Here is a 109,396-nt window from a genome sequence, read left to right as displayed (position 1 = left end):
GTGGGAACGGTGGTGCGGACCGACGCGGTCAGCATCGCCTGCACCAGGGCGAGCGCGACGCCGGCCACCAGAATCGGACGACGCCGTCGCGCCGTCGCGCCGGCGACCCGAGAGATCATCCCGAGGACGGTACGGACGCGCCGGACGCCTCGGCAGGGCCGAAGGGACGATCCGGGCCGTCACCCGTACCAGGGCTGGTCCTCGGCCGGGTCGGCCGGGACGGCGTCCAGCCCGGGGTCGCTGAGCAGGGCCTCGATGGCGGCGCGGCCGGCGCCGATCCCCGCCCAGTGCGGGTCGACGTCGGCGGTGAGGCACCAGCGGCGGTCGGCCGGCCAGGCGAATGCCGGCGGTGCGACCGGGCGCCCGCCGCCGACGTCCGCCTCCCAAGCATCGATGTCAGCCACCGCACCGCGCAGCACCGCACAGCGGCGATGCGGAAACTCGGCCAGCGGCACGTCCGGCGGCAGGGGGATGTCGGAGTACCCCTCCCAGACGCAGAAGTAGCACTCCTGGGGAGTGGAGGTGAACCGGGCCAGCAGACGCAACGCCCGGCGGGCCCGCGCGAGGTCCGACGGGTGGACGTCGGGCAGCTCGACGTCGGCCTCGTCCTGGCCGGGGGCGAGGGGATCGGGGATGAAACGCAGGCGGGCGTACGCGTCGAACGTCGCCGGCCCGAAGGTGATCAACTGCAGGTCCGGCGTGCCGGAGCGCAGGAGCCAGTCCGCGGCGGAGGTGTCCGCGCAGTAGGTGAGTCTCATCCCTGCCGACCCTACGGGCGCGGCAGACATCCGCGCAGGGCCGCGACGAAGGCCGTCACCGCCGGGTGGGCTGCCGCGCCCTTGCGGTAGGCGATCGACGTGCGGCGACGGTACGGCAGGGCGGCCAGCGTCACCCCCGGCGGTACGGCGGTGCCCGGCCCGGCCACGGCCAGCTCCGGCACCAGCGACACCCCCTGGCCGGCCGCGACCAGCGCCAGGACCGTCGCGAAGTCGTCGGCCTGGTGCCGCGCCCGCGGGGTGAAGCCCGCCGCGCGACACACCTGCAGGGTCACCGTGTGGCAGAGCGTTCCCGGTGTCGCCACGATCCACGGCTGGTCCCGCGCCGCCGGGATCGTCGCCGTTCCCGCCCCGGCGGGCGCCGCCAGATACACCGTCTCGCCGAGCAGCGGCGTCGTGTCCAGCCCGGGGTCCGGCTCGGCCGGGGCCACGTCGTAGTCCTGCAGCAGGCCCACGTCCAGCTGTCGTTCGCGCAGGGCCCGGGGGACCGCGGCCGGGTCGAGTTCCGTCACGCGCAGTTCCAGCGCCGGATGGTCGTGCCCCAGGGACACCAGGGCCCGGGGCAGCAGGGTACGGACCGCGGTCGGGAACGCGCCGATCCGCAGCGGGCCGGTCAGCTGGGCGGACACCGCCGCGAGCGCCGAGGTGGTGCGCTCGAGCGCGGCGAGGACCGTCTCGGCGTGGGCGACCAGGACCCGCCCGGCCGCGGTGAACGTCACCCGCCGGCCGGTGCGTTCCAGCAGGGCCATCCCGGCCTCGCGTTCCAGCGTGGACAGTTGCTGCGACACCGCCGACGGGGTGTAGCTGTGCGCCTGGGCCACGGCCGCGATCGTGCCGAGCCGGTCCAGGTCACACAGCAGCCGCAGCCGCCGTACGTCGAGCATCAGCTCAGCTTACGCATCACCGTACATATCTGAACTGGACCTGATGCTGGGCGCGCGGAAGGGTCGGTGCATGACTCTCGCCGGCCTATACGTCCCGCTCATCACCCCGTTCGACGCCAGCGGAGGTGTCGCGTACGACGCCCTGGAGCTCCTCGCCGGTCAGGTGCTGGACGACGGCGCGCAGGGTCTCGTCGCGCTGGGCACGACCGGCGAGCCCGGTTCGCTCAGCGCGGACGAGCAACAGGGTGTGGTGGACGTGATCGCGGGGGTCTGCCGACAGCGGCACGCCCCGTTCGTCGTCGGCGCGTCCACCACGGCATCGCCGCCCGCCGACGCGCAGGCGGTGCTCACGCTGGTGCCGCCGTTCGTGCGTCCCGGAGAGGACGGCGTCGTCGCCTACTTCTCCGCGTACGCCCGCAGCAGCCCCGTACCGGTGCTCGTCTACCACGTGCCGTACCGGACCGGGCAGCCGCTGTCGGCAGCGACGCTGCGCCGGATCGCCGCGCTGGACAACGTGGCCGGCGTGAAGCTGGCCGCCGGCGGGATCGACGCCGAGACCGTCGCGTTGCTGGCCGACCCGCCCCCGGACTTCGCGATCCTCGCCGGTGACGACGCGTTCCTCTGGCCGCTGCTGGCGCTCGGCGCCCACGGCGGCGTGCTGGCCTCGGCGCACGTGGAGACGGCCGGCTTCGCGGCGGTGGTGCGGGCGTGGCGCGACGGGGACGTGTCCGGTGCCCGGGCCGAGGGTCACCGGCTGGCGCGGCTGGCGCTGGACCTGTTCGCCGCGCCGAACCCCACCGTTCTCAAAGCGGTGCTGCATGCGCGGGGCCGGATCCCGACGCCGGCCGTACGGCTGCCGCTGGTCCCGCCGCCACCCGGAGCCGCGGAGGTTGCCCTGAAATCCGTGAAGTAAGAAGCGGCACAAACCCGTTGCGAGCCCCGGACCCGGGACGGCAGGGTCGTCCTGTGCGGATCCAGGAGTTCGTGATCGCCGGCGACGCTGCCGGCCCGTACGGGATCACCATCGGCCCGGACCGGGCAGTGTGGGTGACCCTGACCCACAGCGGTGAGATCGCCCGGGTCGGCCACGACGGCGGCATCGACGTGATCGACCTCGGCGCCCCGGCGGCGCAGCCGAGCGTCATCACCACCGGGCCGGACGGCGCGCTGTGGTTCACCCGCACCGGCGACGACCGGATCGGCCGCCTCACCCCGGACGGGCAGCGCAGCGACTTCCCGGTGCCCACGGGCGGCGCCGGACCCTACGGCATCACGGCCGGCGGCGACGGCGCCCTGTGGTTCACCGAGATGCACACCGACCGCATCGGGCGGATCACCGTCGACGGCACGGTGACCGAGTTCGAGCTGCCCGTCGACAAGGCCTTCGCGGCCGCGATCACCGCCGGCCCCGACGACGCCGTGTGGTGCGCGCTCAACCAGGCCAACGCTATCGGGCGGATCGGCGCGGACGGTGCGGTGAGCGTGTTCGACCTGCCCACACCGGGGGCCGCGCCGGTCGGCATCACCAGCGACGGCGAGGCGCTCTGGTTCGCCGAGATCGGCGCGGGACAGATCGGGCGGATCACCCCGGCCGGGACGATCGACGAGTTCCCGCTGGCCGACCGGGCCGCCCGCCCGCACGCCGTCGCCGCCGCCGGCCCGGGCGACGTGTGGTTCACCGAGTGGGGCGCCAACCGGATCGGCCATGTCCGCGGCGACGGCACGGTCACCGGCTGGGACCTGCCCACACCGCGCAGCGAACCGCACGGCCTCGCCGTGGACCCGGACGGCGTGGTGTGGGCCGCCCTGGAGATCGGCCGGCTGGTCCGGGTGCAGCCATGAACGCCGACGACGTGAAGGCGTGGCTGCGCGAGCACGGCGCCGAGACCATCGACCATCCGGGCGGCACCCTCTACACCCACCTCGGCCGCGTCCACGACCGGCTCGGGGCGCTCGGCCACGGCCCGGACGTGCGGCTCGCCGGGCTCACGCACGCCGTCTACGGCACCGACGGCTTCGACCGCACCCTGCTCGACCCGGCCGCGCGGACATCGTTGCGGCAGCTGGTGGGCGAGCGCGCCGAGGCGCTGGTCCATCAGTACGGCGGCTGCGACCGTTCCCGCACCTGGCGGACCCTGCCCGGCACGCGCCAGGTGTGGAACCGCTGGACCGGCCGCCCCGGCGACGTGCTGCCCGGCTTCGCCGACCTGAGCATCGTCAACGAGCTCGGCGTCGTGGAGCAGGACCCCACGATCCGGCAACGGTACGGGGCATACTTCCGTGACGTGTTCGCGTCGTGGCAGGACCTCGCGTCGGAGCCGGTGCTGGCCGAAGCCCGCCGGGTGCTGGGCTCATGAGTGCCGGACCCCTGACGCTGCCCACCGGTCCCGGCCTGCCGGACGCTGCCGCCGCGATCGTGACCGGCGTTGCTCGCCCGGCGGTGCTGCACTCGTCGCTGGCGGTGGCCGAGTGCGCGACCGCCTCGGTGGCCGGGTGCCTGCTCGCGGCGGCGGAGCTCGCGCACGCTCGTACGGGTCGCCGGCCCGTGGTCACTGTGGACACCGCGCACGTCGCTGCGGCCGTGCGCAGTGAGGCGCTGCTGCGCGACCCCTCCGGCCAGGGCGTCCCCGGATTCGCGCCGCTGTCACGATTGTGGCCGGCCGCCGACGGCTGGGTGCGCACCCACGCCAACTATCCGTGGCACCGAGCCGCGCTCCTGCGCGCGCTGGCGGTGCCCGACGGCCCGGACGACGCCGTGCTGCCGCTGGTCTGTCAGGCCATCGAGCGGCGCCCGGCCACCGACGTGGAGCGGCTCGTCTACGAGGCGGGCGGACTGGCCGTCGCGGCCCGCACGACCGAGCGGTGGCGCAGCGAGCACCCGTCCGATGACGCGCCGCTGGTCAGCATCGTGGCGTCGGGTGCCGCGCCCGCGCTGCCGGCCGCCGGTCCGCTGCCCGCCTCCGGGGTACGGGTCCTCGACCTGACCCGGGTCCTCGCCGGGCCGGTCGCCACCCGGATGCTCGCCGCGCTCGGCGCCGACGTGCTGCGCGTCGACGACCCCGCGCGGCCCGAGCTGGAGTCGCTCACCGTCGACGGCGTGCTCGGCAAGGCGAGCACCATGGTGGACGCCCGTACTCCAGCAGGGCTGGAGACGCTGCACCGGCTGGCGGCCGGCGCCGATGTGATCGTCACCGGTTGCCGGCCCGGGGCGCTGGACCGGTTCGGCCTGGCGCCCGCCCGGCTCGCCGAGCGGCACCCCGGCACGATCGTGGCCACGCTGTCGGCCTGGGGTACGACGGGTGTCTGGGGCGCTCGCCGCGGTTTCGACAGCCTCGTGCAGATCGCCACCGGCATCGGCTGGGCCGCGGGGGACGGCACCCGCCCGGGCGCCCTGCCGTGCCAGCTGCTCGATCACGCCACCGGCTACCTGCTGGCCTGCGGTGTCCTGGCAGCGTTGACCCGGCGGGCCCGGGCCGGCGAGGTGGCGCACGTGTCCGTGTCGCTGGAGCGGACCGCCCGGTGGCTGCTCGAGCAGGGAACCCGCGCCGCCGGTGACCCGGGCGGGGAGGATCCGGACGCCTACCGGGTCGACCTCGGCGACGGGTGGACCGGCATCAGCCCGCCCGGATCGCTCGACGGACGGCCGTTGCGGTGGCCGCATCTACCCCCGGCGTACGGCGTGGCGCAGCCGGCATGGGGCTGAGCATGCGAGGGCCGGGCGGATGCCCGCGTGCTGGTGTTCCCGGAGATGTCGCTGACCGGCGACGAGCTCGACGCGGCACCGATCGCCGAGGACGACCCCCGGCTCGCATCAGCGGGTGAGCAGGGGCAGCAGCGCGGTCAGCGTGGCGACGGTGTGGGTCGCGGTCAGATGCGGTGGCAGGCGACGCCCGCCACGCCGGACGAACGCGGTGTCGATCCCCAGGGCCGCGGCCCCGGCGACGTCGGCGGCCGGCGAGTCGCCGATGTGGATGACGTCGGCGGCGCCCACACCGAGCCGCTGCAACGCCATCCGGAACGGCTCCGGGCGCGGCTTGTAGGCCCGGGCGTCCTCGCTCGTCACCACATGCTGCACGGCTATCCCGTGGTGGTCGAGGACCGCCGCCAGGCTGTCGGTGTCGGCGTCGGAGACCAGGCACACCGGCACCTGCACGGCGGCCAGGAACGGCAGGGCGTCGTCGAACAGCGGCGGCAGGTGCCCGGAGCGGGCCGGGACGTCGGCGCGTACCCCGAAATGAGCCGCGGTCTCGGCCAGGCTGCCGGCGTCGAGCTCCGCGAGCGTACGGAAATCCCGACCGTGAGCGATGTCCGCCATCGCCCAGATCCTGGCCTCCCACTCCCGGGCGACCACGTCAGGGCCGGTACGCGCAAGCCCGGCGACCAGCGCCACCGCATCCCGGGCCCACGGGTCGTCGTCGCGCACCAGGGTGCCGTAGACGTCCAGCAGCACCGCCTTGTACGCCATCAAGCACCGCCGCCGAGCCGGTCGAGCGCCCACTCCGCCCACTGCCGCTGCGCCTCGCTCTGGCGGATGCCGAGCTCCATGGCGAGACGCCCGAACCGCAACCGGCCGCGCGGATGCTCGGAGTCGGCATCGGCGGCGTCGGCCATGGCGCGCAGTTCGGCGCTGATGGCCTCCGCCTCGGCCTGATAGCGCCGCACGACCTCCTGGGCCTCGCCCGGTTCCAGGGCCGAGATCAGGCACAAGCGCAGGGCCTGCTCGTCACGGACCGCGCGGGGCTTGGCCGGCGACAGCAGCCAGGCGCGCAGCACGGCCCGGCCGGCTTCGGTGATCGCGTACGTCCGGCGCCCCCGCGCGCCCTCCTCGACCACCTCGATCAGCCCGTCCTCGGCGAGCCGGCCCAGCTCCGGATAGAGGTGACTCTGCCGGGCCGTCCACGCGAAGCGCTGCAACGACCGCTCGAACCGCATGGTCAACGCGTACCCGCTGGCGGGCCCGTCCTCCAGGAGCCCGAGCACCGCGAACCGTAACGACATCTACACCCCTCCATATGGACCTGTACAATTGTAGGTATGGACGTTCTCATCGTCGGCGCCGGGCCCACCGGGCTCACGCTCGCGTGCGACCTGGCCCGGCAGGGCATCGACTTCCGCATCGTCGAGCAGCACCCGGAGCCGCCGGCCGGCTCCCGTGCCTTCGGCATCAAGCCGCAGACCCTGGCGGTCTTCGACGACCTCGGGATCGCACCGACGATCGCCGCGGAGGCAGCCCTGGGACGCCGTCAGCGATTCCACCTCGGACCGCGGCGGCTGTTCGACCTGGACCTGCGTCCGGCCAGGGCCACGATCGAGCAGCCGTACCCGAATCTGCTGATGCTGCCGCAGTGGCGCACCGAGGCCGTCCTCCGCGACCGGCTCGCCGAGCTCGGCGGCAAGGTCGAATTCGGCACCACGGTTACCGCCGTCGAGCTCCGCCCGGACGGCGTCACGGCCACCCTCGACGACACCGAGACGGTGAGCGCCCGCTACCTGGTCGGCGCCGACGGTGGTCGCAGCACCGTCCGGCGCGAACTCGGCATCGAGTTCACCGGCAGGACCGACACGGCCCGGGCGATGCTCGCCGACGCCCGCCTCGACGGCCTCGACCCCGCGCTCGGTGTCCACCTGTGGACCACGGCCGGCGGTCACATGATCGCCGCCCGCCCGGTCCAGGACGGCGGCCTGTGGCAGGTCGTCGTCTCGCTGCCGGCCGGCACCGAAGCCGGCCCGGACACACTCCACGACGCCCTCGCCACCCGCGCCGGCCGCCCGGACGTACGGGTCACCGACGTGGCCTGGCTGTCGGAGTGGCGCTACAACCTGCGGATGGCCTCGCGGTACCGGCGCGGCCGGGCTTTCCTGGCGGGCGACGCCGCCCACGTGCACAGCCCGGCCGGCGGCCACGGCATGAACACCGGCGTCCAGGACGCCTACAACCTCGGCTGGAAGCTCGGCCTGGTCCTGCGCGGTGCGGTGCCCGGCTCGCTGCTCGACACGTACGAGGCGGAGCGGATGCCGGTCGCCCGCGCCATCCTCGCCGACAGCGACCGCCAGTTCGGCAGGCTCCGAGGGGCCCGCATCCCCCGGCCGCTGCTCGCCCGGATGATGAAGGTCAACCTCGTCCGGCTGCACCGGCGCGCCCGGAACGACCACCCGGTCTACCCGCCGGGGCCGCTCATCGGCGCCGGTGGCGGTCAGCCGGCGCCCGACGGTCGCACGCCGACCGGTGCGCGGCTGTTCGATCTGTTCCGGGGCAGCCACTTCTCGGTTCTCGCCCCGCATGCCGTGCCGGGTCTCGACTCCGACTTCGTCCGGGTGCACCGGACGGGTTCGGCAGCCGCCTACACGATCGTCCGGCCTGACGGTTACACCGCTCTCGCCGCGTCCGGCCCGGCGCCGGTCGTCGACTACTTCAATCGCCTCAAGGCCGGCTGACGAAGCCCAGCCCGCTCGTCGGCAGGACTCGTCGGGTTGGCGCGCGGGAACTGTGCCCGCTTCCGTCAGAACGATCCTCCTGGGATTTCCGTCAGGGGCTGCGCCCGGGGATTGAGCACCCGTGCCCGCCCGTGTAGTCGATCGGCCCGCCGCCGGTGCCGCGCGCTCACGCTCGGGACCCGAGTCGGCCGTAATTACTGGATTGCTATTAACAGTAATCCAGTAATCTCAGAATCGGACATAACGCCGCTACACCATAATGACAGTTATGGTGTATGCGGGGATTCGGTGGCGGAGGCAAAAGAGGACGGCATGGGGGCAGGATCAAGACGAGACTGTGCCGGTGCCGGAATCCGAACTCAGCCAGCCCGACTACCTGCGACAGATCGAACTTCTCGCCCACGACGTGGTCCACGCGGCGCAGACCGACGGATGGCTGACCTACGGCCCGACCCGGACCGGGCAACCGCGCTGCAGAAGGCCGTCAACGACCTCGCCCGTACCCTTGCGTCGTGGACGATCAGCCCCTGCTTCGCCTGGGTGGCGCAGCGCTCGAGAGCTGGTCCTAGGGCCGGGACGTCCTCCCGCCCGGCCGCGAACTAGCCAGATCGCCGTTGTCGTCAGGGGATGGTCACTCTGTCACCGGCACATGCGGCCCGGCTCGGACTGGATGGACGCTGAACCCCAGCGGCGGCTCACGGACGCCGGACCAGGTACCACTGCCCGCTCCAGGTCTGCTGGCAGTCGGCCATCTGCAGGCCCGTGTCCTCCAGCAGCAGATCGTCGCGGACCTTCAAGCAGGTCGTCCCGTCGCCGTTGCTCAGCAGGCCGTCGGCGTGGATCTTCCAGTGCTGGGTCGCGTCGGTCTTCGAGCACGCGGACTGGACGACTTCACGCGCCGTGGGAACCCCGGCCAGGCACTTGCCGCTGAGCATGTTCACGAACCAGTGCGTACCGCCGGGCAGCTGCCGGACGCGCCACAGCTGGTTGCGGAAGTCGCCGTCCTCGCGCCAGTGCCACAGATGGGTACGCCCACCCTCGTCCGTCGACCAGTTCTCGACGTCCACCACGTACGCCGCCGTGGTGGACGTGGCCGAGCGCTGGTTGACGATCGCCACGATCGTGTTGTCCGGGATCTCCCCGCTCAGGGGCGACATGCCGGTCGGTGGCGACGCCGTCGACGCCGGGACCTGCGCGGGGTGGTGCAGGCGCTGGCTCCAGGCGATGACCGCGATGGTGGTGGCCGTGAGAGCCAGCGCGACGGCCACCGCCGCCGGCCAGGAACGTCTGGCGGGCGGCTCGGGAGTCATGACGACGGGAGTTGTGACGGCGGGAATCGGTACGGGGTCCGGGTGCGCCACCTGCGCGCCGTTGGTCAGCATCTTCAGGTGCAGGGCCTGTAACGCCGGGCTCGGATCCACGCCGAGCTCGTCGGCGAGTTGCCGGCGGCACTTGTCGTAGTGGCGTAACGCGTCGGCCTGGCGGCCGCTGCGGTACATGGCCTGCATCAGTTGCCCGGTGAGCCGCTCGTCCAGCGGGTGTGCCGAGGCGGCCACCACCAGGTCTTCCAGCAGGTGCGCGTGCTGCCCTCGGGCCAGGGCCCGGTCGTTGCGGTCCAGCTCGGCCGCGTGCCGCTCGCGCTCCCATGCCTCGCGGACCTCGTTGAACCAGGGCGTGTCCAGGGAGCCGAACGGACGTCCCCGCCACAGCGAGAGCGCCTCGTCGAGGTCCGTGAGGTCGTCCGGGGCGTCGCCGGCGCGGGCCCGGGCGACGAGGTGGCGGAAGCGGTGGACGTCGACCGTCAGCGGGTCGACCGACAGGCGGTAGCCGTGGGGTTGCCGGTCGATGCGGATGTCAGGGCCCAGGGCTTGGCGCAGTCCGGACAGGTAGTTGTGCAGTGCGCCGCGGGCGCGCTGCGGCGCACTGTCCGCCCATACCCGCTCGATGAGGTCGTCGGTCGCGATCGGCCGGCCGGCCTCGGCCATCAGGACCGCCAGCACGCTGCGCTGCCGCAGGGGGCCGAGATCGACCGGCCGGCCGTCACAGTAGGCCTCCACGCCACCGAGGACCCGCAGCTCCACCGCACCCCTCCCGGAAAGCCTTTGTGAGCTGGGAATTTGATAGTCCACAGAGGATTGTATGAGTGCCGTGAGCGACTGTCACCGACGACCGCGGTCACGAACGGCGTCGTGCCGTTCCCACCGGAAGGGAAATCGGTGAAACATTCGATCTCGGGAGAGAAGATGCTGAAAGGCCCTCGGCAGATACGCCGGATGTCGCTGATGTCGGTCGCGGCGCTGACACCGGGCATGATCGTCGCGGCGGTGTCACCCACCGCCGCTTCCGCCTCGTCCGCGACGGTCTCCTTCGCGGCGGCGGACGCCATCCTCGGCGCCGGTCCGGCCCGGGCGGCCTCGTCGGATGCCGCGCTCGCGGCTTTGTCCGCCATCAGGAACGGGTACGGCAACCGTCTGTGCCTGGACGCCAAGAACGACGCGGGCGGTAACCCGAACAACAACGGCGACACGATCCAGCTCTGGAGCTGCAACGGGGGCAGTCAGCAGGGTTGGGGTCTGAGCCTGGCAGCCGTCGACGGGAACGGGACGTACTGGTGGACGATCCAGAACCAGTACGGCAACCACCTGTGCCTGGACGCCAAGAACGATTCGGGCGGTAACCCGAACAACAACGGCGACAAGGTTCAGCTCTGGACCTGCAGCGGTGCCAGCCAGCAGCAGTGGGACGTGGGCGGCACGACGATCAGGAACCGCTACGGCAACCACCTGTGCCTGGACGCCAAGAACGATTCGGGGGGAAACCCGAACAACAACGGCGACAAGGTTCAGCTCTGGACCTGCAGCGGTGCCAGCCAGCAGGACTGGTACTGAGTGGCTGTCCTCAACCTGTTCCCGCAGCTGATGCAACGCTCCAAGCCTCGGTACGACCTCACCCGGGATGTGTTCTCCCTGGTTGCGCGGTCCTGGGGCCTCCGACTCTGAAATGCCTGCCGGGTAGCCGGCGGGAAGACCAACGAAGGGGAACACCGTGATCCGAACCGCACGAGGCGCCATGGCGCTCTCGACAGCAGCATCCGGGAACAATGTCCCGCAAAGGGCCGTCGTCATCGCGGCCGCCACCGCGCTCACTGCGCTCGCCTTCGCGGCGCCGGCGCACGCGGCCACGGGTGCGGCTCCGTCTGCGACCACCGGTATCACCGCGGCCGCCGCCCCGCCGGCGCGGGACCTGGGGGACTGCCCCGCCAACTATGCCTGCCTCTGGCCAGGGAGCAACTGGACCGGCAGCTTCCGCTGGCAGGGCACCTACAACAACACACCCGTGGGATCCAACATCAACAACAACTCGCGGTCGTCGGCGAACTGGAGCGACAGCCGCATTGCCTGCTTCTGGGACAACGACAACGGCACCGGCGACCACATGTCCGAAGGTCCGCACAGTATCCGTGCGGACCTGCGTTTGGACCCGAAACCCAGCGGCGGTAACTGGTACCACAAGATCTCCGCGCTGACGTGGAACAACTGCTGACATGTCCAGTGCCGCCAGAGCCGTGACAGCGGCGATGCTGGTGGCGGTGGGTCTGCTCTCCGGCTGCACGTCTACGCGGCCGGAGAGCGTACCCGCCGCAGCACCCGCGCGGCTGTCCGAGGAGACGGTCGACCTGGTCACCGAATCCGGAACCTACCCCGAGCAGCGATGGCGGGTACGGGTCGCGGACGAGACGCTGACCGCACGATGCATGCGCGCTGCCGGCTTCACCTGGACCGGCAGCGCCCGGCCGCCGACCCGGCGCAGCGCCGCCCAGGAGCTTGCCGACGCCCGTCGTCACGGATACGGAATGTCCGACGTCGGGGCGCCGGCAGACCCGGCCGAAAAGGCGGACGACAAAGCCGCGGGAGATCCCCGTCGGCAGGCCGCGCTGTTCGGACCGGACAACGCCTTCGCCCGGTTGGTCATCGACGGCCACGCCAGCTATCAGTTTCCCCGAGCCGGCTGCATGGCGCAGGCCCACATCGCCGTCTACGGCAGCCTGGACGCCTGGGCGCGGATTACCTACGTGCCGCAGGAGATCAACCTCACGCTCGGCGGCCGAGCCCGATCGGATGCTCGGTATCAGGGCGCGCTTCGGGGCTGGCAGACGTGCATGGCAGCCCACCACCACACCTACGCCTCACCGCACGCGCTCATCGCCCACCTGGCGAGGAAATACCGCAACGACCGCGAACCGCTCGCGCAGCGTCGGTCGGCGGAGATCAGACTCGCTGTTCAGGACCTCACCTGCAACCAGCACGCCGGGCTGAACGCTACCGACGCCGCCCTGCGCCGGGAGTACGCCCAAGACCTCAGCCCGGCGGAACGCGCCGAACTGAGCACGCTCACCCATCTCTTCGCGCGGGCCTGGCAACGCAGCCAGGTCTTGTAGACCGACCAAGAGGCACGCGGATCCGTCCGGGGCGGCCGGGGTGCGATCGCCCCGGGCGCGCCCCGGGGGCGGGTGGGAAGTCCCCTGAACCGGATCCGGCGTGCGGGCGTGTGCTCAGGGCGGGGGTACGCTCCTGCCGCCGCCATGTCTCGACCCGAAGGACCGCCGCAGTGTCACGCAGCCGCCGCGCCGCCGCGTGGGCCCTCACCGGCCTCGCTGCCCTCTTCGTCTTTCTCGCGCTCGTCGTGCCCGATCAGCTGACGCGCCTGCCTCCCGGGTCGTCGCCGTGGGCGGCGCTGGTGCGCGTACCCGTGGAAGCCGTCGCCGCCCTGGCCGTGCTGCTCGTGCTGCCGGCACGGGCGCGGGCGATCACCGCGAGCGTGCTGGGCGCCGCGCTGGGCCTGCTGACGGTCGTGAAGGTCGTCGACATGGGGTTCTTCGCGGTGCTGTCCCGGCCGTTCAACCCGGTCCTCGACTGGCCGCTGCTGGCCGACGGTTACCGCTTCGTCCAGGGTTCGGCAGGTACGGCCGGAGCCGTGGCGGCGGCCGCGGGGGCGGTGCTGCTGGCTGCGGCCGTGCTGACGGGCATGATCCTGTCCGTACGCCGGCTGGCCGCGGTCGCCGCCCGGCACTCGGACGTGGCGCGCGGCACGACCGGGGTGGCCGCGGTGGCCTGGCTGGCGCTCGCCCTGCAGGGCACCTCCTTCGTACCCGGGGTGTACGTCGCCTCCGACAGCGCCGCTCTCCTGGCGCGGGACAACGTGCTGAAGGTGCCCGCGGCGGTACGCGACCGGCAGGCGTTCGCGGCGGAGGTCGCCCACGACGCGTTCCGCGGCACCCCGCCGGCGTCGCTGCTGACCGGGCTGCGCGGCAAGGACGTGATCTTCGGGGTGGTGGAGAGCTACGGCCGGTCGGCGATCGAGGACCCGCAGCTGGACCCGCAGGTCGGCCGCCTGCTCACCGACGGCACGAAGCAGCTGGCCGCGGCCGGGTACGCCGCCCGCAGCGGTTTCCTGACCTCACCGACGGCCGGCGGCGGCAGCTGGCTGGCGCACTCCACGCTGCAGTCGGGCCTGTGGATCGACAACGAGCAGCGTTACCGCAGCCTGGTGTCGGGCGACCGGTTCACCATCACCGGCGCGTTCAAGAAGGCCGGCGCCTGGCAGACCGTCGCGGTCGAGCCGGGTGTCACGTACACCTGGCCGGAAGGCCAGTTCTACGGCTACGACCGCCTCTACGACTCGCACACGCTGGGTTATCACGGCCCGGTGTTCGGCTGGGGGCCGGTGCCCGACCAGTTCACGCTCAAGTCGTTCACCGACCAGGAGTACGCCCGCAAGGACCGTGGACCGCTGATGGCCGAGGTCACCTTCGTGTCGAGCCACACCCCGTGGGCGCCGCTGCCGACGCTGATCGGCTGGGACCAGGTGGGCGACGGCTCGGTGTACCAGGCCCAGCACGCCCGCGGCCGCGGCGCCGGCGAGGTGTGGAAGGACGCCGGCCAGGTCCGCGCGGCGTACGCCACGTCCATCACGTACTCGATCGGCAGCCTGCTGTCCTGGGTCCGCGAGTACGGCGACGAGAACCTGGTCCTGGTGTTCCTCGGCGACCACCAGCCGGCACCGATCGTGGTGGGGGACCGCGCGAGCCGCGACGTACCGATCACCATCGTCGCCCACGACCCGAAGGTCCTCGACCGGATCGCCTCGTGGGGCTGGACCGACGGCCTCAAGCCGGACCCGCGGGCACCGGTGTGGCGCATGGACCAGTTCCGCGACCGGTTCCTCACGGCGTTCGGGCCGGCCGCGGAGGCGCCGCGGTAATTGAGGTGTCGCCGGCCCGCGGTGGCTCTACCGTCGCGGGCATGAGGACACGCACGATCCGGGTCACCGTCCGCGGCGCCTTCGCCGACGTCACCGAAGCCCAGCGCGCCGCGCTGCTCGCCGACGCCGCTCGCCACGATGTCGCGTACGCGGCGTTCACCCCCGAGGGGTCGATGACCTACGACATCGCCGCCCGGCCGTTCTTCACGTTCCGCTATGCGGAGACGGTGGACGACGAGCGGGACATCCCGGCGGTGACGGCCCGCGGCGAGGCTGCGGCGGTGCGGTGGCTGACCTCCCGCGGGTACGCCCACAGGAACGTGACCGCCCAGGCGGTGGACCTGTCGCAGACGCCGCTGGGTAAGCGCGGCCGAAAGGAGGCCGTCCGCGTTCAGCGCGGGTGAACGTGGACGTGGCCTTCGCGCGGGTACGGGTGCTGCGCCTTCAGGGTCTGCTCGTACGCGTAGCCGCTCTTGAGGGCGACCCGGCACGACGCCGTGTTGTCCGACTGGTGCAGCAGCCGTAAGCGCCGCAGGTGCGGGAACGTGGCGAAGGTCCAGCCGGTGAGGATGCGCACCGCGCGCGGCGCGACACCGCGACCGCGGGCGTATGCGGCGGTCCAGTAGCCGACCTCGGCCTCGACGGCGGGCGCGCCGGGGCGTTTCAGGGCCACGTGGCCGAGCAGTGCGTCCTGGTCGTCGACGACGGCGAAGCTGCAGCGGGTGCCCGTGGCCCAGCCCTCGTGCTGGGCGGCGAGCCAGGCGGCGGCCTCGTCGGGGTGCTCGACCCGCAGCGACGTCCAGCGGTGCAGGGCCGGGTCCCCGGCGGCGGCCATCAGCGCGGCCGTGTCGTCGTCGCGCCAGCGGCGCAGGGTGAGGCCGTCCGCGGGGTCGGGCAGGTTCACGCCCGCTCCGCCGCGCTGCGCTCGACGCAGAACTCGTTGCCCTCCGGGTCGCGCAGGGTCACCCAGCCGCGCCCGTCCGCGGTGCGGTGGTCCTCGTAGAGGGTGGCGCCGGCCTGGAGAAGCCGTTCCACGGTCTCGTCGCGGGTGCCGGCCGGGGGCTGGATGTCGAGGTGCACCCGGTTCTTGGTGGCCTTGTCGTCGGGTACGCGGACGAACAGGATCCCGGGCGCGGCCGGTTCGCCGGCGCTGAGCAGTACCTCGTCGTCGCCGGGGGCGTCGTCCTCGCCGACGGTGTAGCCGGTGACCGCGGCCCAGAAGGAGGCGAGGTGCCAGGGGTCGTGGGCGTCGATGGTGATGTGCCGGACGGGATTCACGTACATGAGGGCTGAGCGTACGCGTCAACCGGTGGTTGACGGCCACGTCATCGTCAACCTAGAGTTGACGACATGACGCAGATCATCCCGCCCGTGCGGCTCGACGACCTCATCCAGGCCATCACGAAGAACCGGCCCGACGCCCCGCTCGAGCGGCTGTCCGACGCGGTGCTGCTCGCCGACCACCTCGGCGAGCTCGCCGACCACCTCATCGGCCACTTCGTCGATCAGGCCCGCCGCTCCGGCGCCTCCTGGACCGACATCGGCCAAAGCATGGGCGTCTCCAAGCAGGCCGCCCAGAAGCGCTTCGTGCCCAAGGGCGACCTCGACCCGTCGCAGGGCTTCAGCCGCTTCAGCGAGAACGCCCGCAGCACCGTCGTCGGATCCATGACGGCCGCCCGGGCCACCGGCCACCCCGAGATCCGCCCCGAGCACCTGCTGCTGGGCATGCTCGACGTCCCGGGTGCCCGCGCCCACGCCGCCCTCGGTGACATGGGACGCGTGCGGGAGGCCGCCACGGCGGCGCTGCCCGAGTCGCCCGGCACGGCGATGCCCGAGCTCATCCCGTTCGACGCCCGCTGCCGCAAGGTGCTCGAGCTGACCTTCCGGGAGGCGCTGCGCCTCGGCGCCGACACCGTAGGCACCGGTCACATCCTGCTGGCCATGCTCGAAGAGGCGCAGGGCGGCGGCGTGCTGGGGGAGCTCGGCATCGACAAGGCGGCCGTGGAGGCGGCGCTCGCTCAGTCCGCCAGGTAGGTCTCGATCGCCTCGACCACCAGGGCATGGTCGTCGGCCTGCGGCAACCCCGACACGGTCACCACCCCGACCACACCCACACCGTCCACGCGTACGGGAAAGGCGCCGCCGTGTGCCGCGTAGTGGGCCGGGTCCACCCCGTACTTGGCGTCCAGCGCGTCGCCCTTCGCGGCCAGCCTCCGGCCCACCAGGTACGACGACGCGGCGAAGCGTTCCACCACCCGCACCTTGCGCGCGATCCAGTGGTCGTTGTCCGCCGTGCTGCCCGGCAGCGCCGCGTGGAACAGCTGCTGGGTCCCGCGGCGGATGTCGACGGCCACCGGCAGGTCCCGGCCGGTGGCCAGATCCACCAGCAGGCTGCCCAGGTGCCACGCGTCCGCGTTGTCGAAACGGGTGAAGGTCAGCCGCTGCTCCTGCTCCTCGAGCCGGGCGATGAGGTCGTCGTCGGTCATGGCTCCATTCTCGGGTACGGCTCAGGCGCGTACCTGGTCGATTCCCAGCTTCACGATCAAGGCCAGCACGACCACGAGCAGCACCACCCGTACGAAGCCCGAGCCGCGCCGCAACGCCATCCGCGCCCCCAGCACCGCGCCGGCGATGTTGCACACCGCCATGGCCGCGCCCAGCAGCCAGTGCACGTGCCCGGTGGCTCCGAACACGGCCAGCGCGCCCAGGTTCGTACCCGTGTTCACGATCTTCGCCATCGCCGAGCCGTGTACGAAGTCCGCGCCCACCACCGTCGTGAACGCCAGCACCAGGAAGGTGCCCGTACCCGGGCCGATCAGACCGTCATAGGCCGCGATCACCCCACCGGCCAGCGCGACCACGGCCACGACCCGGCTCGGGGTGCGCCGCGACGCGTCGGCGACCAGGCCCACCGCCGGGCGCAGCGTCACGAACAACGCGACCGCCACGAGCACAGCCAGCACCACCGGCCGGTACGCCGCCGCCGGCACCGAACCCGCGAGCAGCGCCCCCAGCCCCGACACCACCACGGCCATCCCGGCCGCCGGCCCCGCCACCCCCCAGTCGAGTTTGGTACGCCGTGCGTACGTCACCGCCGCCGTGCTGGTCCCGGCCACCGCCGCCAGCTTGTTGGTGCCCAGCGCCGTGGCCAGGGGCAACCCGGGCGCCGCGATCAGCAGCGCCGGCAGCAGCAGCAACCCGCCGCCGCCCACCACCGCGTCCACCCCGCCCGCCGCCGTGGCCGCCCCCAGCAAGGTAACGACCGAAAACGCATCCACGGCTGACAAGCATGGACTACCGCCCCCGGCGTCGCCGCAACCAGATGCCCGCCATCCCGATCAGCAGGAACACCGACGCCGAACAGCACACCGCCTTGAACACCGCGCCACCCTCCGTACCTCGATAGGGTCTTGTTCCGTGCGCCTGGCCACCTTCAACCTGCTGCACGGCAGGTCCCTCTCCGACGGCAACGTACACGCCGACCGCGTCGCCGCGGCGGTCGCCGACCTCGACGCCGACGTCCTGGGGCTGCAGGAGGTCGACCGCGCCCAGCCCCGCAGCGGCCACCTCGACCTCACCGCGATCGCGGCCGAAGCCCTCGGCGCGCCCGCGCACCGCTTCGCCGCAGCCGTCGCCGGCACGCCGGGGGAGACCTGGCGGCCCTGGCGCTCCGAGGCGGACAACGTGCATCCGCTCTACGGCATCGCCCTGGTCAGCCGCTACCCGGTCGCCCGCTGGCAGATCACCCAGCTGCCGGCGGCACCCGTACGCTCACCCGTCTGGGCCCCCGGACCGGACGGCGGGCTGCTGCTGCTCAAGGACGAGCCCCGGGTGATGGTCGCCGCGGTCATCGACGCACCGGCCGGGCCGATGACCGTCGCCACCACCCACCTGTCGTTCGTCCCCGGCTGGAACATCCGCCAGCTGCGCGCTGCCGTGCGTGCGCTGCGGTCGCTGCCCGCACCCCGGGTGCTGCTCGGCGACCTCAACATGCCCGCCGGGCCGGTACGCGCCTTCACCGGCTGGCGCAGCCTCGCCCGCCGACCCACGTACCCCAGCCCGTCACCGCGCGCCCAGCTCGACCACATCCTGGTCCACCCCCGCGACGCCGCCCACCTCGGACCGGTGGTGCAGATCCGCACCCCCGCGGTCGCCGTCTCCGACCACCGCCCGCTGGTCGTTCACCTCGACCCGGTGGCTCCCCGCTCGTAGACGATCTCCAGGCCGTCCTCGGCGTCCCACTGCTCGCCGACCGCCTCGAAACCGAAACCGGCGATCGTCGCCAGCGACGCCGTGTTGTCCGGACGAATGCTCGCCCGGACCACCCGCACGCGGGGGTCACCCTCGGCGCGCCGGATCAGCTCGGCGAGCATCGCCTTCGCGAAACCCCGTCTGCGGTACGCGGGATCGACCGAGTAACCGACCTCGACGCGCCCCTCGTCGTCCGGCGGCCCGTGGAATCCGCCGTGCCCCACGACCCGGCCGTCGGCCACCGCCGCACGCGCCACCCATTCGGCGGCCGCAGGATCCTGCTCGATCTGCTCCGCCCGGATCTCCCAGAGCCACTTCTCGTCGACCATCCACTGTGTCAGCGCCACACCGGCAGCCGCGCTCGCTGTCGCCACGTCGCCATCGATCAGGGCCCGCATCGCCGCCAGGGGCAGCGGCACAAAAGTGATCACCATCGGATCGTAGTGTGGGCGCGGACACAGACCAGTTGTGCACAACTAAATTGCGGACTAGCGTTCTGGCCATGACCGAGAGCACCGGCCTCGAACAGATGATCTGCTTCGAGTTGTACGCCGCGTCCCGCACCATGACCGGCCTCTACCGGCCCGCTCTCGACGCCGCCGGCCTCACGTACCCGCAGTTCGTCACCATGCGGGTCGTCTGGCACCGCGGCCGCATCACCGTCCGCGACCTCGGCGCCGCCCTCAACCTCGACAGCGGCACCCTCTCGCCCCTGCTCAAAAGGCTCGAAGCGCAGGGACTCATCCGCCGCGAACGCGGCACCGACGACGAACGCGTCGTCTGGATCAGCCCCACCCCGCAGGGCGCCGCCCTCGAACACGAGCTCGCCGACCTGCCCCGCCAGCTCGGCTGCACCCTCGACCTCACCCCCGAAGACCTCGCCACGCTGCAAAGCCTGCTCAGCCGCGTCCGCGGCGCCGCAGCAACCACCCCCAACCGACGGGAGACCGCACGATGACCGCCCTGTACACCGCCTCCGCCACCGCCTCCGGCGACGGACGCAGCGGACACACCCGCTCCAGCGACGGCGTCCTCGACCTCGACCTCGCCGTGCCGAAGGAGCTCGGCGGCCCCGGCGGCCCCCTCACCAACCCCGAACAGCTCTTCGCCGCCGGCTACGCCGCCTGCTTCCACAGCGCCCTCAAGACCGTCGCCCGCAAGGAGAAGACCACCCTCACCGACACCGCCGTCACGGTCGACGTCGGCATCGGCCCCATCGGCGAAGGCCGCTTCGGCCTCACCGTCGCCATCGAAGCCGAGATCTCCGGCGTCGACGAGGCGACCGCCCGCAAACTCCTCGACGCGGCCCACCAGGTCTGCCCCTACAGCAACGCCACCCGCGGAAACATCGACGTCAGCCTCACCCTCGCCCTCGCCTGAGAGAGGTCCGTCATGCCCTACGCTCCCGTCAGCACCGGAGTCGACCTCTACTACGAAGACTTCGGCACCGGCGACCCCGTCGTCCTCATCCACGGCTGGCCCCTCTCGGGCCGCAGCTGGGAAGCCCAGATCCCGGCCCTGATCGCCGACGGCAGACGCGTCATCACGTACGACCGGCGCGGCTTCGGCAAGAGCAGCCAGCCCTGGGACGGCTACGACTACGACACCTTCGCCGCCGACCTCGACGCCCTGCTCAAACACCTCGACCTGACCCGCGTCACCCTCGTCGGATTCTCCATGGGCGGGGGAGAGGTGGCCCGCTACCTGGGCACCTACGGCAGCGACCGGATCGCCAAGGCCGTGTTCGCCGGAGCCGTCCCGCCGTACCTCTACAAGAGCGACGACAACCCCGACGGCGCCCTCGACGACGCGACGATCAAGGGCTTCCAGGACGGCGTCACCGGCGACCGCATCGCCTTCGTCGACGGCTTCGCCCAGGCATTCTTCACCGCCGGTGACACCCTGAAAGTCAGCGAGAACCAGGTCCGCTACGCCCAGGAACTCGCCCACGCCGCCTCGGCCAAGGGCACCCTGGACTGCATCGCGGCCTTCGGCCTCACCGACTTCCGCGGCGACCTGTCGAAGATCGACATCCCGGTGCTGGTCATCCACGGCGACAGCGACGCGATCGTCCCCCTCGAACACAGCGGCAAGCGCACCGCGGAAACGATCCCCGGCGCCAAGCTCGTCGTGATCGAGGGTGGGCCGCACGGCATCAACGCCAGCCACCCGACCGAGTTCAACGAGGCACTGCTCGAGTTCCTCACCAGCTGACGTGCTGCGGGGCGGGGACTTGGTTCCCCGCCCCACGGCCCCCGCCTCCGGTGACCGTGGGGCGTTCTTCGGCATTACAGGCGGCCCAGCGCCCGATTCGTTCGATTCGCCCGCACCGCCGCCCGCTGCTGCGCCGCCGTCACCTCGATATAACCCTGCGACGTCGTCAGCGACGCATGACCCAGCAGCCGCATGATCTCCGACGCGTTCGCCCCGTCCTCCGCCAACCGCGTCGCGAACGTGTGCCGCAACGCATGCAACTGCGCCCCCCGGGGAACGCGATCCGACACCCCGGCCCGCCGGAAACACGACTGCACCAGGTACTGCAGGCCGCCACGCCGCAACGGCAGACCACGCCGATCCACCAGCAGCGGATCGTCCGGCCGTACCCGCCCGAACCGCAGCTGCCGGCTCTGCAGATACCGCGCGATCACCGCATCCAGCTCCGGCTCGATCGGCACCGTACGCGGACGCCCACCCTTACCGGCCACCTCGACCCGGCGCTCACCAGCACGGCCCAGCACCGAACCGGTCCGCAGCGCCAGCAGCTCGGACAACCGCAAGCCGGCACACAGGGCCAGCGCCAGCACCGCGACATCACGTTCGGGCCACGGGTCCCGCTGCCGCTCGTCAGCATGGTTGACCGCTTCGAGGAGCTGCTCGGGAGTGTCCTCGCCCCGCAACGGCTTGGGGGAGGGCGTCGCCATCCGGGGCTTGCCCACGGCGGACATGGGATTGCCGGCGACCACGCCGTCGACCACCAGGAACCCGAAGAAGGAGTTCCAGCTCGACCAGGCCCGATAGACCGAAGCAGGAGCGCGCCCGGCAGCGAACTCCGCAAACGCGGCGCGCAGGGCACGAGGGGAGAGGTCACGCAGAGTGACATTCTCACCCATGATCCGCAGGACCGCCGTCAGGTCGCGGCGGTAGGCGAGCAGAGTGTGCTCGGATGGCTTCCTCACCGCGCGGGCCGCGAGAAACTCCTCGACAAGCGCCTGGGCGGAAATGTCTTGTTCGTCCTGCATAAGGAATATTATGCAGGAAGCTCCCGTCTAGCGGGAGGGGTGAACCAGCTGCGTCTGACCCGCGTTGAGCGGGATTTCGCGGTTCGCATCTCGCGCTTTACCGAGGTTGGCTTCGGCTCACGTTGCTTCGCAGTCCGGTTGGTGCGACCTGGTCCGGGTCTGCGACGTCGGGCGTGGGCCACGGAACTCGGGCTGAGGCGGATATACCGTTCGAGCCCGAGTTGACCACCCGTGAAGGCGCGCCGGTTTTGCGGTAGGTCTGGGGCTCGGCTTCCGTCAGAACGATCCTCCTGAGATTTCGTGGGACGCCGCCTCCGCCTTGTTGGCCTACGTCCGTCCGATCCGCGCTCAGGTTGACATAATGTCAATTATCGACCACATCGAACGGGTGAATCCAGGCGGTTCGGCCGCGTGCGCGGTTCGGTGTACCTTCCGCGCCGCCGGGATCGTCGCCGTTGCCGCGCCGGCGGGCGCCGCCCAGGTACACCGTCTCGCTGAGCAGGGCGGTTCGGCCGCGTGCGCGGTTCGGGCGGCCTGGCGATCTGCCGGTGACTCCCCGGCCGCTGGGATGCGGCGTTCACCAGTACGGCCCAGCACCGAACCGGTCCGCAGCGCCAGCAGCTCGGACAACTGCAAGCCGCACACAAGGCCAGCGCCAGCACCGCAAGGGTGGTCGCTGGGGCACCTGGCTCCCGGCTACTGTCCCAGACCACCGACACGAAGCAGGCCGGCGAGCACGTCAAGGACGCCGGTCGCGTGACGCCGGTCGCGTGGACGGACAGCTGGACCCGTCAAGATCCAGCTCGCGGCGACGTCAGGCTCGGCGCGGGCCGGACGCGGCCGCCAGTGCGCGGGCCGGCAACGTCGCCGGCCGGACACCCGGCCGTACCGAAGGTCGAGGTCGGCGTATCGGTTAGGGACGCCGTACCTGTCAGGTCGTGGATCTAGATGGCGGCGCCCCGGTCGGAGGTGTTGCCGGGCCGCCCCCCGGTTCCCACGTCGGCCTGTCCCCCGGGTTGATTCCCTGGAACCTGCTTCCGTGGACGTCGCTACGCTGTGGACCGTGACCAACCCCATGGAGATCTTCGACCAGATCGTCGGCGTGGAGATCGCGTTGTGGGAGCGGGTCGATGCGCGGTTGCGGGCTGAGGAGCAGCTGACCCTCGGCCGGTTGCTGCCCATGCGGGTGATCGCTACGACGGCGGGCTGCCGGGTGTTCGACGTCGCGGCGCAGCTGCAGATCACCGTTGGCGCGGCGAGCAAGACGGTGGATCGGATCGAGGCGGCTGGTCATTGCGTACGCAGGCCGAATCCCGGTGATCGGCGGTCGTCGTTGATCGAGCTGACGGAGGCGGGCGGGGCGGCGCTGGCTGCTGCCGGGGTCGTTTTCGAGGATGAGGTGCGGGCCCGGGTGGGTGCGGTGCTCTCCCCCGCCGAGCTCGGGCAGCTGGCGGGTTTGCTGGAGCGGCTGCGGGTGGCTGCCCGCTGAGCGGCGTACCGGATGGGCAGGGCAGGATCTCGGTCATGGCGGGGACCGTAGCGGTGGGGTCTGACAGTTCTGTCCGGTGGATCACCGGGTTTCTCGATTCGCCGTCTCGTGCGGCGGAGGGCTTCTGGCAGGCGGTGACGGGGTCGGGCCTGTCGGCGCGGCGGGGTCCTGGTGGCGAGTTTGCGACGTTGCTTCCGGGCTGCGGTGACGCGTACCTGAGGGTGCAGGTCGTGGGCGACGGTCCGGCGCGGGCCCACCTGGATCTGCATGTGGAGCGGGTGGCGGCGCAGGCGCGCCGGGTGGTGGGGCTCGGGGCTGCCGTGGTGCACGAAGAGGATGGCCTGGTGGTGCTGCGCTCCCCCGCGGGACTGCCGTTCTGTCTGGTGGCGTGGCATGGTGAGGCGGCGCGGCCGGAGCCTGTGTCGTGGCCGGGCGGGCGGAGCCTGGTGGATCAGTGGTGTCTGGACATTCCCGCCACGTCGTTCGGGGCGGAGGCTGATTTCTGGGCGGCGGTGACGGGTTGGCCCCGGCGGTCCGGCTCGCGGCCGGAGTTCGACTTTCTGGTACGCCCGGACGGCATGCCCTTGCGTCTCCTGCTCCAGCGCACGGGCGGCGCGGCGCCGGGTATGCATCCCGATGTGGCCAGTGAGGACCGTCGCGCCGAGGTGCTGCGGCACGAGGAGCTCGGTGCCTCGGTGGTGCGGGTGGCGGAGTCGTGGACGACTCTGCGGGACCCGGTGGGCCGGCTCTACTGCGTGACGGATCGAGATCCGGCGACGGGCACGCTGGGCTGACGGCTTTCTTGTCGGTGGCGGCTGGTACAACTGACGGCATTGGAACACACGTACGAGGAAGGGTGGGCCGATGGCGGCGGCGCGTACCGGTGTGCGGGGGCTCGGCACCGACGAGTTGCAGGCGATTCGCGACGGGCTGGCGGCCGGGCGCAAGCCGCGGGTGATGTTCACCGCGTCGGCCGGGCAGATCGCCGGCCAGTTGGGTCAGGTGGTGGCGCTCACGGACCCGGCGGTGTCCGACGAGTGGGTGGTCGTGCGGTTCGGGCGCGACGAGTTGCCGTTCGCGCCTGGTGATCTGCAGGTGGCTCCGAAGGGCGCGGCTGCGCGGAAGGCGGCTCCCCCGCCGGCTGCGTCGCCGCCGTCGCGGCCGGAGCCGGAGTTCGTTATCGACAAGCCGGTGGGTCCCGCTCGGGGCGGCCGGTCGGGGTCCTCGGGAGGCAGGGGTGGTGCGGCGGTGACGGACGAGTCGGGTTCGGGCAAGGGTTCCGGTGGGGGTCGCCGGTCCGTCGGTGGACGGGATAGCGATGCCGGGGCGGTCGGCGGCCCTTCCCAGACTGGTGCTGGGACGGTGCCGGCGGGCGGAAACGGCCGGACGGGCGCGGCGACGTCCTCCGAGGGCGGCTCCTCCCCCGCGGTGGTGAGCAACGGCAAGCCGGCCGGCAGCGGCGGGAATGCGCCGGCTCCCGCGCCTCGGAAGGCTTCTTCGCGGCCGGCGAAGCCCAAGCCGCCACCCGGTCTGACGGTCACGCTGGCCTACACCGACGGCGAGTGGACGATCGCGGCCAACCAGGGCTCGAAGGCGCTGGCGAAGCCGTACGTGGTCCGCCCCGCCGAGGCCATGCGCATGGTGGCGCTGGTGGACGTGCCGGGGGTGCAGGAGGCGGTGGAGCAGATCGTGGCGGCGGAGCGGGCGGAGGTGGAGCAGCAGGCCGAGCGGTTACGGGCGGAGCTCGCGGAGATCGAGGCACGGCTTCAGGAGCTGCGGGACGCGAGCTGACGGCGGCGGGCTGAGCATGGGTCGGCTGGCGGCCGTCGCTCATCAGGGCCGCAGGGCGGTGACCGGTGCGTGGAGCAGTTCACGACGGTCCAGCGATTCCGGTAGTTCCACCATCGCCACCACTTGCTCCGGGGGGCTGCCTGCATGCGATGGGCCTGCCCAGAACGGTGATCGTCATGGCATGCAGCGAGCTCTCTGCTCGGGCCCCGATGACGTCGAAACAATGGAGGCCTGGCACGGCGACGAGGACCCTCTGGCCCGCCGGCGCGCCATCTGCTGGAACCCCGCGCAGGCTGGCCAACCGGGCTGCTTGAGGCTCGGACAGCTGCGGCAATGTTCCCCACGTGGCGGTCTCTCGCGGCACGGGCGGAACAGGACGATCGCAGGCGGCGGACGGGAGGAGCGAGCCCGTCAGAACGGCGGTACCGGCAGCGAGGCGCCGCAGGGCGATTCTGTCCACAGCCCCTTGGACGGAACTGGCGGACTCTCGTTCCTTCAGGGCAGCTTCCCTGTCTGCGGGCGCGCGCTCCTAGTGGGGCCGCACTCGCTGCTTGCGCTGCTCGAGTGGTGCGGGCCGGTTTGGGCAAGGCCGTTATGGCGGGCCGGCGCCCCCATGGGGCGTCACCGGGATCGGAAGGCCGTTACGGGGCCGGCGACCCATCGGGCGTGACCGGAACGGGGAGGTCGTTGCGGCGGGCCGGCGTCCCATGGGCGTGACCGGAATGGGAAGGTCGTTGCGGCGGGCCGGCGTCCCATGGGCGTGACCGGAATGGGAAGGTCGTTGCGGCGGGCCGGCGTCCGATGGGCGTGACCGGCATCGGCGGGGGTCGGGGTCGGCGGGTCGTCCGGCGTGCGATCATGGCGCATTGATGGATGCGTCATGGCGGGTGCCGGTGGTCTGGCGGGTGCTGCTGCGGTTTTCGCGGGTGCTCGTACCGTTGATCTGCCGATTGCGGGTGTCGGGTGAGGTGCCGGAGGAGTTGCGGCACGGTCCGCTGATCCTGGCGGCGAATCATGTCAGCCCCGTGGATCCGGTGCTGATGACGGCGGCCTGCAGCATCGCGGGGGTGGCGCCTCGGTTCATGGCGACCGGGGGGCTGTTCGACGCTCCGATCGTGGGGTCGGCGATGCGCGCCATGGGGCATCTGCGGGTCGACCGGCACACCGCGAAGGTGGCCGAGGCGCTGCCGAACGCCGCGGCTGCGTTGCGGGCCGGGTCGGTGGTGCTGGTGTACCCGGAGGGCCGGATAGGTCTGGACCCGTGGATGTGGCCCGAGCGCGGCAAGACGGGGGTGGCCCGGATGGCGGCGATGTCCGGCGCTGCCGTGATTCCCGTGGCGCAGTGGGGTTCGCATGCGGTGCTGCCGTACACGGCGCCGGTGGGGATCGTGCGGTCGGTGCTGAAGGCGATGTGGCGGCGGCCGGTGGTGCTGATCCGGTTCGGGACGCCGGTGGATCTGAGCGGGTTGAGCGGGTCGGCGGGGGCTCAGGCCATGCGGGCCACCGACCGGATCGTGCAGGCGATCGCTGACACGCTGGCGCCGCTGCGGGAGGACGAGCCGGAACTCCCCCACTTCGTGGACCGGACCCGGCCGGTGGACATGTCCCGCGTCCGGCGGCGGCGCGCTGCGGCCTGACCGGTCAAGCCGGCCAAACGGTCAGGCCGGTCGAGCGGGCCACGCTGGTCAGGCCGGCTTGATCTGGCCGAGGTGGGTCAGCAGCTGCACCAGCCGGTACGCCTCGCCCATGTCCTCGGCCGTGAACGCCACCGTCCGCCCACCGGACGCCCGTGTCACGCCGGGTATCAGCATGGCCAGGTCGACAGTGGCGGGGCTGTACAGATCCACCTCGACGCGTACGGGTCCCGGGACGGTCAGCAGCGGGACGCTGTCGGCGCGGCGGATCGCCTTGGCCGCCGCTCGGTGGATCTGGTCGCAGACCTCTTCCGGGTGCAGGGCCACGGCGGCCGCCTGCCCCAGGGCGTGTTTCACCGTGACTGTCGTCGTACCCGGGATGAGGTCGTGGATCTCCGCGCAGGCGGCGTCGTCGCCCGAGAGCAGGACCACCGGCGCGGTGTGGTGGGCGGCCATGGCCGCGTTGAGGCCGATCTCGCCCATCGGGCGGCCGTCGATGCGTACGTCCAGGATCGCGTCGCTGATGGTGTGGGCGAGCACGGCGGGGCCGGCGCCCGCGCGGGCGTGGTAGCCGACGAACAGCACCGCGTCGGTGCGGTCGTCGAGGCCGGCCAGCATGCCCAGCGGGCGGGGTCTGCCGCGGGCCAGGCGGGCGCGGCGGTCCACATGTTCGGGCAGGACGTTGCGGAACGGCCCGTGTGCGTCGGCGACGAGCACCTCGGCCGAGGGCACGGCCTCCAGGACTCCGGCGACGGCGGCGTTGACCTCGGCGGTCATCAGGTGGCGGCTGCGCTCGTAGTCGTAGCCGCCGGGGTTGGTCTCGGTGGGGTGCACGACCCCGGAGACGCCTTCCATGTCGGCGGAGATCAGTACCTTCATCGATGAGCACCCTACGCGTCGCGGGTGCCGGGCCGAGGAACGGAGGGCGTTACTCGCTGGTGCGGCGCTGGCGGAGATACGCCAGGACGGCCTCGCGGGTGGTGCGGACCCCGAACAGCGCGCGGGCTTCGGCGATGCGGCGGTTTGCCGTGCGCAGGGAAAGGAATTCGGCGGCCGCCGCGGCGGCGATGGTGTCCCCGGCGGCGAGGCGGTCGAGCAGGGCGCGCTGTTCGGGCACGAGCTCGGCCACCGCGTCGCCGGCCTCCACGGGAGCGGAGTTCTGGTTGCCCGGTCCCAGCTGCACCGAGCCGAGGCGGCTGAGGTCGTCGATCAGTGCGCGGCCCATGGCGCTGTCCGCGTCGCAGACGGCGACGATGCCCGCGCCTCGGGCCGCCGCGAGGACGGCGAGTTGCAGGGCGTCGCGGTCGGCGATGCGACCGTGCAGGACGAGGCGGTCCGTGGTGACGTCCCAGGCGGAGCTCGGCAGCGCGAAGCCTTCGCGGACGGACCAGCCGTCACGGGCGAGGCGGCGCACCACGGTGTCGGCGTCGGCGCTGGAGGCGACGACGTGGCGGGGAGCGTCGGGCTGTCGGGTCACCGGCCATCCTCACGGTCGCGTCGGTCCGGGCGGTCGAACGGGTCGTTACGGCCGAAGCCGGCGGACGGGTCGGAGGAGGAAACGGCCGGCTCCAGCTGGGTGAGGGCCAGGGCTGCTGCTTCGGTACGCGTACGTGCCCCCAGCTTGCGCATGCCCGCGCGGATGTGGGTGTCGACCGTCTCGGCCGAGATGCCCAGCTGTCCCGCGATGCGGCGGGTCGGTTCGCCGGCCGCCACCAGCCGCAGCACGTCCGTCTCCCGGCGGGTCAGGTTGCTGCCCGAGCGCGGGCTGCGGGTGTCGCGGTGCACGTGGTGGCGGCGCAGACCGCGGCGGGCACGGCCGGCGAGCACCACCAGACCGGCCTCGTCGGCGAGCTGTTCGGCCTGCAGCAGGGCGGTGACGGCGCGCTGGGCGTTGGGGTCGTGCAGGCCGGCGGCGAGCAGGCAGCGGATCTGTTCCCGGCGGGCGGTGCCGGCCCAGGCCTCGGCGGCCGCGGTGAATCCGGTGCCGGTCGCCCAGGCGGTGAGGGTGCGCCGGGCCGCGGTGGGCAGGCCGGCCGGGATGGCGGGGGCGGCGCCGTCGATGTCGAAGGCCGACGCGTACGGGGACCGGGCCCCGGCGCCGCCGTCGTACGCGGCCCAGCGGGCGGTGATGTGCTGCAGCCCGGTGAGCAGGCCGGCGCCGGGGGTCTGCGGGTGCTGCGCGGCACGGTCGGGCTGGCCGTCGAGCCAGGCGGCCTCGCGGGCGACCCAGGCGGTGGCCGGGTGCCCGTCGGGGTCGGCGAGCCGGCTGCGGGCGGCGGCGAGCAGTCCGGTATCGGCCTCGACCAGGGCGGTCGCGGCCACCGCGTAGGCCTGGGCGTCGGCCGGGAGGGCCCGGTCGGCGAGGTCGGCGCTGCGCCGCACCGCGTTGTCGGGCGACGCCGCGGCGGACAGGCCTTGGAGCACGTCCGCCCACCCGGCGACCGCCAGGAACCGGGTCTGCCAGCTGTACGCCAGGTCCGCGGCGCACGCCTCCGCGGCGGTGCGGGCCGCGGCTGCCGCCTCCGCCAGCCTCCCGTCGGCGGTCAGGTGCTCGACGAGCAGCCAGGCACTCCAGCGCCCGCTCAGCGGATCCGTGCCGTCGGCCGCGGCGGCGGCCAGGTCGCGTTCCCAGCCCGGGGCGCGGTGGGCCGCGCGCACCGCGGCCAGCGCCGCCGCCACTCCTGGTGGGGGTGCCGGATGCCGCGCGGCGATCTTCTCCGCCGTGTCCAGGGCCGCGGCGGGGTCGGCGGCCAGGTCGGCCAGGAGCAGGATCCGGTCGCGGGCCGCGACGACCGTGGCGGTGGCCGCGTCGGGGATCGGGGTGACGGCCGCTCGGGCGGCCGCCGGGTCGCCGGCCTGCAGCAGTGCCTCGCCGCGCAGGACGTCGGCCTCCACGCCGAGCGGGGCCGCGCTGGTCAGGGCGCGGGCGGCGGCGTGCGGGCGGCCCGCGGCCAGCAGCGCGTCGGCGGCGGCGATCCGCACCCGGGGGGCCGGGGTGACCCCCGGCAGGTTGCAGGCGAACAGCAGCAGGTCGGCGCGGTCACCGCCGGCGGTGCGGTCGGCCGCGGTCAGAGCTCTGCGGTACGCCTGGTCGTGGTCGCCGGCGGCGGCGAGGTGGCGGGCGGCCTCGGCGTCCGGGGTGGCGGTGGCCAGGGCGCGGTGCAGGTCGGCGCGGGCGTCGGCGTCGAGCAGGCCGGCGGCGGTCTCGGCGATGTACGCCGACACCGGCACGACCTCGTCGCCGGCCTGCTGGATGAGGCCGGCCTCGTGCAGGGCGGTGGCGCCGGCGCCGAGCAGCGACGCCGGGGCGGGGCGGCCGAGCAGGCCCAGCGCGGCCAGCGCGGTGCGGGCGGCGCGGGGCAGGTCGGCCAGGGCGGTGGCGATCGCGTAGGCGACCTGGTCGACGTCGGTGTCCGGGGTGCCCCGGCCGGCGCCGGCCTGGCGGGCGAGGGCGGTGACGGCGAGCGGGTTGCCGCCGGCGCGGGCGACGACCGCGGCCACGGCGGTGTCGTCGAGCTGCCCGGCGGTGCGGCGAGCGAGATCGGCGGCGGCCTGCGGGTCGAGCGGCGGGATGTCGAGCCACGCGGTGGCCGCCTCGCGCAGGGCGCTCAGGGTCGCCTCGGGCAGCCGGTGCGGCGTACGCAGGGCCGCCACGACGCGGATGCGGGTGGCCAGGTGAGGCAGCGCCGCCAGGGTGGCGGGGTCGGCGTACTGCAGGTCGTCGAGGACGAGCAGGCCGGCGCGGACCCGGGAGCGGACCGCCTCGGCGAGCAGCGGGACGTCGTGGGCGGGCAGGCGGGCCTTGACCGCCCGGGACAGCGCGAGCGCCGGGACGGTGGCGAGCATGGCGAGGCCGCCGCCGGTGTGCGCGGGCCCGGCGGCGGCGGTGGCGATGCGGCGCAGCAGGGTGGTGCGGCCGGCGCCGGGTGCTCCGGTGAGCACGACGAGGCCGGGGCGGCGCAGATGCGCGGCGGCGAGCCCGGCCAGGTCCTGCTGTGACACCCACGCTCCTGTCCCGCTGCGCCCCCCGGCAGCGTCCGTTGGCACGAACACGGGATCCTCACTCGGCCCCGGGTCCGTAGTCTGTGCTGCGGCAGGCGATTCCGCCCTGCCCGTGAAGGGGAAGGGCAGCCACCTTTGTCTGCGTTGACGGCCGCGGTCAGCACATTCTCGCCGAATGTGTGCTCGGCTGACGAGTCATGACCGTCGGGCCGCTGTCCGCACGGGTAGCTACCCTGTGCGACGAGATTATCGCCCGGGTCGGCCCGGACGTCGCTGGCCAGGTGCAACACGTCCGCGAGCGGCTCGCCGAGCCGTTACGCGTGGCTATCGCGGGGCGGCTGAAAGCCGGAAAGTCGACACTCGTCAACGCGTTGATCGGGCGGCGGGTGGCGCCCACGGCGGTCGGTGAGTGCACCCGGGTGGTCACCCGGTTCCGGTACGGGCCCGCCGACCGCGTCGACGTGGTGCGCCGCGACGGTACCCGCTCGAGCATGCCGCTGGGCGACGACGGGATGATCCCGCAGCGCCTGGGGGTGCCCGCCGGCCGGGTCGCGTACGTGGACGTCACCCTGACCAGCGAGAAGCTGCGCGACCTGACGGTGGTCGACACCCCGGGGCTGGCGTCGACCGACACGCGGCTGTCCGCGCGGGCCGCCGCGGAGTTGAGCGAGACGACCGCGCCGTTCGACGCCGGCATCGACGCCGACTCCGCCTCCGAGGTCGCCGCCGCCGAGGCGGTCGTCTACGTGTTCACCCAGGCCGTGCGCGCCGACGACGTGCAGGCGCTGGAGGCCTTCCGGGCGGCGTCGGCGCGCCTGGCCAGCAGCCCCATCAACGCGCTGGGCGTGTTCGGCAAGGTCGACACCCTGGTGGGTGGTGCCGCCGACCCGTGGCCGGTCGCCGCTCCGCTCGCGGAGCAGCAGGCCGCGCTGCTCGCCCGTACCGTTTCCGAGGTCGTGCCGGTCGTGGGGTTGCTCGCCGAGACCGGGGAGGCCGGGCGGCTCACCGCGGCCGACTGCGCCGCCCTCAAGGAGCTCGCCGCGCTGCCGGCCGGGCAGTTGCAGGTGCTGCTCGCCTCCGTCGACCTGTTCCGCAGCCGGCCGGCCCCGGTCAGCGCCGAGCGCCGGGAGCGGCTGCTGGGCCTGCTGGACCTGTACGGCGTGGGTTTCGCCCTGGCCCAGGTCGCGGCCGAGCCGCAGCTGGGCACCGGGGAGCTGGTGCGGCGGCTGGTCGCGGCCTCGGGCTTCCCCCGGCTGCGGCACACCCTCGAGCAGACGCTGCGCTGGCGCGCCGACGCCATCAAGGCCGGGTGGGCGTTGTCGCGGCTGGAACGCCTCGCCGGGCACACCGGGGACCGCCGCGACCGCGAGACGCTGCGCGACGCGACCGAGCGGCTGCTGCGCGAGCCCGCGTACCACCGATTGCGCCTGCTGGAGGTGGCGCAGCGCGTCGCGACCGGGAAGGTGGAGCTGCCGGTGGCGTGGGAGCAGGAGCTGACCCGGCTGGCGACCTCCGACGACGCCCGGTGGGTGCTGCGCCGCCCGCAGGCCGGCGCCGACGAGCTGGCCGCCGCCGCGGTCGAGGCCGCGAACCGGTGGCGGGTGTACGCGGTCGCGGGCGCCGGGCCGGCCCAGTCGCGGGTGGCGCAGGTCGCCCACCGCGGCTTCCACCTGCTGGCCCAGGCGATCCGTGAGGAAGCCACCCGCCGTACGGGTCAGGAGGCCGGCCGATGAGTGCCACCCGCGAGCTCGCGCAGAGCCTCGACGTGACCGTCCGCGACGCGCTGGCGGCGGTCCGCGCCGCCGATCCCGACGCGGGCGCCGAGCTGGCCGACCTACGCCGCCGCCGGCTCACCCGCCCGTCGGTGGTGCTGGTCGGCGAGACCAAGCGCGGCAAGAGTTCGCTGATCAACGCGCTGCTGGGCGTGCCCGGGTTGTCGCCGGTCGACGCCGCGGTGGCCACCGCCGCGTACCTGCACTTCTCCCCCGGCCCCACGCCGGGCGCGCTCGCGTACGTGCCGGGTCTGGGTGAGCCGGTGGAGCTGGACGCGGGCGAGCTCGGCGCGTGGGCGACCGGCCGGGCCGGCGGGCGCGCGCCGCGGCGCATCGAGATCACCCATCCAGCGCCGCTGCTGCAGTACGTGAGCCTGCTGGACACCCCGGGCGTCGGCGGCCTCGACCCGGCCCACACCACGGTCGCGCTGGACGCCGTCGAGCGGGCCACCGCGTTGCTGTTCGTCGCCGACGCGTCGGCACCGCTGTCGCAGCCGGAGCTCGAGTTCCTGGTCGCTGCCAGCGAGCGCGTCGACACGGTGGTGTTCGCGCTGACCAAGGTGGACGCCTTCCCCGGGTGGCGGCGCATCGCCGAGGACAACCGGGCGCTGCTGCGCGTACGGGCCCCGCGTTTCGCCGACGCGCCGTGGTTCCCGGTGTCGGCGCGGCTGGCGGAGCTGGCCCTGGGCGTACCGGCGCAGGAGCAGGCGGCGCTGGTGGAGGCGTCGCATATCGCCGAGCTGCAGCACGCCCTGGTGGAGCTGGCCGGGCACGGGCATCAGCTGCAGCTGGCCAACGTGCTGCGGGCCGCCCGAGCGGAACTGGCCCGCCTCGAGCAGGCCGCCGAGGCGCGGGTGCAGGCCGCGGAGGCCGACCCTGCCGAGACCGCCCGGGTCCGCGCCGAGCGCAGCGCCCTGGCCGCCCGTAAGCGCACCGAGTCGCGGCAGTGGGCGCTGCTGCTGACCACGGAGACGCAGCGGGCCCGCGTCGAGGTGGTCGGCCTGCTGCGGACCCGGATCGCCGAGTTGCAGGCCGACGTCACCGCCCGCATCGACCGGTTGCGCGGCGACGGGCTGGCCGGCCTGCCCGATCAGGTGGACGCGGAGCTGCAGGCGGTGGCCGTACGGCTGTCGGAGGACCTGCGCGCCACCTTCCGCCAGGTCGGCGAGCGGGTCCTGGCGCAGGTCTTCGACGACGAGGAACTGGCCGGGGTGCTGGACCGGCTCAACGCCACGCTGCGTCACGCCCTGGCGGCCGGCTCGCCGCGCGACGGCTCCGGCGACAACCTGCTGATCGCGCTGTCCGCGGGCGGCATCGCGTTCATGGCCGGCCGCGGGGCCATCTTCGGCGCGTCGGCGCTGGGCGTGGGCGGCGCGGTCGCCGGGGGTCTGCTGATCCCCGTGGCGGGGCTGGGACTGGGCCTGGCCGCCGGCGGGTACGTGCTCTACCGCAGGCGGGTGCAGACCGACCGGCAGCAGGCCCGCACCTGGCTGCGCGACGTGCTGTCCGAGGCCCGGGCGGCGCTGCAGGACGAGATCTCGTACCGGTTCACCGACCTGCAGTACGCGCTGGGCGTCGCCGTCGACGACGCGGTCGAGCGGCGCTTGCGCGAGCTGGACGCGCACATCGCCGAGATCGACGCGGCCGCGGCCGAGGACGCCGCCGGTCGCTCCCGCCGCCGAGCCCGGGCCGCCGCCGAGCTGCAGCAGGTACGGGCACAGCTGAAGAACGTGGACGAGGTCCTCACCCGGGCGCGGGCCCTGGCACCCGCGCCGTCAACCCTCGGTCAGGAGAACGCATGAGCGACGAGTACGGCTGGCCGGACTTCCACGACCCCGGCCACCACGACGACCCGGGGCACCACGACGACACCGGCCCCGCGCACGACGACGTGACGCCGGCGGCCGACCCGTTCCACGACGACCTCTACACCGACCACGACTTCGGCGCGCACGACCACGACTTCGGCGCGCACGACGACGATCTCGCCGGCCACGCGGACGATCACGACGCCGGCTGGCACGACGACCACGCCGAGCCGGGCACCGGCCACGACGACGTCACCGGCCACGAGGTCGTCGACGTCACCGACGGGCACGCTCTGGGCCCGGTGGGCGCCGACCCGGACGCGGCCGAGCCCGGCGACGAGGCGGTGAGCCTGTTCCCGCCGGTCGTCGACGTCGGTCCGCTGCCGGAGCCGGTCGACGGGTTCCCGTGGATCGACACCGGCAGCCTGGGCCTGGTCGACCCGGCGGCCGTGCACGCCGGTGCCGGGCCGGTCGACCCGCACGAGCTCGCCGCGTACGCCGCCGAGGAGCTGCCGCCCGGCGCGGACCCGTGGGCGGCGCTGGCCGACTCGGAGGATCCGGCGACCGGCGCGCTGGCCCGATGGTGGAGTGCAAACGGCTGACGAGGTGACATCATCTGCGCCCATGACCGTCTCCACCGCGCCGGACAGCACCCGGCGTGAACGCACCGGCTGGTACTTCTACGACTGGGCCAACTCGGCGTTCTCCACCACCGTCATCACGGTGTTCCTGGGCCCGTTCCTGACCTCGGTCACCGAGCAGGCCGCCGGCTGCGCGCTGGGCGCCGACGAGTGCCGCGGGCGGGTCCATCCGCTGGGGATCAGCGTCGCCGCCGGCTCGTACTTCCCCTATCTGGTGTCGCTGTCGGTGCTGCTGACGGTCTTCGTGCTGCCGGTGATGGGGGCGATCGCCGACCGGGCCGAGCGCAAGAAGCCGCTGCTGGCCGCGGCCGCGTTCATCGGCGCCGGGGCGACGATCGCGATGGCGTTCGTGACCGGGCAGCGGTATCTGCTGGGCGGGGTGCTGTTCATCGTCGCCAACGTGGCGTTCGGCGCGTCGGTGGTCGTGTACAACTCGTTCCTGCCGCGGCTGGCCGGGCCGGACGAGCGGGACACGGTGTCGAGCCGCGGGTGGGCGCTCGGCTACCTCGGCGGCGGCGTCCTGCTGCTGCTCAACCTGGTCGCGGTGACCGTGCTCAGCGTCGAGGGCGACGACCACCGGACCCTGGACCTGGCCCGCTGGTGCATCGTGTCGGCCGGGGTGTGGTGGGCGGCGTTCACCCTGCTGCCGCTGCGGTGGCTGCGCGAGCACCCGGGCGCCGAGGTGGCCGCGCGGCGCGGCAGCGTGCTCACCGACGGGTTCCGGCAGCTGGGGCAGACGCTGCGCAGCCTGCGGGCGTACCCGTTGACCCTGTTCTTCCTGGGTGCCTTCCTGGTCTACAACGACGGCATCCAGACCGTGATCGCCCTGGCGAGCCAGTTCGGCACCGAGGAGCTGCACCTCGGCCAGTCCACGCTGATCGTCACGATCCTCATCGTGCAGTTCCTGGCCTTCGGCGGGGCGCTGCTGCTCGGCGCGCTCGCCACCCGCATCGGTGCGCGGCGCACGGTGCTGCTCGCCCTGGCGCTGTGGCTGCTGGTCATCCTCGCCGCGTTCTGGCTGCCGGAGGGCGAGCCGGTGCCGTTCATGCTGCTGGGCGTCGGCATCGGCGTGGTCATGGGTGGCAGCCAGGCGCTGAGCCGTTCGCTGTTCAGCCAGCTGATCCCGCAGGGCCGCGAGGGCGAGTACTACGGCTTCTACGAGATCAGCGACAAGGGCACCAGCTGGCTCGGCCCGCTCGCGTTCGGGCTGGTGTTCCAGCTGACCAACAGCTACCGGATCGGGATCGTGTCGCTGGTGGTGTTCTTCGTGGCCGGTGGCATCCTGCTGGCGATGGTGCCGCTGCGCCGGGCCATCGAGGCCGCCGGCAACACCCCGCCGCGACTGCTGTGAAAGGAAGAGCGTGGACATCGTGATCGACCCCAGCTCCGCGGTGCCTCCGTACGAGCAGGTGCGGCTGCGGATCGCGGCGCTGGCCGCGGACGGTGAGCTGGCGGCGGGCACCCGGCTGCCGCCGGTGCGGCAGCTCGCCGCCGAGCTGGGTCTGGCGGCGAACACGGTGGCGCGGGCCTACCGGGAGCTGGAGCAGGCCGGCCTGGTGGAGACCCACGGCCGGGCGGGCACGCTGATCACCTCCGCGGCGGCCGGGACCCCGGTCGCGGCCCGGAAAGCCGCTCAACGGTACGCGGACGAGACAAAGTCCCTCGGACTGACACCGGAGGCGGCCTTGGCGCTGGTCGAGGCCGTTCTGCGCCGTCCGGGCTGAGCGTCGTGGTCCCGCGGGTGCCGGCGGGGTCGTCCCGCCGGCACCCCCGTGGTCAGGCCCGTTCGCACACCGACGGGGCCGTGAAGTCGGTGCTGCTGCGGAAGCTGCCGCCCGGGAAATCGGTCCAGACGGCGATGTACGTGAGGTGGGCGCCGGCACTGGCGCCCGGGATGCGCTGGACGGCGTGCTCGGTGGCGCCGCCCTGCGGCCACGGCAGCGAGGTCAGGGCGGACTCGGCCGGCGTGGACTCCATCAGGATGAGCAGCGCGGCGGTGTCCGACTGGTTGGTGATGGCCCAGTCGACGACCCATTCGCCGGTGGTGGTGTCACAGGTGCCGGAGACCTCGGTCGCGAACGTCCGGGGCGCGGCGGCGTGGGCGGCGGGAGCGGCCGGCAGGGCGGCCACGGCACCGGCGAGGGCGGCGGCGATGATGCGGAACTTCATGGGGTCCTTTCGCGAAGGGTGCGGACAGGCGTCGCCTTCGGGCAGAAAAGCGGGCGACGCAGGCAAGGTAGACGGTTGCCGCGAACCAGGCGCAACGACGAAATGAACGTCACACCGGACCCCGGGTCGCCGCGGCACCGTTCGTGCAGGTCCGGCGCGCTGCGCAGGGTCCGCGACGCGTTGCCCGAAAGTCCCGCTACGCCTGCGCGAAGTTCTGCTGGCCGATGACGGCGAGCAGCTGAAGCTTCTCGTAGCCCTCGCTGCCGGGCGGGGCGGTCAGCACCAGCAGCGCCTGCGCCTGGTCCTCGGTGAACAGCACCTGGCAGTCGACCTCGACGGCGCCGAGCTCCGGGTGCAGCAGCACCTTGTGGTCGGCGAAGCGCTGGGCGACCTCGTGGCGTTCCCACAGGGCGGTGAACTCCGCGCTGGCCTTCTGCAACGCCCGCACCAGCTCGCCGGCGCGCGACTTCGGCCCCATCGAGCCGTACGCGGCCCGCAGGTTCGCCACCTGGGCGCGGCTCTGGCGTTCCCGGTCCTGCTCCGGATAGCGCAGCCGCTCCCCGGGCCGGGTGAACCAGCGGTAGATCTCGCTGCGGTCCAGGCCGGTGTCGCCGGAGCGGTCGCCGAACAGGGCCACCGCCATCCGATTCTGCACCAGCGTCTCGCCGAGGTTGGACAGGATGAGCGCCGGGGTGTCGTCCAGCCGGTCGAGGACCCGCAGCAGCGCGGGCGCCACGTGCGCGGCGGTCGACACCGGCGAGGGGGCGTTGCGCCCGGCGACCTGGAACAGGTAGTCGCGTTCGCCGCTGCTGAGTCTCAGGGCGATCGCCAGCGAGGCCAGCATCTGCTCGCTGGGCTGCGGCCCGCGCTGCTGCTCCAGCCGCGTGTAGTAGTCGGCCGACATCGCGGCCAGCGCCGCCACCTCCTCGCGCCGAAGGCCGGGGGCCCGGCGGCGGGCCCCGGCGGGCAGCCCCACGTCACCGGGGCGTAGCCCCTGGCGGCGGCGGCGCAGGAAGTCGGCGAGCGCGGCGCGGTCCATGCGCTCCAGTATCGCCGAGCGCCGCGGTGCAACCAGGGATCGCCGATCCCCCGATAACCGCTCTCTGCCGGGCCCGGCTCGCCGCCGCCAGACTTCGGGGCATGAACATTTCCGGGAACACGATCTTCATCCCCGGGGCCACCAGCGGCATCGGCCTCGCCCTCGCCCTCGCGCTGCAGGCGCGCGGCAACACCGTCATCGTCGGCGGGCGCCGTACCGAGCTGCTGGACCGCATCGCGGCCGAGCACCCCGGCATCGACACCGTGCAGATCGACACCGCGGACGCCGCTTCGGTCACCGCCGCCGCCGAGCGCGTCCTGGCGCGGCACCCGCAGCTCAACGTGCTGGTCACGATGGCCGGCATCATGCGGGTCGAGGACTGGCACAAGCCCGAGACGTTCCTCGCCTCCGCCGAGGAGATCGTCACCACCAACCTGCTGGGCCCGATCCGGCTCATCGCCGCGTTCGTCGCTCACCTGCAGAGCCGGCCGGACGCGACCATCGTCACCGTCTCGTCGGGCCTGGCGTTCGCACCGCTGAAGGCCACGCCCAGCTACAACGCGTCCAAGGCGGCGATCCACATGCTCAGCGAGTCGATCCGCCTGCAGCTGGCCGACACCTCGGTGCGCGTCGTCGAGCTGGTGCCGCCGTCGGTGCGTACGGCGCTGCTGCCCGGCCAGGAGTCCAGCGACTTCGCGATGCCGCTGGACGAGTTCGTCGCGGAGGTCGTGGGCCTGCTCGACAGCGAGCCCGACGCCACGGAGATCCAGGTCGAGCGGGTCAAGTTCCTGCGCTACGGCGAGGCCCGCGGCGACTACGACCAGGTCGTCGCGACCCTCAACGCCGCCGACCCGCACGGCAGGTGAGCCCGGCTGCCGGTCACTCGACGGTGATGGCCCCCGAGGGGCACATCGTGGCGGCCCTGCGCAGCAGTTCCTCGGGCTGATCCGGGGCCTGCGGATCCAGGACGACGACCACGCCGTCGTCGTCCTGGTCGAAGACCTGCGGCAGGGTCATGACGCAGTTGCCGGCGCCGATGCACACGTCGCGGTCGGCGCGCACCCGGGCGCTCACCAGGTCACCGGCAGCTCGGCCAGGCCGTACACGATCGACATGTCACGGGTCGGCAGCTGGGCGGGGTCGGCGGCGACGCGCAGGCCGGGCAGGCGGCGGGCCAGGGCCGACAGGGCGATCCGCAGCTCGGCGCGGGCCAGCGGCTGCCCGATGCACTGGTGCACGCCGAAGCCGAACGCCAGGTGCTGGTGCGCCTGCCGGTACGGGTCGAACGCGTCGCCGTCGTCGAACACGTCGTCGTCGCGGTTGGCCAGCGACAGCAGCGCGGTGGCCGGCTCCCCCGCGCGGATGAGCCGGCCACCGATCTCGACGTCGCGCACGGCCAGGCGCGGCAGGCCGGTCCGCACGATCGTCAGATAGCGCAGCAGCTCCTCGACGATCCCGTCGACCGTCTCGTCGTCGCCGTCGCGCAGCCGCTGCCACACCTGCGGGCGCTGCAGCAGCAACAGCACGCTGAGACCGATCATGTTGGCGGTGGTCTCGTGCCCGGCGATGAGCAGCAGCAACGCCATGCCGACGAGCTCGCCGACCTCCAGCTCGCCGGTGCGCACCCGCTCGCTGATCAGCCGGCCCAGCAGGTCGTCGCCGGGATCCCCGGCCGCGCGTTTCGCCTCGATCAGCGTCCCCAGGTACGTGCGCAGCCCGGCGGCGGCGTCACGGACCAGCAGCGGGTCGGCGCTCTGGTCCAGCATGATGCTGCTGCGCTCCTGGAAGAACGCGTGGTCGGCGTACGGGACGCCGAGCAGGTGGCAGATCACCAGGGACGGCACCGGCAGCGCGAACCCCGCGATCAGGTCGGCGGGCGGTCCGGCCTGCTGCAGGGCGCCGAGCGCATCGTCGACCACGCCGGCGATCAGCGGTTCGATCCGCCGGATGTTCCTGATCATGAATTCGGCGGTCAGCATCCGGCGCAGCCGCAGGTGCTCGCTGCCGTCCATGCGGATGAACCCGCCCTGCCGGTTGCGGGTGACCTGCGGAGGCGCGGCGCGCAGCAGCGGGAAACCGGGCCGGGTCATGTCGGCGCTGAACGCGTCGGAGCGCAGCATCTGCTTGACGTCGGCGTGCCGGGTGACCAGCCAGGTCCAGCCCCCGGTCGGCAGCCGCACCCGGCTGACGGGCCCGTCGAGGCGGCGCAGGTCGGCGGCGGTCACCGGGGTGAACGGGTCATCGTCGGGGCTGCGGAACGGGAACAGCGGAAGACGGTCGGTCAGCACGTCGGCCACAGCGGCGCTCCTCGGACGTAGCGGGGCGTACTGGATCGCAAGCGCTACGTTATCGCCGCAACGGGCAAAGGACAACGAATGTCGATGAAACCCTACGTCCGGGGGTGGCCGCGCAGCACGAGAATGTGCCACAGGTACTTGAGCAGTTGCAGCACCTCGGCGCTCGTGCCGAACGCGGCGAGGTCGGCCGTGCGGTGGGTGGCCGCGCCGACGACCGCCGCGTCGATCACGTCGCTGCCGAGCGCGCGGGCGAGCCGGGCGGCGTCGGGACCGCGCAGGTCGTCCGGGAACGCCGACGCCGGCAGGACGAATCCCGGGTGCCACTCCAGCGGCGCGAGAGCGGCCAGGTGCCCGGCGGTAGGCGTACCGGCGAAAGCGGGGTCGCACACGACGGCCTCGACGTCGGTGGCCAGGTCGATGCCGCCGTGGATCTGGGCCTCGACGTAGTCGTCCATCGCGCGGCCCGCGGCGGCGCGGGGCGCCGCGAGCGCCTCGATCCATGGCGCCGGGCCGGGCGCGGCGACGCCCAGCGCGGTTCCGGTACGGGCGACCTGCTCGAGCAGCGCCTGCCGGATGGCCCCGAACGCGTCCGCGGTGCCGACCACGGTGGGCTCGGTGACGCTGTCGCCGTGGCTGAACGTGGCCCGGCGCAGCACCTCGGGGCGCAGCCGCAGGTGGCAGCTGCCGAAGCGGGGCGACGCGCCGTCGGGATGGCCGGCGAGGTTCAGGCCGCCGTAGACGGGCCGCCCGGCGGCGACGCCGCTGGGGTAGGCGCCGGCGAACATCCGCTGCTCCCAGCGGTCGCGGTCGCCACCCGGGTACGCGGTCAGCCCGCCGTTGGAGATGCCGGTCTCGAACTGGCTGCGGTACACGCCGTCGGCGGCCAGGTGCTCGGCGACCGTACGCCCGTCGGCCAGCTGCCGGTCGGGATGGAAGTTGACGGTGATCCGCGCCCCGGGCACGGGCGGCTCACCGGCGGCGCCGAGGCCGCGGACGTGCGCGAGGGCCCGGGCCGGCGGGGTCACTTCGGGGCGATGACGTTCGTGGCGAGCAGGACCATCAGCAGCGCGCCGAGCACGAGCCGGTAGCCGATGAAGATCGAGTACGAGTGCCGGGCGATGAACTTCAGCAGCCACGACACGGCGAACCAGCCCACCACGAAGCTCACCACGGTCGCGACGATGGTGGGCAGCCAGCCGACGCCGCCGTTGTCGGCCGAGATGTTGCTGTACTCGGTGGCGGTCTGCAGCACGGTCGCGCCCAGCAGCGCCGGGATGCTCAGGAAGAAGGACAACTTCGTGACTGTCACCCGGTCGAGGTCGCGCAGCAGGCCGGCGGTCATCGTCGCGCCCGAGCGGGAGACGCCGGGGATCAGGGCCAGGCATTGCACCGTACCGATGATCAGGGTGTCTTTCCAGCTGACGTGCTCCACGTGGCGGACCTGGGTGGCGGCCCGGTCGGCGAACCACATCACGCCGCTGTAGAGGATCAGCGCGGCGGCGACGAACCAGAGGCTGCGCAGGGTCGTCTCGATGGTGTCCTGGAAGAGCAGGCCGATGATGCCGATCGGGACGGAGCCCAGGATGACCGCCCAGCCGAACCGGTAGTCGGCGTTGCCCCGCTGGTCACGGCGCAGCAGGCCGCGGAACCAGGCGGTGATGATCCGGATCAGGTCGTGGCGCAGGAAGATCACCGTGGCGATGACCGCGCCGGACTGGATGATCGCGGTGAAGGCCGTGATGTCCTCGGCGTCGATCTGGTAGCCGAGCAGTTTCTCCAGGATGGTCAGGTGGCCCGTGCTGGAGATGGGCAGGAACTCGGTGAAGCCCTCCACCGCGCCCAGCAGCACCGCTTCGAAGATGTTCAACCCAACCCCGTCTCGTGATCGACTCACCGGACCGCGGTCGAGAATAGGTGGTGTGCTCAGCTACCGCTGCGCCGGACCCGGGCCGCGGCCAGGGTGTGCGCCGGATCCCGGTCGAGGTTGTGACGGTCCCGGTCGTAGCGGCGGGTGGTTCGCGGGTCGGCGTGGCCCATGGCGTCCTGGACGTCTTCGAGAGGCACGCCCTCGGCCCGGGCGGTGGTCGCGAACGCGTGCCGCAGCGAGTGCGGGGACAGCCGCGCCCACCCGGCGATGCCGGCCTCCGCGGCGAGGCGGCGCACGAGCCGGAACACCGCGTGCCGGTCCAGCCGGGCGCCGGTGGCGGTCACCAGCAGCGGCCCGTCGAGCCGGTCGGCGGTGGTGCCCTCGGCGGCGGCCCGCGCGGCCAGGTAGGTGTCCAGGGCCTCGGCCGCGTACGGGGTCAACGCCCGGCGGCGGGCCCGGCCGCCCTTGCCGACGAAGCGCACGCTGCGGTGCCCGCGTTCCACGCCCAGGTCGGCGACGTCGAGGCTGACCACCTCGCCGACCCGCAGGCCGAGATCGGCCAGCAGCGCGATGACGGCGCGGTGGCGTACGGCGGCGGGCCCGGTGGCGGCTTCGGCGGCGGCGAGGACGGCGTCGACCTCCTCGGGGCTCAGGCCCACGGTCGCCGAGTGGTCGCGGGACACGTACGGGCGGTCCGCGCCGGCGACCGGGTTGGCGTCGACCGCGCGCAGCTTGACGAGGAAGTCGTACCAGCTGGAGAGGCCGGACAGCTTGCGGGCCACCGTCGCCGGTGCCAGCTCCTGCGCCTCCAGCCCGCGGGCGTACGCGTTGACGTCCAGGAACGAGGCCCGCAGCGGGTCGACGTCGCGCCCGGCGCACCAGCCGAGCCACGCGCCGACGTCCCGGCGGTACGCCTCGCGGGTGTGCGCGGACAACCGCCGGTTCTGCAGCCACGCCTCGGTGACCTGTTCGGCGCCGCCGGCGGCCGCGACCGTGCCGGCGCTCTGACGCGGTACCAGGGACATGCCCTCATGATCTCAGCTGACGTGCACGTGACCGTCCGCGACATGCCAGGTGCGGGTGTGCCCGGCGGCGCCGGCGAAGTACCGGTCGTGGGTCACGGTCACCAGCGTCCCCCGGTACGCCCGCAGCGCCTCCTCGACGACGTCGAGCGCGTCGAAGTCGAGGAAGTTCGTCGGCTCGTCGAGCAGCAGCACCCGCGCCGGGCTGTTGACCATGACGGCCAGCAGCAGCCGGCGCAGCTCCCCCGCGGACAGGCTGCGCAGGCTCGCGTCCCACTGGTCGGCGCCGAACTGGTGGGCGGCGAGCAGGCGTTCGGCGTCCTCGGCGTAGACCGGCACCCGGGAGCGGAAGTAGTGCAGGACCGTGGTCCTGGTGCGCAGGCCGTCGTCGGTCTGCGGCAGCACCGCCACGGGCACGGCCGCCTCCTGCTGCAGCGCCCGTAGCAGGGTGGTCTTGCCGGCGCCGTTGCGGCCGGTGATCAGGATCCGGTCACCGCGGCGCACGGCGAGATCGACGCCGTCGAGCACGGTGCGCCCGCCGAGCTTCACGGTGAGGTCGCGCACCTCGATCAGGGGCTCGCCGGGCTCGGCGTCGTCGCCGGGGAACGCACACGTCAGCGGCGGGCGGGTGCGGGGCTCGGCGATCCAGCGTACGGATTCCATCTGCCGGCGCAGCCGCCGCTCGCGGGCCTTGGCCTTCCTGGCCACCTTGCGGGCGATGCGCCGCAGGTGCGGTGCCTCGACCCCGGAGCGCACGGTGGTCTCGACGAACAGCGACTGGGCCTTGGTGCGCTCGATGTCGGCTTCCCAGCGCCGCCGGTCCTTCTCCTGGGCCTCGTAGTCGAGCAGCAGCTTCTGCCAGCGGCGGGTCTTCTCGGCGCGGTAGGCGCGGTATCCGCCGCCGGGATAGTCCTGCGGGGTGTCGTGGATGCCGTCGAGCTCGATGATGCGGGTGACGGCGGTGTCGAGGAACGCACGGTCGTGGCTGACGGCGAGCACGCCGCCCGGGAACCCGGCGAGCCATTCGCCCAGCCAGGCGGCGCCCTCGGCGTCGAGGTGGTTGGTGGGCTCGTCGAGCAGCAGGACGTCGGGGGTGTCCAGCAGCGCCCGGGCCAGCAGCAGCCGGGCCTGCTCACCGCCGCTGACCTCGCGCAGCGGGCGCTCGTCGTCGAGATGCGCGATGTCGAGGCGCCGGCGGATGCGGTCCAGCCGGGTCGCGGCGGTCCACCCTTGCAGGGTGGTCCAGCGTTCCTGGGTCTCCCCGTACGCGGTGAGCACGTCGGCGCCGTCGGCCAGCTCCTGCTCGAGGCGGTGCAGGCGCGCCGTGACCTCGGCCAGCTCGCCGAGCCCGGCGTGCAGGAACGCGCCGACGGTGCCGTCCGCGCCGGTGAGCTGCTGCGCCACGTAGCCGACGCGGGTGCCGGGGCCGCGGGTCACCGTGCCGGTGGCGGGGGCGAGGTCACCGGCGAGCACCCGCAGCAGGGTGGTCTTGCCGGCGCCGTTGGGTCCGACGACGCCGATCCGGTCGCCGGCGCCGAGCACCAGGTCGACACCGGTGAACAGGGGTTCGCCGTCGTGGGCGGCGCTGAGCGAGACGGCCTTGAGCAAGGAGTCCTCCGAGGGCGGATACCGATGGGACACGGCGACCCGCGCCGCTCGCGTTTCAGCGGCGGGTGGCGGGTCGGGTCGGTATCACACGGAGGTGACTGCTCCTCGGGGCTCGGCGGTGGTCCGATGGTCACTCTGCCGCCGCCCGGGTCGGGCCGCAACCGAATATGGCGAAGGCCGCCACCCGGGTGCGGGTGACGGCCTTCGGTGGTACGAGCTCAGGCGGCGTAGGCCACCGAGCGGTTCACGCCCTGCACGTCGGTCACGGCCAGGCGCGACGCCATGGTGCTGCGGCCGGCGATCTGCGCCGCGTACGCCGCCCGCCGCCGGGCCACGCAGCCGTCGCCCTTGGCGGCGCCGTTCTCCTGCTGCTCCATGTGGGTGCTCAGGCCGTCACGCAGCAGCGCCAGCGCCTCGGTACGCAGCTGCGACACCCGCGACTCGGTGACGCCCAGCTCGGCCGCGACCTCCGACAGCGGCCGCTCCTGCAGGAACGACGCCTCGACCACGAACCGCAGCCGCTCGGGCAGCACGGCGACCGCGTCGTGCAGGTAGCCGATGCGCTCACGGTGCAGCAGCATCTCCTCGGGGTTGAGTGCGGACTCGGTCACCAGGTCCTCGGCGGTGCCGGAGGTGAAACCCTGCAGCGACAGCACCGCGGCGCGCTGCACGTCGTCGTCGACGCTGGCCAGCTCGCTCACGCCGACACCGAGCAGCTCGGCCAGCTCGGCGGGGGTGGGCGTACGGCCCAGCTGGGCGGTCAGCTCCTGCCGGGCGACGTCGGCGCGCCGGGCCCGGGCCCGCACCGAGCGGCTGGCCCAGTCCATGCTGCGCAGCTCGTCGAGCAGGGCGCCGCGCACCCGCACCGCGGCGAACCGGCCGAACGGGATGCCCCGGGAGGCGTCGAACGCCTGGGCGGCGGTGACGAGGGCCGCGTACCCGGCGGAGGCCAGGTCGTCGCGGTGCACGTGCGCCGGGACCTTGAACAGCATCTCGCGGACCATGTGACCCACCAGCGGCATGTTCTCGCGGATCAGGTTCTCCAGCTCGCGGCTGACGGTCTTCTTCGCGGTCGCTGCGGACATCGTGTGTTCCCCCTCGTTTCCCGTCGCCCGGTGACGGCTCACCGGCTGACAGGGGGAACTTTTCGTTGCGCTGGGTGCAGAGGGCGGTCACAGTGGGTTGCCGCTCGGTTGCACCCGAAGAAAACCTAAAGTCGCACAGTTACCTCTCAGGCAGCTCCTAGGTCAGCAACCAGCCATGGTCACGGGCCAGGCGTACGGCCTCCGCGCGCGTGCGGGCGCCCGTCTTGCCGATCGCCGACGACAGGTGGTTACGCACGGTGCCCTCGGACAGGCGCAGCTCACGGGCGATGTCCGCGACCGTGCCACCGTCGCGGGCGGCGCGCAGCACGTCCGTCTCCCGCTCGGTCAGCGGCGAGTCCCCGTGCGCCAGCGACTGCGCCGCCAGGCCCGGGTCGACCACCCGCAGGCCCTGGTGCACCCGCCGGACCGCGTCCGCGAGCTGCCGCGCCGGCGTGTCCTTGACGATGAACCCGCTCGCCCCCGCCGCCATCGCCTGCCGCAGGTAGCCGGCCCGGCCGAAGGTCGTCACCATCAGCACCCGGCAGCCCGGCAGCGCCTTCTGCAGCTCCCGGGCCGCCGCCACCCCGTCCAGCCCGGGCATCTGCACGTCCAGCAGCGCCACGTCGGCGCCGTGCTCCCGCGCCGCGGCCACGACCTCGTCCCCGCGGCCCACCTCCGCGACGACCTCCAGATCCGGCTCCATGTTCAGCAGCGCCGCCATCGCGCCGCGCACCAGCGCCTGGTCGTCGGCCAGCAGCAGCCGGATCATGACGGCACCTCCACCCGTACGCGGAAACCCGGCCCGTCGTCGCGGCGGCCCACCGTAAGGCGCGCACCGACCGCCTCAGCCCGGCGTCGCAGGCCGGCCAGGCCCTGACCACCCGGTCCCGGCACCGCGGCGCCGCGACCGTCGTCGACGATCTCCACGCAGCCCGGCGCGAGGCGCACCTCGCACCGGCCGGCGCCACTGTGCCGCACGACGTTCGTCACCGCCTCCCGGATCGTCCAGGCGAACAGCTCCCGGTTGCGGGTCGGCACGTCGTCGGCCGCCCCCGGCAGCTCCGCCGCCACGTGCGCCGCGGCCAGCGCCGCACGGGCCGCCGCAATCTCCCCCGGCAGCGAGATCCCCCGCATGCCCAGCGCGGTGGCCCGTACGTCCGCCAGCGCGTCGCGGGCCAGCACCTCCAGATCCCGCAGCTCCGCCCGGGCCTTGTCCACGTCCACGTCCAGCAGGCGCTGCGCCAGCTCCGCCTTCACCGTCACCACCGTCAGGGAATGCCCCAGGATGTCGTGCAGGTCCGCGGCGATGCGGGCCCGCTCGTTCTGCACCGCCATGTCCGCCAGCTTCTCCTGCGCCACCCGCAGCCGTATCTGCCGCTCGCCCGCCAGCCGCAGGCCCCACGTCGCCGCCGAGCCCAGCAGCACCGCCAGGCCGTACCCGTTGTCGTCCCAGCCCGGCACCTGCCAGGTCAGCAGCTCGGCGGTGACGACCAGCGTGAGCGAGAGCGGCGCCGCCTGCCACCACGGCAGGGCCGCCATCGCCGACGCGCCGACGTACACCAGGCACGTCAGCGCGTGGAACCCGGCACCGGGAACCTGCAACGCCGTCAGCGCCAGCAGGGCGAGCAGGCCGGCCCACATCCGCAGCGGGCGGTCACGACCGGTGCTGAACGACCACACCATGGTCAGGTACAGCCCGGCGAACCCGGCCAGCGCCGCCAGGCCCACGTCGCGCTGCCAGCCGCCCGCAGTCGCCAGCAGCGCCGACAGGTTCTCGTTCAGATAGAACAGCCACAGGGCCGCGAACAGCCACGCGAACCGCGGACCCCGCCGCTCGGACCCCTCCACGGCCGCCCCCGTCAGACCCGGGCCGTGTCGCGCCGGAACCGCCACATCGCGCCCGCGGCGAACAACGCCGTCCACACCACCACGTTCAGCGCCGCCAGCCACAAGTTCCCATCGTGCACCAGGGGGTAGCGCGCGATCTCACCGACGCCGTACACCGGCGTGAACTTGGCGATCGTGGCGAACGTGTCGCCGAGCTGGTCCACCGGCACGAACAGGCCACCGGCGAACGACAGCACCGCCAGCACCGGGCCCAGGATCTGCATGACGTTCTCGCTCGGCAGCAGATAGCCCATGAACAGGCCGAACGCCGCGAACACCAGCGCGCACGCCCACGCCAGCACCCCGCACTCCACCCACGCCGCCGCCGGCAGCTGCGCCCCCGCGACCGCCCCCACGGCGAACGCCACCGCCACCGACACCGCCCCGAGGATCATCGCCAGCACCAGCTTCACCGCGATGTACGCCGCCGGCCGCAACGGCGTCAGCCGCAACTGCCGGCTCCAGCCCGCGGCCCGCTCCACCGCCACCATCGCCCCGCCGCTGGTGGTCGCCAGCATCGCCCCGTACACGGCCATGCTGATCAGCACGAAACCGGCCACGTTGCCGGCGCCGACGCGCTCCGTGCGGTAGTTCTGGCTCGAGCCGAACAACAGGTAGAACACCGCCGGCATCACCAGCGTGAAGATCACCGTGCGCCGGTTGCGCATCAGCCGCCGCAACTCCAGCCGGATCACGCCGGCCGAGAACCCGCCGAAGCGGGGAAGGGTCCGCTGCACCGCTGCGGTCATCGCCGTCCTCCATCCTCGGCGTCGTCGGCGGTCAACGCCAGGAACGCCTGTTCCAGATTGCGTGAGGTGATCTCCAGATCCCGGGCCGGCGTCGCGGTCAGCAGATGCCGCGCCACCGCGTCGGCGTCGCGCGCCTGCAGGATCACGGTGTCGCCGCGCACCTCCACCGCATCCACCCCGGGCAGCGCCCGCAACGCGGGCTCGTCGGCGCCCGGCAGCGTCGCCCGCACCGTCCGGCCCGACGCCATCGCCTTCACCTGCGCCGCCGTGCCGTCCGCCACGACCCGGCCCCGGCGCACGAACACCACCCGGTCGGCGTACGCGTCCGCCTCCTCCAGATAGTGGGTGGCGAACACGACCGTGCGCCCACCCTGCGCGTCGGCGCGGATCGCCGACCAGAACTCATGCCGGCCGCCCACGTCCATGCCCGTCGTCGGCTCGTCCAGGATCAGCAGCTCCGGATCGGGCAGCAACGCCATCGCGAACCGCAGCCGCTGCTGCTGCCCGCCCGAGCACTTGCCCACCAGCCGCCGCCGGATGTCGCCGATGCCGGCCCGCTCCAGCGCGGCGTCGACCTCGGCCGCCGGGCGCCCGAACAGCACCGCGGTCAGGCGAACCGTCTCCTCGACCGTGTAGTCCTTCAGCAGGCCGCCGGTCTGCATCACCGCCGACACCAGACCCAGGGCCACCGCCTCGCGCGGCGCCCGCCCGTACACGCGCACCGAGCCCTGCGACGGGGTCGACAACCCGAGCAGCATGTCGACCGTGCTGGTCTTGCCGGCCCCGTTCGGCCCCAGCAGCGCCACCACCTCACCCGGCCGGATCCGCAGGCTGATCCCGTCGACCGCGGTCACGGACCCGAAACGCTTCACCACACCGTCCAGTTCGACGGCCGGCCCCCGCGGCGGGGCCTTGCTCTCCACGGTGATTGTCATGGCACCAGCCTCGCCCATGGCCGCACCCCGCAAGCACGTCACGTGTCACGACCACCCCGTGACATCTGTCAGGGATTCGCGGTCGTCCATCGGTCGATCGGACGGATCCGCTGTCTCAAATCCGCTCCCCACGACGTGTCACGCCCACCCACACTGGACCTGCAACCCGGTGCGGTCCGGTACGGCTCCGTCGAGCCGCACCGATCGGGACGGCCGCACCGGGTTACCGGGCCCACTCGGCGATCAGGCTCCGGTACACGTCGAAAGCCGGCTTACGGGTGTAGTCGTCGGCGGTGAGTCCGAACAGGTGGAACAGATCCGCCCGCGTGCTGTCGGCGTCGCGGAGCGCGAAATGCGAATACCCGTCGATCAGCAATTCGCCGGCGAGCCCGGCCACGGTACGCACGACCGTGTCGACCACCTCCGCCTGGCGGACGGGAGAGCGCCCGGGGCCGGTGGGCCAGCCGTGCTCGGTGATCCGCAGCGGCAGCCGACCCAGCCCGGCCGCCTCCAGCACCTCACCGCGATGCCGGCGCAGCAGCCACTCCACACCCCCGGCCAGATCCGGCGCGGCGACCGGCTGGAAGACGTCCGGGAAGAAGTCCAGCCCCACGTAGTCGAGGTCACCGGCGAAGCGCGGACCACCCCGGCCGGTCAGATCCGCCACGAACGAGGCCGCCGGCCCGAACAGCGGCGTCGTGTTGAAGCCGACCTTCAGATGGTGGTGGCCCAGCTCGCGGGCATGCTGCTTGACCGCCGACACCCCGGCGATGACCGCGTCGCCGACCCTCGGATAGAAGCCGTCCAGCACCGGGTTGCCGGTCACGTTCGGTTCCTCGGCGACCTGGATCCGATCGGTGACCGCCCCGTACCCGGCGACCACCTCCCGCAGGAAGCGGCAATAGCCGGCGACGTCGCCGGAAGCGGACTGATACTGCGCGACGATGTCCAGGCGGCGGCCGTCCACGGCGTAACGGGCCGGATCGGCCGGCACGACGGCCGGATACGCCTGCCGGTCCGGACCCGGATCCCGGAAGCCCAGATACGCCCGGACCAGGAACGGGCGCCCCGCAGAGCCCTGCAGATCGGCCAGCGCCGCGGTCACCTGCTCCGCCACATCCGGCGGGCCGACGCACAGCGCACCCGCGTCGCCGCCGGAAGCGCCACCCGGATAGATCCCGAACAGCACGTCACTTCACCTCCGGCCACGCCAGCACACCACCGCGGATGTCCGCCAGCACCGCGTCGATCCACGCCAGCTCCGCACGGGCCACGCCCAGCGCATACTCCGCCTCGATGACGTACAGCCGCGGCACACCGTCCGCGAGCACCTCCGCCAGGCGACGCTCGTCCGCCGCGGTCCGCTCACCCAGCCGTCGCGCCCGCTCCGTCAGCGCATCCACCGCACCGTCCGGACCCAGCGCCCCCAGATAGGCGACGGCACCCAGAAACGGAGTGAACTCCCGCTGCGGATGCCGGATCTGATCGTCGAGGCGCCGGACCAGTTCCGCACGCCCGGCCGCCGTCAGGTCGTAGACCGTCCGCTCCGGACGGTTACCCGCCCGATGCCGCGCCACCTCACTGACCCACCCGGCCGCGGCCAGCGCCGACACGATGTCGTAGACCGAGCCCCGGGTGATCGCGGCAGCCTGATACTCACTGCGCCGCCGCAGGTCGGCCAGCACCTCGTACGGGTGCATCGGCCGTTCCAGAAGCAGCCCCAGAATCGCCAGGACCAGCGGATTGTCGAGCGCACGCCGCGGCATGGTCGAACTCTAACAGTCGAATTCGACTATTCATAGACCGAAACCGCTGGACACCCCGGGCGTCAGCACCCCACAGTCGCCACCATGACGCCCACCCACACCGCCCTCATCGTCCCGGTCCCACCCGCCGAACCCGCCGTCCGCCACCACCGCCACCACCTGGACCGCGCCGCGAGCTGGGGCGTGCCCGCCCACATCACGATCCTCTACCCGTTCCTGCCACCACCCCGCATCACCGCCGCCGTCCTCGACACCCTGCGGGACCTCGTCGCCACCGTGCCCCGCTTCACCTGCACCCTCACCCACGTCGACTGGTTCGCCGACACCGTCGCCTGGCTCGCCCCCGCACCCGCCGAACCCTTCGCCACCCTCACCCACGCCATCACCGCGCGATTCCCGCAAGCCCAGCCCTACGGAGGAGCACACCCCGACGTCGTGCCGCACCTCACCATCGGCCACGACCACCCGCCCGCCACCCTGCGCGCCGCCGCCGCCGAAGCCGCCACCCACCTGCCCATCACCGCCGACATCGACACCGTCCACCTCATCCACGGCACCCCCGAACCCGGCGGCCCCTGGCACACCGCCGCGCAGCTACCCCTCGGACCCCGTCAGGCCGCCACGCAGAACTCGTTGCCCTCCGGATCGGCCATCACCACGTGATGCCCCTCGAACGTCGCCACCACCCGCCCACCGGCCGACACCAGCTGCGCCACCTTCGCCGAGATCACCGCCCACTGCCCCGCCGACCGGCCCACCCGCACGTCGATGTGCAGCCGGTTCTTCGCCACCTTCGGCTCCGGCACCTCCAGGAACACCAGCCGCGGACCCACCCCCGACGGATCCCGCAACCACGCGCCGTCCCCGCCGTCGTCCTCCAGATCCCCGAACGACGCCACCCACTCCTCCCGCGTCGCGAACGGCGCCGGCGGCGGCTCGTCCTCGTAACCCAGCGCCAGCTTCCAGAACTCCGCCAGCACCTTCGCCCGCACGCAGTCGAACGTCAGATCCACCCGCAACGCCACGTCACACCTCGTTTCCGCCGACAGCGATAGCATCTTCCACCCCGCGTACGACAAAAGGCATCGTCGCTCGCATGAGACTGCTCGTACTCGGAGGAACCGGATTCGTCGGCCGCGCCGTCGTCGACGAGGCTCGCACCCGCGGCCACCACATCACCGTCCTCAACCGAGGCCACCGCCCTGAACCCGCCGGCGTCACCGCCCTCGTCGGCGACCGCACCGCACCCGGCGGCCTCACCGCCCTCGACCACGGCACCTGGGACGCCGTCGTCGACACCTGGTCCGCCGCGCCGCACGCCGTCCGCGACGCCGCCAAAGCCCTGACCGGCCGCGCCGGCCACTACACGTACGTCTCCAGCCGCAGTGTCTACGCCGACGGCGGCCCCGTACCCCTCACCGAGGACGCCCCCGTCGTCGACGCCTCCCCCGACGCCGGCGACGACGTCGAGTACGCCGCCGCCAAACGCGGTGGTGAGCTCGCCGCCACGCAGTCCTTCCACGGCCCCGTCCTGCTGGCCCGCGCCGGGCTCATCCTCGGCCCGCACGAGGACGTCGGCCGCCTGCCCTGGTGGCTGAACCGGCTGGCGAAGGGCGGCCCCACCCTCGCCCCCGGCCCCCGCGACCTGCCCCTGCAGTACATCGACGCCCGCGACCTGGCGGCCTTCGTGCTCGACGCGGCCGCCGCCGGCCGCACCGGCGCGTACAACGTGGTCAGCGAACCCGGCCACACCACCATGGGCGAGCTGCTGGAGACCGCCACCGAGATCACCGGCGGCCGCGCCGAGCTGCGGTGGACCGAGCCCGACGCGATCCTCGCCGCCGGCATCGCACAGTGGACGGAGCTGCCGATCTGGCTCGCGCCGGGATACGACCACTCCTTCATGCACGGCGGCGACGTGAGCCGGGCGATCGCCGCCGGCCTGCGGGCCCGCCCGGTGCGCGAGACCGTCGCCGACACCTGGGCCTGGCTGCAGAGCATCGGCGGCACTGCACCGCATCGCCCCGACCGTCCGCCGGTCGGCCTGGACCCGGCGAAGGAAGCCGGAATTCTCTTCTGAGGGGTCGATGAAATTCCTCTTTGGGTTTGATCTTCGTGTGCGGCCTGCGACGGGGCGCACACCCTGTAGAGCGTCCTAGGATGTTGATGGCCGGGCCGGTGCGGTGTGGCCGGCCCGGTGCCGGACAATGGGCGCCGTGCGGATCCGTACCGAGGTGGAACGTCTGCGGCCGGAGCTGACCGGGCCCTACGACCGGGCGCTCCCGCGAGCGCGGGCCGAGATCCTCGCCCGGCTCCTCGGCGCCCTCACCCGCGAGCCCCTGCCCGGCGTGGCCGCACGGGCTCCCGGCCGGATCACGATCACCGGTGGCCGGATGCTCACCTTCGACCCCGCCGCCGCGCTGCCCTACGCCGCTCCCCCGGCCGGACTCGGCTGCCGCCTCGGCATGGAGGAGATCACGGACCCGGCCCTTCTGGTACGCCGCCTGGGCTGGCCCGAGACGTTCCGCGACGAGATCGCCGGCAGCGTCGCCAACCTGGCCCTGGCGTACGCGGACCCGCCGCCGGCCACCGCGCGGCCGATCCTGGACACCGGTCCCGGCCTGGCCACCCTCGAGCAACTCGTCCTGGACGGCCACCCGCTGCATCCCTGCTGCCGGACCCGGGGCGGGATGGACGTCGCCGACGTGCTCGCGTACGGGCCGGAACACCGCCCCACCCTGCACCTACAGCGGCTGCGGGTGCCCCCGGACCGCTGGTACGGCGACGGGCCGCCGGTGCTGCTCGCCCACCCCTGGCAGGCCCCGCGGCTGCGCGAGCGCCACCCGTGGCTCACCCCGGACGGCGAGACCGGCCCGGTACGCCCGCTGATGTCGCTGCGTACCGTCGCGACCGCCACCGGGCACGTCAAGACGGCTGTCGGCGTACAGATGACCTCCGCCGTGCGGACCGTCTCCCCCGCCGCCCTCCAGAACGGACCCCGGCTGTCCGCCCTGCTGCACGCCCTCACCGCGGGACTGCCGCTGACCGTGCCCGCGGAGTACGCCCCCGGCGCGGTCCTCGTCGACGGCCGCCCCGACCGCCACCTCGCCCACCTGCACCGACAAGCCCCCGCGGTGCGGCCCGGCGAGACCGTCGTACCCCTGGCCGCGCTCGCCGCCGCCGACCCGTACGACGGACGCCCCCTGCTGCTGCACGCCGCGACCGACCCGTACGCGTGGTGGCACGACCTGACCCACCTGCTGTTCCCGCCGCTGCTGGCAATCCTCGGCCGCGGCGTCGCGCTGGAGGCCCACGGCCAGAACACCCTGGTGGTGCTCGACGGCGGCCGGCCCGTCCGCATCGTCTACCGCGACCTCGGCGGCGTCCGCGTCAGCCCGGCCCGGCTGCGCGCCGCCGGCATCGACCCGCCGCCGCTGACCGGCGACCTGCCCACCGACGACCCGCAGGTGCTGCGCACCAAGCTCGCCGCGGCCGTCGGCACCGTGACCGGGCAGCTCGTGGCCGTGCTGGAGCGCGACGGCGCGGACCCGGCCAAGCTGTGGGCGACGGCCGCCGCGGCGGTGGCCTCGGCCGGGACGAGCGACGCGAAGGCCCTGCTCGCCGAGCCGCTGCCGGTCAAGGCCACCACGGCGATGCGCCTCGCCGCCGACCCGCTCGACGACATCTGGACCGCCGTCGACAACCCCCTGGGGCAACCATGACACCCGCCCTGACCGCACGCCGGCTCGCCGTCACCGCCGCCGACGCGGGAGCCTCGCTGGCGATGCACGCCCCGCACCTGCTCGACCCGTTCACCGCGGCGCTGCCGGTGGCCGCCGACGTCGTGGGACGCCGGCTGCGCGCGGCCCTGGTCCGCGAAGGGCTCACCACCCCGGCGCCGGACGATCACGTGCACGGCTTCCACCGGGTCGAGTACGCGCATGCCGGCGCCGACGATCCGGCGCGCCTCCTCCCGGACGGCCTGCCCGGCAACACGACCGGCTTCGCCGCGGAACTGCGCAACGCCGTGGTGAACCTCGCCCTCGCCATGGCCCGGCAGGATCGCCCGCCCCGCCGCGGCGGGGACCCGGACGCGGACGCCGTGGCCGGGGAGCGGCTGGCGGTGGCCGGGCACAACCTGCACCCCTGCGGACGGACCCGGCTGGGCTGGGACACCGTCGACGTCCTCGCCCACGACCTGGAGGCCGGGCAGACCCGGGTCGGCTTCCTCGCCGTCCGCGACGACGTGCACCTCGGCGACGACCTCGGTGCCGCCCTCGGCACGGCGTACCCGGGGCTGCCCGCGGCGCCACCCGGGTTCCGGCTGCAACCCGTGCACGCCTGGCAGCGCGACGCCGTCGTGGCGCTGCGCCACCGGGAGCTGATCGCCGCCGGCGCCGTGCGGATCCTCGACGCCGAGCTGCACGCGACGCCGACGGCCGCGCTGCGTACCGTGCTGCTGCCGGTCACCGCCGACGGGGCCCGCCGCTACCTCAAGCTCTCCCTCGACATCCAGGTCACCTCGACGCGGCGCGGGATCTCGGTGGCCAGCACCCGCAACGGGCCGGTCGTGTCCGCGCTGCTGCACCGCCTCGCCGCCGAGGACCCCGACGCCGGCCGGCTGCTGCTCATGGCGGAGACCGCCGGTGCCGCCGTACCCGTCGGGCCCGGCCGGGACATGTCGGCCGTCCTGCGCGACGGGCTCGCCGGCCGGCTCGGTCCCGGCGAACGGGCCGTCGCGGGTGGCGCGCTACCGTTCCTCGCCGCCGGCCTGGTGGCGGCCTTCGCCGCGAGCACCGGGCGGCGTGACGACGCGGCGGCCGCCGGGGCCTTCCTGGACGCGTACGCCCGCCTGCTGCTGCCACCCCTGCTGCGGCTGACCGTACGCGGCGTGGCCCTGGAGGCGCACCTGCAGAACTGCCTGCCGACCTTCGTGGACGGCGTGCCGCACCGGCTGGCCGTACGCGACTTCGCGGGCCTGCGGATCCACCCCGGCCGGCTCGCGGCCGCCGGGCACGACGTGACGCTGTGGCCCGGCTCGGTCGTGGCCACCGCCGACGAGGCCGTACTGCGCGCCAAGATCGGCTACACCGCGTTCCAGGCCCACCTCGGCGAGCTCGTGCTGCGCCTCGGCGAGTCGCACGGCCTGCCCGAGGACGCGGCGTGGCGCACCGTCCGAGCGGTCGTGGACGAGACGTACGACGCCCTGGGCGACGCCGGGCGCGACGACCACGCCGCGTTCACCGCCCCGCTCGTCCCGCACAAGGCACTGGTGCGGATGCGGCTGACCGGCGCCGGCGACGAGTACGTGCCGGTGGAGAATCCCCTGCATGCGCCCGCCTGAGCCGGTTCTGGCCGCGCTGGGCGACCTGCCGTCGCCGGTGTGCGCGTACGTCTACCAGCGGCAGGCGCTGCGCGAGCGGGCCGCCGCCGTGCGAGCCGCCCTGCCCGGGGTGACGCTGCTGTACGCGGTGAAGGCCAACGGTCACCCCGCGGTCGTCCGTACCCTCGCGGACACCTGCGACGGCCTGGAGGTCGCCTCCGGCGGCGAACTGGGGCTGGCCCTGGCGGCGGACGCCCGCCGCCTCGTGTTCGGCGGCCCGGCCAAGACCGACGCCGAGCTGGCCGCGGCGATCGCCGCGGGCGCGCAGGTCAACGTGGAGAGCGGCCAGGAGCTGCTCCGGCTGGATCGCCTGGCCCGGGCCGCAGGGGTCGTCGTGCCCGCATGTGTACGGGTGAACCGCGCCGCAGCCGCCCTGCCCGGCAGCCACGCGATGACCGGGGCACCGACCCCGTTCGGCGTCGACGAGGCGCAGGTGGGCGAGGTCCTCGCCTTGCCGCACGGCAACGTCGACGTGCTCGGCTTCCACCTGCACGCGGTGTCCAACAACCTCGACGGCGGCGCCCACGCCCGGTTCCTCGCCGACGCGCTGAGCTGGTCGCAGGCGGCCGCCGCGCGACACGGGCTCGCACTGCGCATCGTGAACGCCGGCGGTGGTCTCGGCGTGGACCACCGGGGCGACACCACCGTCGACCTTGCATCGGTCGGCGCCGGCCTCGACGTGCCGCCGGGCGTGGAGCTGATCGTGGAGCCGGGCCGCATCCTCGCGGCCGACGCCGGCTGGTACGCCGCGGAGGTCCTCGACCTCAAGCGCACCCACGGCCGGTGGTTCGCGGTGCTGCGTGGGGGCACCCATCATTTCCGGCTGCCCGCCGCCTGGGGCTACAGCCACCCCTTCACCGTGCTGCCCCGCGACCGGTGGCCGTACGACTGGCCCCGCCCGGAGGTACGCGACACGCAGGTCGACGCCGTCGGCGAGCTGTGCACCCCCCGCGACGTGCTCGCCCGCGACCGGCACGTCACTCGGCTGCGCGTCGGCGACGTCCTGGTGTTCGGCCGCACCGGCGCGTACGGGTGGGACATCTCGCACCACGACTTCCTGCGCCACCCGCCGCCGTCGTTCATCATCCTCTGATGGACGCCACCCACCGGCCCGCCGCCCGGATCGTCTGCCTCGACGCCGACGGCCGGGTGCTGCTCATGCACTGGCGCGACCCGGTCGACGGCCACGACGTCTGGGAACCGCCCGGCGGCGGCCTCGACCCGGGCGAGGACCATCTGCAGGCCGCCCGCCGTGAACTCGCCGAGGAGACCGGCCTGGACCCGGCGGCGGTGCTCGACCGGTCCGTGGCGGTGGAACGCGACTTCGTCTGGAAGGGCCGGCGGTTCACCGGCCCGGAACGGTTCTTCCTGGCCCGGTTCGGCACCGCCCGGCCGGCGCTGGGCCGCGACGGGCTGCTCCCGGACGAGCAGGAGCAGCTGGCCGGGCACGCGTGGGTGGCCCTCGGAGACCTGGCCGGGCTCCCCGGGCTGGACCCGCCCGACCTGGCGGAGATCATCGGGCGGCTCTGACCTCCGGCTCCCCGGCCTGGTCCGGCCGCGGTTCGCAGCTCCGCCTGCCCGCCTGGTCAGTCGGCCGTCCTGGACTCCGCCCATCCCGGCCTGGTCAGTCGGCGGCTCGGAACTCCACCCGCCACCGGGCGACCAGCGGGTCGTCCGGATCGCGCAGGTGCTCCACGGCCACCGGCGTCAGCGACGGCCCGGCGAACGCGTCGATCTCGGCCCGCGTCAGCGGCCACGGCGGACCCTGCCGCTCACCCTGCTCCGCCACCGCGATGACCAGCAGCGTCCCGCCGGGTGCGACCATCGGGCCGACGTTGGCGATCGCCCGGGCGCGTTCCGGGCCGGGCAGCGCCTGCACGTTGTTGCTCTCGACCACGAGGTCGAAGCGGCCGTGCCACTGCGGCGGCGGGTCGAGCAGATTCGCGACGACGTACTCGACGGACGAGGACGGGTGGCGTTCCCGTGCCGTGCGCACGGCCGTGCCGGAGATGTCGAAAGCGGTCACGGCGAAGCCGAGGCCGGCCAGGAACTCGGCGTCGCGGCCGAGCCCGCACCCGACCACCAGCGCCTCGCGGCCACCGCCGGTGACGTCGCCGCGGCGCACCCATCCGGCGAGGTAACGGCTGGGCTCGGGCACGTCCCACGGCACCTGGGCGGTGCCGGCGCCGGCCTCGGCGTAGAGCCGCTCGAACCAGCCGGTCGGGTCGCCGGCCGCCAGCGACGCCGCCGCCAGCCGCGTCGCGTCCGACACTCCGGCCGCCGCGCCCTGGCCCGGGTGACCAGGACCCGGCCCTGCGGGGCCGGGACCCGGCTCGCCCGAGGCCGGCGAGGACCGGCTCGGGGAGGAGGACCCGGGCGAAGACGGACCGGCAGGAGACGGCTCGGCGGGGGTCATGCCGGCATCGGGCGGGTCCGGCGCAGCTCTCGCAGCGCCTGCCGGCGGGTTTCGCCGGTCAGCGTGTCGATGTAGAGCCGCCCGTCGAGATGGTCCGTCTCGTGCTGCAGGGCCCGCGCCAGGAAGCCGGTACCCGCGATCGTCAGCGCCCGCCCGTACGCGTCGAAGCCGGTCGCCGTGACCGCGAAGGCCCGCGGCGTCGCGAAGCCCATCCCCGGCAGGGACAGGCAGGCCTCCTCGTCGTCCTGCTCGCCCTCGAAGCCGGAGAGCACCGGGTTCACCAGGTGACCGACCTGCCCGCCCACGTTGTACGAGAACACGCGCAGGCTCACACCGATCTGCGGCGCCGCGACCCCGGCGCGGCCCGGCTCCCGGACGGTGTCCTCCAGGTCCGCCACGAGCCGGCGCAGCTCGTCGTCGAAATCGGTCACGGGCTCCGCCGCCGTACGCAGGACGGGGTCGCCGAACAGCCGGATGGGGCGCACAGTCATGGCACCCAACCTACCGAGGCGGGGTCAGTCGCCGAGGAGGGCGGCCCGCAGGGGTGCGGCCTTCGCCGCGGCCTCGTCGACCTCGGCGGCCGGGTCGCTGTCCCAGGTGATGCCGCCGCCGGCCCACAGGTGCACCCGGCCGTCGGTGACCGCCGCCGTGCGGATGGTCAGGCCGAGGTCGACGTGGTCGGTGCCGACCCAGCCGAGGGCGCCCATCGCGACGCCGCGCCCGACCGGCTCGATCTCGGCGATGAGGTCGAGCGCGGCGAGCTTGGGCGCGCCCGTCACCGAGCCGCCGGGGCACACCGCGCGCAGCAGCTCGGCCAGGCCCAGGGAGCCCTGGATGGGCGCGGACACCTGCGACTCGGCCTGCCACAGGCCGGACCAGCGGCGTACGGCGAACAGCTCGTCCACCCGTACCGGCCCGACGCCGGGCAGGCGCGACAGGTCGTTGCGCTCCAGGTCGACGATCATGACGTGCTCGGCGCGTTCCTTGGCGGAGGCGAGCAGCTCGCGGCGGCCGGCCGCGGTCGCCGGCCGGGTGCCCTTGATCGGCCGGGTGACGACGCGGCCGGCGCGGACCTCGACGAGGGTCTCCGGGGACGCCGTGGCGATGGCCCAGTCGCGCCCCGCCAGGACGCCGCCGTATCGGGCTCCGGACAGTTTCGTCACCCGCTGTAGGGAAGGGCCGGGATCTCCCGTGTACGGAGCGCTGGCGTGGCCCACGACGTTGACCTGATAGACGTCCCCCCGCCGGATCGCGGCGCGGACCTTCTCGACCGCCTCGGCGTGATCTTGACGGGTCCAGCTGTCCGTCCAGGGGCCCAGCGACCACCCTTCCGGGCCTGACGCACCGTTACGGATCAGGCGCTCGGAGACACCGCTCTCCCGCTCCTCCCCGGCGTCGGTGTGGCGGTAGAGAACCGCTGCCACGTCAGGGATTCCGGGAACCGGTGTCGGTCGCCCGACGGCGCCGCCGGCCATCACCGATCCGGCCGCAGCCGACACGTACAGTGATGATCCGCAGATCGTGCCGACGCCGTTCGGGTGGTTTTCGTTAGCCGTTCGTAGGAGGTCTCGCACCGGTAGTCCGTTGTCCGCGAGCCACGCTGTAACAAGCTCTGCAGGGTCACCACCGTCACCCAGGAACCACTCGAACACCGATGACGGACCGTGACGGCGCTGGCAGGAGGCCGGAGAACCCGGTGGAACAGCTGGCGTGACTGTCGCACAGTGGTCGTATCCACGCTTCCCGTGGACCATCTCAACAGTGGATTCGCTCAATGGGGCGCCGTCACTCGGTCCACCCGGACTCGTTCCGATGGGAGTAGTGTTCGCCACCGTTGATGTGAAGCACAACACAACACAACCCCCCTGACCGGAGACCTCCGATGTGCCAGCACCAAACCACCTGTCCTTCCGCCGAGGCCGTGGACCGCGAGGCGGCCCGGGTCGTGGCCACCTTCCCCGAGCAGGGTTGGAGCCTGCTCTGCAACGGCGTCATCCTCTTCGAGGACACCGGCGAACTGCTGCCCGACGGCAGCCAGATCGAACCGCACCGCGGCCCCGCCCGTCACGCCCTCGCCGCCTGACGGTCCGCACCGCACCACCGGACGGCCCGGGCCGTCGACCCGACGACCCGCACGAGCCGCCGGCACGACCGCCGGAAGAGTAACGGCGACGAGGCCGAGACCGCATACCGGCCTGCACCACCGGCACCCGCCGGCCGCCGTCGCACGACGACGAGGGCACGACGACAAGGCACGCCGGACGCCGAGAGGCACGCCGCGCTCCGGGAGAGCACGCCGCACGACGGCGACGCATCCCGCCCCGCGGCCAGGCGCCCCGCCCGGCACACCGCCCGCGGGCCGACCGATCACACCATCGGCCGACCCGCCCGGCGGCCTCAGTCCTCGAACGCCTCCGGCGAGGGACACGAACACACCAGATTGCGATCCCCGTACGCGCCGTCGATGCGCCGCACCGGGGGCCAGTACTTCGCCGTGCGGTCGACGCCCTGCGGGAAACCGGCCAGCGACCGCGGGTACGCGTGCTCCCACTCGTCCGCCGACACCGCCGCCGCCGTGTGCGGGGCGTGGTGCAACGGGTTGTCGTCGCGCGGCCACTCGCCCGCCGCCACCCGGTCGATCTCGCCCTTGATCGCGATCATCGCCTCGCAGAACCGGTCCAGCTCGACCAGGTCCTCGCTCTCGGTCGGCTCGACCATCAGCGTGCCCGCCACCGGGAACGACATCGTCGGCGCGTGGAAGCCGTAGTCGATCAGCCGCTTCGCCACGTCGTCCACCGACACGCCCGTCGCCTTGGTGATCGGGCGCAGGTCCAGGATGCACTCGTGCGCCACCAGGCCCTCGTTGCCCGCGTACAGAACCGGGTAGTGATCGCGCAGGCGCGCCGCCACGTAGTTGGCCGCCAGCACCGCCACCGCCGTGGCCTGCGCCAGGCCGTCCGGGCCCATCATCCGCAGGTACGCCCACGAGATCGGCAGAATCCCCGCCGACCCGTGCGCCGCGGCGGACACCGCGTGGTGCTCGCCCGGCTCCAGCGGGTCACCCGGCAGGAACTCGGACAGGTGCGCGCGCACCGCCACCGGGCCCACGCCCGGGCCACCGCCGCCGTGCGGGATGCAGAACGTCTTGTGCAGGTTCAGGTGCGACACGTCGGCGCCGAACTTGCCCGGCCGGGCGAAGCCGACCAGTGCGTTCAGGTTCGCGCCGTCGACGTACACCTGCCCGCCGGCGTCGTGCACCTTGCCGCACAGCTCCGCGATGCCCTTCTCGTACACGCCGTGGGTCGACGGGTACGTCACCATGATCGCGGCCAGCGCCTCGCGGTGCTTCTCGATCTTGGCGTCCAGGTCGGCCAGGTCCACGTTGCCGTTCTCGTCGCACGCCACCACGACCACCCGCATGCCCGCCATCACCGCGCTCGCCGCGTTGGTGCCGTGCGCGCTCGACGGGATCAGGCACACGTCGCGGTGCGCCTCGCCCCGCGACCGGTGGTAACCGCGGATCGCCAGCAGGCCCGCCAGCTCACCCTGCGAACCGGCGTTCGGCTGCACGCTCACCGCGTCGTAGCCGGTGAGCTCCGCCAGCCACGCCTCCAGCTGCGCGACCAGCGCCTCGTAGCCCGCGGTGCGCAACGCCGGCGCGTACGGGTGGATGTTCGCGAACTCCGGCCAGGTGACCGGCTCCATCTCGGTGGTCGCGTTCAGCTTCATCGTGCACGATCCCAGCGGGATCATGCCCCGGTCCAGCGCGTAGTCGCGGTCCGACAGCCGGCGCAGGTAGCGCAGCATCGCCGTCTCCGAGTGGTGCGACCGGAACACCGGGTGCGTCAGGAAGTCGCTCGTACGCGCCAGCGGCCGTGCTCCGCACTCCGCGGGAGCTGCCGGGGACGCGCCGAAGGCCCGCAGGACCGCCTCGACGTGCGCCGCGGTGGTGGTCTCGTCGCACGACACCGACACCCGGTCGTTGTCGACCTGGCGCAGATCCACGCCCGCCCCGGCCGCCGCGGCCACCACGGCCGCCGCACGGCCCGGCACCACCGCGGTCACCGTGTCGAAGAACGCCGCGTGCGCCACCTCGACCCCGGCCGCCGCCAGGCCACCCGCCAGGGCCAGGGCATGCCCGTGCACCCGGCGCGCGATCTCCCGCAGCCCCTCCGGGCCGTGGTAGACCGCGTACATGCTCGCCATCACCGCGAGCAGGACCTGCGCCGTGCAGATGTTGCTCGTCGCGCGCTCCCGGCGGATGTGCTGCTCGCGCGTCTGCAACGCCAGCCGGTAGGCCGGCGCCCCGTCCGCGTCCCGCGACACCCCGACGAGCCGGCCCGGCAGCGACCGCTCCAGCCCGGACCGCACCGCCAGGTAGCCCGCGTGCGGACCACCGAACCCCAGCGGTACGCCGAAACGCTGCGTCGTGCCCGCCGCGATGTCCGCCCCGATCTCCCCCGGCGCCCGCAGCAGGGTCAACGCCAGCAGGTCCGCCGCCACCGTCACCAGCGCGCCGGCCTCGTGCGCCGCCGCCACCAGGGCGGCGTGGTCGCGGACCGCGCCGGACGCCCCCGGATACTGCAGGTGCAGGCCGAAGTACTCCGCCGGCAGCGCCGCGTCGGCGTCCAGGTTCACCAGCCGCACCTCGATGCCCAGCGGCTCCGCCCGGGTCCGCAGCACGGCGAGAGTCTGCGGCAGCGTGTCGGCGTCCACCGCGTACACGTTGCTCTTGCTCTTCGACGAGCGGCGCGCCAGCGTCATCGCCTCCGCGACCGCCGTGCCCTCGTCGAGCATCGACGCGTTCGCCGTCGCCAGCCCGGTCAGGTCCGTCACCATCGTCTGGAAGTTCAGCAGCGCCTCCAACCGGCCCTGGCTGATCTCCGGCTGGTACGGCGTGTACGCCGTGTACCACGCCGGGTTCTCCAGCACGTTGCGCCGGATCACCGCCGGCGTGAACGTGCCGTAGTAGCCGAGCCCGATCATGGAGGTCGTCACCGTGTTACGCCCGGCGATCTCGCGCAGCTCCGCGATCGTCTCCTCCTCGGAGGCCGCGGCCGGCAGCTCCAGCGTGCCGTGCCAGCGGATCACCTCGGGGATCGCGGCATCCATGAGCGCCTCGAGCGATGCGTACCCGATGGCCTTGAGCATCTGGGTCTGCGCGTCCGCATCGGGACCGATGTGGCGATGGGCGAACGTCATGGCGGCTCCAGGGGGCTTCCGAGGTCGACGGGCAACCTCCCCCTCTGTCATACCCACGAGTCGGACGAACCCACGAGCGCACTTCAGAGTCGCCTGCCCCCGCGGTCCTTTTGCCTGAGAGGTTCCGGGGAGGATTTGCCCCTTCGGCGCCACCGGCGAACCGGCGATCTCTCCCGCGTGGGTGGTACGGCTGCCTTCAACCTACCAGCGGACGCATGTCGATCACGTGTCCCTAGGCTGTGGCGTGTGACCTACTCCCCCGCGGACGACCGCTACGACACCATGACCTACCGCCGCGCCGGTCGCAGCGGCCTCAAGCTGCCGGCGATCAGCCTCGGCCTCTGGCACAACTTCGGCGACGGCCGCCCCCTGGAACGGCAGCAGGCCATCGTCCGCCGCGCCTTCGACCTCGGCGTCACCCATTTCGACCTCGCGAACAACTACGGGCCCCCGCCCGGCAGCGCCGAGTCCAATTTCGGCCGCATCCTGCGTGCCGACCTCGCCGCCCACCGCGACGAGATCATTGTCTCCACCAAGGCGGGCTACACCATGTGGGACGGCCCCTACGGCGACTGGGGCTCGCGCAAATACCTGGTGTCGTCGCTCGATCAGTCGCTCGAACGGCTCGGCCTCGACTACGTCGACATCTTCTACCACCACCGGCCCGACCCGGAGACCCCGCTCGAGGAGACCATGACGGCCCTCGACGCCCTCGTCCGCGCCGGCAAGGCCCTTTACGTCGGCATCAGCAACTACGGCGCCGAGCAGACCGCCCAGGCCGCCGCCATCCTCCAGGAACTCGGCACCCCCCTGCTGATCCACCAGCCGTCCTACTCGATCCTCAACCGCTGGATCGAGCGCGACCACCTGCTCGACACGCTAGAACGCGTCGGCGCCGGCTGCATCGCCTTCAGCCCCCTGCAGCAGGGCTTGCTCACCGACCGCTACCTCCGCGGAATCCCCGACGACTCCCGGGTCCGCACCAGCGTCTTCCTGGACGAGAGCGACCTCGACTCCCGGACCATGGGCCGCATCCACGCCCTCGACGACATCGCCCGGCGCCGCGGCCAGAGCCTCGCCCAGCTCGCCCTCGCCTGGGCCCTGCGCGACCCCCGCATGACCAGCCTCATCATCGGGGCCAGCAGCGTCGGCCAGCTCGAGACCAACGTCGCGGCCCTGCGCAACCCGCAGCTCAGCCAGGACGAGCTCGACGCCGTCGACGCCACCGTCCTCGACCTGTGACCGGCGGCTTCCCGCCCGGCACGATCCTCGCGGTCGTGGTCGGCTCCCGCGCGTACGGGCTCGACGGCCCGGACTCCGACCACGACCGCCGCGGCGTGTACGCGGCGCCCACCCGCGCCTTCTGGCGCCTCGACAAACCCCCCACCCACCTCGACGGCCCCCGCGACGAACAGTTCTCCTGGGAGATCGAACGGTTCTGCACCCTCGCGCTGCAGGCCAACCCGACGGTGCTCGAAGTGCTCTGGTCACCTCTGATCGAACACGCCAGCCCCGACGGCGAGGAGCTGCTCGCCGCCCGCACCGCGTTCCTCTCCCGGCACGTCGCCCACACCTACGGCGCGTACGCCCGCGACCAGCTCAAACGCGTCGCCGCCCGGCGCGAACGCACCGGCGAGATCAACCACAAGCAGGCCATGCACATGATCCGGCTGCTGCTCGCCGGTGCCCACGTCCTGCGCACCGGCGACGTCCTCGTCGACGTACGCCCGCTGCGCGACCGCCTCCTGCGGATCAAATCCGGTGGAGAGCCGTGGGAATCCGTGCTGTCGTGGGCCGACCACCTGCAAGCCGACCTGGCCGCCGCCGAGGCCGCCAGCACCCTGCCGGGCGAACCCGACCGGGCCAGAATCGACGCGCTGCTCGCCGGCGTACGGGAAAGGGGTCTGACATGACCGTCGACGTGCCCGCCTGGGCCGCGGAAGCCGCGGTCCTGCCCTATCCCACGGTGTTCGTGACCGTCAGCGGCGCCCACCTCTACGGCTTCGCCTCGGTCGACAGCGACCTCGACCTGCGGGCCGGCCACGTCCTGCCGGCCGCCGAGGTCGTGGGGCTGCGGACCGGCCCGGAGACGATCACCTCCGACGCCTGGCGCGACGGCGTGGAGCTCGACGTGGTCAGCCACGACCTGCTGAAGTTCGCCCGCCTGCTGAACAGCCGCAACGGCTACGTCCTCGAACAGCTGCTGTCGCCGCTGGTCGTCACGACCTCCGCGGTGCACCGCTCGCTGATCGAGCTGGCTCCGGGCCTGATCACCAGCCACCACGCGCACCACTACCTCGGGTTCGCGGCGACGCAGGAACGGCTGTTCGCCAAAACCGGCGAGCTCAAGCCGGCCCTCTACACCCTGCGGGTGCTGCACACCGGCATCCACCTCATGCGCACCGGAGAGGTCGTCGCGGATCTCGGGGTGCTGAGCACGCTGCCGTACGTGCCGGAGTTGATCGCGCTGAAGCGGTCCGCGGAGCACGGGGCGTGTCCCGACTCGATGCGCGACGTGGTGGAGAAGGACATCGCCGAGTTGCGTACGGAGCTCGAGGCGGCGCGGGACGCCTCGGCGCTGCCGCGGCACGCCGATCCCGCCGCGGTCGAGGCGTTGCACGAGTTGGTGGTGCGTACCCGCCTCGGCTGAGGCGTTTTGCTGTGTGCCGTGAGCAGGCGCACCACCTCTTAAGCATCCTAGGAACCTAGGGGTTATCCGCCGGTGCGGGTGGCGGTCTACGCTGGTCACCATGTCCACCCGAGCGCTCGACGCCCCGGTCGTCCACGAGGCGCGCCCGCACCGGCCCGTCCTGGTCGCCGGAACCCTCGGCGAGCTGACCGGCCCGACCCACGGGCTGGTCGAACTGCCGCTGCGCCTCTGGTGGAACCCCCGGCGCACCTTCGACCTCGGCGAGCACACGATGCTGCTGTGGATGTACGAGAACGTGCTGCGGGAGGCGGTCCGCGTGGACGAGCTGCGCGACCACATCCACGGGGCGACGCTCGTGCGGGTCTGGCCGGAGCTGAACCTGCCGCGCGGGGTTCGGGCGGCCTGGGAGGCCCGGCACCCGGCGCTGCGCCACGCTCGCCGCGCCGCCTGAGCCGGCCCTCTTCCCTACGCTGACCTACGACGCGGCTCTCATTCGCGTGAGGGCGGACGAGAGCCGCGTCGTAGGCTTCGTCGCCTGCCAGGACAAGCCTGCCAGGACAAGCCTGCCGACCCGCGACGCCGACGGGAGGAGCCTGTCCCGACGAGGCGGCGCCACGCGTCCTGAACATCGTCACCGCTGGGAACGCGGCCCCGGCACGCGCACGGCTCGAAGTAGCCGATAGCCCGGCGGCGGGTACGGCGGGACGGCGTCCTGGGGCGTGACGGGCCGCCTGCCCGGCGGCACCTGCCTCGACCCCCGATCTCACGGGACATCCCCGGGCCGGAGTCCGGCCCGGGGCGTCGCCTGCCGACCTAGCGCCAGAGCTGATCGGGATGACCCTGCCAGTCCCACTGGACCACGGGCGCGCCGTCGGCCAGGGAACCGCCGCCGACGCCGATGATCTTGCCGGAGTTGTAGTTGACGAACGCGTAGGCGCCCGCCGAGGAGTTGTAGACCGGGCTCCAGAACTGGTCGGCGTGGCCGTTGCAGTCCCAGATCACGAGCTGCGCACCGCTGGCGGTCGTGCTGCCGGGCACGCCCAGGCACTTGTTGCTGTTGGCCTGATTGCGCAACTCGTAGAAGTTGCCGTCGTCCAGTGGCGTGGAGAGCCAGAACTGGTCGGGATGGTCCAGACACGTCCACTGGACGGCCTTGGTGCCGTTGGCCATGTTGCCCCCGGCGATGCCGAGGCACTTGCCGGAGTTGTAGTTGTACCAGTGCCAGTACACCGCGGCCAGGGAGCTGCTCCGCTTGCCCGCGGCCCGGTCCCCCTTCACCGCCGGCGCCGCCACCGGGGCCGCACCCACGGCTGCGAGATCGGCCGGACCCGGCGCGGCGGGCGCTGCCGTTCCCGCCGTGGCGCTACCGGTCACCACCGCCGCCGTCATCATGGCGGTGGCCGCCGCGACCGCCAGGCCGCGGCGCGTGAGTTTCTTCCACACGATGGTCCCCCTCGTCCGTCATCGCCGGCACCTCGCCGGTGTCTCGAGGTTGTGGGCGGCGCCCCGAATCGGACAAGGCCGAGGGCGTCCCGGATTCGTCCCGGGACGGCGAGGGACGACGAAGGCGCAGCTCAGGGCGCGCCGTGAAGTCGGCTTCTAGATATCGATCCCGGCCGATGGTAAGCACAATGGGGATCAGGGTGTGACGGGGGGACCGGCGTGACGAACCAGGAGCTTGAACCGCTCTCCACCCGGTTGGCGGCGCTACGGGCGCAGACCGGGCTCAGTTTGAAGCAGCTGGGACACCAGCTGCACGTCAGCGATTCATCGTTGTCGCGATACTTCACCGCCCAGGCGCTGCCACCCTGGGAGGTGGTTCAGGCGCTGGCCGTGGTGGCCGGTGCCGACCCGCGGACGCTTCGCGCCGAGTGGGAGGCGACGCACCGGGCGCGTCAGCAATTGCGTCAGCTCGACGGCTTGCGGCCGGCGAACGCGGTGCCCGCTCCCCTCTGGGAGCCCGACTGGCCGGCGCCGTCGCCACCGCCCGCGCCCTCGGCCGCGCGATACGTGGCCGCCGCCGTCAGTGTCCTGCTTCTGATGGCCGTCTCCGCCGCGATGGCGTACGCCCTGTCGGGCACCACCACTGTCACCGTGTCCACCGGCCCGCCGCCGGTGACCCTGACGCCCGCCGTGCCGGCCGGAGAGCCGAGCAGCGGCACCCCGGCTCCCCCGTCACGGCCGCCCACTGCGCGGCCGCCGGACGCGACGGCGCCGCCCAGCGCGCCGGCGCCCACCCCGCCGGCCGGCCGGACCGCACCGACGCACCCGGTCGTACCGGTGACCAGACCGACCGGGTCGCCCCGGCCTTCCACGTCCGCCCCGTCGCCGGCCGTTCCCGCTTCCGGCACCACCATCGCGATCACCAACGAGGATCCCGGCTCGAGCGCGGTCCCGTACGTGCTCGACGTGGAGAACTGGTCGATGGACGACGGCGCTCGCGTCCACCTGTGGACGTGGCGGACCGACGGCGACTACCGCAACCAGCTGTGGGTGGCCGAACTCGTCGACGGGACGACCTGGCGCATGGTCAACGCGTTCAGCAGCAAGTGCCTGACCCGCAACGCCGCCGCGGCGCTGGAACAGGCCGACTGCGAGGACACGCCGGAACAGGGGTGGCTGCTGGGTGCCGGCGGGGCGTTGCAGAGCAGGGTGGACCACCGCTGCGTGGAAATCAAAGGACGGCAACGGCTGCTCGACGCCGGCCTCGCCCTCGCCGCCTGCGACGGCGGCTGGTATCAGCGCTGGCACCTCGACAAGCGGCAGTCACCCGCCTGAGATCAGTGCGGTCCCACGGCCGTGATGCGGATCGCCGCTGCCCCGGCCTCGTCGCTGGCCGCCAGGTCGACCTCCGCGTCGATGCCCCAGTCGTGGTCGCCCTCCGGATCCTCGAAGACCTGGCGGACCTTCCAGACCGCCGGGCCGGCCTCGATGTGCAGCAACGCCGGGCCGCGCGCCGACGGGCCGGTGCCGACCACCGGGTATTCCGCGTAGTAGTCCTCCAGCGCCTCGATCCAGCGGTCCGTCGTCCAGCCCGACTCGGCGTCGAGCTCGCCCAGGTCCTCGGCGCGGCGCAGGGCGAAGAGTTCGACGCGGCGGAACATGGCGTTGCGGACCAGGACGCGGAACGCCCGGGTGTTGCGGGTGACGGCCGGCGGCTTGTCGTCCAGCGGCGACGGCTCGGCGATCTCCGCGCCCGGGTTGCGCAGGCGCTCCCACTCGTCGAGCAGGCTCGAGTCGACCTGGCGGACCAGCTCACCCAGCCATTCGATCAGGTCCGTCAGTTCTTCGGTACGCGCGTCCTCCGGCACCGTCTGCCGCAGCGCCCGGAACGCGTCGGCGAGGTAGCGCAGCACCAGCCCCTCGGAGCGGGACAGGCCGTAGAAGGACACGTACTCGGTGAAGGTCATCGCGCGCTCGTACATGTCGCGGACGACGGCCTTGGGCTTGAGCTCGTGGTCGGCCACCCAGGGATGCCCGCGGCGGTACGTCTCGTAGGCGCCCTCCAGCAGGTCCACCAGGGGCTTCGGGTAGGTGACCTCCTCGAGGAGTTCCATGCGCTGGTCGTACTCGATGCCCTCGGCCTTCATGGCGTTGACCGCCTCGCCCTTGGCCTTGAACTGCTGGGCGGAGAGGACCTGGCGGGGGTCCTCCAGGGTGGCCTCGATGATCGACACGACGTCGAGCGGGTAGTCCGGGGATTCCCGGTCGAGCAGCTCCAGGCAGGCCAGCGCGAAGGGCGACAGGGCCTGGTTGAGCGCGAAGTCCAGCTGGAGGTCGTCGACGAGGCGGTAGGTGCCGTCGACCTTCTCGATGACGCCGCCCGCCAGCAGGGCGCGGGCGATCGCGATGGCCCGGCGGATGTGCCGGCGCTGCGCGGCGGGCTCCTCGTGGTTGTCGGTCAGCAGGTGCCGCATCGCGGCGAACGGGTCGCCGCCGCGGGCGATGACGTTGAGCAGCATCGCGTGCGAGACCTGGAACGATGAGGTGAGCGGCTCGGGGTCGGCGGCGACGAGCCGGTCGAAGGTGGGCTGGCCCCAGCCGATCGTGCCCTCGGGCGGCTTCTTGCGGACGACCTTGCGCCGCTTCTTCGGGTCGTCGCCGGCCTTGGCGAGCGCGCGCTCGTTGTCGATGACGTGCTCCGGCGCCTGGACGATGACCGTGCCGAGGGTGTCGAACCCAGCCCGACCGGCCCGGCCCGCGATCTGGTGGAACTCGCGCGCCTTGAGCAGCCGCGTCTTCACGCCGTCGTACTTGGACAGGCCGGTGAACAGCACCGTGCGGATGGGCACGTTGATGCCGACGCCGAGGGTGTCCGTACCGCAGATGACCTTGAGCAGGCCCGCCTGCGCGAGCGTCTCCACCAGGCGGCGGTACTTGGGCAGCATGCCCGCGTGGTGCACGCCGATGCCGTGGCGCACCAGCCGCGAGAGCGTACGCCCGAAGCCCGCGGTGAACCGGAAGCTGCCCAGCGCCGCGGCGATCGCGTCCTTCTCGGCGCGGGTGCACATGTTGATGCTCATCAGCGACTGCGCGCGCTCCAGGGCGGCCGCCTGGGTGAAGTGCACGATGTACACCGGGGCCTGGCGGGTGCTGAGCAGCTCCTCGATGGTCTCGTGCAGCGGCGTCATCGCGTACGAGAACATCAGCGGGACCGGCCGCTCGGCGTTGGCGACCACGGCGGTCTCCCGTCCGGTGCGCCGCGACAGGTCCTCGACGAAGCGGGTGGTGTCGCCGAGCGTGGCCGACATCAGCACGAACTGCGCCTGGGGCAGCTCGATGAGCGGCACCTGCCAGGCCCAGCCGCGGTCGGGCTCGGCGTAGAAGTGGAACTCGTCCATCACGACCTGGCCGACGTCGGCGTCGGCGCCCTCGCGCAGCGCCAGGTTGGCCAGGATCTCGGCGGTGCAGCAGATGATCGGCGCGTCGGCGTTCACGCTGGCGTCGCCGGTGAGCATGCCGACGTTGTGGGCGCCGAAGATCGCGCAGAGGGCGAAGAACTTCTCCGAGACCAGCGCCTTGATCGGGGCGGTGTAGAAGGTCGTGCGCTTGTCGGCCAGGGCCGCGAAGTGCGCCCCGGTCGCCACCAGGCTCTTCCCGGAGCCGGTGGGGGTGTTGAGGATGACGTTCGCCCCGGTGGCGATCTCGATGAGCGCCTCCTCCTGGTGGGGGTAGAGCGTCAGGCCCTGCTCGGCGACCCAGCTCTGGAAGGCGTCGAAGACGGCGTCGGGTTCGGCGGTGCCGGGCAGGCGTTCGGTGAGATTCATGATGCGGCCAGTCTATGAGCAGGCCGTCCGCGGACAGCACCGTGGCCGGGCGCGTGCGCGCCCGGCCACGGAAGGGACCTTGCTGTGGAGTTGGAGCGGTGACCTACGCGGCGAACGCCGCGTAGATCGGGCCGGCGACGCTGCCCGCGAGGCCGATGACGGCGGCGAAGACGGCGATGGTGGAACCGATTCTGTGGCGCATTCCGGGAGCCTTCCTGGTGCTGAGTGGCCTCGCTGACAGCAAGATTCGGCGGGCCCGGTTGCCGTCCGGGACGCCGCCGGTTGCGAAACGGTTGCCGTCACCGCGGCCAGCGGGCGAGACGTTTCCGCAGCCGGGTCACATCGGCGGCGGAGAGCCCGTAGACCGCGAAGCGCGCGTCGTCGAGGCGGTCGAGGTAGCGGCCGGCATCGGCGATGTCCTCGTCCTCGAGGGTGTCGTCGAGCGCGTGCGCGAGCTCCAGCACCCGGGCCAGCGGGTAGCGCTCGAGGGCGGCCGCGACGTCGATGTAGTCACGCACCTCGCGGCGGTTGACCAGGGCCGCGACCTTGGAGGCCACGAGGTCGTCGAGATGCATCACCGGGCCGACCTCCATCACCACGGGTGCCCGGCGCCGGTCGAGCCGGGTCAGGGTCAGGCGCAGCGCCCGGCGCCCGTCGGCGACGTGATACTCGCGCAGGTCCTCGTCCATGCCCGCGAACATCTCGTCCCCGACCTCGCGGAACACCTGGTAACCGGCGGCGGTGAGGGCGCCGGTCACCCCCGCGGCGGCGGCCTCGACCGCGCCGGCGGTGTCGGTGAACAGGTCGATGTCCTCGGTGGGGCGCCGGACCAGGCCGTTGACCAGCCAGGCGACGCCGCCGCCGAGCACGAAGCCGTGCTTCTCCCCCGCCGTCAGGGCGATGGTGGCGACGTCGCGGTAGAAGTCGTCGAGGTTCGCAGTCACCGCCAGACCGTAGCGGTCACCCCCGACAGAATCGCCGGGCTCAGCTGACCGGCGAGGCCGCCGATGGTCGGATATGGGGCGGATCCGGTGGGCGACGGCGCTGCTGGCCGTCGTTCTCCCGACCGCCGCCGCCTGCAGCCCGCCGCCGATCGCCACTGCGGAACCAGTGGTCGCGCCGGCCTCGATAGTCACCACGCCGAAACCCCCAGCTGTCAAGATCAATTATCCGGCCCGGGGCGGGGCGCGGTGGCGGACGGCGCCGGGTTCGTCGCGGACCGGTGGGAGGAGCGGAAACCTCCTGCGCTATCGGGTACGGGTCGAACGCGACATCAAGGGGCTCGCGCTCACGGGCTTCGCCGACGCGGTGACGGCCGCGCTCGACGACCCCCGCGGCTGGACGGCCGGGGGGACGCTGCGGCTGCGGCGCTCCGGGCCGGGTCAGCCGTACGACTTCACGATCTACCTCGCCACGCCGCGGACCCGGGACATGTTGTGCGGCAGTACGCGCGACGCGTACACGTCGTGCCGCCACGGCGACAAGGTGGTGCTCAACGTGGCTCGCTGGGTCAAGGGCGTACCCGGCTACGGCGCACCCCTGGGCGTGTACCGGCAGTACATGGTGAACCACGAGGTGGGACACCGGTTGGGCCACGGCCACGAGCGCTGCCCCGGCAAGGGCCGCCCGGCCCCGGTCATGCAGCAGCAGACGCTGGGCCTGCACGGGTGCAGGGCGAACCCATGGCCGTACCGCGGTGCGGAGCGCTACAGCGGCCCGCCCGGCGCGTACGACGAGCGGGTGCCAGCTCCGGATACCGGGTTGCGGCCGCGGGGATGATCCGCGATGGTGTGCGCATGATGACCGCTGACCGAAAGGGCGTGCGCGCCCTCGCGCGTTGACCGCCACCACGCGGCGCAGGGGCGCCGCCGCAGTCCTCGATCACTGGCACCGGGCCGATGAGGGGCGCCGGGAATGGCTCGGCGCAGGACTCGCCACCGGGCCCGCCGACCGGGAGACCGCAGAACGGATCCTGACCCGCTTCTATCTGCGGCAGGGCCGCGGCCGGCCCGGGTTCACCTGGGTGAACTCCCCCGCCGCCGCGCTGCCGCACCGCACCGGCATACCGGGCCACGACGATCTCCACGCCTGGCTGCGCCCGGATCCGCCCGCCGGGCGGCCGCCGATCGCCGTCGACCTCGCCGCGTCCTGGTCCCGCTTGCGGGCGGCCCTGGACGAGGCGGCCGTCCATCCCGATCTGGAACCGACCCGCAAGCTGCGTAAGGGCGACAAGCCGTGGCCCGTGCTGCCGCCCGTACCGGCGCTCGAGGCCGGGGTGCCGCTACGGGTGGTGCTGCAGCAGAGCGTCCGGGACGCCTTGCGCTCGGTGCTCATGCACGGCGTCGCGCTGCCGGTGCGGGCGGCGCTCGGGCCGCCGGCCACACTGCCGATCTGCTGGTACGGCCAGCAGGACGCCCCCTGGATCGCCCACCACGACGTGCTGCGCGCCCTCGGCCTGTCCCGGCCCGCGCCGCGCGACGCCGCCCACCTCGACGAATGGGCCGCGCTTGCCCGCGCCACCGGCTGGTGGTGGCCCGGCGAAGAGGTCTGCGTCCTGGTGGAACGGCCCGCCCGGATCGGCCCCGTCACGCTCCCGGACGATCCGCTGGCCCCTCCGGTACGCGCCACCGTCGAGTACCGCGACGGCAGCCTGTTCCGGTAACCGCCCCGCGGCCGGGCGCCACCGCCGGGTGGTGCCCGGCCCTCACCCGGCCGTTCCGCGGTCCCGCGGCGGCATCGGGTCGTCGTAGACGCCGGGCGCGCCGCTGTAGCGCTCCCCACCGCGGTACGGCCATGGGTTCGCCCTGCACCCGTGCAGGCCCAGCGTCTGCTGCTGCATGACCGGGGCCGGGCGGCCCTTGCCGGGGCAGCGCTCGTGGCCGTGGCCCAACCGGTGTCCCACCTCGTGGTTCACCATGTACTGCCGGTACACGCCCAGGGGTGCGCCGTAGCCGGGTACGCCCTTGACCCAGCGAGCCACGTTGAGCACCACCTTGTCGCCGTGGCGGCACGACGTGTAGCCGTCCGGCACGTCCCCGCACAGCTCGTCGCGCGTCCGCGGGGTCACCAGGTAGACCGTGAAGTCGTACGGCCCGCGGCCATCGACGCGACGGAACACGCGCTCACCGCCGGCGGTCCACCCGCGTGGGTCGGCGAGGGTGGCCCGGACGGTCGCGGCGAACGTACCCGGGCTGATCCCGGCGATGTCCTTCTCCACCAGCACCCGGTAGCGCAGCACGATGCCCGCAGCGTCCGGCTCCGGCTCCGCCTTGGCAGCGGCGAACGTGCCGCCGCCCTTCTCGGGGTACGTGATCATGGGCGGCCGCGAAGCGGGCACGGCGGGTGGGCGGGACGGGTGCCGGGGCGGTGGTGGCGCCGGCTCGCTGCCGGAGGCGACGGCTCCGCAGCCGGCGAGCAGGACGGCGGTGAGGACGGCCGGGACGGCGAGACCGCGGACGGGCATGGCATCTCTCCTTCGCACCGGGGGGTGTGCGAAGGGAAAGACCGCTGAGGGCCCCGAATAGTTGATCTCGCCCGGCGTCAACCTTTTCCGGGGTTCATCCGTCCCAGCGGCACCGGCTCAGGAGCACGAACATCCCCGGCGGCCCCGGGAAGCGGCGCCGTGGCGGCCCGGGCCCCGGTGCGTTCCGCGTCGATGCCGGCGGCGACCACGAAGGCGATGCCCGCCACGGGCACCCAGCCGGGCCGCTGCCCCAGCACGAGCAGGCCGATGATCAGGGCGAAGCCCGGTTCCAGGCTCATCAGCGTCCCGAACGCCGCGGTGGTGAGCCGGCGCAGCGCCAGGAACTCCAGCGCGAACGGTACGACCGGCAGCAGCACCGCCAGCCCCAGTCCGGCGAGCAGCAGCTGCCAGGTCAGCGCGGGCAGCACCGACGGCCCGGCGACGACCGTGGCCACCAGGGCCGCCACCGGCATCGACACCGCCAGGCCGTGGAACCCGGACACCCCGTCACCGACCCGCTGGGTCAGCACGATGTACGCCGCCCAGCACACCGCCGCGCCCAGCGCGAAACCGACACCGGCCAGGTCGACGTCGCCGTGCCACGGCTCGGTGAGCAGCAGGACGCCCACCGCGGCGAGGGCCGGCCACAGCAGCGTCCCGCGCCGGCCGCGGACCACCGCCACCCCGAGTGGGCCCAGGAACTCCAGGGCGCTCGCGGTGCCGAGCGGCAGCCGCGCGACCGCGGCCATGAACAGCATCGTCACGCTCGCGGTCACCACGCCCAGCGCGACGCAGGCCGGCAGGGCGCCGCGGGAGAACGCGTGCGGCCGGGGACGGACCAGCACGAGCAGGATCACGCCGGCCCAGGCCAGGCGCAGCCACGCCGTGCCGGCCGGCCCGAGGCGGTCGAGCAGGCCGACCGACGCCGCGAGCCCCAGCTGCACGAGGAGCATCGAGGCGAGGGCCATGGCGGTCCCGGTACGGGCTTCGGAGCGCATGGGGACCAGTACACGCCGGACGACCGTACGCGTCCACGTGATAATCCTGGACCGATCGTTCGACGATGGCGGACGATGGGGAGATGGAGACCCGCCGCCTGCGCCTGCTGCTGGAACTGTCCCGGCTCGGCTCGATGCGCGAGGTCGCCGACGTGGTGCACCTCACCACCTCGACGGTGTCCCAGCAGCTCGCGGTCCTCGCCCGGGAGGCGGGCACGACGCTCATCGAACCGGACGGGCGACGGGTGCGACTCACCCCGGCTGGGCGGCGGCTCGCGGATCACGCGGTGACGATCCTGGCCGCGGTCGACGCGGCCCGGCTCGACCTCGCACCGGACGCCGAGCCGTCCGGGGAGGTGCGGGTCGCGGGCTTCGCCACCGGGGTACGCCGCTCGCTGCTGCCCGTCGCCGCCCGGCTCGCCGCGGCGCGTTCCCGGGTCCGGCTGAGCATCCGGGAGCACGAGCCCGCCGAGGCGTTCGCGCTGCTCGCCACCGATGCCGTGGACCTGGCGTTGACGTACGACTACAACCTCGCCCCGGCCGCACCGGACCCGGCCCGGGAGGAGTTCCCGCTCTGGCAGACGCCGTGGGCGCTCGCGGTCGCCGCGGACGCCCCGGGCAGCCGCTTCGCCGACTTCGCCGACGGTGACTGGATCGTGAACTCGCGCAACACCGCGGACGAGGACGTCGTGCGTACCGTCGCCGCCCTGGCGGGCTGCACGCCCCGCATCGCACACCGGGCCGACAGCCTCGACCTCGTCGAGGACCTGATCGTGGCGGGGATGGGGGTCGCCCTGCTGCCGGACCGCCGGCCGGCGGCGGACGGGGTACGGCTCCTGCCGCTCACCGACACGCCGGTGTGGCTGCGCAGCTGTGCCGTGGTGCGGCGGGGGCGCGCCTCGTGGCCGCCGCTGGCGCTGGTGCTGCGCCTGCTGCAGGAGACTCCGCAGCCCTGAGCCCGTGTCAGCCGGCGCGGCGGCGCGCCCGGCGGGCGGCGAGCTCGTCGCCCGCGGCGGGCTGGGCCGGGGTGCCGACCGGCTGCGGCGTGGCGGCGGGCTCGGCGGGCAGGTGGGAGAGCGAGCCCTGGATCTCCTTGAAGGCGCCGCCGATGGCGATGCCGAAGACACCCTGGCCGCCCTGGAGCAGATCGACGACCTCCTCCGGCGACCGGCACTCGTAGACGGTGGTGCCGTCGGAGATCAGGGTGATCCCGGCGAGATCCTCGACCCCGCGCGAGCGGAGCGTCTCGATCGCCTTGCGGATGTTCTGCAGCGAGACCCCGGCGTCCAGCAGGCGCTTGACCACCTTGAGGACGACCAGGTCCCGGAACGAGTACAGCCGCTGGGTCCCCGACCCCGACGCATCCCGGATGCTGGGCACGACGAGGCTGGTCCGGGCCCAGTAGTCGAGCTGGCGGTAGCTGATGCCGACCGCCTGGCACGCGGTGACCCCGCGATACCCGACCTCGCCGTCCTCGCCGACGAGAGGACCCTCCTGAGGATCTGAGTCGTGCACGCGACTACCTCCCCGCTGCGCGGTGCCGCTTCACCTGGACTTCACGAGCCTATAACTCAGCGTGCCGGGAAACAGGGAGGTAATGGCGCGACACGCCGCGTATGGACGACCGGACATGTGGTGACCGTCAATGCATTATTCACAAAAGGGCCGGTCAGCCCCCATTTCACCGCTCAGCCGGCGAAGTCCTCCGGGCGGACCTGGTCGAGGAACTCGCGGAACTTCTCCACCTCGTCCTCCTGCTCGTCCGGGATGACGATGCCCGCCTCGGTCAGCACCTGGTCCGCGCACCGGATCGGAGCGCCCACCCGCAGCGCCAGCGCGATCGAGTCGCTCGGGCGGGCCGACACCCGCAGATCGTCGCCGATCAGCAGGTCGGCGTAGAAGACGTTCTCCTTGAGCTCCGTGATCTCGACGGCCTTCAGCGGCGCCTGGAGCGCCGCGAGGACGTCGCGGAGCAGGTCGTGGGTCAGCGGCCGTGCCGGCTTGACGCCCTGCTGCTCGTACGCGATGGCGGTCGCCTCCACCGCGCCGATCCAGATCGGCAGGTAACGATCCCCGTCGACCTCCCTGAGCAGGACGATCGGCTGGTTGCTGGGCAGCTCTACCCGAACCCCGACCACGCTCAGCTCGCGCACCGCCCGCCTCCGTGTCGCACGTCGTCGCCGCCCCGCCGGCCACCGGGTGAAACGGTGACCGCCAGGCTGTTTCCCGCCCTATCCTGCACGGTACACGGGCGCCCCGGGCCGAGCGCCACACGAGGTCCGTGTCCGATCCCACTGCGGTTACCCCGCCGGACCACGCCGAATCGCCCTCGGCTGCTGGTCATCGCCGGTCGCTCCACGGTCCGCACCGTGACCTCGTTCAGCGCTCGGCGTAATGCGGCCGCCGCGGCGGCGTCAGCGGCCCAGCGTGTCGCGCAGGCCCGCACGCACCAGCGCCGCGTGCAGCCGCTGCGACAAGGCCTGCAACTCGCGGGCCGTCTCCGCCGCCCGGGCCCGCGCCGCCGGGTCCTGCTGGCGCACCAGCGGCGCCAGCAGCTGGGTGAAGAGCCCCACCTCGCGGTCCGCGCCGGTGCGGAACGCCCGCAGGTGGCGTGCTTCCAGGCCGTGGCGGGTCAGGCCCACCACCGCCTCCACGATCACCAGTGCGTCGTTGTCGTACCAGCCCGGGGGCCGGGACGTGACCAGGCCGATCTGCTCGAGCTCGGTCAGCAGCTGGTCGGCGATGCCGGTGCGCTCGATCAGATCCGCACGCGCCACCCGGGTGTCGGCGGCGTCCGCGGCCACCTCGGCCTCGGAGCCCACCGCCACCAGCGACGGGCGGCGGCTACCGAGCGGGTCGTCGCCGCGTTCGAGGGCCTCGAGCTGCTCACGGATCACGCGCAGCGGGAGGTACTGGTCCCGCTGCGCGGTCAGCACGAACCGCAGCCGGGCCACGTCGTTCCACGAGTACTTGCGGTAGCCGGAGGCGGTGCGCTGCGGGTCGACCAGCCCCTCCGCCTCCAGGAACCGGAGCTTGGAGATCGTCGTGTCCGGGAACTCCGTGCGCAGCTGGGCCAGCACCTCCCCGATGCTCATCAGCGCGACGTCACGACCCGGGCGCGCGCCCGGGTCGTGTGCGGCCGCCCCCGCCGGGTTCACGCCCCGCCGCCCTCGCCCTCCGGCCGCGGACCGGCGATGAAGACCAGGCGGAACTTGCCGATCTGGACCTCGTCGCCGTTGCTGAGCGTCGCGGACTCGACGCGCTCACGGTTCACGTACGTGCCGTTGAGCGAGCCGACGTCGCGGACCGTGAAGGTGCCCCCGTCACGGTGGAACTCCGCGTGCCGGCGCGAGACCGTCACGTCGTCGAGGAAGATGTCGCTGTCGGGATGCCGCCCGCTCGTGGTCACGTCGTGGTCCAGCAGGAAGCGCGCGCCCGCGTTCGGGCCCCGGCGCACCACCAGCAGGGCCATACCGGGCGGCAGCGAACCGGACATCCGGCTCGGTACCACGTCGGTCTCAGGTCCCTCGAGCACCTCGTCGAGCGCTCCGAGGTTCAGCGTGGACGTGACGTCGAGCGGGGGGAACTCGTCGTCTGGGCGCGTCATGGACCACCTCACGGATCTGTTTCGGTCGCCGCCCGACGACGAAGGGTGAGCGAGCCGGACGTGAGGTCCGGAGCGCAGCGCCCCCGCCGCCGCTGCCCGGTACTCCGGACGTACGACTATCGGTTTCGAAGTAATAACGGTTTCTACATGTGCTCCGCGAGCCTAGTCAGCGCGGAAATACCGGGCAACCAGACGCGCGGACGTTGCCGGGCCGAGCCGCGTGAGCGGCGGATCAGCCCTCGGTCAGGGCCTTGTACGCCTCGGCGTCCAGCAGCCCGGACAGGGCCGCCGGATCGTCCGGGGCGATCTCCACGAGCCAGCCGGCCGCGTACGGCTCGGCGTTGATCAGCTCGGGCTCGTCGGCGAGCGTCGCGTTGCGGGCCACCACGGTGCCCGACACGGGCGCGTAGATCTCCGACACGCTCTTCGTCGACTCGATCTCGCCGAGCTGGTCACCGGCCTGCACCGCGGTGCCCTCCTCGGGCAGCTGCACGAAGACGATGTCGCCGAGCGCGTCCTGCGCGAAGTGGGTGATGCCCACGCGCACGGGGCCGGTGCCGTCACCGGACACCCACTCGTGCTCGGCCGTGTAGCGCAGATCCTCGGGAATCACACATTCCTCCGTTGAGAAGCGCGCCCGCTCAGGAGACCGGACGCGCGTACTGCAGGCTGGCGGGCTGACGCACCGCGGTCACGTCGACCGAGGTGCGCTGTTCCATGGTCACGTTACCGCCGGCCTGGCTCACCGACGCCACCACCCCACCGGGGATCTGCAGCGCGGTCTGCATGGTCGCCGGCACCCCGATCACCCAGAGGGTGTACGGGCCGCTGAGCTGCTTGCCGTCGACCATCACCTCGCCACCGTCGGCGTCGACGAAATACGAGGAGGCGACGATGCGTACGGCGACGCCGTTGTTGCCGACCAGCTCCATCACCTCGCCGCCGGCACCGCGCAGCTCCTGAACCGCGTTGAGGACCGCCGACGCCTTGATCGGCTGGCCCTTCGGGTCGATGGTGATCTTCAGGCCGGGCCCGGTCGCCGGCAACGTGCCGGAGAGCAACCCCAGCTCCTCCGCCCGCTTGTCGGCCTCGGCCAGCGCGGCCTGCCGCCCGGCGACCCCGGAGGTGAGCTGCCGCTGGCTCTCCTCCAGGCCGTTGATCTCCTGTTGCAGCCGCTGGTCGCGGGCCTCCAGGTCGGACAGGATCCGGACCAGGTCCTCCTGCCGCGCCGAGGCCAGCCCGGAGTCGGCGTCGTTGCTGCGCAGCTGCACGACGAGGGTGAAGCCGAACAGTGCCAGCAGCACCCAGATCAGCGCGCCTGCCGAGGACAGGCGCCGCCACGGCGCCAGGACCTTCTCCGGCACGCGGCTCGCCGGCTCACTCACCTGCGCGGGTGACGCCGCCGCGGGATCACCGGCCGGATCGGGCTCGGCGGCCGCCGCGACGGGCTCCGACTCGGACGTCGCCGACTCGGACTCGGGCTCGGGTCGCGGCGCGGGGTCCGGGGCGGGCTCGGCAACGGGCTCCGGGGCGGGCGGCGGCTGGAGCCGGACCGTCTCCCCGTCACCGATGCCGGCCGGCGCCGCGGCGTCCGCGTCGGCGGGCACCGGCGGATCCGGGTCGGGCGGGGTCTCGCCCGGCCGGGGGTTCTTCTCGTCGCTCATCGGTTCGCCCTACGCCCGGAAGAGATGCCGGCGGATGGCCGCCACGTTACCGAAGATGCGGACGCCGAGGACCACCACGACGCCCGTCGAGAGCTGGCCGCCCACGCCGAGCTGATCACCCAGGTAGACGATCACCGCCGCCACCACCACGTTCGCGATGAACGACACCACGAACTGCTTGTCGTCGAAGATGCCGTCGAGCTTCGCCCGTACCCCGCCGAAGACCGCGTCGAGCGCGGCCACCACCGCGATCGGAAGGTACGGCTGCAGGGCCGGCGGCACCGTCGGATGGAAGACGATGCCCAGGACGACACCGGCGATCAGGGCGAGTACGGCGATCATCAGCCGCCTTTCGACGGGGTGCGGGACGGGGACGACGAGGAACCCGGCGGCACCGCCGACGGGGTGGCCTGCCGGAGCCGGGGCGCGGTGGCCGCGTCGAGGGTCACGCCGCGCACCTCGGACACGTCGAAGGACATGCCGTACTTGCCGGCCAGCGCCCGGAAGAACTTGCCCGCAGCGCCGTCGCGGAAGTCCTCCACCAGCGATCCCGGGCCGATCGCGACCACCTGGTACGGCGTGGTCACCGGCCGGAAGTCGACGAGGATCGCCTGGCCGGCCTGACGGATCGTCGACGTCGCGGTGAGCCGCTGGCCGTTGACCGCGATCGCCTCCGCGCCCGCCGCCCACAGCGCGTTCGTGGCGAGCTGGAGGTCGGTGTCGCGGACGCGGGCCTCGTTGCGGCGCTCACCGGTGACGGGGTCGATCGGGGTGGGCCCGTCGCCGACGGTGACCCGTACGCCCGAGCCGCGCACCGGGGCCAGCCCGGTCTGGGCCTCCAGTCCCTGCAGCCGCGCCACGGCCGCCCCGCCCAGCTGGCGTTCCCGCAGGCCGGCCACCTCGGTGCGGAGCCGGTCGGCGCGCTCCTGGAGTTCGGCGGTCTCCGCGCGGCGGTTCTGCACCTGTTCGACGAGGGTGTCGCGGGCCTGGGCCCGGGCCGGCTCGTCGGCGACGGTCTGCTGGTAGGCCACCACGAGCAGGAATCCCACGCCGGCCAGGGTCACGGCGCTGACGCCGTTGAGCAGCTTCCGGCGGGCGCCGGCCGGCCCTTCACCGCGGGCGCGGCGGGCGGCGGCGTCGGCGTACCCGGGATCCAGCGGGTTGCGGAACAGCTCGGTGAGGAAGTCCGGGGTGTACGTCCGGCGCTGCGCGCCGTCGGTGCCGCCGTCGGGCGAGGTCATCCGGCGACAGCCTCGCGCGAGCCCGCGGCACGGTCGGCGCGCAGCAGCGCCCGGGTCTGCGCCAGGTAGAGGACGGCGGCCGCCCAGTAGAGGCCGAGTGCCCACCAGGCGAGGCCCCACCCGATCGGCGCGGCGACGCTGTGCGCGGCCGGCACCGCCTCGGCGAGCAGGAGCACGGGGAACGCGCCGAGCAGCACGAACGTGCCGGTCTTGCCGACATAGTGCACGGGCGGGGGTCCGTACCCGTGGCGGCGCAGCACCAGCAGCGCGACGCCGAGCACCGCCTCGCGCAGCAGCAGGGCCGCGGTCAGCCACCACGGGACGACCTCGCGCACGGTGAAGCCGACGAGGGTCGCCAGGATGTAGAGCCGGTCCGCGAACGGGTCGAGCAGCTCGCCCAGCCGGCTGACCGAGTTCATCCGGCGGGCGACGTACCCGTCGACCCAGTCGGTGGTGCCGCCGAGCGCGAGCACGACCACGGCCGCGACGTCCTTCTCCGGCCCGAGCAGCAGGTAGAGGAAGAGCGGTACGCCCAGCAGCCGCACGAAGCTGATCACGTTGGGCAGGGTCCAGATGCGGTCCGTGGCGAAGGGCGCAGCCTGCTGCGACATGGCGCCCCCTCTCCCCCGAACCGGCCGCGAACCCGGCTGCCCTCCCTGCGACCGTCCCCCCGGAAGGCCGCCGGGCACGCCGGCCGCTCACTCGCCGAGTCACTATATCCAGCTCCGCCGCGTGCCCGGATCACCCCGTGCCGTGGCGCACATCCGGTAGAGCGTCCTAGGAAGATAGGTGGAAAGCGTCAGCGTTTGCCGCGACGGCTTCGGACGTAATCGTCGACCACGTAGCGGCCGAGCTCGCTCACGTCGGGGCTGAACACCCGCCCGCCGCTGCGCTTGGCCACCGCGTCCACGAACCGGCGCAGGCCCGGATCCTCGCCGAGCATGAACAGGTTCAGCGTCGCGCCGTACCGGGTGAGCTGGTCCACCTCCTGCACCGTCAGGCGCACGGTCTCCGGCGTGGTCGGCCACGTGAAGAACGCCGAACCGTCCTCCTCGAGATGTGCGGTCGGCTCGCCGTCGGTGACCACCAGCACCACCGGCTCCGCACCGGGGTGCCGCCGGAGGTGCCGTCCGGCCAGCTTGAGCGCGTGCTGCAGGTTGGTGCCCTGCACCATGTCGGGCTCGATGCCCGCGAGCTCGCCCTGCGTCAGCGGCATCGCGTGCCGGCCGAAGCCCACGATCTGCAGCGAGTCCTGCGGGAACCGCGTCGCCACCAGGTGCGACAGCGCCAGGGCGGTCTGCTTCATCGGGCCCCAGCGGCCGTCGGCGAACATCGAGTACGACAGGTCGACGCAGAGCGCCACCACGGCCGAGGCGCGGCGCTCGGTCTCGGCCACCTCGAAGTCCTCCGGCTCGAGGCGTACGGGCACCGTGGCCGTCCCCCCGCCGGCGCGGCGCCGGACCGCGTTGCCGATCGTGCGGACCACGTCGAGAGGCTGCTCGTCGCCGAAGCGCCACCGCCGCGACGAGCCGATGAGATCGCCGGCCGCCCCGGCGTCCCGCAGGTCGTGCTCGCCGCGCCGCTTGCCGTCGAGGTCGTCGAAGACCCGGGCCAGCGCCGTGTGCCCGAGCCGCCGCAGCGCCTTGGGCGAGAGGGTCAGGCCCTCGTCGTCCCGGGTCACCCAGCCCTGCCGGCGCAGCTCCCGCTCCAGCTCCCGCAGCCGGCGGACGTCGTCGGCGGCGCCACGGCCGAGCTGGCGCTCCACCGCCTCCACGTCGACGTCGTCGAGGGTGGCGCCGGGGTGCTCCTGGCCGAGCTGGTCGAGCAGCTCGTCCAGCTCGCCGATCTCGCCCAGGGCCGCGGCCGCGTCGCCGTAGCCGAGGTCCGCTCCCCCGCGCATTCGTTCGCCGCGGCCCCAGTTCAGGTTCGGCCGCAGCGACTGCAGGTTCGCGGTGAGCTCGGCGAGCTGCTCGCGCAGCGGGCCGTCGCCGAGTGCCTGGTCCATGAGCCGGGACAGCTCCTCGCGCTGCTGGGGGCTGAGCGAGCGCAGCAGCCGCTCGGCCGCCGCGGCCCGGCGGGCCAGCGAGTCGATCAGCTCCTCGACGGTGGCGGGCCGCTCCGGGAAGAAGTCGCCGTGCTTCTCCATGAACTGCTGGAACGCGTCGTCGGTGTCCTCGCCGCGGGCGTGCTTGCCGAGCAGGTCGTTGAGGTCGCCGAGCATCTCCGCGACCCGGGCGTCGGCGGCCGGGTCCCGGCCCTGCAGCGCGTCGCGCATGCCGGCGAAGCGCTGCTCGACGACCTCACGCCGCAGTCCGTCGAGAATCTGCTGGTAGAGCTCCCGGGCCTCGGAACTGGCCCAGTCGTAGTCGGACAGCTCCTCGACCGCGCGGGAGGTGGAGCGGGGCAGGTTGTCCAGGACCGCCTCGTTGAACCGGGCGTCCATGTCGTCACGGCCGCGCAGTTCGTCGCGCTCGGCCGCGAGCGCCTGGTCGAGCAGCTGCTGCGCCCGGGTGACGGCGCCGTCCAGGTTGCCCCGGCGCAGCGCCTCCCGGCGCAGCCTGCGCGCGCGGGCCTGCAGGTCGTCGAGGCCGCGGCCGTCTCGCGGGCCCCGGCGGATGAGGTCGCGCAACGCGTCGCGCAGGCTGTCGCCGCCCAGGACCCGCTCGCCGACCTCGTCGACGGCCGCCCGTACGTCGTACGGCGGCGCGAGCGGGTCCGGGCCGTCGCGCCAGGCGCCGTACCGGAATCGGTTGCCGGCCACGGGTCAGTTCCCGTACAGGGTGCGGCCGTCGTCGGTCAGCTCCTTGGCCAGCCGGCGGGTGAGGTGCAGGCCCTCGAGGGCGAACTCCACGCCGGCGGCCGCCTGGCCGGGGCCGGGCGCGTCGCCCAGGCCGAGCCGGTCGAGCACCTTCGCCAGGCCGGGCACCGTGCCGATCTGGGCGAGCAGCTCCTCGGCGGAGACCAGGTCGCCGGTCTCGATGATCGCGCCCCCGGCGACCAGGTCGGTGAAGCCGGACAGGTCGAGGCCGGCCAGGTGGGCCCGGAACGTCTCGGCGGTGGCCAGGCGCAGCAGGTGGGCGAGGATCTCGATCTCCCGCCCCTCCTCGCCGCTGTCGAACTCGACCTTGCCGCGCAAAGTGCTGGTCACCGAGACGGTGTCGCAGATGCGGGCCACCGCCTCGCGTTCGCCGCGCAGCCCGGCCCGGCGCAGCGCCGAGGCGGCGACCGTCTCGGCCGCGGCGATGGCGAACCGGGCGGAGATGCCGGACCGCTGGTCGACGGCGGGCGACTCGCGGACCGCCCGGGTCCAGCGGGCGATGACCTCCACGAGGTGGTCGGGCACCGCCGCCGCGAGCGCCGCCTCCTGCCGGACCAGCGCCGTCTCCAGCTCGATCTCCAGCGGGTAGTGGGTGCGGATCTCGGCGCCGAAGCGGTCCTTGAGCGGGGTGATGATGCGGCCCCGGTTGGTGTAGTCCTCCGGGTTGGCCGACGCCACCAGCAGCAGGTCGAGCGGGAGCCGCAACTGGTAGCCGCGGACCTGGATGTCGCGCTCCTCCAGCACGTTGAGCAGCGAGACCTGGATGCGCTCGGCGAGGTCGGGCAGCTCGTTGACCGCGAAGATGCCCCGGTTGGTCCGCGGCACCAGGCCGAAGTGGATCGTGTCGGGGTCCCCGAGCGGGCGGCCCTCGGCCACCTTGATCGGGTCGACGTCGCCGATGAGGTCGCCGACGCTGGTGTCCGGGGTGGCCAGCTTCTCGCCGTACCGTTCGGAGCGGTGCAGCCAGGAGATCGGCAGCAGGTCGCCGGTCTCCGCGGCGAGCCGGCGCGAGGCCGGGGTCAGCGGCTGGTACGGGTGCTCCCGCAGCTCCGAGCCGGTGATGTATGGGGTCCATTCGTCGAGCAGGCCCACGAGCCCGCGGATGAGCCGGGTCTTGCCCTGGCCCCGCTCGCCGAGCAGCACCATGTCGTGACCGGCGAGCAGCGCCCGCTCCACCTCGGGCAGCACGGTGTCGTCGTAGCCGACGATGCCGGGGAACCGGGGCGCGCCGCTGCGCAGGCGGTCGAGGAGGTTATCGCGCAGCTCCTGCTTCACGGTGCGGAACTCGTGCCCGGAGGCACGCAGCTCGCCGAGGGTGCGCGGAAGATCCGTAGGCGGTGTGGGGACAAGCGGTGTGGAGGCCTCTGTCACTTCGAGAACGCTACCCCGCATCCGGGACCGATGACCAAGACCAGGGGTGGGCGATTGGCCCTGGTTCCGCACCGCGCGGCCCGGCAGGCTCGGCGTCATGACAGATCTCGAGATCCTCCGGTACGCGGCGTTCAGCACCGATCCGGACGGCGGCAACCCCGCCGGCGTGGTCCTGCGGGCGGGGAGCCTGTCCGACGAGGAGATGCTGGGCATCGCCGCCGGCGTGGGCTACTCCGAGACCGCGTTCGTCACCGAGGACCGCGGGGACGGCGTCCTGCGGGTCCGCTACTTCAGCCCGCTCGCCGAGGTGCCGTTCTGCGGGCACGCCACGGTCGGCGCGGCCGTCGCCCTGGCGGACCGGCGCGGGCCGGGCACCTTCGTCTTCGTCACGAACGCCGGCGAGGTGCCGGTGACCGTCGACGAGGACCGGCGCGCCACGCTGACGAGCGTCGGGGCCAGGGTGGCGGACCTGGACGACGCCGGCCTGGACGCCCTGCTGGCCGCGCTGCGCTGGGCCCCGGAGGACCTGGACCCGGACCTGCCGCCGCGGGTCGCGTACGCGGGGGCGTACCACCCGATCGTGGCGGTGAACAGCCGGCAGCGCCTCGCGGAGCTGGACTACGACGTGCCGGCGTTGAAGGCGCTCATGGAGCGCCGCGGCTGGACCACCGTCCAGCTGGTCTGGCGCGAGGACGAGCACCGCTTCGACGTGCGGAACCCGTTCCCGGTCGGCGGCGTCTACGAGGACCCGGCGACCGGCGCCGCGGCGGCCGCGTTCGGCGGCTACCTGCGCGACCTGTGGCTGGTCGAGGGCGACGCGGTGGTGGAGTTGTCGCAGGGCGCCGACATGGGTCGCCCCGGCCGTCTGACGGTGACGCTGACCCCGGGGGAGGCCGGGGTGCGGGTGAGCGGCACGGCGGTGCCGATCCCCGGCTGAACCGGCACTAGAGTCGGGTCCCGATGAGCGCCACGATGATCGCCCGGGACCTCGCCGCGGGGCACGGCGACCGCACCCTGTTCAGCGGCCTCGACCTGGTGGTGGCGCCCGGCGACGTCATCGGGCTCGTCGGCGCCAACGGGGCCGGCAAGACGACGCTGCTGCGTACCCTCGCGGGCCTGCTGCCGGTGGAGGCCGGTGCCGTCTCGCTGAGCCCGCCCACCGCGACCGTCGGCTACCTGCCGCAGGAGCGTGAGCAGCGTCCCGGCGAGACGGTCCGCGACCTGCTGGTCCGGCGCACCGGCGTGGGCCCGGCGCAGGCCGCCATGGACGCGGCCGCGGAGGCGCTGGCACAGGGCATGGCCGGCGCGGAGGACACCTACGCGGCGGCGCTCGAACGCTGGCTGGACCTGGGCGGCGCGGACCTGGAGGAGCGGGCGGAGCAGGTCACCACGGAGCTGGGGCTGGCGGTGACGCTGGACCACCCGGCGACCGCGCTGTCCGGCGGGCAGGCGGCCCGCGCGCAGATGGCGTCGCTGCTGCTCAGCCGCTACGACGTGTTCCTGCTGGACGAGCCCACCAACGACCTCGACCTGGACGGCCTGCGCCGGCTGGAGGAGTTCGTCACGGGGCTGCGCGCCGGGATGGTGCTGGTCAGCCACGACCGGGAATTCCTGTCCCGTACGGTCACCGCGGTCCTCGAGCTCGACCTGGCCCAGCAGCAGATCCACCTGTACGGCGGCGGCTACGACGCATACCTCGAGGAACGCGCCACGCTGCGCCGGCACGCGCGGGAGAGCTACGAGGAGTACGCCGGCAAGGTGTCGGCCCTCGAGGACCGGGCACGCATGCAGCGCAACTGGATGGAGCACGGGGTCCGCAACGCCCGCCGCAAGGCCAAGGACAACGACAAGATCGGCCGGAGCATGCGCACCGAGTCGACCGAGAAGCAGGCCGCGAAGGCCCGCCAGACGCAGCGCATGATCGAGCGGCTGGAAGTCGTGGAGGAGCCGCGCAAGGAGTGGGAGCTGCGGATGGAGATCGCCGTCGCGCCCCGCGCCGGCGCCGTCGTGGCCTCGCTGCGGGACGCGGTGGTCCGCCGGGGCGCCTTCAGCCTGGGACCGGTGACGCTGCAGATCGACTGGGCGGACCGGGTGGCGATCACCGGCGCCAACGGCGCGGGCAAGTCGACGCTGCTCGCCGCCCTGCTGGGCCGGCTGCCGCTGGACGCCGGCACGGCCCACCTCGGCCCGCAGGTCGTGGTGGGCGAGGTGGACCAGGCGCGGGGGCTGTTCCTGGGCGGCGAGCCGCTGCTGTCCGCATTCGGCGCCGCCGTGCCGGAGCTCGCCGACGCCGACGTGCGGACGCTGCTCGCCAAGTTCGGGCTGAAGGCGGTGCACGTGCTGCGGCCCGCGGCCACCCTGTCCCCCGGCGAGCGGACCCGCGCGGCGCTGGCGCTGCTGCAGGCCCGCGGCGTCAACCTGCTGGTGCTCGACGAGCCGACGAACCACCTGGACCTGCCGGCCATCGAGCAGCTCGAGTCCGCCCTGGCGGACTATCCCGGAACGCTGCTGCTGGTCACCCACGACCGGCGGATGCTGGAAGCGGTACGCACCGACCGCCATTTCGAGGTGGCCGACGGCAAGGTCACGGGCTGACCGCCACGGGGTTGCTCAACGCGCTCTCGTTGCCGGAGCGGTCGAGGGCGCTCAGGCAGTACGTCGCACCGGCCGGCGGCGGCGCCGGGTCGACGGCCCTCTGGTTCCCCGCGCGCCCGGTCGCCACCAGATTCGCGACCGCGCCGTCGACCCGGTAGAGCGCCCACGAGACGGGCTTCGTGCCGCCGCCCGCCTGCCACTCCACGGCCACCGCGCCGTCGGCCCGCCGGGCGGCGGTCGTCCGGGGCGCGGCCGGCGGCTGCGCCGGCAGCCGGTCCATGGTGGGCAGCAGGGCGGGCGCCGCGTAGTGCCGGGTGCGGTAGCGGGTCACCGCGCCGAGCGGGTCGTCGCGGATCTGCTTGGCGCTGAAGTGGACGCTGCCCTGCACGCCGTACTTGTCGTTGAGGATGAGCTGGCGCTCGATCTGATCGGGCTGACGCCAGGGCCCCTTCTCGCCCACCCGGTAGTCGCCCTGGCCGACGTAGAGCTGCACCTTCGTGCCCTTGACCAGCGCGGACCACCAGGGCAGCACCTTGGCGTAGTCGGCCTTGTCGAAGCCGATGGCCCAGTAGAGCTGCGGCACCACGTAGTCCAGCCAGCCTTCGCGCACCCACGTACGGGTGTCGGCGTAGATGGCGTCGTAGCTCTCCAGGCCGTGGGTGTCGGAGCCGGCCGGGTCGGTCTCCTTGTTGCGCCAGATGCCGAACGGGCTGATCCCGAACTTGACCCACGGCTTGAGCTGCTTGATGCGCTCGCTCATCTCCCGCACGAGGGTGTCGACGTTCTGGCGCCGCCACTGCGCGCGGCTCTGCGCCTTGTCGGCCCGTTTCGCGAAGCTGGCGTCGTCGCGGAAGGCGTGCCCGCCGCCCTCCGGGTACGGGTAGAAGAAGTCGTCGAAATGCACGCCGTCCACGTCGTACTTCCGGACCGCCTCGAGCATCGCGTCCTCGACGAACCTGCGGGCAGCGGGGTTGCCCGGGTCGAAGTACAGCCGGGCGCGCGCACCGTCGGGGTAGGCGATCGCCCAGTCGCGGTGCGCGAGCAGCGGATGGTTCGGTGCGAGCTTGGTGAAGTCGGCGCCCGGGCCGGCCGGCGCGGGCTGGGTCCCTCGGTACGGGTTGAACCAGGCGTGGAACTCCAGGTTGCGGGCGTGCGCCTCGGCGACCATGAACGCCATCGGGTCCCAGCCGGGCGAGCGGCCGTCCCGCCTCCCGGTGAGCCACTCCGACCACGGCGCGTACGCCGAGGGCCAGAACGCGTCGCCGGACGGCCGGACGTGCACGAAGATCGCGTTGTGGTGCTGCGCCACGGCGAGGTCCAGCCACCTCAGGTACTCCGCCTTGACCTGCGCCTCGGGCAGGCCGGGCCGGCTGGGCCAGTCGATGTTGAGGACCGTGGTGAGCCACATGCCGCGCAGCTCCCGGGTGGCGCGGGCCGGCACCGGCCCGCAGCGCCCGGCCGTGCCGTTCGCGGGGACCGCCTGCTGACCGGCGATCGGCGCGGGCGGCGGCTCGTCGTAGGTGGCCGCGCGCAGCAGGCCGAGGCCGAGCACGCCGACCGTCAGCAGGACCGCGGCGACGATCAGGACGAGCCGTACGGGGGGACGGGGCACCCACCCAGTGTGCCCGCTCCTAGAGTCTTGCCATGGACGTGGTCGTCGTGGGGGCCGGTATCGCCGGGTTGTCCTGCGCCCGGGCGCTCGCCGGCGCGGGTGTGCGGGTACGGGTGCTCGAACGCGGCCGGGTGGTCGGCGGACGCCTCGCGAGCAGGCGGTACGGCGGCCGGTACGCCGACATCGGCGCCGCGTACTTCGTCGCCGACGACCCGGATTTCGCCGCCCTCGCCGAGCGGTGGCGGGCGCGCGGACTCGCCCGTCCGTGGACCGACACGTTCGCCGTGCACCCGGGCTCGCCGGCCCGGGGCCCCCTGCGGTGGGCGGCGCCGGGCGGCCTGCGCTCGCTCGCGGAGGACCTGGCGGACGGCCTGGACGTGACCCTGGAGCACGAGGTGCACACCGTCCCGGAGGATGCGGACGCGGTCGTGCTGGCGATGCCCGGCCCGCAGGCGCTGCGGCTGGGGCCGTCCGCGGCGCTGGCCGACGCCGCCCGACGGCAGGAGTGGCAGCCGGTGCTCGCGGCCGTCCTCACGTACCCGGAAAGGCTCTGGGGTGATTTCCACGGCGCGTTCGTGAACCACCACCGGATGCTGGCGACGGTCTGCGACGACGGCGACCGCCGCGGCGACGGCGCTCCGGTGCTGGTCGCCCATTCGACCCCCGCGATGGCGCGCAATCACCTGGCGGACCCCGCCGCCGCGGGGCCGGTGCTGAGCGGGGCGGTGGGTGAGCTCCTGGGCATCTCCGCCCGTCCCGAGGTGCACGTGCACCGCTGGACGTACGCGCAGCCGGCCCGGGTCGCCGGCGACTACGCCACCGACGGGCGGGTGTGGCTGGCCGGCGACGCCTTCGGCAGACCGCGCGTCCAGACGGCGTGGCTGTCCGGGCGCGCGGTCGCCGCGGCGCTGCTTCAGAGCAGCGAGCGGTAGACCTCGAGGGTGTCCTGGGCGATGGTGCCCCAGGAGAACTTCTCGACCGCGCGGCGGCGGCCGGCGAGGCCCATCTGCTCGGCGCGGGCCGGGTCCTCGATCAGCCGGCGCATCGCGGCGGCCAGGTCGGCGACGAAGCGGTCCGGGTCGACCGGGGTGCCGGTGCCGTCCGCGACCTGCTCGATGGGGACCAGCAGGCCGGTCTCGCCGTCGGCGACGACCTCCGGGATGCCGCCGGTCGCGGTGGCCACCACGGCGGTCTCGCAGGCCATCGCCTCCAGGTTGACGATGCCCATCGGCTCGTAGACGGACGGGCAGACGAAGACCGTGGCATGGGTCAGCACCTGCACGACCTCGTGCTTGGGCAGCATCTCCTGGACCCAGATCACGCCGCGGGAGTCGCGGGCGTTGCGCAGCTGGATCGCCAGGCCCTCGACCTCGGCGGCGATCTCGGGCGTGTCGGGCGCCCCCGCGAGCAGCACGATCTGGGTCTCCGCCGGCAGGTCGTGGCAGGCCCGCATGAGGTACGGCAGGCCCTTCTGGCGGGTGATGCGCCCGACGAACACGACGCTGGGCCGGTTCAGGTCGATGCCGAGGCGCTCGACGACGTCGGTGCCACGGTCGGGGGCGTACTGCTCGGTGTCGATGCCGTTGTAGACCACCCGGATCTTGTCGGGGTCGACGCTCGGGTACGCGGTCAGCACGTCGCGCTTCATCCCGCCGGAGACGGCGATGACCGCGTCCGCCGCCTCGATCGCCGTACGCTCGCAGAACGACGAGAGCGCGTAGCCGCCGCCGAGCTGCTCGGCCTTCCACGGGCGCAGCGGCTCGAGGCTGTGGGTGGTGACCACGTGCGGGACGCCGTGGAGCAGCTTGGCGGTGTGACCGGCGAAGTTCGCGTACCAGGTGTGGCTGTGCACGATGTCCGTGCCCTCCGCCCCGGCGGCCATCGCCAGGTCGACGCCCATCGTGCGCAGGGCGGCGTTGGCACCGGCCAGCTCGGCCGGCTCCGGGTACGCGGTGACGCCGGGCTCGTCGCGTTTCGCGCCGAAGCAGTGCACCCGGACGTCGGTGAGCGGGCGCAGGTCGCGGGCGAGGTACTCGACGTGCACGCCCGCGCCGCCGTAGACCTCCGGCGGGTACTCGCGGGTGAACAGGTCGACGCGGAGGCTGCCGGTGGCGAATTTCGAACGCGAGTCGGTCACGTGACGCAGAATAAGCCTTTCGACTGGCGTGAGCGCGGCAGGAAAGTTAGCGTCTCGTCATGGCTGTCAAGGTGCTCGCGATCGTTCTGGCAGGTGGCGAAGGCAAGCGCCTGATGCCCCTCACCGCGGACCGGGCCAAGCCCGGCGTCCCGTTCGGCGGCATCTACCGCATGATCGACTTCGTCCTCTCCAACCTCGCCAACGGCGGCTATCTGAAGATCGTCGTCCTGACCCAGTACAAGTCCCATTCGCTGGACCGGCACATCACCAAGACCTGGCGGATGTCGACGCTGCTGGGCAACTACGTGACGCCGGTGCCCGCCCAGCAGCGGCTCGGGCCGCGCTGGTTCGCCGGCTCCGCGGACGCGATCTACCAGAGCCTGAACCTCATCAACGACGAGAAGCCGGACTACGTCATCGTGTTCGGTGCCGACCACATCTACCGCATGGACCCGAAGCAGATGGTCAACGACCACATCGCCTCGGGCGCGGCGGTCACCGTGGCCGGCATCCGCCAGCCGAAGTCGCTGTCCGACCAGTTCGGCGTCATCGACGTGGCCGAGGACGGCAAGCGCATCCGCGCCTTCCGGGAGAAGCCCACCGAGGTCGACGGCCTGCCCGACTCCCCCGACGAGATCTACGCCTCGATGGGCAACTACGTGTTCACCACGCGGGCGCTGTGCGAGGCCGTGACGGCCGACGCGGAGAACCCCGACAGCAAGCACGACATGGGCGGCAACATCATCCCGATGCTGGTCGAGCGCGGCGAGGCGAACGTCTACGACTTCCGCGACAACGAGGTGCCCGGCAGCACCGACCGCGACCGCGGCTACTGGCGCGACGTGGGGACGCTCGACTCGTTCTACGAGGCCCACATGGACCTCATCGCCACCCTGCCGGTCTTCAACCTGTACAACATGGACTGGCCGATCTACACCAACTACGGCTCCTGGCCGCCGGCGAAGTTCGTCCACGGGTACGACGACCGCCAGGGCCGCGCCATCGAGTCGATGATCTCGCCGGGTGTGGTGGTCTCCGGCGCGCTGGTCGAGCGCTCGGTCATCTCCCCCAACGTGCGCGTCAACTCCTGGGCGCACGTCGAGGGCTCGGTGCTCATGGAGGGCGTGCAGGTGGGCCGGCGTGCGATCATCCGCAACGCCATCCTGGACAAGAACGTGATCGTCCCCGAGGGCGCGCAGATCGGCGTCGACCTGGACCAGGACCGCAAGCGCTACACCGTCAGCGACGGCGGCATCGTGGTCGTCGGCAAGGGCCAGGAGATCGAGCTCTGACCCGGCCCGGCGCGGTGGCCGCTACAGGCGGTCGCCGCGCAGGGTCTGGGACGGCGAGACGCCGTAGCGGGCGCGGTAGGCGCCGGCGAACCGGCCGAGGTGGGTGAAGCCCCACCGGTAGGCCACCTCGCTGACGCTGACCTCGCCCTTGTCGGCCCGCATCAGCTCCGCGTGCACGCCCTCGAGGCGCAGCCGCCGCAGGTAGGTCAGCGGCGGCACGCCGACGTGCTGGCGGAACGACTCCTGCAGCACCCGGATGCCGACGCCCGCGATGCCCGCCAGCTCCGCCGCCGTGAAGGAGCGGCCCGGCTCGGCGTGCATCGCGTCGAGGGTGCGTTTGACCGTCCGCGGCCGTCGCGCGGTCGGCCGGCCCTGCAGGCCGTCGCCGGACGCATGCTCCACGGCCCCGGCCAGCGCGCTGATCGCCAGGTCCCGCCATCGCCGTAGCAGCCAGGGCAGGGTGGTGAGGCCGTCGGCCTCGCGCAGCTCGGCGTGCAGCATCCGGATCAGGCCCATCCAGCTGCGGCCCGGACCGCCGACGACACCGAAGGTGGCCCCCAGCGCCAGCGGCGCGCCGCCCGTCGCGTCGTACGCCGCCTCCAGCTCCCGCTCGAACGCCAGCCGCTCCACCTTGACGCTGTAGAGGCGGCAGTCGGCGGACCAGCGCAGGTCGATGTCGCCGGCCGGCTGGAACACCGCGGCACGGCCAGGATCGGCAGAAGTGGCCATGCCGCGGTGCAGCACCTGGACCGAACCGGTCACCGGGGCCAGCACGTGATACGCCGTACGCAGGTCGCCGATGGCGACGCACATCTCCACCCCGTAGCTGACCTCGCCGACGGTCAGCGGGCCGACCTGCACGACGTCGGCCGCGAAGTGGAAGCCCTCGATGCTGCCGGCCGGTTTGATCTCCAGCGGGCCGTAGAACATCCGGCGGCAGAACGCGCCCGCTTCGTCGGGGTCGAGGGTCCGCAGCGTCGCGCGCGCCGCCACGTCCGAGCCCACCAAGGCCGGATCGGGGGTCCGATCGGCCGCCCCTGCCGTGTCCATTCGCTCACCCTAAACCGGCAGGGGCGTCACCGGTGGTTACGGAGTTGTGCCTTCCGGCCATTCGTACTCGGTCACGGACCCGCCGGACACCCCCACCTCGGCGAGCGGGGTCACCGGGTCCCGCCAGACGACGTAGCGGCCCTCGGGCAGGCTGTCGATGACCACGCTGAACATGACACCGTCGCGGACGTACCGCGCCCGGACCGCCGCGTGGGTACGCCGGGTGGCGTCCTCGACCGGGCTGACCTCGATCTCGTGGCCGTGCAGGCTGCCCGGCGTGTGGATCACCAGGGCGCCGATGCCCGCGCCGATGTTGAGCACGACGGTGCCCTGCCCCGACGGGGCGAGGGTGTGGTGATGGTGGACCCCGACGCTCACTTTCCGTCCTTCCCCGACGGGTTGTTGAATCCGTCGAACGGCACCCCGAGGTACGGGAACTTGTGGAGCAGCTTGGAGCTGACGTCCTTGGCGCTCAGCCCCTGCTCCACCTGCGCGGCCGCGGCGTCCGGCTTGAACTTCTCGTCGACCAGCGGCACGGTGGCGCCGGCGACGGCGCGCAGCGAGATGGACACCACGTCGTCGGCGGGCCGCCGCCCGTTCGGGAAGCCGGCCAGGTCACCGCCGAGGATGCCGAACTTGTTCTCGTCCTTGGTCGGCGGCACCACCGTGTTGAGGCGCAGCATGTCGGCCTGCGTCTCGCCGGTGTTGTTCTGGAAGTTGTCGATCAGCCCGTCCGGGATGCCGGTCAGCAGGATCGCGACCAGGTCGGCGCGGGCGGTCTTCGCCTTGTTCAGCTCGGCGAGGTTGTCGAACAGGCCCGGGTAGAGCACCGGCAGCAGCTGGGCGAGCTCCGGCTGCTCGACGAACTCGGCGAACCGCTTGTCCTCGGTCGGCGGCAGGCTGTTCCACAGGTCCTTCTGCGCCATCGGCACGATGACCTCGTTGAACAGCGGGTTGCCCAGCCGGGACACCTGGACCTGCGGGCCGACGTACACGTCGTCGTTCTTGCGACCGTGCCGCACCTGGACCTGCCGGCGGCTGGCGGAGGTCCACACGCCGATGACCGCGCCCGGGTCGCGCCCGCGGACCTTCTTCTTGCCGTCCTTGCGGACCATGTGCATCGGCACCTGGATCGCGATGCTGTGCACGTTCGTCTTGTCGGTGGCGTTGACCGCCTTGCCGGCGTAGTTGAACAGCTTCTGCCCCACCAGGTGCTTGTCCTGGAACGGCCGCAGCGTCGCGAGGTCGAAGATGGCGCCGAGGTCGACGAAGAACGGGTCGGCCCGCTGGCCGGCGAACACCTTCTCGCCGGTCTTCAGCTTGTGCACCGCGTCCTCGGCGAGCTTGTCGTAGTCCGCGATGGACACCCGTCCCACGTTGCACGGCGGGCAGGGCAGCTTCTCGGCCAGCACGGTGTGCTTGCCGCTGGCGTCGACCCGGGTCACCGAGTAGAACTGCCGCCGGTTCCAGTTCTCGCTGTCCAGCGACTCGATCGGGCCGGTGTTGTACAGGAACGTCTTGTCGTTGCGCAGCTCGGTGCGGAACCGGAATTGGTACGTCAGATCCGGGCGCCCGTCGCCGTTGTTGTCGACGTGGATCTCGTAGAGCACGTCGTCGCCGAACTCGAAGAAGTTCGGTCCGCTCGCGGGCAGCTGCAACGGGACGTAGTTGGCGATCAGCGTCACCGTGTCCGGATGGTCCGGGCTGACGAACGCGTACAGGTCGGAGCTGTCGGCCACCGGATCCTTGCTGATCTCCGGGGCTTCGCGGTGCGAGGACATGAGTCTGCCTTCCAGTCAGCGCTTGACGGCTTTGAGCAGCTTCTTCGCCAGGGCGGCGTCGGTGATGGTGACCTTCGAGCCGCCCGAGAACAGGTCGAAGGTGCCCTTCTTCGCGTCCCGCAGCGACAGGACCAGCGGTTCGGCGTCGGCGGATGCGCCGCCCTTCTCGCCCGCCAGGCTCAGCCCGGCCACTCCGGCGGCGGAGGCTCCGACGCCCACGGTCGCGGCGATCGTAAGAACCCGACGGCGCGACAGGCGGGAAACCGCCCGCGTGCCGTAGTGGACACGACTCATGCTCGGCCTTTCGTCACGCGCTGCGGAGGTCTCCCCCACCGCCGCGCAAATCGGGAATGTTGCCCGGACAGATCGTCGACAGCCATCAGTACGAGAACGCCCGGGAAGGGGTTCAAAGCAATTTCCCAGCAAAGGTTTTCGAAAGGTTCGTGCCACCATGGCGGGCGTGCCCATCGATTCGTTCAGCCACACGTTCCGGGTCCGCGCCGCACCCGGGCGCCTCTACGACCACCTCGGCGATCCGGATAGCTACGTCGGACTGTCCCCGCTGGTGATCGCGGTGCGCGACGTCCGGCGTACGGCCGGCGCGGTGGCGTACGTGGCGGTGGAACGCTTCCGGCTGGGGCCGCTGCACTGGGACAATCCGATCCGGGTCACCATGACGTTTCCGGAGCCGGGGCGGAGGATCGTCAGCGACGTGCGCAGCCCGGGCCGGGTGCACCTGGTCGCCACGGTCGACCTGGAGGCGGACGGCGAGGGCACCCGGGTCACCGAGTCCGTGACCGTGACGTGCCCGCGCCTGCTGCGCCGCTTCGTGATCGGCCAGGCACGCTCGGTGCAGAGGGCCCGGGCCCGCGAGCTCACCCGCCGGATGGAAGCGTCGAGGACGGGCGCATGACCGGCGCCGGAATCGATCCCCACCTCGCGCCGCACTGGGACACGTCCGCGCTCGTCACCATCGACATGCAGCGCGACTTCCTGTCCGAGAGCCGCTTCGGCTACGCCGGCACCACCGAGATCGTCCCCGCGCTGCGCGAGCTGGTGGACGCGTTCCGGGCCGCGCGCCGGCCGATCGTGCACATCGTGCGGCTGTACCGCGGCGACGACGTCGACCGGGTCCGGCGCACCCTCGTCGGTGCCGGTTCCGAGATGCTGCGTCCCGGCACCGAGGGCCGGCTGCTCGCACCGGGGCTGTTGATCGGCGACGGGCCCGGTCTCGACGACGACCTGCTGCTCAGCGGTGCGCCGCAGCCGCTCGGCCCGCACGAGTACGCCCTCTTCAAGCCCCGCTGGGGTGCCTTCTACCGCACCCCGCTGGACGAGATGCTGCGGGAGCGGCAGGCCGACACGGTGGTCTTCGCCGGGTGCAACCTGCCCCACTGCCCCCGCGCGAGCATCGTCGAGGCCAGCGAGCGCGACTACCGGGTGGTGCTGGCCACGGACGCGATCTCCCGGGCCACCGAGCAGGGCCTGCGGGAGGTCGCCGGGCTCGGGACCGTGCTGCTGGACGTCGAGGCGATCACGGCAGGGCTCGCAGGAAGGTCGTGAGCGCCGCCCGGTACGGCGCCACCGTGGCCAGGTCGGCGTACTCGCCGGGGCCGTGCTGGCCGTCGCCGCCGGGGCCGAACACGACCGCGTCGATGCCCCGTGCCGAGTAGAACCGGACGTCGGCGGCACCGTGCTTGCGCAGCAGCTCGCCGCCGTGACCGGCCTCCCGCGCGGCGGCCTGCAGCAGGCGCACCTCCCGACGGTCCGGGTCGGCCCGGTGCGGCGGCCCGAAGCCGTCCACCGCCACCTCGAGACCGGACAGCTCCCGCAGGTGCCGCGCGACCTGCTCACGGGTACGCCCGGCGTACGCCTCGTCCTCGGGCGGGAACCGGATGTCGAGCCACGCGGTCGCGGCGGCGGGCACCTGGTTCACCGCCGCGTCCGGCGTCTCGATCCGGGCCACGTTGACCGTCGTCGCCCACACCTCGTGTCCTGGCACGGGGTGGCGGGCCAGCACCCGATCGATCCCCGCCAGGAGACTGAGCAGGGCATTGTCGCCGAGCCAGGGATAGGCGGCGTGCGCGGCGGTGCCGGTGGCGTGCAGGCGTACCTGCAGGATCCCGCGCGACTCGGTGACCACCCGCAGGCCGCTCTGCTCCCCGATCACCACGAAGTCCGCGCTCACGCCGGCCTCGATCTGGTGAGCCGTGCCGTCGTACCCGCCGACCTCCTCGTCGGTCACCAGCTGCAGGCCCAGCGCGTACGGCAGCACGGGGGCCAGCTCGCGGAAGACGTCGGCCAGCACCAGCGCCGCCACCTTCATGTCCTGGGCGCCGCGGCCGTACAGCCGGCCGTCGCGGACCCGGGGCCGGAACTGCTCGTCCGGGGCCGGCACGACGTCGAGGTGCGCGTTGAGCAGCACCCGGAAGTGCGGTCTCGGCCCGCCGGTGTGCACGAGGGCGCTGGGCTTGCCACCGCAGGTGAATCGCTCGACGGTGAAGCCGGGGCCGAGGCGCCCGAGCACGAACTCGAGCGCCTCGCCCAGCTGAGCGGGCCGGTCGGCGGTGGACCGGATGGCGATCAGCCGCGTGGCGGCCTCGATCAGGTCGTCCATGCCGGGCACGCTACCGAGAAACAGGGAAGGACCACGCCTTGACGAAGCACCTGCGCCCGCTCCGTGGGCCGGACGAGATCGACCTGTTCAACACCTTGCCGTACGCGCTCAACGCCGAGGTCGCCGGCGACGTGGACGCCGGGCGGCGCCGCACCGGCTGGCTCTGGGTGGCGCTCGACGACGGCCGGGTGGCCGCCCGGGCCGGGTTCTGGGCCCCGGCCGGCGACGACGAGCCCATGCTCCTCGACATCTTCGACGTGGCCGGGCCCGCGGACCTGGAGGTGGGCGTACGCCTGCTCGAGACGGCCCTGGCGACGCTGCCGGGCCGCCCCGAGTTCACACGGTTCGTGCCGGCCGGCTGGCGGGACGACCCGGGCGTCCGCCGCGAGGTGGAGCTTCGCATGAACGCCCTGCAACGCACCGGCGCGAGGCTGTTCGTCGAGCGCCTGCGACTGGAGTGGGATCCGGGCACGCCGGTCCCGCCGGACACCGGGCGCCTGAGGTTCCGCCCGCCGTCCGGCGCGGAGGAGCTGATCGGACTGATGACCCGGGTCCTGGACGGCACACTCGACGCCCACGGCCGCGAGGAGCTCACCCGGATGACGGCGGCCGAGGCGGCCCGCCGCCAGTACGACGACGAGCTGGCCCGCTACCCCAGCCCGCGGGAGTGGTGGCGGGTGGCGCACCGCCCGGACGGCACGCCGGCCGGGTTCGTGATCCCGGCGCACAACGGCTACAACCCGATCATCGCGTACATCGGGGTGGTGCCGGACCTGCGCGGGCACGGCTACATCGACGACGTCCTGACCGAGGGCACCCGGGTGCTCGCCGGCCAGGACGTGCCCCGCATCCGCGCGTCGACCGACGTGGGGAACGCCCCGATGGCGGCGGCGTTCACCCGCGCCGGCTACCGCGTCTTCGAACGGCAGATCGACATGGTGTGGCGCTAGGAGGTGACGGGCAGGCCGGCGGCGGCCGCGTTCGCCCAGTCGTCGTCCACGGCCACCGCGCGGCGCCCGGCCCGGGCCAGCAGGCTCGCGGCGGCCGCCGCCCGGTAGCCGGCCGCGCAGTGCACCCACACCGTGCCGTCCGGAATCTCCTCCCAGCGCCCGGTGAGCTGAGGCAGGGGGATGTGGACGGCCCCGGCGAGATGGCCGGCCCGCCACTCGGCGTCGGCGCGGACGTCCAGGACGACGTCCGCGCCCTCGGCCGCCAGGTCCGCGAAGGTGGCCCGGCGACGCTCCGCGAGTTCGCCGGGGGTACGCGCCCAGTCGTCGGGCGTGCCGGTGGCCGCGGCGGCCGGCCGGTCGATGCCGATCCGGGCGAGCTCCCGCTGGGCCGCCGCCACCTGCTGCGGGGACTCGCCGAGCAGGGTGAGCGGGGTGCCGGCCGGCAGGGTCCACCCCAGCCAGGTGGCCAGCGGCCCGTCCAGCCCGAAGCTGAGGGTCCCGGCGAGGTGGCGGTACGCGTACGCCTTGCGGGAGCGCAGGTCCACCACCCACTCCCCGGCCTCGATGCGGGCGCGCAGTTCGTCGGCGCCGGCGCGCGCGACGGGGGTGAGGTCGATGAGCTCCGCCCCCTCGGCGTTGCGGACGCCCATGTGCGCGTAGTACGCGGGATAGGCGCCCAGCCCGGCCAGCAGCTGCTCGGCGTACGCGTCGGCGTGCAGCCGCAGCACCGGGTTGACCTGCTTCTCGCGGCCGATCGTCGACGCGTCCGCGTCCGGCGCGGCGGCGGAGCAGAAGCTGCCGAAGCCGTGGGTGGGCCAGACCGGCGTGCCGTCGGGCAGCAGGTCGGCGAGGCGGCGCGCCGATTCGTGCTGGTGGTGGGCCAGGGTCCGGGCGTGTGCCGCGCCGAGCAGGTCGGTGCGGCCGGTGGTGCCGAACAGCAGCGAACCGCCCGTGCAGACGCCGGCCACCTCGCCGTCGTGACGCACCACGTACGACAGATGGTGGAAGGTGTGACCCGGGGTGGCGACGGCCGTGAGGGTGAGCCGGTCGGAGACCGCGATGCGGTCGCCGTCGGCCACCGGCAGGCGGGGGAAGCTCACCTCCTCCGCGGCGGCGACCAGGTAGGCCGACCCGGTCACCCGCGCGAGCGCGAGGCCACCGGAGACGTAGTCGTTGTGCAGGTGGGTCTCGGCGACGTGCGTGATCCGGACGCCGAGGCGGCCGGCGACCGCGAGCACGCGGTCGATGTCACGTTGCGGGTCGACCACGACGGCGACCTCACCGTCGTCCACGAGGTAGGTGCGGTCACCGAGGGACGAGGTCTCCACCACGGCGGTGCGAAGCGTCATTGCTTCCTCCAGAGGAACTCGATGCCGACACACTAACCATATTTCCTATCGGTTAGATATGGTCCCGTCATGGTGAGCGTCCTGAGCCCCGCAGAGGTCAAACTTCCCGACGGCAGCAGCACCGATTTCGCCAACCTGGACATCGCGGCCACCGCGCCGTGCCTCGACGTCGTCGCCGCGGCGGTGGCCGACCTGCTGCCCTGGTACGGCAGCGTGCACCGCGGCGCCGGCGCCCTGGCCCAGCGCAGCACCCGCGAGTACGAGCAGGCCCGCGAGACCCTGTACGAGCATCTCGGCTGCGGTCCGCGCGACACGGTCGTGTTCACCCGCAACACCACCGACGCCCTCAACCTGCTCGCCCACGTCCTGCCGCCCGGCACCACGGTGGTGACCTTCGACGTCGAGCACCACGCCAACCTGCTCCCCTGGCGCAGCCCCGTACGCATCGGCACACCCCGCTCGCCCGACGAGGCGGTCGCCAGGCTGGACGAGGCGCTGCGCCGGCTCTCCGGCCCGGTGCTCGTGGCCGTGACCGCCGCCAGCAACGTCACCGGGGAGCTGTGGCCGATTCGCCGGCTGGCCGAGGTCGCCCACCGCCACGGCGCCCGCATCGCGATCGACGCCGCCCAGCTGGCGCCGCACGCGCCGGTCGACATGACCGCCCTGGGCGCCGACTACGTCGCGCTGTCCGGGCACAAGGTCTACGCCCCGTTCGGCGCCGGCGTGCTGGCCGGGCGGGCCGACTGGCTCGACGCGGCGCCGCCGTATCTGGCCGGCGGCGGGGCGACCGCGGCGGTGTCCGGCGACTTCGCCGTACGCTGGCACGACGGCCCGGCCCGGCACGAGGCCGGCACCCCCAACCTGGTCGGCGCGGTGGCCCTGGCGACCGCCTGCCGCGCCCTGGCCGGCGCCGACCTCTCCACCGAGGACCACCTGGTCGCCCGCCTGCGGGCCGGCATCGCCGCGCTGCCGCACGTCGAGGAGCTGCGCCTGTTCGACGCGAGCGCGCCACGGGTCGGCATCGTCTCGTTCGCGGTGCTGGGCCGCGACCCCGAGGAGCTCAGCACCCGCCTGGGGCGCGACCACGCGATCGGGGTACGCACCGGGCTGTTCTGCGCGCACCCGCTGACCCGCCGGCTGCTGCAGGAGGCGACGCACCGGCTCGACCCCGCGGCGGAGGCGCCGGGCGCGGCGATCCGGGCGAGCCTCGGCATCGGCACCCGCGAGGAGCACGTCGACCGCCTCCTCGGCGTGCTGTCCGAGTGAGATCTCAGCGGCTGGGGGCGTACCAGTCGTCGCCGTCGGCCACGAGGATGCGGGTCAGGTAGTCCGCCAGGCCGTCGGCCACCGTGCGGCGCTCGTCGGTCTCGTGCTCCCACACCACGACGCCGCGCGCCGGGTCGCCGGGCACGACGGCGAACTGGTCGCCGCCGCCGTTGTCACCGAAGAAGAGGAGGCCGCCGAAGGGCGCGTAGAGCTCCCGGAAGTCCGCGAAGGTGCGGAAGTCCAGGTTGTCGCGCACGATGCGCTCCACCGGCCAGACCACGTCCAGGCCGTCCTCGCCGCGGACGCCGTCGGTTTCGGCCAGCAGGCTGGTCAGATCGTCCGGGAAGAGCTGGCCCAGCCGCTCCTGCGCGGCCGCGATCGCCGCCGCGGGTGCGCCGTCGGCCAGGCCGGCGGAGGGCAGCACCGCCAGCACCACGTCACGCCAGGGGACCGCGAGCATGGTGGCATCCTACGAGAGCCGATTTCCGGCGCATCCGGAAAACTCGCCGTATGGCATTGACCGTCACCATTGGATCCCCCGAAGCTGGCGACGTGACGGCCAACGACGTGATCGTGGTGGGGCTGGGCGGCATGGGCAGCGCGGCGGCGCACCATCTCGCCGCGCGGGGCCTGCGCGTCCTGGGGCTGGAGAAGTTCGGACCGGCCCACGACCGGGGCGCCAGCCATGGCGGCTCCCGCATCGTCCGGCAGTCCTATTTCGAGAGCCCCGAGTACGTGCCGCTGCTGCTGCGGGCGTACGAGCTCTGGGAGGCCCTGGCGCACGACAGCGGCCGGGACGTGATCAGCCTGACCGGCGGGATCATGGCCGGGCACCCGGCGAGCCGGACCGTGGCGGGCAGCCGCCGCAGCGCCGAGCGGTGGGACCTGCCGCACGAGATGCTCGACGCGGCGCAGCTGCGGAAGCGCTTCCCGGCCCTGAACCCGCGCGCCGACGAGGTGGCGCTCTACGAGCCCAAGGCCGGTCTCGTACGCCCGGAGCCGACCGTCCGCGCGCACCTGGACCTGGCCGCCCGGAACGGTGCGGACCTGCGCTTCCACGAGCCCATGACCCGCTGGGAACCCACCGCGGACGGCGGCGTCCGGGTCGACACCGAGTCGGGTACGTACACCGCCGGCCACCTGGTCCTGGCGCCGGGCCCCTGGGCGCCACGGATTCTCGCCGACCTGGGCGTCCCGTTCGTCATCGAGCGCCAGGTCCAGTACTGGTTCCAGCCCGAGGGCGGCGTCGACGCCTACCTGCCGGACCGCTTCCCGGTCTACATCTGGGAGGACCGGCACGGCAGCCAGGTGTACGGCTTCCCCGCCATCGACGGCCCCGACGGCGGAGCCAAGATCGCCTTCTTCCGCCGGGGCGTCCCCACCACCCCGGAGACGGTCGACCGCGAGGTTCACGACGACGAGATCGCGACGATGGCCGCCCGCGCCCGCCGGCACCTGCCGACCCTGCCCGGCGCGTTCCTGAGGGCCAAGACCTGCCTCTACAGCAACACGCCCGACGAGCACTTCATCATCGCCACCCACCCGGCCCACCGGGCGGTGTCGGTGGCGTGCGGCTTCTCCGGCCACGGCTTCAAGTTCGTCCCCGTCGTCGGGGAGATCCTGGCCGACCTGGCGACCACCGGCGCGACCGCGCACCCCATCGGCCTCTTCGACCCGCGCCGCCTCACCGAGGTGCCTTCCTGACCTCCCGGGACCGGCGGGCGCGGTCCAGGCGGGCCGCCCGGAGGCGTTCGCCGAGCCGGGCCAGCCGCCTGCTCTCCGCCATGGACGCCTCGAGCGCACGCCGGGCGAGTTTCTCCGCCGTCCGGCTGACGGTCTCGGCCACCTCGCGCGCCTGCTCGTAGGCGGCTTCGGCCTGGTCGGCCCGCGCCACCAGGGACAGGTCGCCGGGCTCGCCCCGGCGGGCCTCGCGCAGCCGGCTGAGCACCTCCCAGGCGGCTCGCTCCGCGCGGTGCGCCGCCCGCTGCGCGGCGAAGGCCTTGCGACCGGCGGCCTCGCGCGCGGCGGCACGGACGGCGATCTCCGCGCGCATCGCCTCGAACTCGGCCCGGAGCCGGTCATGCTCGTCCGCGGACACTCCCGCAAGCTAGCACCGCGGGCGCCCTCGTCCCACAGATGTCACCGGTCGATGTAGGCCTGCATGGCGGCCGGGTAGCGGTCGCCCTGCACGTCGATCTTCGCGGCGGCGTCACCGAGCTCGGCGAGGTCCTCGGGGGCCAGCCGCAGGCCGGCGGCGCCGACGTTCTCGGCCAGGCGGGTCACGCTGCGGGTGCCGGGAATCGGCACGATCCACGGCTTCTGCGCGAGCAGCCAGGCCAGCGCCACCTGGCCGGGGGTGGCGTCCCGGCGGCCGGCGACCGCGCCCAGCAGATCGACGAGCGCCCGGTTCGCCTGCCGCGCCTCGGGGCTGAACCGCGGCAGGGTGCTGCGGATGTCGCCGGGGGCGAAGGCGGTGTTCTCGTCGATCTTGCCGGTGAGGAAGCCCCGGCCGAGCGGGCTGAACGGCACGAACCCGATGCCCAGCTCCTCGAGGGTGGGCAGGATCTCGGCCTCCGGCTCGCGCCACCACAGCGAGTACTCGCTCTGCAGCGCGGTGACCGGCTGCACGGCGTGCGCCCGGCGGATGGTCTGCGCGCCGGCCTCCGACAGGCCGAAGTGCTTCACCTTCCCCGCCTCGATGAGGCCCCTGACGGCACCGGCGACGTCCTCGATCGGCACGGCCGGGTCGACGCGGTGCTGGTAGAACAGGTCGATCGCCTCGACCCGCAGGCGCCGCAGCGAGGCGTCGGCGACCTGCACGATGTGCTCCGGCCGGCTATCCAGGCCCACCTGCCGCCCGTCGGCGTCGAACGCGAAGCCGAACTTCGTGGCGATCGCGACCCGGCCGCGGAACGGAGCCAGTGCCTCGCCCACGAGCTCCTCGTTGACGAAGGGCCCGTACACCTCGGCGGTGTCGAACAGCGTGACGCCGGCCTCGACGGCGGCGCGGATGACCTTGATGCCGTCGGAGCGGTCGGCGGCGGGACCGAGTCCGTGGCTGATACCCATGCAGCCCAGGCCGAGCGCGGAGACCTGCAGTCCGGTGCCGAGCGTGCGCTGGTCCATCGTCGTACTCCTGTCGTGTCGAAACGGGGGTCGCGCCTTCAGCCAACCGTTGATGACGCCCCGGTGACAGTGTCTGCTGAGCCCGGTACTGACAGAACCTCCCGCACCGGGCGGACCACTCGTAGCGTGGGCGTCATGGACAACCGGTCGGAAATCCGCGACTTCCTGACCACCCGCCGCGCCAGGATCACCCCCGAGCGGGCGGGGCTGCCGGACTACGGCGGCCAGCGGCGCGTGGCGGGGCTGCGGCGCGAGGAGGTCGCCCTGCTCGCGGGGGTGAGCGTCGACTACTACACCAAGCTGGAGCGCGGCGACCTCAAGGGCGTGTCCGACGGTGTCCTCGAGGCTGTCGCCCGGGCACTGCAGCTCGACGAGGCGGAGCACGCGCACCTGCTCGACCTGGCCCGTGCCGCCAACGCCGGCGCCCTGGCGGGCCGGACCCGGCGCCGCAGCACCGGCCACCAGGTCCGTCCCGGGGTGCAACGAGTCCTCGACGCGATGAGCACCGCGCCGGCCTACGTGCGCAACGGCCGCCTGGACGTGCTCGCCTCCAATCCGCTCGGCCGGGCCGTGTTCGCGCCCCTGTTCGACAGTCCGACGGCCACCGCCTCCCGGCCGCCCAACATCGCCCGCTTCCTGTTCCTCGACCCGGCCGCCCGCCGCTTCTACGCCGACTGGGAGCAGCTGGCCGGCGACACCGTCGCGCTGCTGCGCGGCGAGGCCGGCCGGGACCCGTACGACCGGGCACTGACCGAGCTGGTCGGGCAGCTGTCCACCATCAGCGACCCGTTCCGCACCCGGTGGGCCGCGCACAACGTGCGGATGCACCGCTCCGGGGTCAAGCACCTGCACCATCCGGTCGTCGGCGATCTGACCCTGACCTACGAGTCGCTGGAGCTGACCGCCGACCAGGGGCTGCGGCTCAACGCGTACACGGCGGAGCCCGGCACGGCGTCGCAGGAGGCGCTCGGCCTGCTCGCCAGCTGGGCCGCCACGCCCGCCGAGGTTCCCGGGAAGGGCACGAGGACCCACGAAGCCGGCTGACATTCGGGCCCCGAAGTCCACAAGGTCCTGTCCCATGGTGGGCACAACGGCTCTTCCCCACGGTGCTGCACCGGCGGATGCTGTAGTGAGGCCCCGCCGCGTCGTCCGGGCCAAGAGGCTTGGGGACCGAGGGCTGAGGGGCCGGGAGGTCGGGGTCATGACCACAGTCGCCGGAGCCGCCGTGATGGTCGGTGTCGACGGATCACCGCGGAGCCTGGACGCCGTCGAGGTCGCCGCCGCCGAGGCCGCCCTGCGCCGCCGCCCGCTGCGGATCGTGCACGCGCAGGCCGGGCGGGCGCCGCGGTCCGCGGGGACGGCCGACGCGGCCGGGGAGAACGCGGCGGCGTGCCTCGCCGAGGCCGTCCGGATGGCCGGGAAGGTGACGTCCGACGTGGCGGTCACCACCGAGGTCGTCCACGGGCGGCCGGCGGCGGCGCTGACCGCGCTGAGCCGGCACGCCAGCCTGCTGGTCGTCGGTGACCGCGGGCTCGGCGGCATGCTGTTCGGCTCGGTGCCGCACCATCTCGCCTCGCACGCCGGCTGCCCGGTGCTCGTCGTCCGCGGCGAACCGCGGACGGCCGGCCCGGTGGTGGTCGGCGTCGACGGGACCGGGGACTCGGCGGGGGCCGTCGACGTCGCCTTCGAGGAGGCGTCGCTGCGGTGCACGTCGCTGGTGGCGCTGCATGCCTGGTGCGGCACCGACGGTACGGAGCTCGACGGCGGCCTGCCGGCGCGGGGCGTGTTCCGGTCGGGCGCGGCGCAGGAGGAGCGAGTGCTCGCCGAGGCCCTGGCCGGCGCCGCCGACCGCTACCCCGAGGTGCCGGTACGACGGCAGGTCGTGCGCGGCCACGCCGGACCGCTGCTCACCGACTGGTCGGGCATGGCGCAACTGGTGGTCGTCGGCGAGCGGCGCCACAGCGGGCTTCCCGGCGCGATGCTGGGCTCGGTCAGCCAGCACCTGATCTTCCACGCCGACTGCCCGACGACCGTCGTGCGGGCGACGGCACCGGCGTTCACCGGGTCAGGTTCAGCGTGGTCTCGTCACCGGCTGCCGGTGTGAGAACCAGCGTCGGCTCGGGCACCGGCGACC

General features: G+C 73.3%; 115 protein-coding genes, 2 pseudogenes and 1 riboswitch (2 of these 118 only partly in view). Of the genes and pseudogenes, 53 read left to right on the top strand and 64 right to left on the bottom strand.

What is annotated here, in order from left to right:
• The 3 genes in view from ACIBO8_RS28725 to ACIBO8_RS28715 are tightly spaced (at most 60 nt apart) and all read right to left on the bottom strand, a layout consistent with a single transcriptional unit that may run on beyond the window.
• Positions 1-119 carry the 5' portion of a hypothetical protein gene (locus ACIBO8_RS28725; protein WP_396118458.1) on the bottom strand. The gene continues 652 nt to the left of window position 1, outside the view, so 119 of the gene's 771 nt are visible here — the first part of the coding sequence; the start codon lies at positions 117-119; its stop codon lies off the left edge, out of view.
• A gap of 60 nt (positions 120-179) precedes the next feature.
• Positions 180-758 (bottom strand): hypothetical protein, encoded by a 579-nt coding sequence (locus tag ACIBO8_RS28720; protein ID WP_396118457.1) that lies wholly within the window; start codon positions 756-758, stop codon positions 180-182.
• 11 nt (positions 759-769) lie between these two features.
• On the bottom strand, positions 770-1,660 hold the full coding sequence (locus ACIBO8_RS28715; RefSeq protein WP_396118456.1) for a LysR substrate-binding domain-containing protein: 891 nt from the start codon (positions 1,658-1,660) through the stop codon (positions 770-772).
• A gap of 70 nt (positions 1,661-1,730) precedes the next feature.
• On the opposite strand from ACIBO8_RS28715, the gene ACIBO8_RS28710 reads away from it, so the two are divergent.
• The 5 genes and pseudogenes from ACIBO8_RS28710 to ACIBO8_RS28690 form a co-directional block, all read left to right on the top strand.
• On the top strand, positions 1,731-2,573 hold the full coding sequence (locus ACIBO8_RS28710; RefSeq protein WP_396118455.1) for a dihydrodipicolinate synthase family protein: 843 nt from the start codon (positions 1,731-1,733) through the stop codon (positions 2,571-2,573).
• 53 nt (positions 2,574-2,626) lie between these two features.
• Positions 2,627-3,502 carry a virginiamycin B lyase gene (locus ACIBO8_RS28705; RefSeq protein WP_396118454.1) on the top strand — a complete coding sequence of 292 codons (876 nt, stop codon included), beginning with the start codon at positions 2,627-2,629 and terminating at the stop codon, positions 3,500-3,502.
• Positions 3,499-4,017 (top strand): DUF6817 domain-containing protein, encoded by a 519-nt coding sequence (locus tag ACIBO8_RS28700; RefSeq protein WP_396118453.1) that lies wholly within the window; start codon positions 3,499-3,501, stop codon positions 4,015-4,017. Before ACIBO8_RS28705 ends, ACIBO8_RS28700 begins: the two co-directional genes overlap by 4 nt.
• A complete protein-coding gene (locus tag ACIBO8_RS28695) occupies positions 4,014-5,363 on the top strand; it encodes a CoA transferase (RefSeq protein WP_396118452.1) in 1,350 nt (449 codons plus the stop codon). Before ACIBO8_RS28700 ends, ACIBO8_RS28695 begins: the two co-directional genes overlap by 4 nt.
• 15 nt (positions 5,364-5,378) lie before the next feature.
• Positions 5,379-5,471: pseudogene (locus ACIBO8_RS28690) on the top strand (carbon-nitrogen hydrolase family protein); the annotation flags it as partial.
• Here the strand turns inward: ACIBO8_RS28690 and ACIBO8_RS28685 are convergent.
• Together ACIBO8_RS28685 and ACIBO8_RS28680 are read right to left on the bottom strand one after the other, a co-directional pair.
• The gene (locus ACIBO8_RS28685) at positions 5,472-6,125 is read right to left on the bottom strand and encodes an HAD family hydrolase (protein ID WP_396118451.1); all 654 of its coding nucleotides are present in this window, start codon (positions 6,123-6,125) and stop codon (positions 5,472-5,474) included.
• Positions 6,125-6,658, bottom strand: coding sequence for a PadR family transcriptional regulator (locus ACIBO8_RS28680; protein ID WP_396118450.1), 534 nt, complete (start codon positions 6,656-6,658; stop codon positions 6,125-6,127). Before ACIBO8_RS28680 ends, ACIBO8_RS28685 begins: the two co-directional genes overlap by 1 nt.
• Before the next feature lie 36 nt (positions 6,659-6,694).
• Here ACIBO8_RS28680 and ACIBO8_RS28675 point away from each other — a divergent pair, with 36 nt between their 5' ends.
• Together ACIBO8_RS28675 and ACIBO8_RS28670 are read left to right on the top strand one after the other, a co-directional pair.
• Positions 6,695-8,095: an FAD-dependent monooxygenase gene (locus tag ACIBO8_RS28675; protein ID WP_396118449.1), complete on the top strand. Its 1,401-nt coding sequence runs from the start codon at positions 6,695-6,697 to the stop codon at positions 8,093-8,095.
• Positions 8,096-8,527: 432 nt separating this feature from the next.
• Positions 8,528-8,698, top strand: coding sequence for a hypothetical protein (locus ACIBO8_RS28670; RefSeq protein WP_396118448.1), 171 nt, complete (start codon positions 8,528-8,530; stop codon positions 8,696-8,698).
• Positions 8,699-8,790: 92 nt separating this feature from the next.
• Here the strand turns inward: ACIBO8_RS28670 and ACIBO8_RS28665 are convergent, their stop codons facing one another.
• Positions 8,791-10,176, bottom strand: a complete 1,386-nt coding sequence (locus ACIBO8_RS28665; RefSeq protein WP_396118447.1) for a BTAD domain-containing putative transcriptional regulator — start codon at positions 10,174-10,176, stop codon at positions 8,791-8,793.
• Positions 10,177-10,338: 162 nt separating this feature from the next.
• On the opposite strand from ACIBO8_RS28665, the gene ACIBO8_RS28660 reads away from it, so the two are divergent.
• The 5 genes from ACIBO8_RS28660 to ACIBO8_RS28640 all read left to right on the top strand — a co-directional run bounded on the left by ACIBO8_RS28660 (position 10,339) and on the right by ACIBO8_RS28640 (position 14,760).
• Positions 10,339-10,983: an RICIN domain-containing protein gene (locus ACIBO8_RS28660; RefSeq protein WP_396118446.1), complete on the top strand. Its 645-nt coding sequence runs from the start codon at positions 10,339-10,341 to the stop codon at positions 10,981-10,983.
• Positions 10,984-11,164: 181 nt separating this feature from the next.
• Positions 11,165-11,638 carry a peptidase inhibitor family I36 protein gene (locus ACIBO8_RS28655; RefSeq protein ID WP_396118445.1) on the top strand — a complete coding sequence of 158 codons (474 nt, stop codon included), beginning with the start codon at positions 11,165-11,167 and terminating at the stop codon, positions 11,636-11,638.
• Position 11,639: 1 nt separating this feature from the next.
• On the top strand, positions 11,640-12,533 hold the full coding sequence (locus ACIBO8_RS28650) for a hypothetical protein (protein ID WP_396118444.1): 894 nt from the start codon (positions 11,640-11,642) through the stop codon (positions 12,531-12,533).
• A 170-nt stretch (positions 12,534-12,703) separates the two neighbouring features.
• A complete protein-coding gene (locus ACIBO8_RS28645) occupies positions 12,704-14,356 on the top strand; it encodes a sulfatase (protein ID WP_396118443.1) in 1,653 nt (550 codons plus the stop codon).
• A gap of 41 nt (positions 14,357-14,397) precedes the next feature.
• Positions 14,398-14,760, top strand: a complete 363-nt coding sequence (locus ACIBO8_RS28640) for a DUF6204 family protein (RefSeq protein WP_396118442.1) — start codon at positions 14,398-14,400, stop codon at positions 14,758-14,760.
• On the opposite strand, the gene ACIBO8_RS28635 is transcribed toward ACIBO8_RS28640, so the two are convergent.
• Both ACIBO8_RS28635 and ACIBO8_RS28630 read right to left on the bottom strand, forming a co-directional pair.
• Positions 14,748-15,260 (bottom strand): GNAT family N-acetyltransferase, encoded by a 513-nt coding sequence (locus ACIBO8_RS28635; RefSeq protein ID WP_396118441.1) that lies wholly within the window; start codon positions 15,258-15,260, stop codon positions 14,748-14,750. The two genes, ACIBO8_RS28640 and ACIBO8_RS28635, sit on opposite strands and share 13 nt — an antisense overlap.
• On the bottom strand, positions 15,257-15,640 hold the full coding sequence (locus tag ACIBO8_RS28630) for a VOC family protein (RefSeq protein ID WP_396118440.1): 384 nt from the start codon (positions 15,638-15,640) through the stop codon (positions 15,257-15,259). Before ACIBO8_RS28630 ends, ACIBO8_RS28635 begins: the two co-directional genes overlap by 4 nt.
• Positions 15,641-15,706: 66 nt before the next feature.
• Here ACIBO8_RS28630 and ACIBO8_RS28625 point away from each other — a divergent pair, with 66 nt between their 5' ends.
• A complete protein-coding gene (locus ACIBO8_RS28625) occupies positions 15,707-16,390 on the top strand; it encodes a Clp protease N-terminal domain-containing protein (RefSeq protein WP_396118439.1) in 684 nt (227 codons plus the stop codon).
• Here ACIBO8_RS28625 and ACIBO8_RS28620 read toward each other — a convergent pair.
• A complete protein-coding gene (locus tag ACIBO8_RS28620) occupies positions 16,375-16,842 on the bottom strand; it encodes a heme-degrading domain-containing protein (protein WP_396118438.1) in 468 nt (155 codons plus the stop codon). The two genes, ACIBO8_RS28625 and ACIBO8_RS28620, sit on opposite strands and share 16 nt — an antisense overlap.
• A 21-nt stretch (positions 16,843-16,863) precedes the next feature.
• Positions 16,864-17,634: a TSUP family transporter gene (locus ACIBO8_RS28615; RefSeq protein WP_396118437.1), complete on the bottom strand. Its 771-nt coding sequence runs from the start codon at positions 17,632-17,634 to the stop codon at positions 16,864-16,866.
• A 139-nt stretch (positions 17,635-17,773) separates the two neighbouring features.
• Here ACIBO8_RS28615 and ACIBO8_RS28610 point away from each other — a divergent pair, with 139 nt between their 5' ends.
• On the top strand, positions 17,774-18,568 hold the full coding sequence (locus ACIBO8_RS28610; protein WP_396118436.1) for an endonuclease/exonuclease/phosphatase family protein: 795 nt from the start codon (positions 17,774-17,776) through the stop codon (positions 18,566-18,568).
• Here the strand turns inward: ACIBO8_RS28610 and ACIBO8_RS28605 are convergent.
• The gene (locus ACIBO8_RS28605; protein ID WP_396118435.1) at positions 18,538-19,041 is read right to left on the bottom strand and encodes a GNAT family N-acetyltransferase; all 504 of its coding nucleotides are present in this window, start codon (positions 19,039-19,041) and stop codon (positions 18,538-18,540) included. The genes ACIBO8_RS28610 and ACIBO8_RS28605 overlap by 31 nt on opposite strands.
• 68 nt (positions 19,042-19,109) lie before the next feature.
• On the opposite strand from ACIBO8_RS28605, the gene ACIBO8_RS28600 reads away from it, so the two are divergent.
• The 3 genes from ACIBO8_RS28600 to ACIBO8_RS28590 are packed head-to-tail and all read left to right on the top strand — an operon-like array spanning position 19,110 to position 20,821.
• Positions 19,110-19,565, top strand: a complete 456-nt coding sequence (locus ACIBO8_RS28600) for a MarR family winged helix-turn-helix transcriptional regulator (protein WP_396118434.1) — start codon at positions 19,110-19,112, stop codon at positions 19,563-19,565.
• Entirely contained in the window at positions 19,562-19,987 is a 426-nt protein-coding gene (locus ACIBO8_RS28595) for an organic hydroperoxide resistance protein (protein WP_396118433.1), read from the top strand. The genes ACIBO8_RS28600 and ACIBO8_RS28595 overlap by 4 nt, the downstream gene beginning before the upstream one ends.
• Before the next feature lie 12 nt (positions 19,988-19,999).
• Positions 20,000-20,821, top strand: coding sequence for an alpha/beta fold hydrolase (locus ACIBO8_RS28590; protein WP_396118432.1), 822 nt, complete (start codon positions 20,000-20,002; stop codon positions 20,819-20,821).
• Between the two features lie 74 nt (positions 20,822-20,895).
• Here ACIBO8_RS28590 and ACIBO8_RS28585 read toward each other — a convergent pair whose 3' ends face one another.
• Both ACIBO8_RS28585 and ACIBO8_RS28580 read right to left on the bottom strand, forming a co-directional pair.
• The gene (locus ACIBO8_RS28585) at positions 20,896-21,846 is read right to left on the bottom strand and encodes a tyrosine-type recombinase/integrase (RefSeq protein WP_396118431.1); all 951 of its coding nucleotides are present in this window, start codon (positions 21,844-21,846) and stop codon (positions 20,896-20,898) included.
• Positions 21,847-22,383: 537 nt separating this feature from the next.
• Positions 22,384-22,526, bottom strand: a pseudogene (locus ACIBO8_RS28580) (integrase); the annotation flags it as partial.
• Between the two features lie 395 nt (positions 22,527-22,921).
• On the opposite strand from ACIBO8_RS28580, the gene ACIBO8_RS28575 reads away from it, so the two are divergent.
• The 4 genes from ACIBO8_RS28575 (at position 22,922) to ACIBO8_RS28560 (ending at position 26,763) form a co-directional block, all read left to right on the top strand.
• Positions 22,922-23,335, top strand: coding sequence for a MarR family winged helix-turn-helix transcriptional regulator (locus tag ACIBO8_RS28575; protein WP_396118430.1), 414 nt, complete (start codon positions 22,922-22,924; stop codon positions 23,333-23,335).
• A gap of 35 nt (positions 23,336-23,370) precedes the next feature.
• Positions 23,371-24,129 (top strand): VOC family protein, encoded by a 759-nt coding sequence (locus tag ACIBO8_RS28570; protein WP_396118429.1) that lies wholly within the window; start codon positions 23,371-23,373, stop codon positions 24,127-24,129.
• A gap of 70 nt (positions 24,130-24,199) precedes the next feature.
• Entirely contained in the window at positions 24,200-25,126 is a 927-nt protein-coding gene (locus ACIBO8_RS28565) for a hypothetical protein (protein WP_396118428.1), read from the top strand.
• Between the two features lie 869 nt (positions 25,127-25,995).
• On the top strand, positions 25,996-26,763 hold the full coding sequence (locus ACIBO8_RS28560; protein ID WP_396118427.1) for a lysophospholipid acyltransferase family protein: 768 nt from the start codon (positions 25,996-25,998) through the stop codon (positions 26,761-26,763).
• Positions 26,764-26,811: 48 nt separating this feature from the next.
• Here the strand turns inward: ACIBO8_RS28560 and ACIBO8_RS28555 are convergent, their stop codons facing one another.
• The 3 genes from ACIBO8_RS28555 to ACIBO8_RS28545 are packed head-to-tail and all read right to left on the bottom strand — an operon-like array spanning position 26,812 to position 30,762.
• Positions 26,812-27,639: a M55 family metallopeptidase gene (locus ACIBO8_RS28555; protein WP_396118426.1), complete on the bottom strand. Its 828-nt coding sequence runs from the start codon at positions 27,637-27,639 to the stop codon at positions 26,812-26,814.
• A gap of 49 nt (positions 27,640-27,688) precedes the next feature.
• A complete protein-coding gene (locus ACIBO8_RS28550; RefSeq protein ID WP_396118425.1) occupies positions 27,689-28,237 on the bottom strand; it encodes a LuxR family transcriptional regulator in 549 nt (182 codons plus the stop codon).
• On the bottom strand, positions 28,234-30,762 hold the full coding sequence (locus tag ACIBO8_RS28545) for a LuxR C-terminal-related transcriptional regulator (protein WP_396118424.1): 2,529 nt from the start codon (positions 30,760-30,762) through the stop codon (positions 28,234-28,236). Before ACIBO8_RS28545 ends, ACIBO8_RS28550 begins: the two co-directional genes overlap by 4 nt.
• Before the next feature lie 197 nt (positions 30,763-30,959).
• Between ACIBO8_RS28545 and ACIBO8_RS28540 the strand changes: the two genes are divergently transcribed.
• From ACIBO8_RS28540 to ACIBO8_RS28520, 5 genes are read left to right on the top strand one after another with little or no spacing between them, the layout of a single operon-like run.
• The gene (locus tag ACIBO8_RS28540; RefSeq protein ID WP_396118423.1) at positions 30,960-32,495 is read left to right on the top strand and encodes a dynamin family protein; all 1,536 of its coding nucleotides are present in this window, start codon (positions 30,960-30,962) and stop codon (positions 32,493-32,495) included.
• Positions 32,492-34,336: a dynamin family protein gene (locus ACIBO8_RS28535; RefSeq protein WP_396118422.1), complete on the top strand. Its 1,845-nt coding sequence runs from the start codon at positions 32,492-32,494 to the stop codon at positions 34,334-34,336. The genes ACIBO8_RS28540 and ACIBO8_RS28535 overlap by 4 nt, the downstream gene beginning before the upstream one ends.
• A complete protein-coding gene (locus ACIBO8_RS28530; protein WP_396118420.1) occupies positions 34,333-34,944 on the top strand; it encodes a hypothetical protein in 612 nt (203 codons plus the stop codon). Before ACIBO8_RS28535 ends, ACIBO8_RS28530 begins: the two co-directional genes overlap by 4 nt.
• Before the next feature lie 22 nt (positions 34,945-34,966).
• The gene (locus ACIBO8_RS28525) at positions 34,967-36,334 is read left to right on the top strand and encodes an MFS transporter (RefSeq protein ID WP_396118419.1); all 1,368 of its coding nucleotides are present in this window, start codon (positions 34,967-34,969) and stop codon (positions 36,332-36,334) included.
• Positions 36,335-36,344: 10 nt separating this feature from the next.
• The gene (locus tag ACIBO8_RS28520) at positions 36,345-36,707 is read left to right on the top strand and encodes a GntR family transcriptional regulator (RefSeq protein ID WP_396118418.1); all 363 of its coding nucleotides are present in this window, start codon (positions 36,345-36,347) and stop codon (positions 36,705-36,707) included.
• Positions 36,708-36,759: 52 nt separating this feature from the next.
• On the opposite strand, the gene ACIBO8_RS28515 is transcribed toward ACIBO8_RS28520, so the two are convergent.
• Positions 36,760-37,152, bottom strand: coding sequence for a hypothetical protein (locus ACIBO8_RS28515; protein WP_396118417.1), 393 nt, complete (start codon positions 37,150-37,152; stop codon positions 36,760-36,762).
• A 196-nt stretch (positions 37,153-37,348) separates the two neighbouring features.
• Positions 37,349-38,191 carry a helix-turn-helix transcriptional regulator gene (locus ACIBO8_RS28510; protein ID WP_396118416.1) on the bottom strand — a complete coding sequence of 281 codons (843 nt, stop codon included), beginning with the start codon at positions 38,189-38,191 and terminating at the stop codon, positions 37,349-37,351.
• 101 nt (positions 38,192-38,292) lie between these two features.
• On the opposite strand from ACIBO8_RS28510, the gene ACIBO8_RS28505 reads away from it, so the two are divergent.
• Positions 38,293-39,057 carry an SDR family oxidoreductase gene (locus ACIBO8_RS28505; protein ID WP_396118415.1) on the top strand — a complete coding sequence of 255 codons (765 nt, stop codon included), beginning with the start codon at positions 38,293-38,295 and terminating at the stop codon, positions 39,055-39,057.
• Positions 39,058-39,070: 13 nt separating this feature from the next.
• Here ACIBO8_RS28505 and ACIBO8_RS28500 read toward each other — a convergent pair whose 3' ends face one another.
• From ACIBO8_RS28500 to ACIBO8_RS28440, 13 genes are all read right to left on the bottom strand, one after another.
• The gene (locus ACIBO8_RS28500; protein ID WP_396118414.1) at positions 39,071-39,265 is read right to left on the bottom strand and encodes a ferredoxin; all 195 of its coding nucleotides are present in this window, start codon (positions 39,263-39,265) and stop codon (positions 39,071-39,073) included.
• Positions 39,262-40,488: a cytochrome P450 gene (locus ACIBO8_RS28495; RefSeq protein ID WP_396118413.1), complete on the bottom strand. Its 1,227-nt coding sequence runs from the start codon at positions 40,486-40,488 to the stop codon at positions 39,262-39,264. Before ACIBO8_RS28495 ends, ACIBO8_RS28500 begins: the two co-directional genes overlap by 4 nt.
• A gap of 92 nt (positions 40,489-40,580) precedes the next feature.
• Positions 40,581-41,513, bottom strand: a complete 933-nt coding sequence (locus tag ACIBO8_RS28490) for a DUF3626 domain-containing protein (protein WP_396118412.1) — start codon at positions 41,511-41,513, stop codon at positions 40,581-40,583.
• Positions 41,510-42,355 carry an undecaprenyl-diphosphate phosphatase gene (locus ACIBO8_RS28485; RefSeq protein WP_396118411.1) on the bottom strand — a complete coding sequence of 282 codons (846 nt, stop codon included), beginning with the start codon at positions 42,353-42,355 and terminating at the stop codon, positions 41,510-41,512. The genes ACIBO8_RS28490 and ACIBO8_RS28485 overlap by 4 nt, the downstream gene beginning before the upstream one ends.
• Before the next feature lie 56 nt (positions 42,356-42,411).
• Positions 42,412-43,380 (bottom strand): tyrosine-type recombinase/integrase, encoded by a 969-nt coding sequence (locus tag ACIBO8_RS28480; RefSeq protein ID WP_396118410.1) that lies wholly within the window; start codon positions 43,378-43,380, stop codon positions 42,412-42,414.
• Between the two features lie 12 nt (positions 43,381-43,392).
• Positions 43,393-44,985, bottom strand: coding sequence for an ABC-F family ATP-binding cassette domain-containing protein (locus ACIBO8_RS28475; protein WP_396118409.1), 1,593 nt, complete (start codon positions 44,983-44,985; stop codon positions 43,393-43,395).
• A gap of 218 nt (positions 44,986-45,203) precedes the next feature.
• A complete protein-coding gene (locus ACIBO8_RS28470; protein ID WP_396118408.1) occupies positions 45,204-46,070 on the bottom strand; it encodes a sigma-70 family RNA polymerase sigma factor in 867 nt (288 codons plus the stop codon).
• Positions 46,071-46,227: 157 nt separating this feature from the next.
• Complete coding sequence (locus tag ACIBO8_RS28465) at positions 46,228-46,839, bottom strand: response regulator (protein WP_396118407.1); 612 nt, start codon at positions 46,837-46,839, stop codon at positions 46,228-46,230.
• Entirely contained in the window at positions 46,836-47,918 is a 1,083-nt protein-coding gene (locus ACIBO8_RS28460) for a sensor histidine kinase (protein ID WP_396118406.1), read from the bottom strand. Before ACIBO8_RS28460 ends, ACIBO8_RS28465 begins: the two co-directional genes overlap by 4 nt.
• 11 nt (positions 47,919-47,929) lie before the next feature.
• Positions 47,930-48,706 carry an ABC transporter permease gene (locus ACIBO8_RS28455; protein ID WP_396118405.1) on the bottom strand — a complete coding sequence of 259 codons (777 nt, stop codon included), beginning with the start codon at positions 48,704-48,706 and terminating at the stop codon, positions 47,930-47,932.
• Positions 48,703-49,641 carry an ABC transporter ATP-binding protein gene (locus ACIBO8_RS28450; RefSeq protein WP_396118404.1) on the bottom strand — a complete coding sequence of 313 codons (939 nt, stop codon included), beginning with the start codon at positions 49,639-49,641 and terminating at the stop codon, positions 48,703-48,705. The genes ACIBO8_RS28455 and ACIBO8_RS28450 overlap by 4 nt, the downstream gene beginning before the upstream one ends.
• A gap of 223 nt (positions 49,642-49,864) precedes the next feature.
• Positions 49,865-50,830 (bottom strand): hypothetical protein, encoded by a 966-nt coding sequence (locus tag ACIBO8_RS28445; protein WP_396118403.1) that lies wholly within the window; start codon positions 50,828-50,830, stop codon positions 49,865-49,867.
• A 1-nt stretch (position 50,831) separates the two neighbouring features.
• Positions 50,832-51,407: a PadR family transcriptional regulator gene (locus ACIBO8_RS28440; RefSeq protein ID WP_396118402.1), complete on the bottom strand. Its 576-nt coding sequence runs from the start codon at positions 51,405-51,407 to the stop codon at positions 50,832-50,834.
• 84 nt (positions 51,408-51,491) lie between these two features.
• Here ACIBO8_RS28440 and ACIBO8_RS28435 point away from each other — a divergent pair, with 84 nt between their 5' ends.
• Positions 51,492-52,070 (top strand): 2'-5' RNA ligase family protein, encoded by a 579-nt coding sequence (locus ACIBO8_RS28435; RefSeq protein WP_396118401.1) that lies wholly within the window; start codon positions 51,492-51,494, stop codon positions 52,068-52,070.
• Here the strand turns inward: ACIBO8_RS28435 and ACIBO8_RS28430 are convergent.
• The gene (locus tag ACIBO8_RS28430) at positions 52,019-52,432 is read right to left on the bottom strand and encodes a VOC family protein (RefSeq protein ID WP_396118400.1); all 414 of its coding nucleotides are present in this window, start codon (positions 52,430-52,432) and stop codon (positions 52,019-52,021) included. The genes ACIBO8_RS28435 and ACIBO8_RS28430 overlap by 52 nt on opposite strands.
• Before the next feature lie 71 nt (positions 52,433-52,503).
• On the opposite strand from ACIBO8_RS28430, the gene ACIBO8_RS28425 reads away from it, so the two are divergent.
• From ACIBO8_RS28425 to ACIBO8_RS28405, 5 genes are all read left to right on the top strand, one after another.
• Positions 52,504-53,487, top strand: a complete 984-nt coding sequence (locus ACIBO8_RS28425; protein ID WP_396118399.1) for an NAD-dependent epimerase/dehydratase family protein — start codon at positions 52,504-52,506, stop codon at positions 53,485-53,487.
• A 127-nt stretch (positions 53,488-53,614) separates the two neighbouring features.
• Positions 53,615-55,129: an IucA/IucC family protein gene (locus ACIBO8_RS28420; RefSeq protein WP_396118398.1), complete on the top strand. Its 1,515-nt coding sequence runs from the start codon at positions 53,615-53,617 to the stop codon at positions 55,127-55,129.
• On the top strand, positions 55,126-56,751 hold the full coding sequence (locus ACIBO8_RS28415; RefSeq protein ID WP_396118397.1) for an IucA/IucC family protein: 1,626 nt from the start codon (positions 55,126-55,128) through the stop codon (positions 56,749-56,751). Before ACIBO8_RS28420 ends, ACIBO8_RS28415 begins: the two co-directional genes overlap by 4 nt.
• Positions 56,738-57,883 carry an alanine racemase gene (locus tag ACIBO8_RS28410; protein ID WP_396118396.1) on the top strand — a complete coding sequence of 382 codons (1,146 nt, stop codon included), beginning with the start codon at positions 56,738-56,740 and terminating at the stop codon, positions 57,881-57,883. The genes ACIBO8_RS28415 and ACIBO8_RS28410 overlap by 14 nt, the downstream gene beginning before the upstream one ends.
• A complete protein-coding gene (locus tag ACIBO8_RS28405) occupies positions 57,883-58,320 on the top strand; it encodes an NUDIX hydrolase (RefSeq protein WP_396118395.1) in 438 nt (145 codons plus the stop codon). The genes ACIBO8_RS28410 and ACIBO8_RS28405 overlap by 1 nt, the downstream gene beginning before the upstream one ends.
• A gap of 94 nt (positions 58,321-58,414) precedes the next feature.
• On the opposite strand, the gene ACIBO8_RS28400 is transcribed toward ACIBO8_RS28405, so the two are convergent.
• The 3 genes from ACIBO8_RS28400 to ACIBO8_RS28390 form a co-directional block, all read right to left on the bottom strand.
• A complete protein-coding gene (locus tag ACIBO8_RS28400) occupies positions 58,415-59,062 on the bottom strand; it encodes a class I SAM-dependent methyltransferase (protein ID WP_396118394.1) in 648 nt (215 codons plus the stop codon).
• Between the two features lie 140 nt (positions 59,063-59,202).
• Positions 59,203-59,697, bottom strand: coding sequence for a peptide deformylase (locus tag ACIBO8_RS28395; protein WP_396118393.1), 495 nt, complete (start codon positions 59,695-59,697; stop codon positions 59,203-59,205).
• A 24-nt stretch (positions 59,698-59,721) separates the two neighbouring features.
• Positions 59,722-60,960: a chorismate-binding protein gene (locus tag ACIBO8_RS28390; RefSeq protein WP_396118392.1), complete on the bottom strand. Its 1,239-nt coding sequence runs from the start codon at positions 60,958-60,960 to the stop codon at positions 59,722-59,724.
• 128 nt (positions 60,961-61,088) lie between these two features.
• Between ACIBO8_RS28390 and ACIBO8_RS28385 the strand changes: the two genes are divergently transcribed.
• Positions 61,089-61,289 carry a DUF5999 family protein gene (locus ACIBO8_RS28385; protein ID WP_366152083.1) on the top strand — a complete coding sequence of 67 codons (201 nt, stop codon included), beginning with the start codon at positions 61,089-61,091 and terminating at the stop codon, positions 61,287-61,289.
• 314 nt (positions 61,290-61,603) lie between these two features.
• Here the strand turns inward: ACIBO8_RS28385 and gcvP are convergent, their stop codons facing one another.
• A complete protein-coding gene (gene gcvP, locus ACIBO8_RS28380; RefSeq protein WP_396118390.1) occupies positions 61,604-64,408 on the bottom strand; it encodes an aminomethyl-transferring glycine dehydrogenase in 2,805 nt (934 codons plus the stop codon).
• A gap of 92 nt (positions 64,409-64,500) precedes the next feature.
• Positions 64,501-64,594, bottom strand: a riboswitch (glycine riboswitch).
• Between the two features lie 60 nt (positions 64,595-64,654).
• Between gcvP and mgrA the strand changes: the two genes are divergently transcribed.
• The 4 genes from mgrA to ACIBO8_RS28360 all read left to right on the top strand — a co-directional run bounded on the left by mgrA (position 64,655) and on the right by ACIBO8_RS28360 (position 67,509).
• The gene (mgrA, locus tag ACIBO8_RS28375) at positions 64,655-65,650 is read left to right on the top strand and encodes an L-glyceraldehyde 3-phosphate reductase (protein ID WP_396118389.1); all 996 of its coding nucleotides are present in this window, start codon (positions 64,655-64,657) and stop codon (positions 65,648-65,650) included.
• On the top strand, positions 65,647-66,321 hold the full coding sequence (locus ACIBO8_RS28370; RefSeq protein WP_396118388.1) for a DNA polymerase beta superfamily protein: 675 nt from the start codon (positions 65,647-65,649) through the stop codon (positions 66,319-66,321). The genes mgrA and ACIBO8_RS28370 overlap by 4 nt, the downstream gene beginning before the upstream one ends.
• Entirely contained in the window at positions 66,318-67,058 is a 741-nt protein-coding gene (locus ACIBO8_RS28365) for a DNA polymerase beta superfamily protein (protein WP_396118387.1), read from the top strand. The genes ACIBO8_RS28370 and ACIBO8_RS28365 overlap by 4 nt, the downstream gene beginning before the upstream one ends.
• Before the next feature lie 100 nt (positions 67,059-67,158).
• Complete coding sequence (locus tag ACIBO8_RS28360; RefSeq protein ID WP_396118386.1) at positions 67,159-67,509, top strand: hypothetical protein; 351 nt, start codon at positions 67,159-67,161, stop codon at positions 67,507-67,509.
• Between the two features lie 362 nt (positions 67,510-67,871).
• On the opposite strand, the gene ACIBO8_RS28355 is transcribed toward ACIBO8_RS28360, so the two are convergent.
• Entirely contained in the window at positions 67,872-68,501 is a 630-nt protein-coding gene (locus tag ACIBO8_RS28355; protein ID WP_396118385.1) for an RICIN domain-containing protein, read from the bottom strand.
• A gap of 219 nt (positions 68,502-68,720) precedes the next feature.
• On the opposite strand from ACIBO8_RS28355, the gene ACIBO8_RS28350 reads away from it, so the two are divergent.
• Entirely contained in the window at positions 68,721-69,836 is a 1,116-nt protein-coding gene (locus ACIBO8_RS28350; protein ID WP_396118384.1) for a helix-turn-helix domain-containing protein, read from the top strand.
• Positions 69,837-69,838: 2 nt separating this feature from the next.
• Here the strand turns inward: ACIBO8_RS28350 and ACIBO8_RS28345 are convergent, their stop codons facing one another.
• A complete protein-coding gene (locus tag ACIBO8_RS28345; RefSeq protein ID WP_396118383.1) occupies positions 69,839-72,325 on the bottom strand; it encodes a DEAD/DEAH box helicase in 2,487 nt (828 codons plus the stop codon).
• A gap of 299 nt (positions 72,326-72,624) precedes the next feature.
• Positions 72,625-73,269, bottom strand: a complete 645-nt coding sequence (locus ACIBO8_RS28340; protein WP_396118382.1) for a nucleotidyl transferase AbiEii/AbiGii toxin family protein — start codon at positions 73,267-73,269, stop codon at positions 72,625-72,627.
• A 73-nt stretch (positions 73,270-73,342) separates the two neighbouring features.
• Between ACIBO8_RS28340 and ACIBO8_RS28335 the strand changes: the two genes are divergently transcribed.
• Together ACIBO8_RS28335 and ACIBO8_RS28330 are read left to right on the top strand one after the other, a co-directional pair.
• Entirely contained in the window at positions 73,343-74,104 is a 762-nt protein-coding gene (locus ACIBO8_RS28335; protein WP_396118381.1) for a DUF3152 domain-containing protein, read from the top strand.
• A gap of 58 nt (positions 74,105-74,162) precedes the next feature.
• Positions 74,163-74,987: a DUF6745 domain-containing protein gene (locus ACIBO8_RS28330; protein ID WP_396118380.1), complete on the top strand. Its 825-nt coding sequence runs from the start codon at positions 74,163-74,165 to the stop codon at positions 74,985-74,987.
• A 42-nt stretch (positions 74,988-75,029) separates the two neighbouring features.
• Here ACIBO8_RS28330 and ACIBO8_RS28325 read toward each other — a convergent pair whose 3' ends face one another.
• Together ACIBO8_RS28325 and ACIBO8_RS28320 are read right to left on the bottom strand one after the other, a co-directional pair.
• Entirely contained in the window at positions 75,030-75,788 is a 759-nt protein-coding gene (locus ACIBO8_RS28325) for a DUF3152 domain-containing protein (protein WP_396118379.1), read from the bottom strand.
• 77 nt (positions 75,789-75,865) lie between these two features.
• Complete coding sequence (locus tag ACIBO8_RS28320; protein ID WP_396118377.1) at positions 75,866-76,786, bottom strand: EamA family transporter; 921 nt, start codon at positions 76,784-76,786, stop codon at positions 75,866-75,868.
• 65 nt (positions 76,787-76,851) lie between these two features.
• Between ACIBO8_RS28320 and ACIBO8_RS28315 the strand changes: the two genes are divergently transcribed.
• Positions 76,852-77,742, top strand: coding sequence for a LysR family transcriptional regulator (locus tag ACIBO8_RS28315; RefSeq protein WP_396118376.1), 891 nt, complete (start codon positions 76,852-76,854; stop codon positions 77,740-77,742).
• Between the two features lie 7 nt (positions 77,743-77,749).
• Here ACIBO8_RS28315 and ACIBO8_RS28310 read toward each other — a convergent pair whose 3' ends face one another.
• From ACIBO8_RS28310 to ACIBO8_RS28260, 11 genes are all read right to left on the bottom strand, one after another.
• Entirely contained in the window at positions 77,750-78,301 is a 552-nt protein-coding gene (locus ACIBO8_RS28310) for a MerR family transcriptional regulator (RefSeq protein ID WP_396118375.1), read from the bottom strand.
• A 173-nt stretch (positions 78,302-78,474) separates the two neighbouring features.
• The gene (locus tag ACIBO8_RS28305; RefSeq protein ID WP_360637853.1) at positions 78,475-78,939 is read right to left on the bottom strand and encodes a bifunctional nuclease family protein; all 465 of its coding nucleotides are present in this window, start codon (positions 78,937-78,939) and stop codon (positions 78,475-78,477) included.
• A gap of 261 nt (positions 78,940-79,200) precedes the next feature.
• Complete coding sequence (locus ACIBO8_RS28300) at positions 79,201-79,881, bottom strand: MerR family transcriptional regulator (RefSeq protein WP_396118374.1); 681 nt, start codon at positions 79,879-79,881, stop codon at positions 79,201-79,203.
• A 59-nt stretch (positions 79,882-79,940) separates the two neighbouring features.
• Entirely contained in the window at positions 79,941-80,393 is a 453-nt protein-coding gene (locus ACIBO8_RS28295; RefSeq protein WP_067499957.1) for an FHA domain-containing protein, read from the bottom strand.
• Between the two features lie 232 nt (positions 80,394-80,625).
• Complete coding sequence (gcvH, locus tag ACIBO8_RS28290; protein WP_396118373.1) at positions 80,626-81,006, bottom strand: glycine cleavage system protein GcvH; 381 nt, start codon at positions 81,004-81,006, stop codon at positions 80,626-80,628.
• Between the two features lie 28 nt (positions 81,007-81,034).
• Positions 81,035-82,057: a DUF881 domain-containing protein gene (locus ACIBO8_RS28285; RefSeq protein ID WP_396118372.1), complete on the bottom strand. Its 1,023-nt coding sequence runs from the start codon at positions 82,055-82,057 to the stop codon at positions 81,035-81,037.
• A 9-nt stretch (positions 82,058-82,066) separates the two neighbouring features.
• Positions 82,067-82,399 carry a small basic family protein gene (locus ACIBO8_RS28280; protein WP_396118371.1) on the bottom strand — a complete coding sequence of 111 codons (333 nt, stop codon included), beginning with the start codon at positions 82,397-82,399 and terminating at the stop codon, positions 82,067-82,069.
• On the bottom strand, positions 82,399-83,298 hold the full coding sequence (locus ACIBO8_RS28275) for a DUF881 domain-containing protein (RefSeq protein ID WP_396118370.1): 900 nt from the start codon (positions 83,296-83,298) through the stop codon (positions 82,399-82,401). The genes ACIBO8_RS28280 and ACIBO8_RS28275 overlap by 1 nt, the downstream gene beginning before the upstream one ends.
• Complete coding sequence (locus tag ACIBO8_RS28270; protein WP_396118369.1) at positions 83,295-83,909, bottom strand: CDP-alcohol phosphatidyltransferase family protein; 615 nt, start codon at positions 83,907-83,909, stop codon at positions 83,295-83,297. The genes ACIBO8_RS28275 and ACIBO8_RS28270 overlap by 4 nt, the downstream gene beginning before the upstream one ends.
• A gap of 188 nt (positions 83,910-84,097) precedes the next feature.
• Complete coding sequence (locus tag ACIBO8_RS28265) at positions 84,098-86,059, bottom strand: VWA domain-containing protein (RefSeq protein ID WP_396118368.1); 1,962 nt, start codon at positions 86,057-86,059, stop codon at positions 84,098-84,100.
• 3 nt (positions 86,060-86,062) lie between these two features.
• Complete coding sequence (locus ACIBO8_RS28260) at positions 86,063-87,508, bottom strand: magnesium chelatase (RefSeq protein ID WP_396118367.1); 1,446 nt, start codon at positions 87,506-87,508, stop codon at positions 86,063-86,065.
• Between the two features lie 76 nt (positions 87,509-87,584).
• Between ACIBO8_RS28260 and ACIBO8_RS28255 the strand changes: the two genes are divergently transcribed.
• Together ACIBO8_RS28255 and ACIBO8_RS28250 are read left to right on the top strand one after the other, a co-directional pair.
• Positions 87,585-88,424, top strand: a complete 840-nt coding sequence (locus tag ACIBO8_RS28255; protein ID WP_396118366.1) for a PhzF family phenazine biosynthesis protein — start codon at positions 87,585-87,587, stop codon at positions 88,422-88,424.
• A 23-nt stretch (positions 88,425-88,447) separates the two neighbouring features.
• A complete protein-coding gene (locus ACIBO8_RS28250) occupies positions 88,448-90,082 on the top strand; it encodes an ABC-F family ATP-binding cassette domain-containing protein (RefSeq protein ID WP_396118365.1) in 1,635 nt (544 codons plus the stop codon).
• On the opposite strand, the gene ACIBO8_RS28245 is transcribed toward ACIBO8_RS28250, so the two are convergent.
• Complete coding sequence (locus ACIBO8_RS28245) at positions 90,072-91,694, bottom strand: family 10 glycosylhydrolase (protein WP_396118363.1); 1,623 nt, start codon at positions 91,692-91,694, stop codon at positions 90,072-90,074. The genes ACIBO8_RS28250 and ACIBO8_RS28245 overlap by 11 nt on opposite strands.
• Positions 91,695-91,726: 32 nt before the next feature.
• Between ACIBO8_RS28245 and ACIBO8_RS28240 the strand changes: the two genes are divergently transcribed.
• On the top strand, positions 91,727-92,626 hold the full coding sequence (locus ACIBO8_RS28240) for an NAD(P)/FAD-dependent oxidoreductase (RefSeq protein WP_396118362.1): 900 nt from the start codon (positions 91,727-91,729) through the stop codon (positions 92,624-92,626).
• Here the strand turns inward: ACIBO8_RS28240 and glgA are convergent.
• Positions 92,608-93,831 (bottom strand): glycogen synthase, encoded by a 1,224-nt coding sequence (gene glgA, locus ACIBO8_RS28235; protein ID WP_396118360.1) that lies wholly within the window; start codon positions 93,829-93,831, stop codon positions 92,608-92,610. The genes ACIBO8_RS28240 and glgA overlap by 19 nt on opposite strands.
• Before the next feature lie 59 nt (positions 93,832-93,890).
• On the opposite strand from glgA, the gene glgC reads away from it, so the two are divergent.
• Positions 93,891-95,123: a glucose-1-phosphate adenylyltransferase gene (gene glgC, locus ACIBO8_RS28230; protein ID WP_396118358.1), complete on the top strand. Its 1,233-nt coding sequence runs from the start codon at positions 93,891-93,893 to the stop codon at positions 95,121-95,123.
• Positions 95,124-95,144: 21 nt separating this feature from the next.
• Here the strand turns inward: glgC and ACIBO8_RS28225 are convergent, their stop codons facing one another.
• The 4 genes from ACIBO8_RS28225 to ACIBO8_RS28210 are packed head-to-tail and all read right to left on the bottom strand — an operon-like array spanning position 95,145 to position 98,173.
• Positions 95,145-96,173 carry an AraC family transcriptional regulator gene (locus ACIBO8_RS28225; RefSeq protein ID WP_396118357.1) on the bottom strand — a complete coding sequence of 343 codons (1,029 nt, stop codon included), beginning with the start codon at positions 96,171-96,173 and terminating at the stop codon, positions 95,145-95,147.
• Positions 96,174-96,209: 36 nt separating this feature from the next.
• A complete protein-coding gene (locus ACIBO8_RS28220; protein WP_396118356.1) occupies positions 96,210-96,551 on the bottom strand; it encodes a phospholipase in 342 nt (113 codons plus the stop codon).
• Positions 96,548-97,954, bottom strand: a complete 1,407-nt coding sequence (locus ACIBO8_RS28215) for a DUF4331 domain-containing protein (RefSeq protein WP_396118355.1) — start codon at positions 97,952-97,954, stop codon at positions 96,548-96,550. The genes ACIBO8_RS28220 and ACIBO8_RS28215 overlap by 4 nt, the downstream gene beginning before the upstream one ends.
• Positions 97,955-97,969: 15 nt before the next feature.
• On the bottom strand, positions 97,970-98,173 hold the full coding sequence (locus tag ACIBO8_RS28210; protein ID WP_366152124.1) for a hypothetical protein: 204 nt from the start codon (positions 98,171-98,173) through the stop codon (positions 97,970-97,972).
• Between the two features lie 241 nt (positions 98,174-98,414).
• On the opposite strand from ACIBO8_RS28210, the gene ACIBO8_RS28205 reads away from it, so the two are divergent.
• Together ACIBO8_RS28205 and ACIBO8_RS28200 are read left to right on the top strand one after the other, a co-directional pair.
• Positions 98,415-98,867, top strand: a complete 453-nt coding sequence (locus ACIBO8_RS28205) for an SRPBCC family protein (RefSeq protein WP_396118354.1) — start codon at positions 98,415-98,417, stop codon at positions 98,865-98,867.
• A complete protein-coding gene (locus ACIBO8_RS28200) occupies positions 98,864-99,517 on the top strand; it encodes a cysteine hydrolase family protein (protein WP_396118353.1) in 654 nt (217 codons plus the stop codon). Before ACIBO8_RS28205 ends, ACIBO8_RS28200 begins: the two co-directional genes overlap by 4 nt.
• Here the strand turns inward: ACIBO8_RS28200 and ACIBO8_RS28195 are convergent.
• Complete coding sequence (locus tag ACIBO8_RS28195) at positions 99,489-100,571, bottom strand: M20 family metallopeptidase (protein ID WP_396118352.1); 1,083 nt, start codon at positions 100,569-100,571, stop codon at positions 99,489-99,491. The two genes, ACIBO8_RS28200 and ACIBO8_RS28195, sit on opposite strands and share 29 nt — an antisense overlap.
• Positions 100,572-100,609: 38 nt before the next feature.
• On the opposite strand from ACIBO8_RS28195, the gene ACIBO8_RS28190 reads away from it, so the two are divergent.
• Positions 100,610-101,521, top strand: a complete 912-nt coding sequence (locus ACIBO8_RS28190; protein ID WP_396118350.1) for a GNAT family N-acetyltransferase — start codon at positions 100,610-100,612, stop codon at positions 101,519-101,521.
• On the opposite strand, the gene ACIBO8_RS28185 is transcribed toward ACIBO8_RS28190, so the two are convergent.
• A complete protein-coding gene (locus ACIBO8_RS28185; RefSeq protein ID WP_396118349.1) occupies positions 101,518-102,870 on the bottom strand; it encodes a rhodanese-like domain-containing protein in 1,353 nt (450 codons plus the stop codon). The genes ACIBO8_RS28190 and ACIBO8_RS28185 overlap by 4 nt on opposite strands.
• A 69-nt stretch (positions 102,871-102,939) precedes the next feature.
• On the opposite strand from ACIBO8_RS28185, the gene ACIBO8_RS28180 reads away from it, so the two are divergent.
• Positions 102,940-104,136, top strand: a complete 1,197-nt coding sequence (locus ACIBO8_RS28180) for an aminotransferase class V-fold PLP-dependent enzyme (RefSeq protein ID WP_396118348.1) — start codon at positions 102,940-102,942, stop codon at positions 104,134-104,136.
• Between the two features lie 4 nt (positions 104,137-104,140).
• Here the strand turns inward: ACIBO8_RS28180 and ACIBO8_RS28175 are convergent, their stop codons facing one another.
• On the bottom strand, positions 104,141-104,596 hold the full coding sequence (locus tag ACIBO8_RS28175; protein WP_396118347.1) for an SMI1/KNR4 family protein: 456 nt from the start codon (positions 104,594-104,596) through the stop codon (positions 104,141-104,143).
• Between the two features lie 92 nt (positions 104,597-104,688).
• Between ACIBO8_RS28175 and solA the strand changes: the two genes are divergently transcribed.
• Positions 104,689-105,840 carry an N-methyl-L-tryptophan oxidase gene (gene solA / locus ACIBO8_RS28170; protein ID WP_396118346.1) on the top strand — a complete coding sequence of 384 codons (1,152 nt, stop codon included), beginning with the start codon at positions 104,689-104,691 and terminating at the stop codon, positions 105,838-105,840.
• Here solA and ACIBO8_RS28165 read toward each other — a convergent pair.
• Both ACIBO8_RS28165 and ACIBO8_RS28160 read right to left on the bottom strand, forming a co-directional pair.
• Positions 105,821-106,234 carry a hypothetical protein gene (locus tag ACIBO8_RS28165; protein ID WP_396118345.1) on the bottom strand — a complete coding sequence of 138 codons (414 nt, stop codon included), beginning with the start codon at positions 106,232-106,234 and terminating at the stop codon, positions 105,821-105,823. The genes solA and ACIBO8_RS28165 overlap by 20 nt on opposite strands.
• Positions 106,235-106,275: 41 nt before the next feature.
• Complete coding sequence (locus tag ACIBO8_RS28160; RefSeq protein WP_396118344.1) at positions 106,276-107,262, bottom strand: aldo/keto reductase; 987 nt, start codon at positions 107,260-107,262, stop codon at positions 106,276-106,278.
• Between the two features lie 135 nt (positions 107,263-107,397).
• Between ACIBO8_RS28160 and ACIBO8_RS28155 the strand changes: the two genes are divergently transcribed.
• Entirely contained in the window at positions 107,398-108,306 is a 909-nt protein-coding gene (locus ACIBO8_RS28155) for a helix-turn-helix transcriptional regulator (RefSeq protein WP_396118343.1), read from the top strand.
• A gap of 157 nt (positions 108,307-108,463) precedes the next feature.
• A complete protein-coding gene (locus ACIBO8_RS28150) occupies positions 108,464-109,366 on the top strand; it encodes a universal stress protein (RefSeq protein WP_396118342.1) in 903 nt (300 codons plus the stop codon).
• Here the strand turns inward: ACIBO8_RS28150 and ACIBO8_RS28145 are convergent.
• A protein-coding gene (locus ACIBO8_RS28145) for a VanZ family protein (protein ID WP_396118340.1) crosses the window boundary here: on the bottom strand, positions 109,320-109,396 show its 3' end. It continues 625 nt past the right edge of the window; only the last 77 of its 702 coding nucleotides appear in the window; the start codon falls outside the window, past its right edge; it ends in the stop codon at positions 109,320-109,322. The genes ACIBO8_RS28150 and ACIBO8_RS28145 overlap by 47 nt on opposite strands.

It is taken from the genome of Actinoplanes sp. NPDC049681, from assembly GCF_044465265.1.
GTDB lineage: Bacteria > Actinomycetota > Actinomycetes > Mycobacteriales > Micromonosporaceae > Actinoplanes.
The sequence above is the reverse complement of the archived record's forward strand: the minus strand, read 5'-3'. Positions and strand labels throughout refer to the sequence as shown.

Excerpts from the sequence above, each read along its gene's own strand:
- ACIBO8_RS28720 (WP_396118457.1), bottom strand. The coding sequence starts at position 758 with ATGAGACTCACCTACTGCGCGGACACCTCCGCCGCGGACTGGCTCCTG.
- ACIBO8_RS28715 (WP_396118456.1), bottom strand. The coding sequence starts at position 1,660 with ATGCTCGACGTACGGCGGCTGCGGCTGCTGTGTGACCTGGACCGGCTC.
- ACIBO8_RS28710 (WP_396118455.1), top strand. The coding sequence starts at position 1,731 with ATGACTCTCGCCGGCCTATACGTCCCGCTCATCACCCCGTTCGACGCC.
- ACIBO8_RS28700 (WP_396118453.1), top strand. The coding sequence starts at position 3,499 with ATGAACGCCGACGACGTGAAGGCGTGGCTGCGCGAGCACGGCGCCGAG.
- ACIBO8_RS28695 (WP_396118452.1), top strand. The coding sequence starts at position 4,014 with ATGAGTGCCGGACCCCTGACGCTGCCCACCGGTCCCGGCCTGCCGGAC.
- ACIBO8_RS28685 (WP_396118451.1), bottom strand. The coding sequence starts at position 6,125 with ATGGCGTACAAGGCGGTGCTGCTGGACGTCTACGGCACCCTGGTGCGC.
- ACIBO8_RS28680 (WP_396118450.1), bottom strand. The coding sequence starts at position 6,658 with ATGTCGTTACGGTTCGCGGTGCTCGGGCTCCTGGAGGACGGGCCCGCC.
- ACIBO8_RS28675 (WP_396118449.1), top strand. The coding sequence starts at position 6,695 with ATGGACGTTCTCATCGTCGGCGCCGGGCCCACCGGGCTCACGCTCGCG.
- ACIBO8_RS28670 (WP_396118448.1), top strand. The coding sequence starts at position 8,528 with ATGGCTGACCTACGGCCCGACCCGGACCGGGCAACCGCGCTGCAGAAG.
- ACIBO8_RS28660 (WP_396118446.1), top strand. The coding sequence starts at position 10,339 with ATGCTGAAAGGCCCTCGGCAGATACGCCGGATGTCGCTGATGTCGGTC.
- ACIBO8_RS28655 (WP_396118445.1), top strand. The coding sequence starts at position 11,165 with ATGGCGCTCTCGACAGCAGCATCCGGGAACAATGTCCCGCAAAGGGCC.
- ACIBO8_RS28650 (WP_396118444.1), top strand. The coding sequence starts at position 11,640 with ATGTCCAGTGCCGCCAGAGCCGTGACAGCGGCGATGCTGGTGGCGGTG.
- ACIBO8_RS28640 (WP_396118442.1), top strand. The coding sequence starts at position 14,398 with ATGAGGACACGCACGATCCGGGTCACCGTCCGCGGCGCCTTCGCCGAC.
- ACIBO8_RS28630 (WP_396118440.1), bottom strand. The coding sequence starts at position 15,640 with ATGTACGTGAATCCCGTCCGGCACATCACCATCGACGCCCACGACCCC.
- ACIBO8_RS28625 (WP_396118439.1), top strand. The coding sequence starts at position 15,707 with ATGACGCAGATCATCCCGCCCGTGCGGCTCGACGACCTCATCCAGGCC.
- ACIBO8_RS28620 (WP_396118438.1), bottom strand. The coding sequence starts at position 16,842 with ATGACCGACGACGACCTCATCGCCCGGCTCGAGGAGCAGGAGCAGCGG.
- ACIBO8_RS28605 (WP_396118435.1), bottom strand. The coding sequence starts at position 19,041 with ATGGTGATCACTTTTGTGCCGCTGCCCCTGGCGGCGATGCGGGCCCTG.
- ACIBO8_RS28600 (WP_396118434.1), top strand. The coding sequence starts at position 19,110 with ATGACCGAGAGCACCGGCCTCGAACAGATGATCTGCTTCGAGTTGTAC.
- ACIBO8_RS28595 (WP_396118433.1), top strand. The coding sequence starts at position 19,562 with ATGACCGCCCTGTACACCGCCTCCGCCACCGCCTCCGGCGACGGACGC.
- ACIBO8_RS28590 (WP_396118432.1), top strand. The coding sequence starts at position 20,000 with ATGCCCTACGCTCCCGTCAGCACCGGAGTCGACCTCTACTACGAAGAC.
- ACIBO8_RS28585 (WP_396118431.1), bottom strand. The coding sequence starts at position 21,846 with ATGCAGGACGAACAAGACATTTCCGCCCAGGCGCTTGTCGAGGAGTTT.
- ACIBO8_RS28575 (WP_396118430.1), top strand. The coding sequence starts at position 22,922 with ATGGAGATCTTCGACCAGATCGTCGGCGTGGAGATCGCGTTGTGGGAG.
- ACIBO8_RS28570 (WP_396118429.1), top strand. The coding sequence starts at position 23,371 with ATGGCGGGGACCGTAGCGGTGGGGTCTGACAGTTCTGTCCGGTGGATC.
- ACIBO8_RS28565 (WP_396118428.1), top strand. The coding sequence starts at position 24,200 with ATGGCGGCGGCGCGTACCGGTGTGCGGGGGCTCGGCACCGACGAGTTG.
- ACIBO8_RS28560 (WP_396118427.1), top strand. The coding sequence starts at position 25,996 with ATGGATGCGTCATGGCGGGTGCCGGTGGTCTGGCGGGTGCTGCTGCGG.
- ACIBO8_RS28555 (WP_396118426.1), bottom strand. The coding sequence starts at position 27,639 with ATGAAGGTACTGATCTCCGCCGACATGGAAGGCGTCTCCGGGGTCGTG.
- ACIBO8_RS28540 (WP_396118423.1), top strand. The coding sequence starts at position 30,960 with ATGACCGTCGGGCCGCTGTCCGCACGGGTAGCTACCCTGTGCGACGAG.
- ACIBO8_RS28535 (WP_396118422.1), top strand. The coding sequence starts at position 32,492 with ATGAGTGCCACCCGCGAGCTCGCGCAGAGCCTCGACGTGACCGTCCGC.
- ACIBO8_RS28530 (WP_396118420.1), top strand. The coding sequence starts at position 34,333 with ATGAGCGACGAGTACGGCTGGCCGGACTTCCACGACCCCGGCCACCAC.
- ACIBO8_RS28525 (WP_396118419.1), top strand. The coding sequence starts at position 34,967 with ATGACCGTCTCCACCGCGCCGGACAGCACCCGGCGTGAACGCACCGGC.
- ACIBO8_RS28515 (WP_396118417.1), bottom strand. The coding sequence starts at position 37,152 with ATGAAGTTCCGCATCATCGCCGCCGCCCTCGCCGGTGCCGTGGCCGCC.
- ACIBO8_RS28510 (WP_396118416.1), bottom strand. The coding sequence starts at position 38,191 with ATGGACCGCGCCGCGCTCGCCGACTTCCTGCGCCGCCGCCGCCAGGGG.
- ACIBO8_RS28505 (WP_396118415.1), top strand. The coding sequence starts at position 38,293 with ATGAACATTTCCGGGAACACGATCTTCATCCCCGGGGCCACCAGCGGC.
- ACIBO8_RS28480 (WP_396118410.1), bottom strand. The coding sequence starts at position 43,380 with ATGTCCCTGGTACCGCGTCAGAGCGCCGGCACGGTCGCGGCCGCCGGC.
- ACIBO8_RS28470 (WP_396118408.1), bottom strand. The coding sequence starts at position 46,070 with ATGTCCGCAGCGACCGCGAAGAAGACCGTCAGCCGCGAGCTGGAGAAC.
- ACIBO8_RS28465 (WP_396118407.1), bottom strand. The coding sequence starts at position 46,839 with ATGATCCGGCTGCTGCTGGCCGACGACCAGGCGCTGGTGCGCGGCGCG.
- ACIBO8_RS28455 (WP_396118405.1), bottom strand. The coding sequence starts at position 48,706 with ATGACCGCAGCGGTGCAGCGGACCCTTCCCCGCTTCGGCGGGTTCTCG.
- ACIBO8_RS28450 (WP_396118404.1), bottom strand. The coding sequence starts at position 49,641 with ATGACAATCACCGTGGAGAGCAAGGCCCCGCCGCGGGGGCCGGCCGTC.
- ACIBO8_RS28440 (WP_396118402.1), bottom strand. The coding sequence starts at position 51,407 with ATGCCGCGGCGTGCGCTCGACAATCCGCTGGTCCTGGCGATTCTGGGG.
- ACIBO8_RS28435 (WP_396118401.1), top strand. The coding sequence starts at position 51,492 with ATGACGCCCACCCACACCGCCCTCATCGTCCCGGTCCCACCCGCCGAA.
- ACIBO8_RS28425 (WP_396118399.1), top strand. The coding sequence starts at position 52,504 with ATGAGACTGCTCGTACTCGGAGGAACCGGATTCGTCGGCCGCGCCGTC.
- ACIBO8_RS28420 (WP_396118398.1), top strand. The coding sequence starts at position 53,615 with ATGGGCGCCGTGCGGATCCGTACCGAGGTGGAACGTCTGCGGCCGGAG.
- ACIBO8_RS28415 (WP_396118397.1), top strand. The coding sequence starts at position 55,126 with ATGACACCCGCCCTGACCGCACGCCGGCTCGCCGTCACCGCCGCCGAC.
- ACIBO8_RS28410 (WP_396118396.1), top strand. The coding sequence starts at position 56,738 with ATGCGCCCGCCTGAGCCGGTTCTGGCCGCGCTGGGCGACCTGCCGTCG.
- ACIBO8_RS28405 (WP_396118395.1), top strand. The coding sequence starts at position 57,883 with ATGGACGCCACCCACCGGCCCGCCGCCCGGATCGTCTGCCTCGACGCC.
- ACIBO8_RS28395 (WP_396118393.1), bottom strand. The coding sequence starts at position 59,697 with ATGACTGTGCGCCCCATCCGGCTGTTCGGCGACCCCGTCCTGCGTACG.
- ACIBO8_RS28390 (WP_396118392.1), bottom strand. The coding sequence starts at position 60,960 with ATGGTCCACGGGAAGCGTGGATACGACCACTGTGCGACAGTCACGCCA.
- ACIBO8_RS28385 (WP_366152083.1), top strand. The coding sequence starts at position 61,089 with ATGTGCCAGCACCAAACCACCTGTCCTTCCGCCGAGGCCGTGGACCGC.
- gcvP (WP_396118390.1), bottom strand. The coding sequence starts at position 64,408 with ATGACGTTCGCCCATCGCCACATCGGTCCCGATGCGGACGCGCAGACC.
- ACIBO8_RS28365 (WP_396118387.1), top strand. The coding sequence starts at position 66,318 with ATGACCGTCGACGTGCCCGCCTGGGCCGCGGAAGCCGCGGTCCTGCCC.
- ACIBO8_RS28360 (WP_396118386.1), top strand. The coding sequence starts at position 67,159 with ATGTCCACCCGAGCGCTCGACGCCCCGGTCGTCCACGAGGCGCGCCCG.
- ACIBO8_RS28345 (WP_396118383.1), bottom strand. The coding sequence starts at position 72,325 with ATGAATCTCACCGAACGCCTGCCCGGCACCGCCGAACCCGACGCCGTC.
- ACIBO8_RS28335 (WP_396118381.1), top strand. The coding sequence starts at position 73,343 with ATGGGGCGGATCCGGTGGGCGACGGCGCTGCTGGCCGTCGTTCTCCCG.
- ACIBO8_RS28325 (WP_396118379.1), bottom strand. The coding sequence starts at position 75,788 with ATGCCCGTCCGCGGTCTCGCCGTCCCGGCCGTCCTCACCGCCGTCCTG.
- ACIBO8_RS28320 (WP_396118377.1), bottom strand. The coding sequence starts at position 76,786 with ATGCGCTCCGAAGCCCGTACCGGGACCGCCATGGCCCTCGCCTCGATG.
- ACIBO8_RS28315 (WP_396118376.1), top strand. The coding sequence starts at position 76,852 with ATGGCGGACGATGGGGAGATGGAGACCCGCCGCCTGCGCCTGCTGCTG.
- ACIBO8_RS28300 (WP_396118374.1), bottom strand. The coding sequence starts at position 79,881 with ATGAGCATCGGGGAGGTGCTGGCCCAGCTGCGCACGGAGTTCCCGGAC.
- ACIBO8_RS28295 (WP_067499957.1), bottom strand. The coding sequence starts at position 80,393 with ATGACGCGCCCAGACGACGAGTTCCCCCCGCTCGACGTCACGTCCACG.
- ACIBO8_RS28285 (WP_396118372.1), bottom strand. The coding sequence starts at position 82,057 with ATGAGCGACGAGAAGAACCCCCGGCCGGGCGAGACCCCGCCCGACCCG.
- ACIBO8_RS28280 (WP_396118371.1), bottom strand. The coding sequence starts at position 82,399 with ATGATCGCCGTACTCGCCCTGATCGCCGGTGTCGTCCTGGGCATCGTC.
- ACIBO8_RS28275 (WP_396118370.1), bottom strand. The coding sequence starts at position 83,298 with ATGACCTCGCCCGACGGCGGCACCGACGGCGCGCAGCGCCGGACGTAC.
- ACIBO8_RS28270 (WP_396118369.1), bottom strand. The coding sequence starts at position 83,909 with ATGTCGCAGCAGGCTGCGCCCTTCGCCACGGACCGCATCTGGACCCTG.
- ACIBO8_RS28260 (WP_396118367.1), bottom strand. The coding sequence starts at position 87,508 with ATGCGGGGTAGCGTTCTCGAAGTGACAGAGGCCTCCACACCGCTTGTC.
- ACIBO8_RS28255 (WP_396118366.1), top strand. The coding sequence starts at position 87,585 with ATGACAGATCTCGAGATCCTCCGGTACGCGGCGTTCAGCACCGATCCG.
- ACIBO8_RS28250 (WP_396118365.1), top strand. The coding sequence starts at position 88,448 with ATGAGCGCCACGATGATCGCCCGGGACCTCGCCGCGGGGCACGGCGAC.
- ACIBO8_RS28240 (WP_396118362.1), top strand. The coding sequence starts at position 91,727 with ATGGACGTGGTCGTCGTGGGGGCCGGTATCGCCGGGTTGTCCTGCGCC.
- glgC (WP_396118358.1), top strand. The coding sequence starts at position 93,891 with ATGGCTGTCAAGGTGCTCGCGATCGTTCTGGCAGGTGGCGAAGGCAAG.
- ACIBO8_RS28225 (WP_396118357.1), bottom strand. The coding sequence starts at position 96,173 with ATGGACACGGCAGGGGCGGCCGATCGGACCCCCGATCCGGCCTTGGTG.
- ACIBO8_RS28215 (WP_396118355.1), bottom strand. The coding sequence starts at position 97,954 with ATGTCCTCGCACCGCGAAGCCCCGGAGATCAGCAAGGATCCGGTGGCC.
- ACIBO8_RS28200 (WP_396118353.1), top strand. The coding sequence starts at position 98,864 with ATGACCGGCGCCGGAATCGATCCCCACCTCGCGCCGCACTGGGACACG.
- ACIBO8_RS28195 (WP_396118352.1), bottom strand. The coding sequence starts at position 100,571 with ATGGACGACCTGATCGAGGCCGCCACGCGGCTGATCGCCATCCGGTCC.
- ACIBO8_RS28185 (WP_396118349.1), bottom strand. The coding sequence starts at position 102,870 with ATGACGCTTCGCACCGCCGTGGTGGAGACCTCGTCCCTCGGTGACCGC.
- ACIBO8_RS28180 (WP_396118348.1), top strand. The coding sequence starts at position 102,940 with ATGGTGAGCGTCCTGAGCCCCGCAGAGGTCAAACTTCCCGACGGCAGC.
- ACIBO8_RS28175 (WP_396118347.1), bottom strand. The coding sequence starts at position 104,596 with ATGCTCGCGGTCCCCTGGCGTGACGTGGTGCTGGCGGTGCTGCCCTCC.
- ACIBO8_RS28160 (WP_396118344.1), bottom strand. The coding sequence starts at position 107,262 with ATGGACCAGCGCACGCTCGGCACCGGACTGCAGGTCTCCGCGCTCGGC.
- ACIBO8_RS28155 (WP_396118343.1), top strand. The coding sequence starts at position 107,398 with ATGGACAACCGGTCGGAAATCCGCGACTTCCTGACCACCCGCCGCGCC.
- ACIBO8_RS28150 (WP_396118342.1), top strand. The coding sequence starts at position 108,464 with ATGACCACAGTCGCCGGAGCCGCCGTGATGGTCGGTGTCGACGGATCA.